General features: G+C 69.8%; 104 protein-coding genes and 7 pseudogenes (2 of these 111 only partly in view). 63 read left to right on the top strand and 48 right to left on the bottom strand.

Annotation, left to right across the window (positions count from 1 at the left end):
• Positions 1–782, top strand: the 3' portion of a protein-coding gene (locus OG607_RS06625; protein WP_405719946.1) for an aldehyde dehydrogenase family protein. 742 nt of this gene lie to the left of the window's left edge; the window shows 782 of its 1,524 coding nt (coding positions 743–1,524); the start codon falls outside the window, past its left edge; it ends in the stop codon at positions 780–782.
• Between the two features lie 560 nt (positions 783–1,342).
• Here OG607_RS06625 and OG607_RS06620 read toward each other — a convergent pair.
• Positions 1,343–1,756, bottom strand: coding sequence for a cytidine deaminase (locus tag OG607_RS06620; RefSeq protein ID WP_405719944.1), 414 nt, complete (start codon positions 1,754–1,756; stop codon positions 1,343–1,345).
• A gap of 126 nt (positions 1,757–1,882) precedes the next feature.
• Here OG607_RS06620 and OG607_RS06615 point away from each other — a divergent pair.
• Positions 1,883–1,978, top strand: a pseudogene (locus OG607_RS06615) (glyoxalase/bleomycin resistance/dioxygenase family protein); the annotation flags it as partial.
• On the opposite strand, the gene OG607_RS06610 reads toward OG607_RS06615, so the two are convergent.
• Positions 1,954–2,862, bottom strand: a complete 909-nt coding sequence (locus tag OG607_RS06610; RefSeq protein WP_405719942.1) for a hypothetical protein — start codon at positions 2,860–2,862, stop codon at positions 1,954–1,956. The pseudogene OG607_RS06615 and the gene OG607_RS06610 sit on opposite strands and share 25 nt — an antisense overlap.
• A gap of 434 nt (positions 2,863–3,296) precedes the next feature.
• Between OG607_RS06610 and OG607_RS06605 the strand changes: the two genes are divergently transcribed.
• Both OG607_RS06605 and OG607_RS06600 read left to right on the top strand, forming a co-directional pair.
• Positions 3,297–4,673: an IS1380 family transposase gene (locus tag OG607_RS06605; protein WP_405719940.1), complete on the top strand. Its 1,377-nt coding sequence runs from the start codon at positions 3,297–3,299 to the stop codon at positions 4,671–4,673.
• 287 nt (positions 4,674–4,960) lie between these two features.
• Positions 4,961–5,212 (top strand): SgcJ/EcaC family oxidoreductase, encoded by a 252-nt coding sequence (locus OG607_RS06600; RefSeq protein WP_405719938.1) that lies wholly within the window; start codon positions 4,961–4,963, stop codon positions 5,210–5,212.
• Positions 5,213–5,374: 162 nt separating this feature from the next.
• On the opposite strand, the pseudogene OG607_RS06595 reads toward OG607_RS06600, so the two are convergent.
• A pseudogene (locus OG607_RS06595) lies at positions 5,375–6,136 on the bottom strand (SDR family oxidoreductase).
• Positions 6,137–6,599: 463 nt separating this feature from the next.
• Here OG607_RS06595 and OG607_RS06590 point away from each other — a divergent pair.
• Positions 6,600–6,956, top strand: a complete 357-nt coding sequence (locus OG607_RS06590; RefSeq protein WP_405719936.1) for an immunity 51 family protein — start codon at positions 6,600–6,602, stop codon at positions 6,954–6,956.
• A gap of 111 nt (positions 6,957–7,067) precedes the next feature.
• Here the strand turns inward: OG607_RS06590 and OG607_RS06585 are convergent, their stop codons facing one another.
• Positions 7,068–7,436, bottom strand: a complete 369-nt coding sequence (locus OG607_RS06585) for an amphi-Trp domain-containing protein (RefSeq protein ID WP_405719934.1) — start codon at positions 7,434–7,436, stop codon at positions 7,068–7,070.
• A 243-nt stretch (positions 7,437–7,679) separates the two neighbouring features.
• Here OG607_RS06585 and OG607_RS06580 point away from each other — a divergent pair.
• Positions 7,680–8,084: pseudogene (locus tag OG607_RS06580) on the top strand (DUF2252 family protein); the annotation flags it as partial.
• Positions 8,085–8,475: 391 nt separating this feature from the next.
• Here the strand turns inward: OG607_RS06580 and OG607_RS06575 are convergent.
• Positions 8,476–9,003 (bottom strand): GNAT family N-acetyltransferase, encoded by a 528-nt coding sequence (locus OG607_RS06575; protein WP_405719932.1) that lies wholly within the window; start codon positions 9,001–9,003, stop codon positions 8,476–8,478.
• Between OG607_RS06575 and OG607_RS06570 the strand changes: the two genes are divergently transcribed.
• The 5 genes from OG607_RS06570 to OG607_RS06550 all read left to right on the top strand — a co-directional run bounded on the left by OG607_RS06570 (position 8,993) and on the right by OG607_RS06550 (position 15,055).
• Positions 8,993–9,586, top strand: coding sequence for a helix-turn-helix domain-containing protein (locus OG607_RS06570; RefSeq protein ID WP_405719930.1), 594 nt, complete (start codon positions 8,993–8,995; stop codon positions 9,584–9,586). The two genes, OG607_RS06575 and OG607_RS06570, sit on opposite strands and share 11 nt — an antisense overlap.
• Positions 9,583–10,809, top strand: a complete 1,227-nt coding sequence (locus OG607_RS06565) for an MFS transporter (RefSeq protein ID WP_405719928.1) — start codon at positions 9,583–9,585, stop codon at positions 10,807–10,809. The genes OG607_RS06570 and OG607_RS06565 overlap by 4 nt, the downstream gene beginning before the upstream one ends.
• Before the next feature lie 41 nt (positions 10,810–10,850).
• A complete protein-coding gene (locus OG607_RS06560) occupies positions 10,851–11,831 on the top strand; it encodes a GlxA family transcriptional regulator (protein ID WP_405719926.1) in 981 nt (326 codons plus the stop codon).
• A 162-nt stretch (positions 11,832–11,993) separates the two neighbouring features.
• On the top strand, positions 11,994–13,517 hold the full coding sequence (locus OG607_RS06555; protein WP_405719924.1) for a purine-cytosine permease family protein: 1,524 nt from the start codon (positions 11,994–11,996) through the stop codon (positions 13,515–13,517).
• Complete coding sequence (locus OG607_RS06550) at positions 13,514–15,055, top strand: alpha-L-arabinofuranosidase C-terminal domain-containing protein (protein WP_405719922.1); 1,542 nt, start codon at positions 13,514–13,516, stop codon at positions 15,053–15,055. The genes OG607_RS06555 and OG607_RS06550 overlap by 4 nt, the downstream gene beginning before the upstream one ends.
• A 116-nt stretch (positions 15,056–15,171) precedes the next feature.
• Here OG607_RS06550 and OG607_RS06545 read toward each other — a convergent pair whose 3' ends face one another.
• Both OG607_RS06545 and OG607_RS06540 read right to left on the bottom strand, forming a co-directional pair.
• Positions 15,172–16,050, bottom strand: coding sequence for an aldo/keto reductase (locus OG607_RS06545; protein ID WP_405719920.1), 879 nt, complete (start codon positions 16,048–16,050; stop codon positions 15,172–15,174).
• Between the two features lie 262 nt (positions 16,051–16,312).
• Entirely contained in the window at positions 16,313–16,702 is a 390-nt protein-coding gene (locus tag OG607_RS06540) for a MerR family transcriptional regulator (protein WP_405719918.1), read from the bottom strand.
• A gap of 75 nt (positions 16,703–16,777) precedes the next feature.
• Here OG607_RS06540 and OG607_RS06535 point away from each other — a divergent pair, with 75 nt between their 5' ends.
• Positions 16,778–17,989 carry an MFS transporter gene (locus OG607_RS06535; protein ID WP_405719916.1) on the top strand — a complete coding sequence of 404 codons (1,212 nt, stop codon included), beginning with the start codon at positions 16,778–16,780 and terminating at the stop codon, positions 17,987–17,989.
• A 7-nt stretch (positions 17,990–17,996) separates the two neighbouring features.
• Here OG607_RS06535 and OG607_RS06530 read toward each other — a convergent pair whose 3' ends face one another.
• A complete protein-coding gene (locus OG607_RS06530; RefSeq protein WP_405719914.1) occupies positions 17,997–18,443 on the bottom strand; it encodes a hypothetical protein in 447 nt (148 codons plus the stop codon).
• 138 nt (positions 18,444–18,581) lie between these two features.
• The gene (locus OG607_RS06525; protein ID WP_405719912.1) at positions 18,582–19,181 is read right to left on the bottom strand and encodes a helix-turn-helix domain-containing protein; all 600 of its coding nucleotides are present in this window, start codon (positions 19,179–19,181) and stop codon (positions 18,582–18,584) included.
• A gap of 113 nt (positions 19,182–19,294) precedes the next feature.
• Between OG607_RS06525 and OG607_RS06520 the strand changes: the two genes are divergently transcribed.
• From OG607_RS06520 to OG607_RS06500, 5 genes are all read left to right on the top strand, one after another.
• On the top strand, positions 19,295–20,809 hold the full coding sequence (locus OG607_RS06520) for a PucR family transcriptional regulator (protein ID WP_405719910.1): 1,515 nt from the start codon (positions 19,295–19,297) through the stop codon (positions 20,807–20,809).
• A gap of 190 nt (positions 20,810–20,999) precedes the next feature.
• Positions 21,000–21,590, top strand: coding sequence for a dimethylamine monooxygenase subunit DmmA family protein (locus OG607_RS06515; RefSeq protein WP_405719908.1), 591 nt, complete (start codon positions 21,000–21,002; stop codon positions 21,588–21,590).
• On the top strand, positions 21,587–22,573 hold the full coding sequence (locus tag OG607_RS06510; protein ID WP_405719906.1) for a PDR/VanB family oxidoreductase: 987 nt from the start codon (positions 21,587–21,589) through the stop codon (positions 22,571–22,573). Before OG607_RS06515 ends, OG607_RS06510 begins: the two co-directional genes overlap by 4 nt.
• The gene (locus OG607_RS06505) at positions 22,570–23,583 is read left to right on the top strand and encodes a heme-dependent oxidative N-demethylase family protein (RefSeq protein WP_405719904.1); all 1,014 of its coding nucleotides are present in this window, start codon (positions 22,570–22,572) and stop codon (positions 23,581–23,583) included. The genes OG607_RS06510 and OG607_RS06505 overlap by 4 nt, the downstream gene beginning before the upstream one ends.
• Before the next feature lie 98 nt (positions 23,584–23,681).
• Entirely contained in the window at positions 23,682–24,041 is a 360-nt protein-coding gene (locus tag OG607_RS06500) for a cupin domain-containing protein (RefSeq protein WP_405719902.1), read from the top strand.
• A 183-nt stretch (positions 24,042–24,224) separates the two neighbouring features.
• Here the strand turns inward: OG607_RS06500 and OG607_RS06495 are convergent, their stop codons facing one another.
• The 3 genes from OG607_RS06495 to OG607_RS06485 all read right to left on the bottom strand — a co-directional run bounded on the left by OG607_RS06495 (position 24,225) and on the right by OG607_RS06485 (position 27,830).
• Positions 24,225–25,181 (bottom strand): fumarylacetoacetate hydrolase family protein, encoded by a 957-nt coding sequence (locus OG607_RS06495; protein WP_405719900.1) that lies wholly within the window; start codon positions 25,179–25,181, stop codon positions 24,225–24,227.
• Positions 25,178–26,779: an MFS transporter gene (locus OG607_RS06490; RefSeq protein ID WP_405719898.1), complete on the bottom strand. Its 1,602-nt coding sequence runs from the start codon at positions 26,777–26,779 to the stop codon at positions 25,178–25,180. The genes OG607_RS06495 and OG607_RS06490 overlap by 4 nt, the downstream gene beginning before the upstream one ends.
• Before the next feature lie 121 nt (positions 26,780–26,900).
• Positions 26,901–27,830: an MBL fold metallo-hydrolase gene (locus tag OG607_RS06485; RefSeq protein WP_405719896.1), complete on the bottom strand. Its 930-nt coding sequence runs from the start codon at positions 27,828–27,830 to the stop codon at positions 26,901–26,903.
• A 188-nt stretch (positions 27,831–28,018) separates the two neighbouring features.
• Here OG607_RS06485 and OG607_RS06480 point away from each other — a divergent pair, with 188 nt between their 5' ends.
• Positions 28,019–28,645 carry a TetR/AcrR family transcriptional regulator gene (locus OG607_RS06480; RefSeq protein WP_405719894.1) on the top strand — a complete coding sequence of 209 codons (627 nt, stop codon included), beginning with the start codon at positions 28,019–28,021 and terminating at the stop codon, positions 28,643–28,645.
• A 188-nt stretch (positions 28,646–28,833) separates the two neighbouring features.
• Here OG607_RS06480 and OG607_RS06475 read toward each other — a convergent pair whose 3' ends face one another.
• Positions 28,834–29,118 carry a fibronectin type III-like domain-contianing protein gene (locus tag OG607_RS06475; RefSeq protein WP_405736589.1) on the bottom strand — a complete coding sequence of 95 codons (285 nt, stop codon included), beginning with the start codon at positions 29,116–29,118 and terminating at the stop codon, positions 28,834–28,836.
• A gap of 152 nt (positions 29,119–29,270) precedes the next feature.
• Between OG607_RS06475 and OG607_RS06470 the strand changes: the two are divergent.
• Positions 29,271–29,369, top strand: a pseudogene (locus OG607_RS06470) (CBS domain-containing protein); the annotation flags it as partial.
• 173 nt (positions 29,370–29,542) lie between these two features.
• Here the strand turns inward: OG607_RS06470 and OG607_RS06465 are convergent.
• On the bottom strand, positions 29,543–31,426 hold the full coding sequence (locus OG607_RS06465; RefSeq protein WP_405719892.1) for a WD40 repeat domain-containing protein: 1,884 nt from the start codon (positions 31,424–31,426) through the stop codon (positions 29,543–29,545).
• A 288-nt stretch (positions 31,427–31,714) separates the two neighbouring features.
• On the opposite strand from OG607_RS06465, the gene OG607_RS06460 reads away from it, so the two are divergent.
• The 3 genes from OG607_RS06460 (at position 31,715) to OG607_RS06450 (ending at position 34,811) form a co-directional block, all read left to right on the top strand.
• Positions 31,715–32,395 carry an SMI1/KNR4 family protein gene (locus OG607_RS06460; RefSeq protein ID WP_405719891.1) on the top strand — a complete coding sequence of 227 codons (681 nt, stop codon included), beginning with the start codon at positions 31,715–31,717 and terminating at the stop codon, positions 32,393–32,395.
• Positions 32,396–33,243: 848 nt separating this feature from the next.
• Positions 33,244–33,582, top strand: coding sequence for a cupin domain-containing protein (locus OG607_RS06455; protein WP_405719889.1), 339 nt, complete (start codon positions 33,244–33,246; stop codon positions 33,580–33,582).
• Between the two features lie 923 nt (positions 33,583–34,505).
• On the top strand, positions 34,506–34,811 hold the full coding sequence (locus OG607_RS06450) for a hypothetical protein (protein ID WP_405719887.1): 306 nt from the start codon (positions 34,506–34,508) through the stop codon (positions 34,809–34,811).
• A gap of 158 nt (positions 34,812–34,969) precedes the next feature.
• Here OG607_RS06450 and OG607_RS06445 read toward each other — a convergent pair whose 3' ends face one another.
• Positions 34,970–35,650 carry a response regulator gene (locus OG607_RS06445; RefSeq protein WP_405719885.1) on the bottom strand — a complete coding sequence of 227 codons (681 nt, stop codon included), beginning with the start codon at positions 35,648–35,650 and terminating at the stop codon, positions 34,970–34,972.
• Between the two features lie 232 nt (positions 35,651–35,882).
• On the opposite strand from OG607_RS06445, the gene OG607_RS06440 reads away from it, so the two are divergent.
• Positions 35,883–36,614, top strand: a complete 732-nt coding sequence (locus OG607_RS06440; protein ID WP_405719883.1) for a LuxR C-terminal-related transcriptional regulator — start codon at positions 35,883–35,885, stop codon at positions 36,612–36,614.
• Positions 36,615–36,736: 122 nt separating this feature from the next.
• Positions 36,737–37,984: a sensor histidine kinase gene (locus tag OG607_RS06435; protein WP_405719881.1), complete on the top strand. Its 1,248-nt coding sequence runs from the start codon at positions 36,737–36,739 to the stop codon at positions 37,982–37,984.
• A gap of 198 nt (positions 37,985–38,182) precedes the next feature.
• Here the strand turns inward: OG607_RS06435 and OG607_RS06430 are convergent, their stop codons facing one another.
• From OG607_RS06430 to OG607_RS06410, 5 genes are all read right to left on the bottom strand, one after another.
• Positions 38,183–39,172 (bottom strand): ThuA domain-containing protein, encoded by a 990-nt coding sequence (locus tag OG607_RS06430; RefSeq protein ID WP_405719879.1) that lies wholly within the window; start codon positions 39,170–39,172, stop codon positions 38,183–38,185.
• Between the two features lie 17 nt (positions 39,173–39,189).
• The gene (locus OG607_RS06425) at positions 39,190–41,349 is read right to left on the bottom strand and encodes a PQQ-binding-like beta-propeller repeat protein (RefSeq protein ID WP_405719877.1); all 2,160 of its coding nucleotides are present in this window, start codon (positions 41,347–41,349) and stop codon (positions 39,190–39,192) included.
• Between the two features lie 151 nt (positions 41,350–41,500).
• Positions 41,501–42,322, bottom strand: a complete 822-nt coding sequence (locus tag OG607_RS06420) for a citryl-CoA lyase (RefSeq protein ID WP_405719875.1) — start codon at positions 42,320–42,322, stop codon at positions 41,501–41,503.
• The gene (locus OG607_RS06415) at positions 42,319–43,521 is read right to left on the bottom strand and encodes a CaiB/BaiF CoA transferase family protein (protein ID WP_405719873.1); all 1,203 of its coding nucleotides are present in this window, start codon (positions 43,519–43,521) and stop codon (positions 42,319–42,321) included. The genes OG607_RS06420 and OG607_RS06415 overlap by 4 nt, the downstream gene beginning before the upstream one ends.
• A 51-nt stretch (positions 43,522–43,572) precedes the next feature.
• Positions 43,573–44,355, bottom strand: coding sequence for an IclR family transcriptional regulator (locus tag OG607_RS06410; protein WP_405719871.1), 783 nt, complete (start codon positions 44,353–44,355; stop codon positions 43,573–43,575).
• 129 nt (positions 44,356–44,484) lie between these two features.
• On the opposite strand from OG607_RS06410, the gene OG607_RS06405 reads away from it, so the two are divergent.
• The 9 genes from OG607_RS06405 to OG607_RS06365 all read left to right on the top strand — a co-directional run bounded on the left by OG607_RS06405 (position 44,485) and on the right by OG607_RS06365 (position 55,851).
• Entirely contained in the window at positions 44,485–45,990 is a 1,506-nt protein-coding gene (locus tag OG607_RS06405; RefSeq protein ID WP_405719869.1) for an aldehyde dehydrogenase family protein, read from the top strand.
• Positions 45,987–47,741: a thiamine pyrophosphate-binding protein gene (locus OG607_RS06400; RefSeq protein WP_405719867.1), complete on the top strand. Its 1,755-nt coding sequence runs from the start codon at positions 45,987–45,989 to the stop codon at positions 47,739–47,741. The genes OG607_RS06405 and OG607_RS06400 overlap by 4 nt, the downstream gene beginning before the upstream one ends.
• A gap of 51 nt (positions 47,742–47,792) precedes the next feature.
• On the top strand, positions 47,793–48,959 hold the full coding sequence (locus OG607_RS06395) for an ABC transporter substrate-binding protein (RefSeq protein ID WP_405719865.1): 1,167 nt from the start codon (positions 47,793–47,795) through the stop codon (positions 48,957–48,959).
• Between the two features lie 23 nt (positions 48,960–48,982).
• Entirely contained in the window at positions 48,983–49,852 is an 870-nt protein-coding gene (locus tag OG607_RS06390) for a branched-chain amino acid ABC transporter permease (RefSeq protein ID WP_405719863.1), read from the top strand.
• On the top strand, positions 49,849–51,678 hold the full coding sequence (locus OG607_RS06385) for an ABC transporter permease subunit (RefSeq protein WP_405719861.1): 1,830 nt from the start codon (positions 49,849–49,851) through the stop codon (positions 51,676–51,678). The genes OG607_RS06390 and OG607_RS06385 overlap by 4 nt, the downstream gene beginning before the upstream one ends.
• Positions 51,675–52,418, top strand: a complete 744-nt coding sequence (locus OG607_RS06380) for an ABC transporter ATP-binding protein (RefSeq protein ID WP_405719859.1) — start codon at positions 51,675–51,677, stop codon at positions 52,416–52,418. The genes OG607_RS06385 and OG607_RS06380 overlap by 4 nt, the downstream gene beginning before the upstream one ends.
• A 456-nt stretch (positions 52,419–52,874) precedes the next feature.
• Positions 52,875–53,309, top strand: a complete 435-nt coding sequence (locus OG607_RS06375) for a Zn-ribbon domain-containing OB-fold protein (protein WP_405719857.1) — start codon at positions 52,875–52,877, stop codon at positions 53,307–53,309.
• A 59-nt stretch (positions 53,310–53,368) separates the two neighbouring features.
• Positions 53,369–54,589, top strand: a complete 1,221-nt coding sequence (locus OG607_RS06370; RefSeq protein ID WP_405719855.1) for a CaiB/BaiF CoA transferase family protein — start codon at positions 53,369–53,371, stop codon at positions 54,587–54,589.
• A gap of 83 nt (positions 54,590–54,672) precedes the next feature.
• Positions 54,673–55,851 carry an acyl-CoA dehydrogenase family protein gene (locus OG607_RS06365; RefSeq protein ID WP_405719853.1) on the top strand — a complete coding sequence of 393 codons (1,179 nt, stop codon included), beginning with the start codon at positions 54,673–54,675 and terminating at the stop codon, positions 55,849–55,851.
• A 497-nt stretch (positions 55,852–56,348) separates the two neighbouring features.
• Here OG607_RS06365 and OG607_RS06360 read toward each other — a convergent pair whose 3' ends face one another.
• The 6 genes from OG607_RS06360 to eno all read right to left on the bottom strand — a co-directional run bounded on the left by OG607_RS06360 (position 56,349) and on the right by eno (position 62,595).
• Positions 56,349–57,215: a 3-hydroxybutyryl-CoA dehydrogenase gene (locus OG607_RS06360; protein WP_405719851.1), complete on the bottom strand. Its 867-nt coding sequence runs from the start codon at positions 57,213–57,215 to the stop codon at positions 56,349–56,351.
• A gap of 171 nt (positions 57,216–57,386) precedes the next feature.
• A complete protein-coding gene (locus tag OG607_RS06355) occupies positions 57,387–58,295 on the bottom strand; it encodes a LysR substrate-binding domain-containing protein (RefSeq protein ID WP_405719849.1) in 909 nt (302 codons plus the stop codon).
• A gap of 109 nt (positions 58,296–58,404) precedes the next feature.
• The gene (locus OG607_RS06350; RefSeq protein ID WP_405719847.1) at positions 58,405–59,502 is read right to left on the bottom strand and encodes an alcohol dehydrogenase catalytic domain-containing protein; all 1,098 of its coding nucleotides are present in this window, start codon (positions 59,500–59,502) and stop codon (positions 58,405–58,407) included.
• A gap of 141 nt (positions 59,503–59,643) precedes the next feature.
• A complete protein-coding gene (locus OG607_RS06345) occupies positions 59,644–60,195 on the bottom strand; it encodes a carboxymuconolactone decarboxylase family protein (RefSeq protein ID WP_405719845.1) in 552 nt (183 codons plus the stop codon).
• 24 nt (positions 60,196–60,219) lie between these two features.
• Entirely contained in the window at positions 60,220–61,224 is a 1,005-nt protein-coding gene (locus OG607_RS06340; RefSeq protein WP_405719843.1) for a VOC family protein, read from the bottom strand.
• A gap of 60 nt (positions 61,225–61,284) precedes the next feature.
• Complete coding sequence (gene eno / locus OG607_RS06335; RefSeq protein ID WP_405719841.1) at positions 61,285–62,595, bottom strand: phosphopyruvate hydratase; 1,311 nt, start codon at positions 62,593–62,595, stop codon at positions 61,285–61,287.
• A gap of 363 nt (positions 62,596–62,958) precedes the next feature.
• On the opposite strand from eno, the gene OG607_RS06330 reads away from it, so the two are divergent.
• A complete protein-coding gene (locus OG607_RS06330; protein ID WP_405719839.1) occupies positions 62,959–63,552 on the top strand; it encodes an NADPH-dependent FMN reductase in 594 nt (197 codons plus the stop codon).
• An 82-nt stretch (positions 63,553–63,634) separates the two neighbouring features.
• Here the strand turns inward: OG607_RS06330 and OG607_RS06325 are convergent, their stop codons facing one another.
• Positions 63,635–64,666, bottom strand: a complete 1,032-nt coding sequence (locus OG607_RS06325; RefSeq protein ID WP_405719837.1) for a LacI family DNA-binding transcriptional regulator — start codon at positions 64,664–64,666, stop codon at positions 63,635–63,637.
• Between the two features lie 183 nt (positions 64,667–64,849).
• Here OG607_RS06325 and OG607_RS06320 point away from each other — a divergent pair, with 183 nt between their 5' ends.
• Positions 64,850–65,629, top strand: coding sequence for a fumarylacetoacetate hydrolase family protein (locus tag OG607_RS06320; RefSeq protein WP_405719835.1), 780 nt, complete (start codon positions 64,850–64,852; stop codon positions 65,627–65,629).
• Between the two features lie 79 nt (positions 65,630–65,708).
• On the opposite strand, the gene OG607_RS06315 is transcribed toward OG607_RS06320, so the two are convergent.
• Positions 65,709–66,977, bottom strand: a complete 1,269-nt coding sequence (locus OG607_RS06315; RefSeq protein ID WP_405719833.1) for an MFS transporter — start codon at positions 66,975–66,977, stop codon at positions 65,709–65,711.
• 693 nt (positions 66,978–67,670) lie between these two features.
• On the opposite strand from OG607_RS06315, the gene OG607_RS06310 reads away from it, so the two are divergent.
• The 3 genes from OG607_RS06310 to OG607_RS06300 are packed head-to-tail and all read left to right on the top strand — an operon-like array spanning position 67,671 to position 70,286.
• Entirely contained in the window at positions 67,671–68,675 is a 1,005-nt protein-coding gene (locus OG607_RS06310) for a C-terminal binding protein (protein ID WP_405719831.1), read from the top strand.
• Complete coding sequence (locus tag OG607_RS06305; protein ID WP_405719829.1) at positions 68,672–69,736, top strand: phosphotransferase family protein; 1,065 nt, start codon at positions 68,672–68,674, stop codon at positions 69,734–69,736. The genes OG607_RS06310 and OG607_RS06305 overlap by 4 nt, the downstream gene beginning before the upstream one ends.
• A 19-nt stretch (positions 69,737–69,755) precedes the next feature.
• Positions 69,756–70,286: a cupin domain-containing protein gene (locus OG607_RS06300; protein ID WP_405719827.1), complete on the top strand. Its 531-nt coding sequence runs from the start codon at positions 69,756–69,758 to the stop codon at positions 70,284–70,286.
• An 80-nt stretch (positions 70,287–70,366) separates the two neighbouring features.
• On the opposite strand, the gene OG607_RS06295 is transcribed toward OG607_RS06300, so the two are convergent.
• A complete protein-coding gene (locus OG607_RS06295) occupies positions 70,367–71,266 on the bottom strand; it encodes a LysR family transcriptional regulator (protein WP_405719825.1) in 900 nt (299 codons plus the stop codon).
• A 154-nt stretch (positions 71,267–71,420) separates the two neighbouring features.
• Here OG607_RS06295 and OG607_RS06290 point away from each other — a divergent pair, with 154 nt between their 5' ends.
• The 3 genes from OG607_RS06290 (at position 71,421) to OG607_RS06280 (ending at position 73,846) form a co-directional block, all read left to right on the top strand.
• Positions 71,421–72,593, top strand: a complete 1,173-nt coding sequence (locus OG607_RS06290) for an acyl-CoA dehydrogenase family protein (protein ID WP_405719823.1) — start codon at positions 71,421–71,423, stop codon at positions 72,591–72,593.
• A 182-nt stretch (positions 72,594–72,775) separates the two neighbouring features.
• On the top strand, positions 72,776–73,273 hold the full coding sequence (locus OG607_RS06285; RefSeq protein WP_405719821.1) for a flavin reductase family protein: 498 nt from the start codon (positions 72,776–72,778) through the stop codon (positions 73,271–73,273).
• Positions 73,274–73,492: 219 nt separating this feature from the next.
• The gene (locus OG607_RS06280) at positions 73,493–73,846 is read left to right on the top strand and encodes a VOC family protein (RefSeq protein ID WP_405719819.1); all 354 of its coding nucleotides are present in this window, start codon (positions 73,493–73,495) and stop codon (positions 73,844–73,846) included.
• A gap of 131 nt (positions 73,847–73,977) precedes the next feature.
• Here OG607_RS06280 and sbnA read toward each other — a convergent pair whose 3' ends face one another.
• From sbnA to OG607_RS06255, 5 genes are read right to left on the bottom strand one after another with little or no spacing between them, the layout of a single operon-like run.
• Complete coding sequence (sbnA, locus tag OG607_RS06275; RefSeq protein ID WP_405719817.1) at positions 73,978–74,955, bottom strand: 2,3-diaminopropionate biosynthesis protein SbnA; 978 nt, start codon at positions 74,953–74,955, stop codon at positions 73,978–73,980.
• A gap of 29 nt (positions 74,956–74,984) precedes the next feature.
• Positions 74,985–76,073 (bottom strand): 2,3-diaminopropionate biosynthesis protein SbnB, encoded by a 1,089-nt coding sequence (gene sbnB / locus OG607_RS06270; protein ID WP_405719815.1) that lies wholly within the window; start codon positions 76,071–76,073, stop codon positions 74,985–74,987.
• Positions 76,070–77,086: a TauD/TfdA family dioxygenase gene (locus OG607_RS06265; RefSeq protein WP_405719813.1), complete on the bottom strand. Its 1,017-nt coding sequence runs from the start codon at positions 77,084–77,086 to the stop codon at positions 76,070–76,072. The genes sbnB and OG607_RS06265 overlap by 4 nt, the downstream gene beginning before the upstream one ends.
• A gap of 50 nt (positions 77,087–77,136) precedes the next feature.
• A complete protein-coding gene (locus OG607_RS06260; RefSeq protein WP_405719811.1) occupies positions 77,137–80,436 on the bottom strand; it encodes a non-ribosomal peptide synthetase in 3,300 nt (1,099 codons plus the stop codon).
• Positions 80,437–80,448: 12 nt separating this feature from the next.
• Positions 80,449–83,016, bottom strand: coding sequence for a Pls/PosA family non-ribosomal peptide synthetase (locus OG607_RS06255; protein WP_405719809.1), 2,568 nt, complete (start codon positions 83,014–83,016; stop codon positions 80,449–80,451).
• A 312-nt stretch (positions 83,017–83,328) separates the two neighbouring features.
• Between OG607_RS06255 and OG607_RS06250 the strand changes: the two genes are divergently transcribed.
• Together OG607_RS06250 and OG607_RS06245 are read left to right on the top strand one after the other, a co-directional pair.
• Entirely contained in the window at positions 83,329–84,192 is an 864-nt protein-coding gene (locus tag OG607_RS06250; RefSeq protein WP_405719807.1) for a PaaI family thioesterase, read from the top strand.
• Positions 84,193–84,473: 281 nt separating this feature from the next.
• A complete protein-coding gene (locus tag OG607_RS06245) occupies positions 84,474–84,827 on the top strand; it encodes a VOC family protein (protein ID WP_405719805.1) in 354 nt (117 codons plus the stop codon).
• 230 nt (positions 84,828–85,057) lie between these two features.
• Here the strand turns inward: OG607_RS06245 and OG607_RS06240 are convergent, their stop codons facing one another.
• The gene (locus OG607_RS06240; RefSeq protein ID WP_405719804.1) at positions 85,058–85,432 is read right to left on the bottom strand and encodes a MerR family transcriptional regulator; all 375 of its coding nucleotides are present in this window, start codon (positions 85,430–85,432) and stop codon (positions 85,058–85,060) included.
• Positions 85,433–85,496: 64 nt separating this feature from the next.
• Between OG607_RS06240 and OG607_RS06235 the strand changes: the two genes are divergently transcribed.
• From OG607_RS06235 to OG607_RS06225, 3 genes are all read left to right on the top strand, one after another.
• On the top strand, positions 85,497–86,186 hold the full coding sequence (locus tag OG607_RS06235) for an alpha/beta fold hydrolase (RefSeq protein ID WP_405719802.1): 690 nt from the start codon (positions 85,497–85,499) through the stop codon (positions 86,184–86,186).
• A complete protein-coding gene (locus tag OG607_RS06230) occupies positions 86,183–87,160 on the top strand; it encodes a TIGR03619 family F420-dependent LLM class oxidoreductase (RefSeq protein WP_405719800.1) in 978 nt (325 codons plus the stop codon). Before OG607_RS06235 ends, OG607_RS06230 begins: the two co-directional genes overlap by 4 nt.
• 136 nt (positions 87,161–87,296) lie before the next feature.
• Complete coding sequence (locus OG607_RS06225; protein WP_405719798.1) at positions 87,297–87,722, top strand: DUF3052 domain-containing protein; 426 nt, start codon at positions 87,297–87,299, stop codon at positions 87,720–87,722.
• 132 nt (positions 87,723–87,854) lie between these two features.
• On the opposite strand, the gene OG607_RS06220 is transcribed toward OG607_RS06225, so the two are convergent.
• Positions 87,855–88,496 (bottom strand): hypothetical protein, encoded by a 642-nt coding sequence (locus tag OG607_RS06220; protein WP_405736586.1) that lies wholly within the window; start codon positions 88,494–88,496, stop codon positions 87,855–87,857.
• A gap of 442 nt (positions 88,497–88,938) precedes the next feature.
• On the opposite strand from OG607_RS06220, the gene OG607_RS06215 reads away from it, so the two are divergent.
• Both OG607_RS06215 and OG607_RS06210 read left to right on the top strand, forming a co-directional pair.
• Positions 88,939–89,403, top strand: coding sequence for a DUF3618 domain-containing protein (locus OG607_RS06215; protein ID WP_405719796.1), 465 nt, complete (start codon positions 88,939–88,941; stop codon positions 89,401–89,403).
• A gap of 96 nt (positions 89,404–89,499) precedes the next feature.
• A complete protein-coding gene (locus OG607_RS06210) occupies positions 89,500–89,751 on the top strand; it encodes a hypothetical protein (protein WP_405719794.1) in 252 nt (83 codons plus the stop codon).
• A gap of 85 nt (positions 89,752–89,836) precedes the next feature.
• Here OG607_RS06210 and OG607_RS06205 read toward each other — a convergent pair.
• The 3 genes and pseudogenes from OG607_RS06205 to OG607_RS06195 all read right to left on the bottom strand — a co-directional run.
• A pseudogene (locus tag OG607_RS06205) lies at positions 89,837–90,370 on the bottom strand (phosphatase PAP2 family protein); the annotation flags it as partial.
• Positions 90,364–91,128 (bottom strand): diacylglycerol/lipid kinase family protein, encoded by a 765-nt coding sequence (locus OG607_RS06200; protein WP_405719792.1) that lies wholly within the window; start codon positions 91,126–91,128, stop codon positions 90,364–90,366. The gene OG607_RS06200 and the pseudogene OG607_RS06205, both read right to left, overlap by 7 nt.
• 280 nt (positions 91,129–91,408) lie before the next feature.
• Positions 91,409–91,906: pseudogene (locus OG607_RS06195) on the bottom strand (phosphatase PAP2 family protein); the annotation flags it as partial.
• Between the two features lie 248 nt (positions 91,907–92,154).
• Here OG607_RS06195 and OG607_RS06190 point away from each other — a divergent pair.
• Positions 92,155–92,412 carry a WhiB family transcriptional regulator gene (locus OG607_RS06190; protein WP_405719790.1) on the top strand — a complete coding sequence of 86 codons (258 nt, stop codon included), beginning with the start codon at positions 92,155–92,157 and terminating at the stop codon, positions 92,410–92,412.
• 110 nt (positions 92,413–92,522) lie between these two features.
• Here the strand turns inward: OG607_RS06190 and OG607_RS06185 are convergent.
• Positions 92,523–92,672 (bottom strand): annotated as a pseudogene (locus OG607_RS06185) (glutamate synthase-related protein); the annotation flags it as partial.
• Positions 92,673–93,222: 550 nt separating this feature from the next.
• Here OG607_RS06185 and OG607_RS06180 point away from each other — a divergent pair.
• Entirely contained in the window at positions 93,223–93,780 is a 558-nt protein-coding gene (locus OG607_RS06180; RefSeq protein ID WP_405719788.1) for a hypothetical protein, read from the top strand.
• 27 nt (positions 93,781–93,807) lie between these two features.
• Here OG607_RS06180 and OG607_RS06175 read toward each other — a convergent pair whose 3' ends face one another.
• From OG607_RS06175 to OG607_RS06165, 3 genes are read right to left on the bottom strand one after another with little or no spacing between them, the layout of a single operon-like run.
• On the bottom strand, positions 93,808–94,170 hold the full coding sequence (locus OG607_RS06175; RefSeq protein WP_405719786.1) for a hypothetical protein: 363 nt from the start codon (positions 94,168–94,170) through the stop codon (positions 93,808–93,810).
• Complete coding sequence (locus OG607_RS06170) at positions 94,167–94,823, bottom strand: hypothetical protein (protein ID WP_405719784.1); 657 nt, start codon at positions 94,821–94,823, stop codon at positions 94,167–94,169. Before OG607_RS06170 ends, OG607_RS06175 begins: the two co-directional genes overlap by 4 nt.
• Positions 94,814–95,407, bottom strand: a complete 594-nt coding sequence (locus OG607_RS06165) for an RNA polymerase sigma factor (RefSeq protein WP_405719782.1) — start codon at positions 95,405–95,407, stop codon at positions 94,814–94,816. The genes OG607_RS06170 and OG607_RS06165 overlap by 10 nt, the downstream gene beginning before the upstream one ends.
• Positions 95,408–95,535: 128 nt before the next feature.
• On the opposite strand from OG607_RS06165, the gene OG607_RS06160 reads away from it, so the two are divergent.
• From OG607_RS06160 to OG607_RS06125, 8 genes are all read left to right on the top strand, one after another.
• Positions 95,536–96,030, top strand: a complete 495-nt coding sequence (locus OG607_RS06160) for an Asp23/Gls24 family envelope stress response protein (RefSeq protein ID WP_405719780.1) — start codon at positions 95,536–95,538, stop codon at positions 96,028–96,030.
• Positions 96,031–96,093: 63 nt separating this feature from the next.
• The gene (locus OG607_RS06155; RefSeq protein WP_405719778.1) at positions 96,094–96,276 is read left to right on the top strand and encodes a hypothetical protein; all 183 of its coding nucleotides are present in this window, start codon (positions 96,094–96,096) and stop codon (positions 96,274–96,276) included.
• Positions 96,273–97,376 carry a DUF6286 domain-containing Asp23/Gls24 family envelope stress response protein gene (locus tag OG607_RS06150; RefSeq protein WP_405719776.1) on the top strand — a complete coding sequence of 368 codons (1,104 nt, stop codon included), beginning with the start codon at positions 96,273–96,275 and terminating at the stop codon, positions 97,374–97,376. The genes OG607_RS06155 and OG607_RS06150 overlap by 4 nt, the downstream gene beginning before the upstream one ends.
• Positions 97,377–97,407: 31 nt before the next feature.
• Positions 97,408–98,013 (top strand): alkaline shock response membrane anchor protein AmaP, encoded by a 606-nt coding sequence (locus tag OG607_RS06145; protein WP_405719774.1) that lies wholly within the window; start codon positions 97,408–97,410, stop codon positions 98,011–98,013.
• Positions 98,014–98,131: 118 nt separating this feature from the next.
• Entirely contained in the window at positions 98,132–98,986 is an 855-nt protein-coding gene (locus tag OG607_RS06140; RefSeq protein WP_405719772.1) for a DUF1206 domain-containing protein, read from the top strand.
• A gap of 288 nt (positions 98,987–99,274) precedes the next feature.
• Positions 99,275–99,523 (top strand): hypothetical protein, encoded by a 249-nt coding sequence (locus tag OG607_RS06135; RefSeq protein ID WP_405719770.1) that lies wholly within the window; start codon positions 99,275–99,277, stop codon positions 99,521–99,523.
• A 197-nt stretch (positions 99,524–99,720) separates the two neighbouring features.
• Positions 99,721–99,852 carry an LPFR motif small protein gene (locus OG607_RS06130; protein ID WP_405719768.1) on the top strand — a complete coding sequence of 44 codons (132 nt, stop codon included), beginning with the start codon at positions 99,721–99,723 and terminating at the stop codon, positions 99,850–99,852.
• A 29-nt stretch (positions 99,853–99,881) separates the two neighbouring features.
• Positions 99,882–100,205: a plasmid stabilization protein gene (locus OG607_RS06125; protein WP_405719766.1), complete on the top strand. Its 324-nt coding sequence runs from the start codon at positions 99,882–99,884 to the stop codon at positions 100,203–100,205.
• 201 nt (positions 100,206–100,406) lie between these two features.
• Here OG607_RS06125 and OG607_RS06120 read toward each other — a convergent pair whose 3' ends face one another.
• Together OG607_RS06120 and OG607_RS06115 are read right to left on the bottom strand one after the other, a co-directional pair.
• Entirely contained in the window at positions 100,407–101,339 is a 933-nt protein-coding gene (locus tag OG607_RS06120; protein ID WP_405719764.1) for an anti-sigma factor RsbA family regulatory protein, read from the bottom strand.
• A complete protein-coding gene (locus OG607_RS06115; protein ID WP_405719762.1) occupies positions 101,333–101,683 on the bottom strand; it encodes an STAS domain-containing protein in 351 nt (116 codons plus the stop codon). The genes OG607_RS06120 and OG607_RS06115 overlap by 7 nt, the downstream gene beginning before the upstream one ends.
• A gap of 157 nt (positions 101,684–101,840) precedes the next feature.
• Between OG607_RS06115 and OG607_RS06110 the strand changes: the two genes are divergently transcribed.
• The 3 genes from OG607_RS06110 to OG607_RS06100 all read left to right on the top strand — a co-directional run bounded on the left by OG607_RS06110 (position 101,841) and on the right by OG607_RS06100 (position 109,568).
• A complete protein-coding gene (locus tag OG607_RS06110; protein WP_405719760.1) occupies positions 101,841–102,698 on the top strand; it encodes an RNA polymerase sigma factor SigF in 858 nt (285 codons plus the stop codon).
• A gap of 310 nt (positions 102,699–103,008) precedes the next feature.
• Positions 103,009–107,220: a HAMP domain-containing protein gene (locus OG607_RS06105; protein ID WP_405719758.1), complete on the top strand. Its 4,212-nt coding sequence runs from the start codon at positions 103,009–103,011 to the stop codon at positions 107,218–107,220.
• On the top strand, positions 107,217–109,568 hold the full coding sequence (locus tag OG607_RS06100) for a SpoIIE family protein phosphatase (RefSeq protein WP_405719756.1): 2,352 nt from the start codon (positions 107,217–107,219) through the stop codon (positions 109,566–109,568). Before OG607_RS06105 ends, OG607_RS06100 begins: the two co-directional genes overlap by 4 nt.
• 287 nt (positions 109,569–109,855) lie before the next feature.
• Here the strand turns inward: OG607_RS06100 and OG607_RS06095 are convergent, their stop codons facing one another.
• The 3 genes from OG607_RS06095 to OG607_RS06085 form a co-directional block, all read right to left on the bottom strand.
• Entirely contained in the window at positions 109,856–110,500 is a 645-nt protein-coding gene (locus OG607_RS06095; RefSeq protein ID WP_405719754.1) for a TetR/AcrR family transcriptional regulator, read from the bottom strand.
• Between the two features lie 284 nt (positions 110,501–110,784).
• Positions 110,785–111,795, bottom strand: coding sequence for a VOC family protein (locus tag OG607_RS06090; protein WP_405719752.1), 1,011 nt, complete (start codon positions 111,793–111,795; stop codon positions 110,785–110,787).
• On the bottom strand, positions 111,792–112,637 hold the full coding sequence (locus OG607_RS06085; RefSeq protein ID WP_405719750.1) for an alpha/beta fold hydrolase: 846 nt from the start codon (positions 112,635–112,637) through the stop codon (positions 111,792–111,794). Before OG607_RS06085 ends, OG607_RS06090 begins: the two co-directional genes overlap by 4 nt.
• A 27-nt stretch (positions 112,638–112,664) precedes the next feature.
• Here OG607_RS06085 and OG607_RS06080 point away from each other — a divergent pair, with 27 nt between their 5' ends.
• Both OG607_RS06080 and OG607_RS06075 read left to right on the top strand, forming a co-directional pair.
• Entirely contained in the window at positions 112,665–113,564 is a 900-nt protein-coding gene (locus tag OG607_RS06080; RefSeq protein ID WP_405719748.1) for an MFS transporter, read from the top strand.
• Between the two features lie 55 nt (positions 113,565–113,619).
• Positions 113,620–113,865: the 5' end (the start) of a MarR family winged helix-turn-helix transcriptional regulator gene (locus OG607_RS06075; protein ID WP_405719746.1), read on the top strand. The gene runs 261 nt beyond the window's last position; only the first 246 of its 507 coding nucleotides appear in the window; its start codon is at positions 113,620–113,622; its stop codon lies off the right edge, out of view.

The following is a 113,865-nucleotide window of genomic DNA, read 5'->3' as shown; positions in this document are numbered from 1 at the left end:
TGATCATGCAGTACGCCAGCCAGAACCTGAAGCCGGTCACCCTGGAGCTGGGCGGCAAGAGCCCCAACATCTTCTTCGACGACGTCTCGGCTGCCGAGGACGACTTCTACGACAAGGCACTTGAGGGCTTTACCATGTTCGCCCTCAACCAGGGCGAGGTCTGCACCTGCCCCTCCCGCGCGCTCGTCGCCCGGGGCCACTACCGCGAGTTCCTCGACGCGGCCGTCGCCCGCACCGAGAAGATCACGCAGGGGCACCCGCTGGACACCGCCACGATGATCGGCGCCCAGGCCTCCAACGACCAGCTGGAGAAGATCCTCTCCTACCTCGACATCGGCCAGAAGGAAGGCGCGAAGATCCTCACCGGCGGCGAACGCGCCGACATGGGAGGCGAGCTGGCGGGCGGCTACTACGTCCGGCCCACCATCTTCGAGGGCGACAACAGCATGCGCGTCTTCCAGGAGGAGATCTTCGGCCCGGTCGTCGCCGTCACCTCCTTCGAAGGCTTCGACGACGCCATCCGGATCGCCAACGACACCCTCTACGGCCTCGGGGCCGGCGTGTGGACCCGGGACACCAACACCGCGTACCGCGCCGGCCGCGCCATCCAGGCGGGGCGGGTGTGGACCAACTGCTACCACGCCTACCCGGCGCACGCCGCCTTCGGCGGCTACAAGGGCTCCGGGATCGGCCGCGAGACCCACAAGATGATGCTGGACCACTACCAGCAGACCAAGAACCTGCTGGTCTCCTACTCCCCGAAGAAGCTCGGCTTCTTCTAGAGACCCGAAAGAAGGCGCCTGGCCAGGGCAGATACCCGTCAGGCGCCCTTCGCGGCGCACAGCTAAGCGGTGAGTTGAAATGCGGCCTCACTCCCGATATCTCCCACCGGTATCCCAGGTCTGACCAGCAGTTCCGGGGTATTTCCGGGCCAGAGTCCCGCTAAGGGACAACACAGAGCGCGGGCAGGGGAAGCCAGTTGAACGCTCGTGGAACGGAAGACGACCTGCATTCGCTTTACCAATGGACGGTCAATAACCGTCAATATTTCGACCAGCACCTTTTCAATAGCCGGATCGCAGAGCCCGCCGAGCCATCAGACACTTGCGATCGCAACGTCGCCGCCGGCTGGATCCTGATCGCGACAAGGCGTCCGGAAGTCCGTGTGCACGAAGTAGCCAGCACCACGCCGGACTTGGGCAACGCCTGGACGCACCGAGTCCGCACGAAGGACCGTGGCCCGCACATTCGGTGCGCTACCAGCACGAAGCGTGCAGTGCCGCATCAGGCAACCTTTGCCCTGTAACTGCCTGTGGTGTCAGCTCGTCCTGAGTGGTGCGCTTTACTCGGCGTCGAGCTGGTGGTCTGCCCATATGTAGCTTTCGGGAAGCAGGTTGGTGATGGAGACGGTTCGGAGGCTGTCGCTTGCGCCGACAATGACGTTGAGGGCTGGGAAGTAATCGAGAAGGACCTGGCGGCAGCGGCCGCAGGGGGGCACCACCCCGCGGTCGCGGTCACCCACCGCGACGATGGTCTCCAGGTCGTAGGCGCCCTGGGCGGCCGCCGTGCCGATGACGACCAGCTCCGCGCAAGGGCCGCCGGTGAAGTGGTAGGCGTTCACCGCGGTGACGATCCGGCCGTCTCGGGCGCGGGCCGCAGCCGCCATGGTGTGATTGTCGCCCCGACAGCGTGTTGCCGCGACATGCGCCGCGGCCTGGATTAGTTCATGGTCGACGCGGTCGGTCTGTGTGGTCATCTTCTCGGCTTTCATGCGGTGTCAGGCGACATTGGCCCGGGTGACGATGGTGCGGCGGCGGGCATCGGCGCGGTGTCGCGCCGGGATCCACCACCCGTTCGCTCACCATTAGGTCTGGGTGACCGGCCCGGCAAGGAGCCCTGGGAGGTCTACGTCGTCAAGGCCGACGCCGACGCCCTGCCGGCAGGCGGGGAAGGTCAGCCGAAGTCGTTGACCTGGTAGACAGTCTGGGGACCGGTTGCCTGCCACTGTTCTGTGCCCAGCAGCCGGGTCCGCTCGGCGATCCGGTGCAGGGCGGCGGTGGCCTGGTCGGTGAGGGGCCCGCCGCTGTATCCGACGTAGGCGACGACGCCGGGGGCCGGCTCCCAGGCGAGCAGGCCGTTGCCGCCCAGCGCGGATGTGACGATCGCGGAATTGCCGTGTACCGATCCGGCCGCCTGGGCCTTGACCGCGTACAGCCGATCCTCGAACTCGCCCCCGCGGGCGACGCCCGTGTAGATCAGGCCGTTTGAGAGCGCCGCAGCCCCTTTCACGGCATCCGAACCGTAGCGGGCCTCGCTCAGGACGCGGGGCCGTGACGTGCCGGTGGCTGCCACCGAGAACCCGGGCGGTGGTTCGACCGTGGGCCGGCCGGCCACGACGACCGTCGCGGCGGCGATCCCGATCAGTTCGCGCTCCGGCAGGTCGCCCCGGATCCGTGCGTACGCGCCACCCGCCGGCCAGGTGATCGCACCTTCGCCGACCGATCCTGCAACACCGCCGACCCTGACCGCGCGCCCCGGGCCGGGCGCGGGCACCGGGAACGTCACCACCGCGCCGTTCCTCCCCAGCGAGCCGTCGCGGCGCCGCACCACCACCGTCCAGGGGCCTGCGTTTGCCGTGCGGTCGAGCCGGTTCAGCGTGGAGTTCCGGCTCAGTGCGACTCCTACGATCACCAGGCCGGGCGTCCGACCGGGCGCGGCCGTGGCGTCGGGGCCGTCCGGGAAGACGCTGCCGGATGGTGAGGGCGGTGACGATGACGGTGCCGGGGCCGCCTGGCGCGGCTTGTCGCCCCCGCCCACCGCGACGATGCCCCCCGCGAGGACGGCGGCCAATATCACGGTCACCCCCGCCGCTGTCATCCAGCGCGGTGGCGTCCACCGCGGCCGATCCGGACCGCTGCTGAGAATCTCCCCCATCCGCACAGTCTTCTCCGCGGGCGCGTCGCAGTACAGCACGCGTCGGCAACTACCGTGTCGACAGTGCTGTACGGGGTTGGTTCCCTCTGGAGTGCCGTCACCTTCGCGGAGGCCATGAAGACGCTGCACGCGGGCTGGCGCAGGCGGCGACCACGCACGTAGCCCGCGTCGGGTGGATAAGCAAGCTCATCCTCCCCACCCCCGACCAGCAGAACCACGCCCTCACTGCTTGATCACTAGCCTCGCGCTTTCACGAAGCGGCCTGTCCGGCCAGTGATCAAGAAACCAGAAAGTGCCTCTGACCAGCAAGAATGAGGATTGCTGAGGTCCTTGTTCCTGCACCCGTCGGAGGCACTTCCCAGGTGAAGAAGCGTATCGGGTCCTACCCGCATGTCCGCGTCGAGGGCGGCGGCCGGGCGGTGGTCTCGCAGGCCGGGGCCGTACTGCTGGTCGACACGGTCCGCAAGACCGGGCTGGATCAGGCGATATCGGCGGCACTGTCACCGTGGCACAAGCCCCGTGCGGTGCACGACCCGGGCAAAGTCCTGCTGGATGTGGCGCTCGCGGTCGCACTCGGCGGGGACTGCCTCGCGGACGTGGCAATGCTGCGGGCCGAACCGGGCGTGTTCGGACCGGTGGCCTCAGGCCCGACCGTCTCCCGTCCCATCGGCACCCTCGCCACAGCGGGAGACAAGGCCCTGGCGGCACTCCGCTCGGCACGCGCCGATGTCCGTGAATACGTATGGAAGCTGGCCGGTGCCTCGGCGCCGGATGCCGGCCAACAGGTGATCGTCGACCTGGACGGGGTGCTCGTCCTTGCGCACTCCGAGAAGCAGGATGCCGCCGCCACCTGGAAGAAGACGTTCGGGCACCACCCGCTGATGGGCTTCGTCGACCACGGAGCGGGCGGTAGCGGAGAGCCGGTCGCGGGCCTGCTGCGGCCGGGCAACGCGGGCAGTAACACCGCCGCCGACCACATCACCACCGCCCAGCTCGCGCTGGCCCAGCTCCCGAAGAAATACCGGCGCGGACGCCAGACGCTGATCCGCTGTGATTCCGGCGGCGGCACTCACGAGTTCGTGGCCTGGCTGACCAAGCGTGGCCGGTGGCTGTCGTACTCGGTCGGCATGACCATCACCGACGCCATCCACCAGGCCGCCCTCAAGGTTCCCGCCTCCGCCTGGACGGTGGCTGTCGAGCAGGGTGGCGAGATCCGCGACGGCGCCTGGGTGGCCGAACTGGACGGAGACATGCTCAAGGACTGGCCGAAGTGCATGCGGCTGATCGTCCGCAAGGAACGCCCGTATCCCGGCGCCCAGTTGCGCTTCACCGACGCCGACGGAATGCGGCTGACCTGCTTCGCCACCAACACCAAGGATGCCCCGATCGCCGCACTGGAGCTACGGCACCGCCAACGCGCCCGCGCCGAGGACCGCATCCGCGCCGCCCGCGCCACTGGCCTGCGCAACCTGCCTCTGCACGACATGGCGCAGAACCAGATCTGGCTGGAGATCGTCCAGATCGCCCTCGACCTGCTCGCCTGGATGCCGATGCTCGCCCTGACCGGCCAAACCCGCAGATGGGAGCCCCGCCGCCTGCGACTGCGACTGTTCTCTGCCGCGGCCCAGCTCGTCACCACCGCCCGCCGCCGGCACCTGAGATTCGCGGCCCACTGGCCCTGGACCGACCTCATCACGAACGCGATCGAACGGCTCCATGCCCTCCCCAACCCCGGCTGACCAGCAGATCCACCCGTCCCAACGAGCCTGGACCACCCCTCCGGAGCCGTGGAACCCGGCGCCCACCCGACGCGACAGCCGGGGCCCTCACCCTGCCCAACAAGCCGAAACGGCCCGCCAGATGAACCAACGAGCCGTCACGAAAGATCGAGGCTAGCTTCACTCGAAACGAACCTCATCCAAAGTACTTCAGCCGGTGCGATGAGTTCCGGGGCCCCCACCGGTATGTACTGGTGGGCCTGTCACAGGCCATGAGGAATCCACGCCACGAGGAGAGAGTTTTGACCGTGACCCGATCGCACGACGAGGCCGCAATCGAGGGCGTCCTGGAAGGCGTCTACAAGGCCTGGGACGCTGGCGACGCCGACGCCTTCGCCGCGGACCACAGGGACGACGCCACCGCGATCCTGCCCGGCTCCTACCGCAGGTCCAAGGAGGACGTCCGCGAGAACATGGCCGCCGGCTTCGCGTCGTTCCTCAAGGGCAGCACGAGCATCATCATGCGCAAGCACACCCTTTCGGCAGTCGGCCCAGCGTGATTGGCGCACTGCTCATTCTCGTGAACATCGAACAGCCACCGATCGTGGCGCTCCGGAATGGTGAAACATCTGCTGTCCGTTCTCGGGTTCTGGCGCACCTTCTGTGGCTGGCATCGGCGCGGCGTCTCGCGCAGCCTGTCGCCGAATGGTCAGGGCCGAGGGTCAGGCTGTTGCGGTGAGGAACCGCCGGGCGCCGCGTAGCGTGGTGCGCAGTTTCCGCTGGGTCGCGTGGCTGTCGAGGCGGACGTCGATGGCGCCGGGAAGTGTGCTGTGGGCGCGCAGGCCCGTGGGCAGTCGGGAGGCGTCGAGGCCGTCGCGTCTGGCGATGAGGGTGCCGAGTTCGTGGCGGCTGAGAGCGTCTGCTCCTGCGAGATGGTGGATGCCATGGGTGTCGCGTGACGCCAGCTCCAAGATGGCTGCGGCCAGGTCGGTGACGTGCACCGGGCAGCGGATGTCGTCGGTGAACAGGACGCCTTCGCGCGTGCCGGCGGCGAGTTCGTGCACGGTCCGCTCGTGAACGGACCGCCCGCCGCGGATGATCAGCGAGGTACGAGCGACGACGGCCTGCGGATGCACGAGCAGGACCCCGGTCTCCGCTGCGGCTTTCGCCGCTCCGTACGGGGTGACGGGTGACGGGGTCGGGGAGGCAGGTCTCGTCGTAGTGGTCACGCGAACCGGAGAAGACTGCATCGCTGGAGACGTGGACAAGACGGCTGCCGCACTTCGCCGCCGCGATAGCGAGGCGCACGGGGCCTTGGGCCGTGACCGCCCAGTCGGCTCCGCTGCTGGATGCGTTGGCGATGAGATGGGGTCTGACCTCGCGGTGCTGGTCGCGTATGTCGCGACCGTTGGTTGCCCGGCTGCTGCTGCCTGCCGGATCAGCTCAGCGCCCAGGAAGCCGCTACCACCGATGATCAAAGTCATCACGATGTGACACCGTAGCCCCGCCCGACTGGCTGCAATACAGCACCACAGAAGTTGAGCCAGAGTCCGTTCTCGTGGACAAAGCCACCGTGTCGTACTCGTCGACGTCGAGCTTGGCGCCGACGCCCGACGCGTCCACCGCTCCAACACCGCGCCCGCTCATCCACCGAGAGCAGCAACGGCTCCAACTTGGCGCCCCAACGAAGAACTGACGCACCAGCAGCAGAGGTCACACACCAACCAACGATCAACTACTGGCGCTGTCGAGGACTTGGTAGAGGGTCAGGGTTTTGTACGGGCCGTTACCAGCCGCCGCCGGTCGCGGAAGTCTCCGCGATGGACTTCGAGGTGGCGCATCTGCTCGTCCGCAGGCCCCGGACCGACACCGACTGACGGAGAGGACGTGTTCGATCTGACGAGGAGGGCGTGTTTGATTGTCAGTGGCGGCCCATAAGGTCGGCGCATGACTGATCGCGACACTTTCGCACCCCTGGTCTTCTTCGAGTACGACCACAAGCCCGGCAGTTTCTGCCTCATGCTCAGTGACCAGCACATGCTGGACACCGAGAAGGTCTTCGCGGACCGCGGGTACGAAGGCAGCGGGTATGGCTGGGCCGGCGTGGCACGATCCGCGGTGCGCTCACGCGCCCCCGAACTGACCGACCGCTTCGGCCTCGACCCCGAGGCGGGCATGTTCGTCGCGTACGGCGAGGACGCGGACGCCCTGCGGGCCCTGGCGCCGCTGCTGGTGCAGGCGCTCGAAGACCACCGTCTGCTGGGGGAGTTGATCGACGCCGGCGAGCCGGACTGGTTCGACTGAGGCAGTGCGCGACCGACGCGCGGGTGCATCCGCAGCCACTCCCGCCGCGGAAGTACGGCAGCAGTGTTGCTGAACAGGGCATGGCGGTCGGCACGAGGTCCACGGCACGACTCAGGGCGTTTTCGTGGCGGCCCGCTTCGCGCTTTTGCTCCTGTTGGTGCCCGTGCTGCTCCGACCGGGCTTGGCGGGCACGCGCTTCCGCCTCGTGGCCTCCTCTGTGCTCGCGACCGCCCGGGATGGCGCTGTCCGGGTCGGTGCGGTCGGCCACTTGAACTCGATCTCCAGCTCGATCTGCCCGTTACCGACCTCGACCTCTATCTCGCTGCGAAGGTTGTCGGGGATCCGCAGGCTCAGCGTCCCGGGGCCGAGTTCCAGTTCGGCATCCCCGCCTTCCCTCAGCGCAGCTGCGAGTGCCGTGAGCCGGTCAGCCGCCTCAATGCGTGACAGCGAGCTCTTCTGCTCAAACTTGAGGTCCTTCATGGGCGTCTCCGATCCGGAACAAGAAGGGCTTAACGCTAATTCTGGGGTCATGCACGGGATCGGACATCCTCAGGGCCAGGCGAGGAGCCGGAACCCGCGCTGCTGGCGCTGTCCGGATGACCGGGACCTCCGTCAGGCCGGACCCTCACCGGGCTGCCCGGCCGCCGCCATGGCGCGGCGAACCATGAGCGCGCCATGCGCGAGGCCCGGATGGGTTCTACGGTTGAGGGGAAGCCCCATATTCGCGGAACTCGGTTCCTTCCGCCTCAGCGGCTGATGCAGGCCGCGAGCGACATCTTTCTCGGCTGGGAACGGGTGGACGGGATCGACGGCAAGCAGCGCGACTTCTACGTCCGCTAACTGCGCGACTAGAAGGGCATCACCAGGCCCGAGAGGATGCGGGCCAAGGACATGCAGGCGTTCGGCGAACTGTGCGGGGTCACCCCCGCTCGTGCCGACGCCCGGGCCGGCGACCGGGCCGGCGACCGGATCGTGATCGCCTCCTACCTTGGCGGCGGCGACTCGTTCGACCGGGCACTGGCCACCTTCGCCGAAACGTACGCCGACCAGAACGAGCGCGACCACCAAGCTCTGGTCGACGCCGTGCACGCAGGTCGGCTCCCCGCGGAGGAACCGCCGACAGCCTGACCCGGGAGAAGTGCGCCGCGGGGAGGGCCGGAGCCGCGCCGTTTTGCGGTCACGGCCTCATGGATGGTCGCTACGAGGACGGTCTCGTCCCTACCACCGACCTGTCGTACCTCGTGGCCCCGGCTCCGTTGGCCCAAAGTCCTGAATCCGAACGCCCGATGAGACATTGGTCCCGCAGCCGCCGGGCGAGATCAGGCGGAACCGATGTGGCTGGGAGGTTGTGTGGGGTGGGTGCGGCCATCGGGTGCGCCTTTCGCCCGAAATGAGGTTCCTTGGCATTGTCACCCGCCGGGACTGCGCGAGTCCTGTGTGAGACGCCAGAGCGGGCGGATTGCGTTCCGCCGGAAGCTGCGATCCATCGGCCGGCATCCCGAACCCTCGCGCCGACTGCTCAGGTCAGCGGCAGGTTCATGATCGTCAGGTCGAGCCACCGGCCGAACTTGGTGCCGACCTCCGGCACGGTGCCCACGTGGCGGAAGCCGAACCGTTCGTGGAGCCGGATCGACGCGGCGTTGCCGGCCTCGATATCCGCGATCATCATGTGACAGCCGGCCTGACGCGCCGAGGAGATGAGGGCGGTCATCAGCGCGGAGCCGATGCCGAGCCCGTGACAGCCCTCGCGGACATAGACCGAGTTGTCCACCGTGTGGCGATACCCGTCCAGCTTCCGCCACGGGCCGTAGACCGCGAAGCCCGCGACCTCACCCTGCGTCTCGGCCACGAACGCCGAGCCGCGATCCACGTGAGCGGCGAGCCAGGCGGCCCCCTGGGCAGGGGACTGCGGCGTCTCGGTCCACAGTGCCGTCGAGTGCTCGATCGCATGGTTGCGGATACCCAGGACAGCTTCCGCGTCATTGAGATGTGCCGGGCGGACCTCAACCGATCCAGGGTTCTCGTATATTGGATTCATGTCCAACATAGTAGACCCCCTGGTGGGGCAGATTGCAGCCCGCATCCACACCGAACGGGAACGGCGTCGGTGGACCCTGGCGCAGCTCGCCGACGCCTCCGGGGTGTCCCGCGCCATGATCAACCGGATCGAGCGTGGCGAGAGCAGCCCCACCGCCGTCGTCCTCGGCAAGCTGTCCGCCGCCTTCCAGCTCAGCGTCTCCTCCCTGCTGGCCCTCGCCGAAGGCGCGACCGACGACAGCGGAAATGCGACTGCGGGGGTGCGCCGCCAGGCCGATGCCGCGGAGTGGCGCGATCCCGCCACTGGGTATCGCCGACGCCAGATCACCGGGCCGCACTTCCCCGCGGAGATCGCCGAGATCCGGCTGCCCCCCGGTGCCCGCGTGCCGTATCCGGCCGCGGCCTTCGCGTTCATCCGGCAGGTCGTCTGGGTGCTCGACGGCCGACTGACGTTCCACGAGGGCGACACGGTGCACGAACTCGACGCGGGCGACACGATCGAACGGGGCGAGCCCACCGCGTGCGTCTTCGCCAACAACAGCGCAGCCGAGTGCCGCTACGCCGTCATCCTCACCCGGGACGACAGGCCGTGACCCGCTCCCGAGGCGACACCTTGCTCCTCGCCTGCATAGCCGGAATGGCGATCGCGAACAACTACGCCATCCAGCCCGCGCTCACCGACGTCGCCGCACACCTCGGCGTCCCGATCTCCGTGATCGGTCTCGTGCCGACCGCCGCACTCGCAGGCTGCATGACCGGATTCGCCCTCCTGCTCCCCCTCACCGACCACCTGGCCCCCAATCGCCTGGTCGCCGGACAGCTCACCCTCCTGGCCGCCGCCCTCATCCTCGCCGCGACTGCCCCAGGCGCGGGCGTGCTCCTGACCGCCTATCTGCTCATCGGCGCGGCGGCAAGCGTCGCGGCGCAGGCCGGCAGCATCGTCGGCCGCCACGCCCCGCCCGCACGCCGCGCCACCGGCGTCGCCACGGTGGCCGCGGGAATGTCGGCCGGCATCCTGCTCAGCCGCCTGGCTGGAGGAACACTCGCCGACATCCTCGGGTGGCGGCAGATGCTGCTCGTCTTCGCCGCTCTCGCCCTGCTGGGCGCGATCGCTGCCGGGACGCTCCTTCCCCGGCAGCGGCCACACCCTCGCCACGGCTACCTGGCCACCCTCCGCTCGCTCCCGCCACTCCTGCGACGGCACCCGCAACTGCGCCGCGCGGTGACCACCGGCGGCCTGTGGTACTTCGCCTTCAACCTCATCTGGGTCACCCTCACCCTCCGGCTCGCCCAGCCGCCCTACTCGCTCAGCCCGTCCGCCATCGGGCTCTACGGCCTGGCAGGAGTGCTGGGCTTCGCCGTGCTCCCACTCACCGGACGACTCACCGACCGTTACGCCCCCGGCACCGTGATCACCGTCGCCATGCTGGCCGCCGCGGCCGGAACCGCCCTGCTCGGCGCCGGCCTCGGCGCCCCGCTGCTCACCACACTCGGGCTCGCCCTCTTCGACGCGGGCTGCTTCGCCGCCCAAGCAGCCAACCAGAGCCAGGTCATCGCCATCGACCCCGAACGCAGCGGCAGCCTCAGCAGCGTCTACCTGGTGCTGTACTTCATCGCCGGCGCCTTCGGCACCGCACTTGCCGCACCCGCGCTCGAGACCCTCGGCTGGCGCGGCACAACCCTCACCGCTCTCGCGGCCCTGCTCCTCGCCGGCCTCCTCGGACGCACCGGCACCCGACAGCCCCGCCGCGTGATGACCTTCAGTGAAGGTCATCACGCTTCGTGTTCGCAGAAATCCCAGGCTGAGGGCAGTTAAGGTCGATGACCAGCGCTGTTGTCCAAGGAGAGGCGGGCGTCATGCAGCAGAACTTCAAGATCGGCGTCCTCGTGTTTCCTGGCGCTTGTCTGCTCGATCTGGCCGGCCCGCTTGAGGTGTTCGCCGAGGCCAACCGAGGCAGCACGCGGTACGAGGTGCAGACCCTCTCGGTCGACGGGCAGGACGTGACCGCGTCGATGGGGATGCGGATCCCCGTCGACGCCTCCGCCTTCGACGCCGACCACTTCGACATCGTGCTGATTGCCGGAGGCGAGATATTTCCCATATCGCCGGTTGCGCCACAGCTTGCTGAAGCGGCGCGGTTCCTGGCAGGCCGCACTCAGCGGCTCGCGTCCATCTGCACCGGTGCGTTCGTACTCGGATCGGCCGGACTGCTCGACGGGCATTCCGCCACTACGCATCCGGATCACGCCGCTGAACTCGCAGCCCGCTACCCGGCGATTACGGTCCGTACCGATTCCAGCTACGTCAAGTCCGGCTCGGTTTACAGCTCCGGATGTTTCACCGCAGCGATCGACCTCGCTCTGACGCTGTTCGCTGAGGATCACGGAAAGGACGAGGCCCGATCCGTCGCCCGTTCCCTCATCGTCTTCCAGCAGCGAAGGGTTCACCGAGCACCGCACTCCGAGCTCCTCTCCGGGATCGTCCCGCGCAACGCCGCCCTGCGCGAACTCATTCAGCACATCAACGAGGACCCGGTCGGCCCGCACACGCTCGCCGATCTCGCCCAGCGCGCCCACACCAGCCCTCGGCAGCTCACCCGGCTCTTCCGCGCGGAGCTGGACACAACGCCGCAGAAGTACGTCGAAAGCGCTCGGTTCGCGGTGGCGAAAGCGCTTATCGAAGGAGGGCATACCGTCTCCTTCGCGGCGGCCAACGCAGGGTTCGGCACACCGGAGGCCCTTCGTAGATCCTTTGTCGCGCACACCGGACTACCACCGTCGGAGTTTGTGCGCCGACAGCGCCCATCCCACCGATCCGGCCCTCCTTCGCTCGGATAGCGCCGCATCCGGCAGCGGCAAGTGCCAGTGAATCGAAGCAGTGCGAATACTTTCCCCACCCCCCTTCCGGCTCCGCGGATCCGGCCCACGGTAAAGGCGAGGCTCGCCCACCGTTGCTGCCGTTGCCACCGCAGGACCGGTCGTGCTGCGAATGGAGAACAGATGCCTGCCCTCGAAAGCGCCGAAGGCGCCGTACCCGATCAGTCCAGTCGGCTCAAGAGCCTCGGTGTCGAGCTCAACGCCCTCAACACCATCGCCGAGGAGGAGCGCACCCAGAAGCCGCGCTCACTGTTCTGGCCGTGGTTCGGATCAAACGTCTCCGTGCTCGGGCTGAGCTACGGCTCCTACCTGCTCGCCTTCGGAATCTCCCTGTGGCAGGCCACGATCGTCGGGCTGATCGGGGTGGTGTTCTCGTTCCTGCTGTGCGGGGTCGTATCGATCGCGGGCAAGCGTGGGTCCGCGCCCACGATGGTGCTCAGCCGCGCCCCCTTCGGAGTGCACGGCAACCGCGCCCCCTCCGCGCTTTCGTGGCTGCTCGCCGTCGGCTGGGAAACGGTGCTCGCCTCACTTGCCGTGCTTGCCACGGCGACGGTGTTCACGCAGCTGGGCTGGGACGGCGGTGTGGGCACGAAGATCCTTGCCCTGGCCGCGGTCGTCGTGCTCGTGCTGGCCGGCGGCATTGCGGGGTTCGACGTCATCATGAAGATGCAGAAGTGGATCACCATCGTCACCGGCGTGCTCACCGTCGTCTACATCGTGCTGGTCTCCGACCGCATCGACTTCACCGCCGTCAGCAACCTGCCCGCCGGATCGCCACAAGGCCTCATGGGCGGCTGCGTGTTCGTCATGACCGGCTTCGGCCTCGGCTGGGTGATCTCCGCCGCTGACTTCTCCCGGTACCTGCCCCGGAACACGCCATCGTCCCGAGTGACCGGCTGGACCACGTTCGGCGGCTCGCTCGCACCAGCCGTCCTGCTGATCTTCGGCATCCTGCTCGCCGGCTCCTCACCGAAGCTGAACACGGCCATCGGACTCGACCCGATCGGCGCGCTGGCCACCCTGCTGCCGACCTGGTTCCTCGTGCCGTTCGCGATCGTCACTGTTCTCGGCCTTGTCGGCGGAGCGGTGCTGGGCATCTACTCCTCCGGCCTGGCACTGATGAGCGCGGGCATTCCCGTTCCGCGCTACGTCGCCGCCGGCGTCGACGGAGTCCTGATGACGGCCGGAGCGATCTACGTCGCATTCTTCGCCACCAGTTTCATCGGCCCCTTCCAGGGCTTCCTCATCACCCTCGGCGTGCCCGTGGCGGCATGGTGCGGCATCTTCCTCGCCGACCTGCTCCTGCGACGCGAGGACTACGTCGAGCGAGACCTCTACGACCCACGCGGCCGCTACGGCGGCACTCCCGCCCTCCCCCTGCTCATCCTCGGCCTCTCCACCGTTGTCGGCTGGGGGCTGGTCACCAACACGTTCGCCGGATGGCTGACCTGGCAGGGGTTCCTGCTGGAGCCGCTCGGGCTCGGCGGCCGCGGCGGCGCCTGGGCCTACGCGAACCTGGGGGTGCTGGTCGCACTGGTACTCGGCTTCGCCGGGACGCTGGCCCTCTCCCGGGCCGCCGTTCGCCGGCAGGAGTCACCGCCGGCGCCGGCCGAGGCTCCGGAGGCGATCCTGGGCACGGTCCAGTGAGCGCCGGTCAGGTCGCGGCCGAGATCGACGTCGACACGGCTCCGCTGTTCTCGTACGACCGCAACATCTTCGGCCAGTTCGTCGAACACTTCCACCGGGAGATCTACGGCGGCATCTACGATCCGGGATCGCCGCTGTCCGACGAGCGCGGGTTCCGCACCGACGTCCTCGACGCTCTGCGCGCTCTCCAGGTCCCCGTCGTCCGTTGGCCAGGGGGATCCTTCGCCTCCGGCTACCACTGGAAGAACGCTGTCGGGCCGGATCGAACCGCGGTGTTCGACCGGGCCTGGCGGGTCAGGGAGTCCAACCGGTTCGGCACCGACGAGTTTCTCGCGTGGACAGAGGAACTCGGCGCTCAGGCATACATCTGCACCAACGCCGGCACCGGCACGCTCGACGAGATGAGCGACTGGGTGGAGTACTGCAACGCGCCCACCGGCACCCAATGGGCCGACCACCGCGCCACGAACGGCCGGAAGCGGCCCTACGGTGTGCGCTACTGGAGCGTCGGCAACGAGAACTACGAGGAGTGGGAACTCGGAGCCGAGGATCCCGAGGCGTGGGCACGCCGAGTGACGGAAGCAGCCAAGATCATGCGGCGCGTCGACCCGACGATCCAACTGCTCGCGGCAAGCAACGGCAATCCCGAATGGACATTGCCGATGCTCCGCAGCGCGGGGAAGTACCTCGACTACATTTCCGTCCACCGCTACTGGGACGCCCTTGCCGACCACAACCAGCCTGCCGGCTTTCTGAGCAGCATGGCCCACACCATCGAGCCCGAGCGCACCATCGTGCAGCTCATCGCTCTCCTCGAGGTAGCCGCCACACCTCACGTCTCGATCGCCTTCGACGAGTGGAATCTGCGCGGCTGGCACCACCCGGAGGGCAACAGCCCCGATGCGATCGGCGCCCGTGACCTCAACGACGACAACTCCACCTACACGATGGCCGATGCGATCTTCGCGGCCTCGTTCCTGAACGCGTGCATCCGGCACGGCGATCGCGTACGGATGGCCAACTTCGCACCCGCCGTCAACGCCCGCGGCTCGCTGTTCGTCCACGAGAAAGGCGTAGTGAAGCGCTCCACCTATCACGTCTTCGAGATGTACGCATCGCTCCTGGAGACCCACACCCTCCCGGCCGTCGCCCATACCCGAGGTCTGGACGCGGACGGCACCGAGGTGCCACTGATCGACGTCGCCGCCACCGGCAATCCGGAGTCAGGGACCCTCTCGATCGCCCTGCTCAACAAGTCGGCCGACAGCGAATCACCGGTGCGGCTGCGAGTGAACGGCGCCCTGGCCGCGGACCCGGCCACCGTCACCGTCCTCGGAGCGGCATCGCCTGACGCCTTCAACGACGTCGCACACCCCGACGACATCCGCCCGGACACCGACAGGATCAAAATCACCGATGGCCGTCTCACACTCGCCCCCCACAGCGTCACCGTAGTGCGCCTCGACGTGGAGCCCGGACACAGAAAGGGGCTCAACTGGACCATCGTCACCTCAGGTACGCGCGGCCCAGGGAAATAGCACGGCCGTAGTCGCCGAGCGGCGTGACAGCCATGCTCTGCGGGGGGCCACCGGCCTTCCGACGCGGCAAGAGGGCGCCCCCGTGCGCCACCTCCGGAAGGAAGATCCTGCCGGTGTCAGGCGCCGGCCTTTGACAGCGCCTCGAACTCGTCGTCGGTGAGCTGGATGGTCGCGCCGGCGAGGTTGTCCTCGAGGTGCGCGACGCTCGACGTTCCCGGGATGGGGAGCATGACCGGGGATCGCTTGAGGAGCCAGGCGAGGGCGAGCTGTGACGGTGAGGCGTCGTGCTGCTTGGCGAGTTCGGAGAGCGGGCTGCCTTCGCCGGAGAGCTGGCCGGTCGCGAGGGGGAACCAGGGGATGAACCCGATGCCCTGCTCGGCCGACCAGTCGAGCAGCTCTTCCGAGGAGCGGTTGGTGAGGTTGTAGAGGTTCTGTACGGAGACGATCGGCGCGATCCGCTGTGCCGCCTCGACCTCCGCCACGGTGACCTCGCTGAGGCCGATGTGGCGGATCTTGCCCTCGTCCTGGAGCTTCTTCAGTTCGCCGATCTGGTCCTCGAGCGGGGTGTCGGGGTCGATGCGGTGGAGCTGGAACAGGTCGATGCGGTCCACCCCGAGGCGGCGCAGGCTCAGTTCGGCCTGCTGGCGGAGGTAGGCGGGGCGGCCGACGGGCGTCCAGCGGTCGGGGCCCTGGCGGGTGAGACCGGCCTTCGTCGCGATGACGATGTCGTCGCCGTAGGGGTGCAGGGCCTCGCGCAGGAGGTTCTCGGCGACTTCGGGGCCGTAGCTGTCGGCGGTGTCGAAGAAGTTCACGCCGAGCTCGACGGAGCGCTTGAGTACGCGGACGGCTTCGTCACGGTCCTTCGGCTCACCCCAGACGCCCTTGCCGGTCAGCTGCATCGTGCCGTAGCCGAGGCGGTTGATCTCGAGGTCGCCGCCGAGGCGGAAGGTACCGGAGGCCTCTGCGGGGCGGGCGGTATCGGTCGCGTTGCTCATGGGGGGTGGTCCCTTCGGATCAATGTTCAGGACAGGTCCCGTACCGCTCGTGACGAGAGCACGGGGCCCTGACCTTGTGCCATAACCCTATGATGCATGGTTGACATTAGTGTCAGGGTCAAGTCGGATCGGGATGAGGCCAAAGGAGAGGTCCGCCTGACCATCGGAATCTGCGGCGTTGAGGCTTCGCCACGGCGGGCCGATCTGCCCGTCCGCATCACAGCCCCCACCGACCGGTGTGGAGAACGTGCACCAACGGTGCCTACCCGGCGCTGACGGCGCTTGGCTCGGAAGCTGTTTCGCTGACGGCGTCCATGTAGCTGTCGATGGCATCCCTGTTGCGGGTGAGGAAGTCGATGCGGGCCGTCATCCGATCGCGTTCGCACGCGAGGAGTACCAGCAGCTCCGGGTCGGCATCCTCGACAACGATCTCGCGGGGCTTGCCGAGGCACGGCAGGATCTGCTTGATGATCCGGGTGGGGATTCCGCTGTCGATCAGTCCGCGGATCTGGATCACCCGGTCGATCAGGTAGTCGTCGTATTCGCGGTACCCGTTGGGCAGCCGCCGCGGTGCGATCAGCCCCTGCGCCTCGTAGTACCGCAGTGATCGCGCCGGTGTATCCGTCAGCTTCTCGAGCTCTCCGATGCGCATGTGACTGTCCTCACGTCCTGACCTGCGGCTCTGGTTTGACCTTGACACTAATGTCAACCATGCACCGTAGGGTTTATGACCCCAGTACAGCACACAGACGCTCCGCCCGACCGGAGCAGCCCGTCGGACCGTCTCCCTCTCGGCGGCTTGCTGGCCCTCGCGGCCGGCGGCTTCATCACGATCATGCTGGAGACGTTGCCGGCGGGGATTCTGCCGGCGATGAGCGGCGATCTCGGGATCTCGGAGGCGGCCGCCGGCCAGACGGTGACCGTGTTCGCGATCGGATCCATCGCGGGTGCCATTCCGCTGGTCGGTGCGACGGTGGGGTGGCCGCGCCGGCGGCTCCTGCTCCTCGCGCTTGCCGGATACGTCCTCACCAGCATCGTCACCGGCATGTCCGGCGCCTTCGCGCTGACGCTCGGCGCCCGATTCGTCGCGGGAGTGTTCGCGGGAGCCCTGTGGGCGCTCACCGCGGGGTATGCCCGGCGCATGGTGGCGCCGCACCAGTATGGCAAGGCCGTGACCATCGCACTGGCGGGCACCCCTGTCGCCCTCTCGCTCGGCACACCCGCGGGCACACAGCTCGCCGGCCTGATCGGCTGGCGCTCCACATTCGGCGTCATGGCCCTGCTCGCCGTACTGGTGATCGTCTGGGTCCTCACGGCCGTGCCGGACTACCCGGGACAGGCCAAGGGCGAGCGCACGCCCGTCCTACGGGTCTTCGCCATCCCCGGAGTGCTCCCGAGCGTCGGCATCATCCTGTTCTACGTCATGGCACACAACGTGCTCTACACCTACATCGCCTCGTTCCTTGCGCCAGTGGGCCTGGGCGGCAGTGTCAGCGCGGTCCTGCTCGTCTTCGGTGCCGCGTCCCTGGCCAGCATCTGGATCACTGGCGTCTTCATCGACCGGTACCTGCGGCGCCTCATGATCAGCAGCTGCGCGCTCTTCGCACTGGCGGTTCTCGTGCTCGGTCTTCTGGCCGACCTGCCCGTAGCTGTGTTCATCAGCGCCGCCCTGTGGGGGCTCGCCTTCGGCGGAGCGGCCAGCCTGATGCAGACGGCCGTCTCCAACGCGGCCGGACCGGCCGTCGACACCGTCCAGTCGGTCGCGGTGACCGCCTGGAACATGGGGATCGCCGGCGGAGGAATCCTGGGCGGACTGCTGCTCGGCGGATTCGGAGCCCGGTCACTGGCGTGGGGAACCCTCGCACTCGTCGTCGCCGCAAAAATCATCACGATCACCGGACACCGCCACGCCTTCCCCGCCCACCGAGCCGCGACCTGACCGGCGCTCACTGGACCGAACCCAGGATCGCCTCCGGAGCCTCGGCCGGCATCGGCGGTGACTCCTCCCGACGGACGACAGCTCGGGAGAGGACCCAGCTGCGGCGGGAAGGCATCGCCGTAGCCCGCCGTAGCCCATTGCACCGTCGAATGCCTGATGCGCCAAGCCGGGCTGGCCAGGGCGGTGCGGGAGAAGAAGATCCGCGCCACATTGCCCGGCAAGGACGGACGACGCTCAGACGACTTGGGCCAACCGAGACTTCCTGGCAGCCGGTGGGTGGGTTGGAGCCGTACTTCTTCTTGTTGTAGACGAGCACGAATCCGTACTGCATGGCGGGGACGGCGCACTTGGACGTCAGCCCGGACGGGATCTTGGACGTGTCGATGATCGAGTAGTTCAGCGGCATCAGCAGCTTGCCGCACTGCGCCTGGGCCCAGATCGAGTCGGTGTCCACCACATCCCAGGTGACGTCGCCCGAGTCGACCTGCGCCTTGGTCCTTCGGAGGGTATGACGGGGCAGCCGTCGTCCGGGGCGGAGGACGGATGGGCGTGCCGTAGGGAGTGTTTTCCGGAGAGCGCCGGTGAGTTCGCGCTACGCCGGCGTGGGCGGTGAGATGGCGAAGAGCACTTCGGCGGCTTCGTCTCCGGTGTTGACGATCATGTGGGGCACGGACGTGCGGAACTCCGTGCTGTCTCCCTTGAACAGCTCGTGACGGACCTCTTCGCCGGGATCGCCGAGCACGAGGGTCACGCTGCCGGTGAGTACCATGACGACTTCCTGGGAGTCCCCATGGGTGTACGGGGCGGATCCGGTCGCGGCATCCGGTTCCAGTTCCGTGGTGAAGACCTCGACCTCCTGCAGCGGACGCTGGGAGATCAGGAACTTGCGTGCGCCGGGACCGGAGGGCAGTTCCGGTCGCCTGTCCTGGGAGATGATGCGGAGGCCGGCCGCCGCCGCGTTCTCGTCGAAGAGATCGGCCATGGTGAGGCTGAGTGCGTCGGCGATGCGGCGGAGCATGCCGACGCTGGCACTGGAGTGTCCGAGTTCGAACTGACTGATGAAGCTGGGGCTGGCCCCCACGGCCTGGGCCAGGGAACGCAGCGACATCTTGCGCTTGATCCGGTAGGTGCGTACGAGGGCGCCGAGTCGGACGTGTTCCTCACGGGGAGTGGAAGGCTGGCTCGGTGGCACTGGACAAAATCGTGAGTAACGGGCGCGTGTCCTGGACGCGCGGATCCGCCGAGGGCGGCAAGCGGCAAACGTCAACGCGGCTGCGGGGCGGGAGGTGACCGTACTATCCGTTCATGGCGCTGTCAGTGCGTGATCTCGTGACGATCCCCTCCCCGCGCACCTGGGCCGTCGCCGGGGAACAGGGCCTGGACCGGCTGGTTACCTGGGCCCATGTCTCGGAGCTGCCGGACATCGCCAAGTGGCTGCGCGGCGGCGAGATGATCATGACGGTGGGGATGGGGTTCCCCACGGAGGCCGAGGCGCAGGAGCGCTATGTCCGGGAGCTGGTGCAGGCCGGTGCACAGGCTCTGATCGTGGCCGAGTCCGACTACGCACCGCCGCTCACCGACCGCATGCTCGCGGTTGCCGACGAACTCGCTTTCCCGGTCCTGCGTACAGCCATGGCGACGTCGTTCGCCGGGCTGGCCCGTGCGGTGGCGGGTACGGACTCCCCACGGGCCGGCGAGCAGTTCCTCGTGACCCAGCAGGTCTACGACACGGCGCGGCGCACCTCACAGGGCGAGCTGGCGCCCGAGCGCGCACTCGCGCTGCTGAGCGAGGCAGCCGGTGCCGACCTCTTCGTGATCGACCCGGTGTCGGCACTGCCCTTCCTGGGCCCCGCCCCCGAACAGCCCCTGCGGGAGCACATCGGCGCGGTGCTGCGTCCGCGCCTGCGGTCGGACGGCCGCCTGCCGGGCGTCGTACGGCTGTCGGGCGCGGACGGGCCGACCGTCCACGCGCTGCCGATCGCCACGCAGTGCCCGGCGGTCCTCGCCACAGCCGACGATCTCTCGGCGGCAGCCCTGTCCGCGTTGCCGCACGTCGCTTCGGTGCTGGCTGCGGAAGTGGACCACCTGCTCGCTGCATGGGAGCGGCGGCGACAGCAAGGGAGTGAGGTGCTCGGCCGACTGCTGGCGCGCCGGGAGCCGGAGCCGACGGACCTGGGGCTGCTCGCCGATCGGGGCCTGGGGGCCGAGCCACGCGTCGTGGCCGCATGCCGTGGACCACGGGAGCGCGAGCTGGACCGGACGCTCAGGCTGTACGGCGTTCCGCACGCCGTCCTGGCCCGCACCGGCGACCTGTTGCTGGTTCTGCTGCCCGACGCCCCCGATGCGCTTTCGGTGATGCGCGGCCAGCTCGACGAGCACGGTCATGTCGGCCTGTCGGCACCCCTTGGGCGGCCGGACCGGTTCGCCGAAGCGAGCCGCGAGGCGCGGTTCGCCCTGGAGGACGCCAGGACCGCCGCCCTCCCGGTTTCGCGGTACGGCGAGCAGCCGGCAGGAGTGCTGCCGCTGCGCGGCCTGGACGAGGCGGAGCGCCTCGCGGAGGCCGTCCTCGGCCCCGTCCGCGCCTACGACGCCGAGCACAACTCGGACCTGCTGACCTCGCTCGCCGTCTTCCTCGACCACAACCGCTCCTGGCAGAGGGCCGCCGCAGAGCTACACGTTCACAAACAGACCCTGGTCTACCGGATCCGCAGGGCCGAGGAACTCTCCGGCCATCACGTCGACCGCACCGCGGACGTCGCCAAGCTGTGGTTCGCGCTGGACGCGGCCCGCAGGCTGGGCTGGTTCAGCACGCTCGCCTGAGGTCTTCATACGGACGTACGAAACCCGGCGGCTCCTTCATAACGCCGTCCGGTTGTCCGCCGACCGGCGTGCGCACACCATGGGCGCCATTCCCCACCTCCCACACCCCTCGTCCTCCTCACCTCCACGGCCTTCGCAACGACGCGTTGCCGAACCACCGCCCCTGGCACGTTCAACCTGTGAGGTGCCCATGGCTGTCCACACCGCCCCCGAGACCGGTACCGCCGGCATCGCGCCACCCCCCGTCGCGGTCGCCCGGATGGCCGCCGGAGCACACACGAATCTCCCCCGCTGGGAAGACACCCCGCCGCAGGCCGATCCGGGCGGACGGTCCTTCGCCGTCCTGTCGTTCGGCGCACAGGCGCGCCCCGTCGCGGACGCCTGGATGGCCGAGATCCACCGCTTTCACGCCGTGTCCTGGCGCCTGCACAACGATTCCGCCGACGAGACGGTGGTCGCCAAACTCCGCCAGCGGCTCTCCCGGGCCACCGTCGGCTGGCGGCTCATGGTCGCCGGCCCCGAGGCCGACGTGCTCGCCGTTTCGGCCGAGGCGCTGCGGCACGGCACGCTGGCTGCCGAGATCCGGGCCCACGCCACCTCCACCACGCGGCGGCGCGTCCAATGCGTGCACTGCGGCACCGCCGTGGACGTCGACGCCGAGCCCGGTGCTGTCTTCCCCTGCGCCGGATGCGGCCACAACCTCCTCATCCACCATCACCTCTCCCGCAGGCTCGCCGCCTATGTGGGGTTCCGGGCCGACGCGGAGACGACGAGACCGTGACCACCGAGCAGCTCGTCCCCACCACCCTGTACACCCCCGGCGCACAGCAACTCCGGCTCCATGTCGCTGAGCTGGAGACCGCGGCCCCGGGCATCCGCTCGGTGACCCTGCGTGCTCCCGACGGCGGTTCGCTCCCCTCCCACCCTCCCGGCAGCCACGTCGTCCTCGACTGCGGCGGCGGCCACCGCAACGCGTACTCCCTGACCGGATCCGGAACCGCACCGACCGAGTACCGCATCTCGGTGCTGCTGGTCGCCGGCGGCCGGGGCGGCTCCCGGTGGATCCACGAGAGTCTTCGCGTCGGCGACCTGGTCGAGGTCAGCCGCCCGCGCAGCGCCTTCGCACCGGTTCTCGCGGCCCGTCACCATCTGCTGATCGCGGGAGGCATCGGCATCACCCCGATCCTGTCCCACGCCCGCGCCGCGGTTGCCCGGGGCCACTCCTTCAGCCTCCTGTACGGCCACCGCGAAGGCGTCGCCCCGCATCTTCAGGAGCTGCGGGCCCTGTGCGGCGACCGGCTCGAAGCGGACGACCAAGGCCCCGAAGCTCTCATGAAGCGCGTCCGGACCGCCCTGCGGCGGCAACCGCTCGGCACCCACCTGTACGTCTGCGGTCCCGGTCCGCTGATGGACGCCGTCACCGAAGCGGCCCAAGCGGCCGGCTGGCCCGGCGAGCGCGTCCACACCGAACGCTTCTCCGCCGCCGATCACGACCCCGGCCAACCATTCACCGCCCGCCTCGCCCGCACCGGCCTGACGGTCACCGTCCCCGCGGGCACCCCCCTGCTCGACGCTCTTCACCGGGCCGGAGTGCCAGTGCCGAGCATGTGCCGACAGGGAGTCTGCGGCGAATGCCGCGTCGGCCTGCTCGCCGGCCGCCCCGACCACCGTGACCTGTACCTCTCCCCGGCCGAACGCGAGGCAGGCGACAGCCTGATGTGCTGCGTCTCCCGGGGGCACGACGAACTGGAGCTGGACCTGTGACAGCACCGACACCGGCACCCAAGACAGTCCTGCCCGAACGGATCTCCCGCTTCCCCTTCCCGCTCGACCGCGACACCTACCGGTACAGCGCCAACGTCGAGACCGCACGCACCACACACCGCACCGCCGCCGGCGAATGGGGCGCGTGCGTCATCGACATCGACGACCAATACGCACGCGAACTCGCCCTACGCCATGAAATCCTCCAGGCCGATCCGTCGCGCTGCGCGATACTGCCCCACATGGGCCCCGCCTGCTGGGACGCCATGCTCACCCTCATGCGCGAACTGTCCGACGCCTACCCCGACACCATGACGCTGTGCCGTGACGGCGACGGCTGGTATTGGAGCAACGCCCTCCTCGGCGTCGAGCAGCACTTCCGCTACGGCGACGACACTTCGCTTTCCACTGACCCTCTACGGTTCATTGCGTCCCAGGTCCAGGAGGACATCGTCGTCCTGGAGCAGCGAGACGGAACGCTGTGGGCGGACGCCGGCCTCGTCACGTTCGCCTCCAACTGGTCGATGTCCTTCAACACCGGCATGTCGTTTCTCGAAATCCACGGACCGGTACCCCGGAACTACGCAGACGGCGCCATACCCCGCGCCGAACGCTTCCTGATGCGTCTCCAGCCCGGTGACGCCTACCGCCGGGTCAACTGGACCTCGACAGTCGGGCACCGGCTGGACACCGCTCTGGAGACCTACGCGGACTGGGGAAGCGATCGCGTCCGTATCCTCACCGCCGACATCGGCACCGAACTCCATCTCCGCGTCGAGGTGCAGCACCTCATCCGGCTCCCCGACACCGGCGCCATTCTCTTCCTCATCCGCACCTACCTCCTGCCCTTCGCGGACATCGCGACCGTGCCCGAATGGCGCGACCGGCTCGCGGCGGTCCTCGCCGAACTGCCCCAGGACATGGCCGACTACAAGGGCTTCGGCAGGATCCGCGACAAGGCCGTGCTATGGCTCACCGCGCAAGCGGCCGGCACGCAGCAGGGCTGTTGACCCCTCCGGGCGCGGCCAGGTCAACGTCCGGCCCGATGGTGGCGCGGACACTGACCGGTTCGCCGACTCCGACCATCCGAACACTGACCAGGAGAATCATGATCACCTTCCGTGCGGCCGATTTCAACGCCGGTGACCTGCAGGAGCAGAAGCTGGGTCAACCGACTGCGGAGCCTCTGACCGGCGACATCCTGACCCGCAGCCAGGCCTTCTTCACCAGCGCCGACTCACGCATCGTCTCCGGTACGTGGGAGTGCGAGCCCGGGGCATCGCGATGGGAGTTCCTGGAGCGTGGTGAAGTCATCTACGTCATCTCCGGCAACATGACCGTCCAGAAGGACGGAGAAGAGCCTGTCCTGCTCACACCCGGCACCACTGCCGTCTTCCCCATGGGCTGGACTGGGACATGGACGGTCAATGAGACCCTGCGCAAGGTGTTCGTGGTCTACCGGCCGTGAGCGGCCGCATGCGTCGGCATGGGCTGGTCGATTCGGTCGATGCGTGCCAGAGCCGCATGTCCCGCCCCTTCACCCGGCTCCTCCCGGGTGAAGGGGCGGGAGCCTGTTCATGCCTTTCTCCCGGTGCCGGACACGTGTCCGGCACCGGGGTGGTTGCCAAGACCGTTGATCAGGGGTGGGAGGTCAGGGCCTGCGACGGGCGGTTGGCACAGGCACGGGCGGAACGCCGTCGATGACGGTGTTGCTGATGGTGCCGATGCCCTCGACGGTCACGGTGACCGTGTCGCCGACGGCCAGTGGGGGCGGCTCGAACACGCCGTTACGGCCCCAGAGTTCGGCCAGGCAGCCGCCGTTGCCGCAGGTGCCGGAGCCCAGGACGTCGCCGGGGCGGATCCAGGTGCCGCGTGAGGCGTAGGCCGCCATCTCCTCGAACGTCCAAGCCATGTTGGCCAGTCGGTCCTGGCCTACGGTCTCGCCGTTGACCTGGACGGTCAGGGCGAGGTCGAGGAAGCCTTCCGGGTTGCGGCGGGGTTCGAGTTCGTCGGCGGTGACCAGCCAGGGGCCGAGGGTGGTGGCGGTGTCCTTGCCCTTGGCCGGGCCGAGTTTGACTTTCATCTCGCGGCCCTGCAGGTCGCGGGCGGACCAGTCGTTGAGGATGGTGTAGCCGATGATGTGCTCCCGCGCCTGCTCGGGGGTCAGGTCCCGGCCGGCTTTGCCGATGACGGCGGCCACTTCGAGTTCGAAGTCGAAGCGCAGGCAGCCTGGTGGCACGGGCACGTCGTCATGGGCGCCGATCATCGCGTACGGGTTGGTGAAGTAGAAGGCGGGTGCGGCGTACCACTCTTCAGGCACGGTGTCGCCGTACCCCCGTGCGACGCCCACGACATGGCCCTCGAAGGTCATGTAGTCCCGCACGGTCGGCGGCTGCAGCGGCGGCAGCAGCCGGATGTCGGCGAGGGGCACGGTCAGGGCGCCGGTCAGGGCGCCGGTCAGGGCGCGTTCGCCCGCCGTGCGCAGGGATTCCTCGCCCTCCACGATGAGGTCCAGGAGATCGACGGAGTATTCGAAGGGATGCATGTGGTCGTCGGCGACGACCCCCGACTGCCGTTTCCCCTCGTGGACGAAGGTCGCGAACTTCATGCGAGGCTCCCTTCCGCCTCGGCCGGCCGGGTGCTGATGGGCCGGAAACCGATGAAGACGGCGGCGACCACGGCCGCGACTACGCATGCGGCGGAGGTGAGGAGCAGTCCGTTGTTGTAGCCGTGGGCGAGGGCGTGTTCGGTGAGCGGGCCGAGCTTGGCGCTGAGCGGGCCCAGGTCGGCGGTGTGCAGGGCCAGGGGGCCGCCCGCGTTCAGGACGGCGGTGGCGATGCCGTGTTCCTGGGGGGTGAGTCCGGCGCCGGCGAGGCTGCCGGTGAGCTGGCTGGCGGCCATGCCGAGGGCGACGGCGCCGACGACGGCCGGGCCAAGGGTCTGGCCGAGGTCGCGGACCAGGCTGGTGGTGGCGGCGGCCATGCCGGTCAGGCCGGTCGGTACGACGTTGACGGCGGCGGCGGTGATCGCGGCGACGACCAGACCGAAGCCGACACCGTTGAGCACCAGCGGTCCGAGCAGGGCGACCAGGCCGGTCTCGTGCATCGGGACCGCCCGCAGCCACAACTGGGCGACGGCCAGCGACATGAACCCGGTGACGAGCATGGGGCCGGGGCCGACGCGGTGCAGCAGGCGGACCAGCAGCGGCCAGATGAACGGGGTGATGCCCTGGACGACCAGGAAGGGCACCGCCGTCTGAAGCGGGCTCTGGTGCTGGATGACGCCGAGACGGATGCTCAAGTCGTACGCACCGCCGAGGAACCCGAACATGCCGATCACCGCCATCGCGGCCGAGGCGGCGAAGGCCCGGATGCGGAACAGCTCCAGGCGCAGCATCGGGGAGGTGCTGCGGTGCTCCACCGCGAGGAACGCGGCGAGGAACACCACGAAAGCGACGAAGGACAGGGCGACGGGTGCCGAGCCCCAGCCGTCCGAGGGCCCCTGAATGATGCCGTACAACAGGCTGAGCAGGGCCAGGGCGATGGTGATCTGCCCCGGCCAGTCGAGCGAGCGCCCCTCGGGAGCGCTGGACTCGGTGGTCAGCAGCCAGGCTGCCACGGCGGTGACGACGGCGAGTACTCCGGTCACGCCGAACGCCCACTGGAAGGAGGCGTGCTCGACGATGCCGCCGGCGAGCAGCGGGGCGATGAGGGCGCCCAGCGACAGCGCCGTGGTCCAGGAGGCCAGCCCCTTGGCTCTCGCGGCCGGTTTGGGCGTGACAGCGGTGATCATCGACAGGGAGGCGGGGAAGAGCGCGGCGGCTCCGATGCCGGAGATCGCCTGACCGGTGATCAACTGGGCTGCCGAGTGGGAGGTGGCGGACACCAGGTAGCCGATGGCGGCCACCAGCGCCGCGCCCACCACCAGCTTCTTGCGTCCGTACAGGTCGCCCAGGACTCCGAAGGTGAGTGCGAGAACGGCGGCGGGCACCAGGAAGGCGTCGCTGATCCAGGTCAGTTCGGAGCCGGACGCCTGGAGCGTGCGCTGCATGACGCCGTTGATCGCGGCAGGCAGCACCAGTCCGATCTGGGCCAGGCAGACGGCCAGACAGCCGGCGACGATCGTTCCTGTGTGCGATGCCGGTGCGTCCTTTGCGGGACCGGGCGACGGGGCGGCGGGTGGGTCGTAGGCATGGGTGGAGACCATGTCTCCTCCTTGGAGGGTCGGCGGGACGTACGGCCCGAAGGGGGGATGAGGAACTGGCGTGTCGGGAGAGGGCGCGGCCAGGGTCGAAGCGGGGCGCCGTCAGGGAAGGTGCGGGGCGTCGTCAGACGCGTGGGCAGACCTCGGCCATGCAGCCGAACAGCCCGGGGCCGTCGAGCGGGGGCAGTGAGGGGTCGAGCTCCCGGTAGACGGTGTGCACGTTGACGGCCAGGCGCTCGCTCTCGTCCAGGTCCGCGAAGCGGCCCAGACGGATGTCGCGCGCCGCATCCATGGCCGGCATTCCGGCGGTGAACCGGGCGGTGGCCTGCGCATGGACGAATTCCAGGTAGTCGCGGATCTCGCGGACGGACTGCTTGGTGGTGACCGGACCGTGGCCCGGTACGACGATGTCGGCGTCGAGGCCGAGCAGCAGGTCGCAGGCGGCGAGCCAACGGTGGAAGGGACCATGCCACACGACGGGCGTCGCCCCGGCGAACACGATGTCACCGGTGTAGACGATCCCTGCCTGCGGCACGTGGACGATCGTGTCCCCGGCGCTGTGCGCGGGGCCCACGTCGATGAGACGCACCTCCGTCCCTCCGACGTTCAGGACCATCTCCGCGTCGAAGACCGTGTGCGGCAGCACCGGCTCGACTCCGGTGTAGTCGAAACGGCCGAAAATCCGGCGGGCGAAGCGCCCGGCGGGACTGTCCATGCTGGTCAGCGCCCGCATCTCGGCCGGCCCCACCTGCCGCATGTCCGCGATCGACCCACGAGCCGCGATGATCTCGGCGTGGGCCACGAGTTGGTTGCCGAACCAGTGGTCGCCGTTGCCATGGGTGTTGACCACGGTGGAGATCGGCGCTGCGACGGCCGGCGGGGCCAGCGCGTCGAGCATGGTCCGGGTCAGCCGCAGGTCGTAGAGGGTGTCGACGAGCAGTGACGCGCCGTGACCGGTGATCAGTCCGGCGTTGCTCATGCCCCATCCGGCCGCGCCGGCGATCCAGGCGTAACAGCCGTGTCCGAGCGCGACACAGCCCGTCCGGGATGCCACGGAAGCCACATTGCCTCCTGTCCCTGTCCCGCAACGGTCCGCATGGAAATTGCGAGATGTGAGTTCATTAATGGACTTGAGTCCATCTCTGGTCGACAATCTAAGGAGATGGTGGGGCGGGGTCAATACCCGTGCGCGCCTGTGCTGTACTGGAGGCCATGAAGATCCCGGAGGCAGGAGGCGAAGTCGTGCCCGCGCCCGCAGCACCGCCCGCCGGACGCCGGGAACGCAAACGGCAGCAGGTGCGCGACCAGCTCTACGCCGCCGCGCTGCACCTGTTCGTCGCCCAGGGGTACGAGGCGACGACCATGGAGCAGATCGCCGAGACCGCGGACGTCGCCCGGGCCACCGTCTTCAACCACTTCTCCCAGAAGGTCGGCTTCCTCGAGGAATGGGGAGCCCGACGCCGCACACGCGTCGCGGAGATCCTCGGCTCACAGCACGCCGAGGACCTGCCGGTCGGTGACCGGCTGCGCCGCTACCTGCGGGAAATGGCCGACCTCAACACCGCCTCCCGCGCGGAGACCACCGTCCTGATGGACGCCTCCGCGCGCTTCGGCCGTCTCCTCCAGGACCCGTCCCTGGAGATCGAACTCGCCAGGATCGTCGAACAGGGGCGGCAGCGCGGGGAGATCAGGCACGGTGTCGATCCCGACCAGGCCGGGGCACTGCTGGCCGCGTCATACTTCTCGGCGATCCTGCGCTGGATCCGCGAGGAACCGGCCCCCTTCGACCTCCACGAGCGCCTCCACAGCACGCTCGACATCATCTTGCTGGGCATCCTCACCGGCCACGGCCGTGCCGGAAAACCATGAGGCCCCCGGAGGGCTGGGCCCCTTAGGTGTCGGCGCGCCACTCGGCATGAGCCAAGCGGAACGTCATTGCGGCCAGCTCACCTCAATCAACTGGCCCCAGCTCTGCACCACGCCGACGCCCGGTGGCCTGGGCAGCGTTCGTTGAGGTTCGATCAGACCGCCCTCGTGATCGATGGAAGTACGGCTTCTCAGGCGATGTGCGTCGGTGTGTGCAGGGCCCGGTCGTGGCCGACCCGGCGGATCGGGCCGGTGAGGCGGATGTCGGCGCTGGAGGCTCCGAGCATGACGTTGATCTCTCCGGGTTCGACGATGCGGTGCAGGTCGGGTCCGGTGTAGGCGAGGCGATCGGCGTCCAGCCGGAAGGTGACCTTGCGCTGCTCTTCGGGAGCCAGCTCGACGCGGGCGAATCCGGTCAACTGGGTTACCGGGCGTGGCACTTGCGCGATGGGGTCGGCGGTGTAGAGCTGGACGATATGCCCGTCAGGCGCCTTCCGTACGGTCCGATTGCCACGGGGCCCGATCCCCGTGCTGTCTCTTCCCGACCGTGCTTCCGCAGCTTCTTCCCGGATGTGTTCCGATTGGTGGCCGTCGACGTCCCTCGCGACAGTGACGGCTGACGCACGGTGAGGAGATCCTGCGCACCATGGCCTCCCACAAGGTGCGCCGCCTGCCCGTTATCGACGGCCACCGCCCCGTCGGCCACGTGCCCGAAGCATCTCCAGCGACTGACGCGCGGGGCAGAGGGTGGACTATCGGGCCGACGAGCCGCGCCAACTGCGCCCGGCCGAGCATCGGCAAGGGCAGGAAGGGCGGAAGCGTGGCCCACGGCCCGTACCACTCCGGCACGTCCCACCAGGGCGCAGATCGTTCGACCGCACGGACCTCGGGCAGGAGGAACTACACGGAGAGCGAGAGACAGAGCACTCCGCTGTCGTGTCCGACCAGCACGTCGGAATCAGCAGCGGCCACGCAGGTGACCGCTACGTCCAAGGCGATGTGCTGCACCGTGCCGGACTCCGGTTCCCATACCCGTAGGCTCCGGCCCTGATTGCTGCCGGTGACCAGGACGGTGCGCCCGCCGTGGAGCGTGGCGGCAGTCATGGCCGTCAGTGGGTTGCCGGCGGTGTCCGTGGGCAGACCATCGCCGACCGGGTCACCGGTTGCGGGATCCCACAGGATGACCGCGCCGTTGCGATCTCCGGTGGCCAGCAGGGTACGGCCGTGCACGGGTGCAGCCGCTACCACCGCCACGCGGTGGCGGAAGTCCTCCAGCGCACGCTTGCTCAGCGGTACGGCCGCGCCTGGATCCCGGGGGTCGTCCACGGCCGGATCCCATACGTGAACGTCGCCCTGCGCGTCCGAGGCCGCGATCAGCGTATGGGCGGCAGAGACCGGGAGGGCGGCGATCGATGCAATCGGACGACCATAGGGGTTGAGGCGCGCAACAGACTCACCGGTCGACGGATCACGCAACCGGACCGCGCCCCGGGGAGTAGCGGTGACGAGCAGGGTGCGGCCGTCCGGTACGGTCGCGGCGCACATTCCGGTCACTGCGCCGAGCCAGTTGGCGACGGGTGCGCGGACCGGCTGCCCGGTGACCGGGTCCCACAGGGCGATCGTCCCGGTGTCGCCTCCGCTCGCCAGAAGGACACGGCCGTCGGGGAGGGGAAGGGCAGTCATCGACCGGATGCGGTCGGGGTGTCCTGGCAGCGGGTCGTGGAGGAGCCGGCCGCCGGTAATGTCCCACAGACACAGCACGCCTCGGTCCCCGGCGCCGGCCGCGAGCATTGGCCCATCGGGTCCGGGCACCACTGCCAGAGCGGTGACCCCCTCGCCGGAGCTCGGTGCGGATTCGGAGAGCTCTCGTACCCTGCCCCAGGGGGTGCCGTCGGGGTCGAGCAGAACCTGCCCATCCCGCTGAAGCACGTTTTTCGCTTCACCAGGTCGCCGGGCAGCGGCCGGCACGGCAACGGTCGGCCCGTCGGCGGCCGTCCATGCCTGCTCAGGACGACTCAGAGGCTGTGCCCCACCAGGATCCTCCACCAGGCAGTCGGCGATCGTCCATGTCTGCTCGCACTCCGGGCAACGGAAGTTCCCGGTCAGCAACATCAGTTTCCGGGCCCATTCCATCCCGGCCCATCCCGGTGTGCCCTTGGCCGCGACCATCCCGGCGACCAGACACAGTACGGCCTGCCCTGACGTTTCCGGCGGCACTCCCGCCGCCGCGACCGCGCGGGCCACCCGCAGGAAGGGCTCCCATCCCTCCCCCAGGGCCTCTTCCCGCAACACCGCGGCGACCTCGCCCCAGAGGTGCTCTCCCTGGCGGACACGGGCGGGGTCAGGTAGCCCTGGGGCCTCGAAAGGTGGATGAACAGGGTCCACGAAGAACTTGGGGATCTCTGTCTCGGTGCCGCACCCACGGCACAACACCACGAGGTGACTTTCCTGGGGATCGAGAAACCGCCACAGCACCTCGGCCGTGTGGTGGCCGGCGAAGGCGACACAGGAGAGCGCGAGGTGGGCGCAGACCGCTGCAGGAGCGCCGGCGGCGAGAAAGCTCCGAGTAGCCGCCTGCTCGGCCAGACGGAGTGCGGCATTGAAACCTGCCTCAAGATCAGCCGGGACAGGGGCCCTGTCCTCCGCTGTCACAACGAGTCCCACGTCCACCCAGAAGTCCACGAACCGCTCTGCAGGCAACTCCGCCGCCGCCTCGACGAGATGCGGCAGGGCCGCATAAGCCCCCTCGCAGACGGTGCCTTCGTCCATCAGGTCGTCGGCCACGTACCTCCAGGTCTCCCGCCATTGATCGCTGGTGTCGGTGGCAGCCGTGGACGCCATCGACTCCAGGACCTCCTTCACCTCCTCGACGGCCACGCCGTCAAGATCGGACCAACGGGGGCTGTGCAGAGGCAGCTTCGGAATCATGGGACGAGACTAGGACTCGTCCGCCCGATCATGTGACTGTCTGATGGTCGGTTCGTTGTGCTGGGTGTGGGGCGGGGTGACTCCGTCGCAGCGTTCGCCAAAAGTACGGCGTGACGTTCCCCGAGACGGTCAAGAAGATCGTCGATGACGATGACGAGCCGCGATCGCGTCTGGGCGCCGACCGTACAATCGCCGGACCAGCAGGCGTGGGAGGGCGCAGTGGGACACTTCGAGGGCTTCGACGTCGCCGGGTTCTGGGACGACTCGGCGTACGCGCTGGAGGAGTACGTGGAGGAGGCCCCGCCCTCGCGGGAGCTGATCGCGTCGTTGGAGGACGAGCTCGGCGGATACCGGCTTCCGGCCTCCTACCTCGCGCTGATGTCCGCGCACAATGGCGGAGTTCCGACCCGGGTCCACTTCCCGATGACCGAGCCGACCTCCTGGGCTGACGGCCATTTCGAGATCACCGGTATCCGGGGTGTCGGACGGACCCGGCCGCAGTCGCTCGGCGGCGAGTTCGGCAGTCGGTTCTGGATCGACGTGTGGGAATACCCCGACATCGGTGTCTACTTCGCCGACACCCCCTCTGCCGGCCATGACATGCTCGCCCTCGACTACCGCGCGTGCGGCAGGCACGGCGAGCCGACAGTGGTTCACGTAGACCAGGAGGACCACTTCGCGGTCACCCTGGTCGCGGAGAACTTCGAAGCATTCGTCACGGGCCTGGTCGACGGGTCCGTCTACGACACCTCGGAGCAGGATCGGCTCGCCGCCCTGGCCACGGTGCGCGACGGCAGTTTCTCTCCGCGTCCGTCGTTGAGGTAACGGACCAGGAGGGTGGCGCTGCCGGGATAGCCGAGGGCGCGGATCTCGGCGAGCAGGTGCATGACGGGGACGTAGGGCCGCTCGGCCAGGCGGCTGCGCAGGTTGCGGCGGGGCGGTGCAGGTCCTCCGCACTGGCGGCGCGTGCGTAGCGTTTGACGGTGTCCAGGCCCCAGCCCAGGCGGCGGGAGCACTCGAGCAGACCGACGCCCTGGTCCAGGAGGGTGTGAACGGCCGCGTGGCGTTGGTGGATGAGGTCGGCGCGTCGCCCGGTGCGGCGGGCAGTCTCCGGGGGGTGCCAGCAGGTGCTGTGGGCGACGAGCGGGCGGGCGAGAACACCCCGGACGGCCTGCAGCACCTGCGAGACGACGTCCGACTGGCGACGCCGCCCTCAGCCCGATCCCAGGCCTGCCACGGCAGTGGAAGTGATGATCTTCAACAAGTGCACAGGGCACATGGGGCGAGGACTGAGCAGGGCATGAGCACCGCAAGGTCTGGGCACAACCAGGCAGTGGTCCTTGAACTGCCTGAGACGGGAAAGGTGACCAGCCCGATAAGGCCGTGGTCGCCAAGGGGGTGATGCGCGCAATGTTTGCCGACGCCGGGCGGGGTGATGTGACACTCCAGGAGTGGGCCCGGGCGAAGCTGCATCTGCTTGCCTTACTGCCGACCTGAAGCAGGGGACCTGATGGACGGCGATCTGCGCAGCGGCACGGAACGAAGGGGAGTCTCGCGTCGACGCGTCCGGCTCCCGCAGCGGGCTGCTTCCCGGGCCGGACGGCGCAAAGGCGAACCGGTGCTGGAGGGAAGTGCCGACTCCTGCTTCTTACTCCTTGCAGAAGGTCACTGTCATGAAGGACGAGCGGGAATTCTTCTCACCGGACGCCATGCCGTGGCGCACCGGACCACAGCCCGGGACCGCCGAGAGGATTCTGAGCAGGGACGAGGCCGATCCCGAGGTGCTGACCCGGCTGGTGCGCTGGGAGCCCGGGCTCGACACCTCGTTCTCCGGCGTGATCCGGCACGAGTGGGTCGAGGAGGTCTATCTGCTCGCGGGAGACCTGCACGACCTGACCCTGAATCAGACCTTCTGCGCCGGAGACTTCGCCGCCCGGCCCCCGGGTATGGAACACGGCCCGTACCGGACAACAGGAGGCTGCGTGATGTTGGAGATCCGCTACCGACCGTGACTCGCTTGGGCTCGACTGCCCGGGGCGGCCGACGTGCCCCGGCTGCGACCCCGACCTGTTGGCGCAGGCACACCGTGGCCGGAGAGGGCGCGAGCCGTACTCGCCAGGGCGACGGGGTACCCTGCCGGGTGCCCGCTCCCGAGCTGCCGAGGGCGATGTTCTTCAAGCTCGTCGAGTCCGCCCAGGTCCGATGGCCAGACGTGATCACACCCGACCTCGTCGTTCTCGTTCGAGCCGGAGCCCATTCCAAGTGTCTGACCACCGCCGGCGGCGTACGATCCGCCGATGCCATGCCCACGCCCGGCATGGTCCGGAGGCCGCGCCGACCATTCACCAGGAGCGCGGTGGCGGGTTCTGCCGCTGCCGACGACGTTGGCGGGCCACTTGCAGCGCATCCCAGGTCATCAGCCGCATCGGCCACCACACCAAGTAGTAGATCACCCACCACGCGAGCAGAAACGGGCCCACCAACAGGACGTACGCCAAGCCTCGCGACGTCCGCCGCGATGGCGTCAACGGCACCGACGCCCGCGGCTGGCCTCCATCATCCGGCAATCGAACCCTCACCAGGCACCTCCACGATCCCGTCCGGGCCCTGATCGGGGCCCTCGGCTGTACGAGTTCTCACTGGCTACGGGGGTGCGTGGTCGCCGGTACCGCGGTCTGGGCGTTCAGGGCATACCGCGTTGTGCGCGCCTTCCGGGCTGGAGAGAACAGTATTACTGGCGCTCCGCGATGTGGAAGAAGAATCAAGGCGGGTACGTTTCGAGCCTGGAGCGGTACCAGAAGGGACACCACTTCCACCGCAGTATGCACATCCAGCACAGGACTCCGAGGAGGTGGGCGCCGTGGTGGTGAAACCCGAAGACGTCGGGCACGGGCGAGTGGGCCGGGCAACCAGGGGGGATTTGGCCGGATGTGCGGTGCTCGTCGAGCCCTATGCGGAAGGGGCATGGCTCCTGTACTGGGTGGATCCGCGGCGCGAGCCGGCCGATCGTGTCATGGGGGAGCACACGGGAGATTCACTCATTCCGAGCCCGGGCGACCTGGACAAGGTACTGGGAGAGCAGTTCGCTGTGGAGTGGGCTCACCCCAGTGAGGCCGAGGCGATCCGCCAGAGGTTCTTCGACCTGGAGGAGCCCCCGAAGCGGTCCGTGCTCGACACCCTGAAAGCAGCGTTTCGGGCACGCATCACCGGGGCGCCGCGTGGTGCGACGTGGACGCGGTGATCACCGCGTGCCGGGCCGGTGTCTCGGTCGCCCTGGGAAGCCCGTACTCCGCTGGCGAGGCGTCGACTCCCGCGCGGACAGTGCCTGGAGCCGGTATTCCTTGGGTGACCCGATCACCCAGGTCGTAGCCGTGACCGACGGCTGAGCCCGGGGTCAGGTCAGGGCAGATGGCGCCGATGGCGGGCGACGGCGCCGTTCTCCCAGGCCCAGGCGGCCGTCTCCACGCGGTTCCGCACCCCGAGCTTGCTCTGGATGCTGCCCAGGTGTGTCTTGACGGTGGACAGGGACAGGAAGAGCTCGTCGCAGATCTCCTGGTTGGTACGGCCGACGGCCACCAGGCGGGCGATGTCGAGTTCCCGTGCGCTGAGCGGGAGCGCGGAGTCAGGCGTGGGCGGCGGGGCCTGCTCCTCCAGCCGCTTCAGCAGCCGGACGGTCACCGCGGGCGAGACCAGCGCGTCACCGCGTGCCGCGGCCCGTACCGCCTCGATCAGCAGCGCGGGGGCAGCGTCCTTGAGCAGGAAGCCGCAGGCGCCGTTGCGCAGTGCGATGGTGAGGTAGTCGTCCTGGTCGAAGGTGGTGACCACGACGACCTTGACCGGTTCGGCCACGCCGGGGCCGGCCAGCAGCCGGGTCACCTCCAGGCCGTCGAGCTTGGGCATCCGGATGTCGACCAGGCACACGTCCGGGCGCAGCCGGCGGGCCAGTTCCACGCACCGGGCCCCGTCCGAGGCCTCGCCGATCACCTCGATTCCGTCCTGTGAGTCGAGGATCAGCCGGAAGCCTGCCCGGACCATGTCTTGATCATCGGCGATGAGGACACGCGTCCCATGACTGCTCACGTCCCTGATCCTGCCCTGAGCGATGGATGGCGGAGGCAGAAACGGCGAAGGCCGGCCGTAGGACTCGGGCCACGACGACCGCGGTCGGCGCAACGGCCATTCGGCCGATTGACGCCCCGGGAAGTCAGTCGAACGGCCGGTGCCCCGGGGCCGGGCCACGGGAGGACAGTCGACGAGCACCCCCCGCCCCCGCCATGACGGAAGGCTGTCACAGCCTTGAAGGAAGGAACCTGTGGAAGTGCGATCATCCCCGCCGGTCATCACGGCCCCACGCCCCGCAGGCACCATTTCCGTGAACGTGGTCTGCCCCGAGGGCGACTGGCCGAACCGGAGCTGGCTGGATGAGGACGATTCGATCCGCATCCGGCAGGTGCACGCCCCGTACGAGGAGCTGGCGAGCAGCCAGTGCCATGTCGTACTGCTGCGCTCCCACGAACCCGCCCACGACCTGCCCCGGCTGCGGAGAGCCATGGGGGGCCGGGCTCTGCCGGTGCTTCTCATCTGCCCGGTGGCGGACACCGAGCAGATCACCACCGCGTTCGGTCTGGGGGCGACCAGTTACCTGGTGGACTGGGACTACGGGAAATGGATGCTGACGAGCGCGATGTGGAGTACGGCGGTCGGGCACACGGCCCTCTCGCCGGTGGCCGCAGCCGCGCTCATGCGAGGAGTCTCCGCCCGCCCCGGACCGGCCGCCGACGTCGGCGGGCCCCTGCCCCAACCGCTGTCGCGGCGCGAGCGGCAGGTGATGGACCTGCTGTCGCGCGGCTTCAAGGTCACCGAAATCGGGCAGCGGCTGTCCCTCACGGTGAAGACCGTACGGAACTATCTGAGCCGAATTTACGCCAAACTGGGCGTCGCCGGCCGTACCGAGGCCGTCCTGCTGTGGTTGGGGGCCCGGTCCCACCGTGCGCCGGCCGACACGACCACGCCGCGCACCGGCTCCTCCCGGGAACCCCGGTGACCTGAGTGGCGCCCCAGGCGACTGCCCACGCCTCTACCACAACTGACAGGTTGTGGGCGGCCGTTGGCGGGCAATGGACCGATCGGACCACGACGGCCGGGCCTTTCCGTAGCCTTCACCGTATGGCACATGGCGCATCCGCCCAGCCTCCATGGCGCCGCCGCAGGCTGGGCCTCGGTGCGCTGTTCGCCGGGCTGGGCCTGGCGTGGCTGCTCGACGTGGAGATGATCTGGCCCAGCCACCCGGGCCGGGCCGACTGGCTGCCGTCGCTGAGCGGCCTGGCCGCCGTCGCCTTGCTGCTCGTGCCGGGACGGCGGCTGCCCGCGGAGTGGCGGGCCGGAGTGGCCGCGGTCGGGTCGCTGGCGCTGACCCTGGATCTCGTGCTGGTGGGGCGGTCCGTACCGGACTGGGGGCTGTTGGAGACGACATGCCTTCTGATCCTGCTCATCCGTACCTGCCGCAGCGCCCGGCCCGTCGCGGCCGTCGCAGTGTCCGCCGCGCTCGCGGCCGCCGTGATCGATGAACCGCTGCGGACCGGGGGCACGGGGATCACCCTGACCTACCCCTTCCTGCTGACGTTCGTCGTCGGCGGGGCGATCGGAGCGGGGTGCTATCTGCGCATGCTGGACGCCCGCCGGGCTCGCATGGTCGCCGCCGTGCGCCTCAACGAGCGGCTGCAACTCGCACGGGATCTGCACGACTTCGTCGCGCACCACGTCACCGGCATCGTGGTGCAGGCACAGGCGGCCGGCTTCGTCCACCTCAGCGCACCCCACAGCGTCGGACCCGTCCTGCGGAACATCGCCGAGGCCGGACAGGAGACCCTCGACTCCATGCGCCGCCTGGTGCGGGTGCTGCGCGAGGACGAGGACACCTCCCAGGACCGCGGCGACCTGTACGTGGAACTCGCCAGGCTGGTTTCCGCGTTCTGCGGCCAGGACGACGACCACGCCGACACCCGGCTGGAGATCACCACTTCTGCCCGCCGGACCCGCCTCGCACCCGATGCGGAGACCTCCGTCCACCGACTGGTGCAGGAGGCGTTGACCAATGTGCGCAGGCATGCGCCCGGCGCCCGGGTGGCCATCCGCGTCGACACGGCGGGCGACGACCTGCTGAGAGTCGATGTGCACAACACCGCGCCAACCAGGCAGGCCGCGTCCCCCGCGGGGGGCCGCAGCGGCTACGGCCTGATGGGCCTGCGCGAAAGGGCGCTGGCGGCCGGTGGCACCCTCGCAGCGGGCCCCGCCGATGACGGAGGCTGGCGGATCACCGCACACTTCCCTGCCCTCCCGCAGCCCGCGGTGGCGCGAGAGACACGGAGCATGCCGCTCCTGGACGCCACGGCGATTGACACCGGTCACCGCTGACGGCACCGGCGGGGCCGTTAGCGGGGCGTCCCGGAAAGGGCCGGCTTTGGCGGCACGACGAGCTCGCACCGCACGTCAGGTTTGAGTGACCCGCATCTGTGCGCCACGGCGCTCACAGCGGTTCGACGTCGGCGGAGCTGCCCATCGCGAACCGGTCGAGCAATCGGCGAGGAACGCCGTGGCTGCGATCGGCGCGGTTCAGCCTGCCCGGCAGAACGGAGTCCTGCCCATGGCCGACTCGATGCCGCCGAGGATCAGTTTCTGGAACTGCTCCGCCCCGGCGAATGAGCCGTCGGTCGAGAAGTCCTTGGCGTCATGGCCGAGGGTGGTGAGCCAGGCGCGCCCGCCGTCGTAGTACTGGCACCAGGCCACCGGATGGACCTTGCCGTGGCCTGGGTGTCCCTGGCTGCCGGTGACGCCGTCGGCGAGGGTGGACTCGTCGACTGTCGCCAGAAGTCGGACTTTTGAGGGAGCGGGAACGAGGTTGTACCACTCGTCGGTGAAGGTCCAGCGCGCCGGGAGCTCTTTGGTGGAGGAGTCCTCGCGGTCCGTGGTGACAATGGTGCCGGACTGCTCGGGGCCGTGGTCGTAGTAGTTGGCGCCGCCCAGCAGCCCCTCGTACCAGGGCCAGTTGTACTCCGTGCCGAAGGCGTTGTGGATGCCGACGAAACCGCCGCCGCCTCGGATGTACTGGCGCAGTGAGGTCTGTGCGGCGTCGTCGAGCGTGTCGCGGCTGGTGGAGAAGAAGATGACGGCGTTGTACCGGAACAGCCTTGAGGGGGTGGCCAGTTGGGTGACGTCCTCGGTCCAGTCGACGGCGAAGCCGTTCGCCTCGCCCAGTTTGACGATCGCCTTCTGTACGACGTTGGCATCGGTCAGCGCCGGGTCCAGGCCGTCGCCGAGCGCCGGGCCGAGGTCGGCGTGGCGGGGTCCGGCGGTGCGGGTGTAGAGGAGGACCTTGTAGCCGTCGGCGGCCGGGGTGAAGTTGCCCCAGTCGTGGTAGCACTTGGCGCTGGTGCCGCGGCAGACGCCGTAGTCAGGGTCGCCGAGTTCCTGGGCTCCGGTGGGCCTCGCGCCCCCCTGGGCTACGGCCCGGGCGTGGGCGCCGAAGAAGGCTGCCAGGGCGACGAGGGCGGTGGCGACGACGGCTGCCAGGACGCATACCGGGGTGCGGGATCTTGCCGTCATGACGTTCGGACCTCTCATCACTGGACGACGATCTTTCCGGTGGACTGGGGGAAGGCCGGATCGTTGTAGAAGTACTCGCCCGCCTTTCCGAAGGTGTACGTGTACGACTGGCCCGGCATCAGCAGGCCGGTGTCGAACTCGGCGTCGAAGAACGCCGCCGCGCCGTGGGCCTGCTTGTTGTCGGCGGGGTTGGTGAAGGTGACCGCGGTGCCGGCCGGGACGGTCAGGTGCTGGGGTGCCATGGCGGTCTGGGCGACGGTGTTCTCGGTGGCGCCGGGCGCACCGGCCCGGGTGTCCCAGACGCGGCCGAGGGTGACGGTGTTCCTTGCGGTCTCGCCGGTGACGGCGGCGGTGCGGATCTGGTTGCGGCGGGACGGCGGGGTGGGCGCAGGGGCCTGCCCGATACTGCCTCCGAGCTTGAACGCCCACAGGTGGTCGCCCTTGGGGATGTCCGGGAAGGGCAGCCCGTTGCCTCCGGCGAGCACGGCCACGTACTGCTCGCCGTCGATCTCGTACGAGACGGGGATGGTGTTGACTCCGGCGCCGCACTGCCAGGTCCACAGGGTCCTGCCGTCGGTGTCGTCCATCGCTTCGAGGACGCCGTCCGGGCGGCCCTGGAAGAGGAGCCGGCCCGCGGTGGTGAGGATGCCGTTGCCATGGGCGAGGGACCAGTCGCCGTCCTTGCGCCAGGCCACCGTGTTGGCGCGCGGGTCCATGGCGACGAGCCCGCCCCCGAACAACTCGCCCAGCGGGCGGGCGGTGTTGACCCGGCCGCCGTGGGTGTTGGAGTAGGAGGAGTTGACCAGGCCGTAGCCGATGTAGACGTAGCCGGTTTTCGGGCTGAAGGAGGGGAAGCCCCAGTCTCCGCCGCCGCCCGCGCCCGGGAAGATGATGGTGGCCCGGTCCCAGAAGACGCTGAAGAGGCCGCCGGTCGGGTAGAAGGGCACCGGTCTGGTCGTCCTGTCGAGGCGGGGGAACGGGTCGGTGAACGGCTCGCCGCCGGGGAACGGCTGGGTGGGCGAGGTTTTCTGGTCGGTGTGCTGCGGGACGTCGCGCTCTTCCATGCCGTGGACGGCCTCGCCCGTGCGGCGGTCGAGGATGTAGAACCAGCAGGTCTTGGAGCCGTAGACGACGACCTTGCGCTTCTTGCCGTCGACGAGGAGGTCGGCCAGGACCGGCGCCATGACGTTGTCGGCGTCCCAGATGTCGTGGTGGACGGACTGGAAGTGCCAGCGCCGCCGCCCGGTCTTGGCGTCGATGGCGACGATCGAGTTGGCGAAGAGGTTGTCACCGCCGCGTGAGGATCCGTCCGTACGGGGATACGGGTTGCCGAACGTCCAGTAGACCAGGCCCAGTTCGGGGTCGACGGCGGGGTGGATCCAGGGGACCGCGCCGCCGGTCTTCCAGGAGTCGCCCTCCCAGGTGTCGTGTCCGTACTCGCCGGGGCCCGGCGGGCCCCAGAAGGTCCACACGACGTCGCCGGTACCGGCGTCCAGCGCGTAGCCGCGGCCTCGTGCGCCGGCTGTGGAGCCCTCGGTGCCGACGTAGATCAGGCCGTCGAAGTGGACGACGGCGCCGGCGAGTCCGCCGCTGTTGCCGCCGCATTGGCTGCTGTTGCTGTCACAGCCGTCGTCACCGCCGTTGTCCTCGACGATCAGCGGCTTCTGCCAGATGATCGCGCCGGTCGCCTGGTCGAGGGCGTAGACGATGTTGGCGCCCGAGATGGTGAAGACCTTGCCCTCAGCGACGGCCACGCCGCGCATGTTGGTGGTCTCGGTGCCAAGGTTGGTCTTCCAGATCACCTCGCCGGTCCTGCCGTTGACGGCGAAGACGTTCTGCTGGGTGGTCTCGACGTACAGGACGCCGCTGTGCACCACGACAGTGCACTGCTGGTACGCGCTGGTGGAGCCGCCCTCCAGGTTGATGTGCCAGGCCCCGCCGAGCCTCTTGATGTTCTGCGGGGTGATGTCGTGGAGGGTGGAGTGGTTCTGGTTGCCGTAATTGCCGCCGACCTTGGGCCAGTCGGCGGCCGCGGTGCCGAGTGCGCGGGACTGCGGCGGTACGGGGAGCGCGAGGCCCGGGTCTTTCGGGGACGCCTCGGCGGAGGAGGCCAGGGTGGTGGAGACCGTGGCGGCGCTGCCTGCCGCGGCTGTCAGGAGGAAGGTGCGTCTTTCCATCGTTCAGCTCCCTCGATTCGATCAAGGTCCACTAGGTGGTTCGCGTAATCCGCAGAATGGGTTCGCGTGATGGATGGTCACGTTAGGGACGGGGATGCGCCCATGACAAGACATGCGGCAGGAGATTTCTTGCCCGAGGGTCAACCGGGTTCTACTGGCGCGCTGTCGGTGCCACCAGGTGGACCGGCACCATGGAGGGCGGCATGGGGCTCTTGTTGCGCCGGCCCTGTCCCGTCTCCTCCCAGGCGTGCGCGAGGATGCCGACGCTGCGGCTGAGCACGAAGAGGCCGCGGGCCAGCGGCGCGGCGAAGCCCAGTTCGGCGTAGATGACAGCGGTGGCGCCGTCGATGTTCATGGGCACGGGCTTCCTTCCCTCGCGCCCACGGTTGAGATACGTCTCGATGGCGCGGGCCGCCCGCAGGTGGGCGCCCTTGACAAAGCCGTCCGCCACGGCCCGGTCCACCAGGGCGAGCAGCGGGTCACGGCGCGGGTCGCGGGGGTGGAAGCGGTGGCCGAAGCCGGGCAGATAGCGCGAGCGGGACCGCCACTCCTCGGCGACCTCCGCTACGGCCAGGTCGAACTCGCTGCCCTGGCCGTGCCGTTCGCCGACTTCGGTGAGCAGCTGTACGCACTGCTGTCCGGCCCCGCCGTGCACATCGCCGAGCATGTTCACCCCGGTGGCCACGGCGCTGTTGAGCCCGACCCCGCAGGTGGCCGCCATCCGGGCTGCAGCGATCGAAGGCGCCTGCGGTCCGTGGTCGACGCCCGCCACCAGGGCCGCCTCCAGGAGCCTGGCCTGCTCGGGACGGGGCAGTTCACCGCGGAGCATCAGCCAGATCGTCTCGACGAATGTCGTGGTGCCGATGAGGTCCTGTACGGGGTGTTCGCGCAGTTCGATGATGCCGGGTTCGACCCGGCTGACGGCGGTGGCCCACCACTGGGCCACCAGGCCGTCCTGCGGCCCGGGAGTCATGAGCCCAGCGCCTCGGCGGCACGGCTGTGCGCCCGCCAGCGGGCGATGAGCCGCGTACGTTCCTCGCCGTGCTGGTCGAGCAGCGGAGGCGGGGAGTCCGGCGGGAGGGGCTCGCCGTCCACGAGTACGCCGTTGCCGCTGACCCGCAGGGTGCGTTCCGAGCCGTCCGGATAGGGCAGGTCGGTGAAGAAACCGCGGTGCCGCAACTGTTCGAGGTCCACGGCCTCGGGGACGGTCAGGACGCGGGCCGCCGGGACTCCGGCCTCGGACAGCATCGCCTCCCACTCCAGGGCGCTCTTGCGGCGCAGCGCCGCGTTCAGCTCGGTGTTGAGCTCCGCGCGGTGGCGTTTGCGTGCCTCGCGCTCGGCGAACCGCGGGTCGTCGATCAGCTGCGGCAGCCCGGCGAGACGGCAGAGTGTGACGAACTGCTCCTGCCGGTTGGCCGCGATGTTCAGCCCGCCCTCGGCGGTCTCGAAGGTCCCCGACGGCGCGGCGGTGGCGTTCTGGTCGCCCATCGGCTCCGGATGCAGCCCGCTGATCAGGTAGTTGGAGACGGCCCAGCCCATCGCGGAGAGGGAGACCTCCAGCATGGAGACGTCCAGCCGGACCCCCTGCCCGGTCCGCTCCCGGCCGAGCAGGGCCGCGCTGATGGCGAGGGCCGCGCCGAGACCGCCGAGCGAGTCGCAGACGGGGAAGCCCACCCTGAGCGGTGCGGTGTCGGTGGTGCCGGTGATGCTCATCATGCCGGACAGGCCCTGGATGATCTGGTCGTAGGCGGGGGCGGCGCTCATCGGGCCCGACTGCCCGAAGCCGGTGATCGCGCAGCTGATCAGACGCGGATTGAGCTCATGCAGCCGGTCGGCGCCGTATCCCATCCGGGTCAGCACCCCGGCCCGGAAGTTCTCCAGGAGGACATCCGCGCCGCGCACCAGTTCCTCGAAGTCGGCCCGGTCGCCGGGGGACTTGAGATCGAGTGCGAGGGATTTCTTGCCGGCGTTCTGGGCGAGGAAGGAGGCGCCGACACCGGCCCGGTTGAGCTCCGGGTCTGGGCCGAGGCTCCGGGCCAGATCGCCCTTGCCCGGCTGTTCGACCTTGACCACTTCGGCGCCGAGGAGCATGAGGTGATAACTGCAGTAAGGCCCTGCGAGCACATTGGTGAGATCGAGTACGCGGATTCCTGAGAGCGGTCGTTCGGGCATCTACCGGCTCCTTCTGCGGCTACTGCGACTGCTGCGGCTACTGCGGTGGGATCATTTCGTCGGGCTGAGCGGGTGGTCGAAGCCCTGGTCCGACATCTGGCGGGCGACGTCGCCGAGCGCGGTGGCGAACCGCTGGACGGCGGACTCGGGAAAGCGGTGGCTGGGCCCGCTGAGCGAGAGCGCGGCGACGACGGCCCCGGTGCGTCCGAGGACGGGTACGGCCACGGCGGTCAGCCCCTCGTCGCGCTCGCCCCGGCTGACCGCGAAACCCTGCTCCGCCGCGATGTCCGCCCACAGCCGCAGCTGCCGGGCATGCCCTTCTCCGTGCGGGGAGCCCGCCGCGATCCGGTGCAGCAGGCCGTCGGGGGCCGTACGCAGCAGAATCTTGGACGAGGCGCCCGCCCACAGCGGGAGTTCATCGCCGACCCTCACCACATGGCGCAGCGGCTGCGGGCTCTCCTGCTGCGCCACGCAGACGCGGTGCAGGCCGCGCAGCATGAAGAGATTGGCCGTCTCCTGCTGCTCGGCGACCAGTTCCCGCATCAGCTTGCGGGTCTCGCGGGGCAGTTCCCAGCTGGTGTGGGCGAGGTGAGCCCAGCGCCACAGACCGGGACCAGCGGTGTAGCCGGCCGGGGTGTCCCAGAGCAGGCCGCACTGTTCGAGGGTCTGCACCAGGCGGACCACCGTGGTCTTGGCAAGGCCGGTGGCGTCGACGATCTCCCTCAGCGTGACCGTGGGCTGATCCTCGGTCAGCAGACCGAGGATGTCCAGAGCTCTGCGCACACTGCGCACCCCGGTCGCCTCGGCCGTCTGCTCCTGCTCGGTGCTGTCCACTCGCGTTCTCCCTCCGCTCCGTAACTTCCTTGAACTTTCCTCTTGCCACCGCGAGTTGGCGCCCGTACGTTACACGCCGAACCACAGAGCAGTCCACCAGTGCCACTAAGCGGTTTCCTGGGAGATCTCATGCTGGATTCGCTTCTCAAGGCCGGCACAGACGCGACAGTGGCCGAGGCACCCCCGTACGTCGCGGGCCAGTGGGGCGGCGACGGCCCCGCCGCGGCCCGAACGGGCCCGTATCTGCGCCGCGTTGTCAGCCGGACGAGCACGGCGACCGGGGAGGAGGTGGCCCGCGCCCTCGCCTACGCCCGCTCCTCGGCCCGTACGGTGGCCGGGCTCGCCCCCGCCCTGCGCGCGGACATCCTGGACCGGGCGTCGCGCGCCGCCTCGGCCCACCGCGAGGGTCTGGCCCGGCTGCTCGCCCTGGAGCTGGGCAAGCCGCTCAAGGACGGGCGCGGCGAGATCGACCGGGTGGCGGACACCTTCGCGGTGTGCGCGTCCGAGGCCCGGCACATCGGCGGCGAGACGCTGCCGGTCGCGGGCTGGCAACGCGGGGTCGGCAACACCGCCTTCACCTACCGCGCACCGGCCGGGGTGGCCCTCGCCATCACCCCCTTCAACGCACCCGCCAACCTCCTCGCCCACAAGCTCGGCGCCTCCTTCGCCGCGGGCAACACCACACTGGTCAAGGCCCCGCCGCAGGCGCCGGCCGTCACCGCCGCGATCGTGGCGCTGCTCCTGGAGTCCGGACTGCCCCCGCAGGCCGTGCAGTTGCTCCACGGCGGCGGCGAGGTCGGCGCGCTGCTGTGCGCGGCCGAGGAGGTCGCCGTCATCAGCTTCACCGGCAGTGCGGCGACCGGCCGGGCCGTGGCCCAGGCCGCCGGTGCCAAACGCCTGGTCCTCGAACTCGGCGGCAATGCCGCCACGATCGTCTGCGAGGACGGTGACATCGCACAGGCCGCGAAGGAATGCGCCCGCACCGGATACAGCAACTCCGGCCAGAGCTGCATCTCCGTCCAGCGGGTCTACGTCCACCGCTCCCGCTACGACGCCTTCCTCGACGCCTTCGCCGCCGCCGTCGACGCCCTGAAGGTCGGCGACCCCCTCGACCCGGCCACCGATGTGGGCTCGATGGTCGACGAGGACGCCGCCGAACGCGTGGTGCGCTGGTCCGCCGAGGCCGCCGGCTCCGGCGCCCGCGTGCTGCGCGGCGGCACCCGGGACGGCGCCACCGCCGCGCCCACCATCGTCGCCGGGCCGCCCGAGTCCGCCTCGGTCGTGGTCCATGAGGTCTTCGGGGCGTTGGTCGCGGTGCTCCCGTACGACGACTTCGGCGCGGTCATCGAGGCTTGCAACGCCAGCCGCTACGGCTTGCAGGCCGGACTGTTCACCCGCGACATGGGCCGCATCATCACCGCCTGGCGCGAACTGGAGACCGGCGCGCTGATCGCGGGCGGCAGCTCCAACTACCGCCTCGACCACGTGCCCTTCGGCGGGGTCAAGGACTCCGGCTTCGGCCGGGAGACCCCCCGCTCGATGATCGACGACTACACGGTCGTCAAGACCCTCATCCTGCGCGGCCTGTCCGTCTGGGGCGACACGACCACCATCGACGAGGGGACCGGAGCATGACCGTGACCGCTGCCAGAGCCCTGGTGGGCCAGCTCGAGTCGTATGGAGTCCAGTACATCTTCGGCACCTGTGGCCACACCAACATCGCCCTGCTCGACGCGCTCGGCCCCAGCACCATCGAGTTCGTGATCGCCCGCCACGAACAGGCCGCCGCGCACGCCGCCGACGGCTACGCCCGCGCCTCCGGGAAGCCCGGGGTACTGCTCACCCACGTCGGCCCCGGCATGATGAACGCGGTCACCGGAGTGGCCACCGCCGCCCTGGACTCCATTCCGCTGATCGTCATCTCCGGCGACGTCCCCTCCTATTACTACGGCCGCCACCCGCACCAGGAGGTCAACCTCCACGCGGACGCCGACCAGACCGCGATCTACCGGCCGTTCACCAAGCGCGCCTGGAACGTCCACCGCGTCCAGGACCTGGCCCGCACCACGGAGCGGGCGTTCTGGACCGCGACCTCCGGACGGCCGGGGGCCGTGCTCGTCAACGTACCGATGGACCTGTTCAGCCGGCAGGCCGAGGAGTACGCGGGCGAGCACCCGCTGCCCGGCGGCTCCGCGCTTCCCGCTCTCGACCGGGCCACCGCCGAGCGCATCGCCGAGGAGCTGCTGAGAGCCGACCGGCCGCTGATCTACTTCGGCGGCGGACTGCGCGAACCTGCGGCCCGCCAGGCCCTGTCGGAGCTCGCCGAGCACCTCGACATTCCCCTCGCCCACTCCCTGATGGGCAAGGGGGTCCTGCCCGACAGTCATCCCCTGCTGCTCGGCATGCCCGGCTTCTGGGGCCTGGAGACCACCCACGAGTACACCAAGGGCGCCGATGTCGTCCTTGCACTCGCGACCCGGTTCGCGGAGACCGACGCCAGCTCGTGGGATCCCGCGTACACCTGGACCTTCGGTGACAAGGACAGCCCGCCCACCAAGCTCATCCAGATCGACATCGACCCCGCCGAGATCGGCCGCAACTACCCCGTCGAGATCGGTGCCGTCGCGGATGCCGGCGACGCGGTACAGGCGATCGGTGAGGCCGTACGATCCGCCGTGCCCGAGCCCCTGGTGAGAAAGGGCCTGCGCGAGACCATCGCCACCGCCCGCCGGGCCGTCTTCGACACCGCCCGCGAGGACGGACGCAGCGACAACTTCCCGCTGCGACCGCAGCGCATCCTCGCCGACCTGCGCGACGCGCTGCCCGACGACGCGGTACTCGTCACCGACGTGGGCTGGAACAAGAACGGCGTCGCGCAGTGCTACGAACTCCCCGAAGGCGGACGGTTCATCACCCCGGGCGGAGCCTCGACCATGGGCTTCGGACCGGCCGCCGCGGTCGGTGTGCAAATAGGCCGGCCGGACCGCGTGGTGGTCGCGCTGATCGGCGACGGCGGGATGAGCGCGCAGCTGCCCGCGCTGCCGATGGCCGTCGAGCAGGGTCTGCCCGTCATCTTCGTGGTGATGAACAACCGGGCCCACGGCACCATCGCCGACCTCCAGGCCTCGTCGTTCGGACGGTCCTACGGCTGCGAGTTCAAGGACACCGAGGGACGGCCGTACAGCCCGGACTTCGCAGCTCTCGCACGGTCCTGCGGCGCCGACGGCTACACCGTCGCCGCTCCCGCCGACCTGTCCAAGGCCCTCGCCGACGCCATCGCGCGGCGCAGGCCGGCCGTCATCGACGTACCGATGGTCAACGAACCCGTTCCGACGCCGGGCCACTGGAACATCAAGGACATCTACCGCGGGTCCTTCACCGACTGACCGCCCCGGCCACCCTACGACTGCCCGCTCCGCTCACAACGAGGTGACCTCATGACCCGCACCCCACGCCTACCCACCACCACCGCCACCCGCGCCGCCGTCTGCACGGCCGCGCTGGCCGTGGCACTCACCGCGTGCAGCGCGCCCGGCGACTCCGGGGACGACACCAAGGCGTCCACCGGCCCCATCAAGATCGCCGTCGTCGACGCCCAGAGCGGGCAGCTCAGTTCGCTCGGCGACTGGGAGTACAAGGGCGCCAAGCTCGCCGTCGACGAGTGGAACAAGAAGGGCGGCATCGACGGCCGCAAGATCCAGCTGAAGCTCTTCGACGACCAGGGTGACCCGACCACCGGCACCAACATCGCCCGCAAGCTGGTCAGCGAGAAGTACGTCGCCATGATCGGCACGGCGGAGAGCGCGGTGACCGTCGCGATGGGGCCGGTGCTACAGCAGGCGAAGATCCCCAACATCACCTCCGGCCAGTCCGACGCCCTGGTCGCGCTGAAGAGCCCGTACCTCTTCCTCAACGGACCGACGAGCACAACCTACGACTCGACGCTCGCCCAGTACCTGGTGAAGGACAAGGGCTACAAGAAAATCGCCGTGATCACGAACAACGGCTCCTTCGGGAAGGGCGAGCACGACGCCTTCCTCAAGGCAGCGAAGGGGCTCGGCGTGAGCCCGTCCACCGACCAGGTGGTCACCACCGATCAGAAGGACTTCAGTGCCGCGCTGACGAAGATCCGGTCGCAGAAGCCCGAGGTGATCTTCATCGGTTCGGAGGAGGTCGAGGCCGGACTGATCGTCAAGCAGGCCAGGGACCTGGGCATCACCGCGCCCTTCGCCGGCGCCGCGCCACAGGGCACCCCCGTCTTCCTCGACACCGCGGGCAAGGCCGCCGTCGAGGGCACCATCGTCAGCTCGCCCTATCTGAGCAACGACGCAAGCGACGCCTCGAAGAAGTTCGCCGCCGCCTACCAGGCCGCCTACGGCAAGGAGGCGGAGCTGCACGGCGCCAAGGCGTACGACGGGGCGAACATCCTGCTCACCGCCCTGAAGACGAGCAAGGCCGCCACCGGCGAGAAACTCGCGGACGCGATCCGTGCCACCCACTACCAGGGCCTGCTCGGCGACTTCCAGTACGGCGAGAACGGCGTGGGAATCACCAGGACCTCCATCGGCATCATCCGCGACGGCAAGCTCGTCCCGCAGCAGTAGGCATTGGGCATCGGGAGACTTCCGTGCAAGAGACACTGCAGACACTCGTCGGGGGCCTGAGCCTCGGGGCGGTCTACGCGCTGGTCGCCATGGGGTTCTCCCTGGTCTACCGCACCATGGGCCTGGTGAACTTCGCGCACGCCGACATCGCCATGATCGGCGCGTACGCGGCCTCGACCTTCTATCTGACGTCCGAACTGCCGTTCGCCGTCGCCGTGATCGTGGCGATCGTCGTCACCGGCGCCATCGGACTGGTCATCGAGCGGGTGCTGCGCCCGCTGGAGAACAAGGATTTCGACCTGATGCTGATCGGCACGATCGGCTTCGGCATCGTCCTCCAGGCAGTAGCCATCCTGATCTGGGGCACCACGGGACGGGCGGTCCCCTCGCCCGTCCGGGCCGCCCCGCTCGACCTGTTCGGGGTGCGGGTGCGCACCTACGACCTCCTGGTCATGGGCGTCGCGGCACTCGCCGTGACCGGCCTCGCCTGGTTCCTCTCGCGCACCAAACGCGGCGCAGCCATGCAGGCCGTCGCCATGGACCACGAGGCAGCCACCGCCGTCGGCATCAACGTCGGCCGCAGCAACGCCCTCGCCTTCTCCATCGGCGCGGGCCTGGCGGCCCTTGCCGGCAGTCTCGTCGGGCCGATGCTGTACGTCGACGCCTCGCTCGGCGGCGCGCTCGGCATCAAGGGCTTCGCCGCCGCGATGCTCGGCGGCTTCGGTTCCATACCGGGCGCTGTCGTCGGCGGGCTCGCCATCGGCGTTCTCGACTCCTACGCCGCCGGACATTTCCAGGGCTACTCGGTGCTGGTGACCTTCCTGGTCTTCACCGCCGCCATCATGATCCGGCCCATGGGCGTCTTCGGGGAGAGGACGGTGAGCCGCGCGTGAGGTTCCGTATCCGTATCGGAGGGCTCGGAGCCGCCGCGGTGGCCGCCTGGCTGCTGCCGTACGGTCTGGGCGGCTACTCCATCCATGTCGTCAACATCGCTGTCATCTATGCCCTGTTGGCCATCGGCATGGGCCTGGCCATGGGCGTGTCCGGGCAGATCAACCTCGCTCAGGTCGCCTTCTTCGGCGTCGGCGCGTACACCCTCGCCATCCTGACCACCCACTCCGGGTACGGGTTCTGGACGGCGGCCGTGCTCGCGCTGCTCACGTCCGTGGCGGCAGGCCTTTTCGTCGGCATACCGGCGCTGCGCATGCAGTCCCACTACCTGGGGATCGTCACGCTCGGCCTGGCGCTGGGCTTCATCAACTGGGTCACCAACGCCTCGATCTCGGGAGGCGCCGACGGCATTTCCGGGATCCCCCTGCCCACCCTGCCCGGCGTCGACCTCTCCAGCGAATACCTCTACTACTACCTGGAGTTGGTGGTCTGCGCGCTCGGCCTCGGCTTCGGGCTCTTCGTCGTCCGCACGTCACTGGGGCGACGACTGCGCGCGATGCGCGACGACCCGCTGGCCGCCGGCGCGATGGGCGCGGAGATACCACTGCTGCGGATGACCGCGTTCCTGCTCGCCAGCCTGTACGGGGGTCTGGCCGGAGTCCTGTACGCGGGCCTCATCCGCTATGTCGCCCCGGAGACCTTCTCCATCGGCAACATGTTCATTCTGCTCGCCATGGTCATCATCGGCGGCCGACGCTCCCTGGCCGGCTGTGTGGTCGGCGCCGTCGGGCTGACCCTGATCCGCGAGTGGCTCTCCGACTTCTCGACCTACGCACAGCTCGGATACGGCGTGGTGGTCGTCCTCATGGTTGTCTTCGCGCCGACCGGACTCGCCGGAATCCCGTCCCGCGCAAAGGAGTTCGCGAACCGGCGGCGCGGCCGGAGTGAGGACCGTGCGCAGCTGCGCCCCTTCCAGCCGTACGACGCGCCCGATGCACCCGACGCCGCGGGCGAGCCCCTCCTGGAGATCCGGTCCGTCACCAAGGACTTCCGCGGGCTGCGCGCCCTGGACGACGTCTCCCTCACGGTCGAAGCGGGCGAGATCCGCGGCATCGTAGGACCCAACGGCTCCGGCAAGACCACCCTGTTCAACGTGATCAGCGGCTTCTACCGGGCCAGTTCGGGACAGGTGGGTTTCACCGGCCGTGACACCACGACCACCCGCCCGTACGCGCTCTCCCTCCTCGGCATGGCCCGCACCTTCCAGAACCTGCGGCTGTTCGGCCAGCTGACGGTCCGCGAGAACATCCTCGTCGCCCTCGACCGCTCCCGCACCCACACCATCTGGCAGTACGCGCTGTGGCAGCCCGGCATCGTACGCCGCGAGCGGCAACTGCGCCGCCAGGCCCAGGAACTCCTGGAACGCTTCGGGATCGTTGACTTCGCCGAGTCCGCGCCCGGCTCCCTCCCGTACGGCATTCAGCGGCGCATCGAGATCGCCCGCGCCATGGCCGCCCGGCCCCGGCTGCTGCTGCTCGACGAACCGGCCGCCGGCCTGAACGGCGAAGAGGTGCAGCAGCTCGCCCGCATCGTGCGCTCCATCCGTGACAGCGGTACCACGGTCGTCCTCATCGAGCACAACATGGGCCTGGTCATGTCGCTGTGCGAGCACGTCACAGTGCTTTCCAGCGGCGTGATCATCGCAGAGGGCACACCTGCCGAGGTGGTCGCTGCGCCTGAGGTTATCGAGGCGTACCTCGGCGACTCCGCGATGGCCGACGTTCCGCTGCCAGAGCGGGCCCCGGCCCCGAAGGAGGCAACCCGGTGAAGAGGATCCCTGCTCGCCTCGCCGAAACCGCCGCGACTCTCGCCGTAGACGACCTCTCCGTGCACTACGGCGGAGTCTGCGCGGTCCGTTCGATCAGCTTCAGTGTGAAACCCGGTGCGTCGGTAGGCATCATCGGCGCCAACGGCGCGGGCAAGACCTCCACACTCAAGGCCCTGATGGGCCTCGTACCGCGCGGCAGCGGACGCATCACGCTGGGCGAGCGCGACCTGACCCGAGTGCGGGCCCGCGACATGGTGCGGCACGGCATCGGCTACGTACCGGAGGGCCGGCATGTGTTCCCCGGCCTGTCCGTGGAGAAGAACCTGATGCTGGGCGCCTACGCCCGCCGGTGGGACGCCGAGACCCGCACCACGCTGGCGGAGGTGCATGAACTCTTCCCGGTCCTGGACGAGATGAGACACCGACTGGCCGGGGCGCTCTCCGGCGGGCAGCAGCAGATGCTCTCCATCGGCCGTGCCCTGATGGCCAGGCCGCGCATTCTGCTGCTCGACGAACCGTCGATGGGGCTTTCGCCCAAGCTCGTCGGCGAAATTCTGAGCGCGCTCCGGCGGCTGCGCGACGAGGGCCTGAGCCTGCTCCTCGTGGAGCAGAACGCCAAACTCACCTTCGGCGCGACGAGTCACTGCCTGGTCATGGAGAACGGAAGCGTCGCCATGACCGGGACGTCCGACGAGCTCAGCCGGGATGCCCGGGTCCGGCAGATTTATCTCGGTCTGTGAACAGGAGCGCGGCGATGGAGCAGCATTCGTATCCTGTCGGCCCGATCGGCTCCGGCGTTTGGTGCCGCTCCTGAGCAGAGCGTCAACACGCAGACGCGCTGATTGAGGGGAAAGCAGCCAAGATCCGGACCATCCACGGACCAGCAGAGCCGCAACTCCCGCCCGTCGTGTTATTGATGCAGGTTAGAGGCATGCGAGCGCTGTCCTTCGTCGACCGGTTCCACTCGCCGCCCGGCGCATGATCCGAGGCGCTCGACCAGGGGGCCGCAGCCAGGACGCCATGTTGAGAGTAGTCCCGGTATACCGGCTTTGACCTCGGCGGATGGAACGCGTTCCGCGCACAAAGATGCGTCAGTACGTCGTTGACCGGCGATCCGCGGCAGGGCCAGGGTGGGGGAGCCACATCGGATTCCGACCACCCGTTTCCGGTCACCGAACTGCGTGCAGGATGCCGTGATGCTCCAGACAGACACCCGTGAACACACCGAGGTCCGAGAAGACCACGACGCGGCCACCGCCGCCACGGCAGCGCCGGCCGTGCCGAGCGAACCGGCGGCCTGCGGCGAGCTGTTCTTCCAGCGCTGCCTCTGGTGCGGCACCGCGGCCTACCGCCGTTCCTTCTGCCGTGCCTGCGGGTCCACGGCCTTCACACCGGAGCGCAGCGAGGGCTCCGGGGTCGTCGTGCGCCGGAACGGCCATGTCCCGCACAACACATGGTTCGTCGCGATGCGCGAGGGCTTCAACCTGCTCTGCCAGGTCACCGGGACGGCGCCGGGTGCGGTCGGGGTGGGGGCGCGGGTGAGTGTCGTACGGTCCGCCGCCCCCCTCGGCCAGGGCTTGCCCCTCGTCGAGCTCACCGCCCCGGCACCGCCTCTGGAGCCCTCGTGGTAACGGAAAGCGCCCGGGACACAGCCACCTCGCACACGCGGGACGTTCAGAGAGGAGGGTGCGTGGGCACCCAGCACAACGCACCGGACGGATGGACCGGCGTACTCGACGCAGCGGGGCGCGGCGCGCTGGATGGGCTGCGCATCGCCGACTTCTCCCGGGTTCTCGCGGGGCCCTACGCCACCATGCTCCTCGCCGACCTCGGCGCAGACGTGGTGAAGGTCGAACGGCCGGGCATCGGGGACGACACCCGGGCCTGGCACCCTCCGGCGGACCATGACGGCACGTCGACCTATTTTCTGAGCGTCAACCGGAACAAGAGGTCCGTCGTCCTGGACCTCACGACCGACGCCGGCCGCGAACAGGCCCGTGCCCTGGTCGCCGAGTCCGACGTGCTGGTGGAGAACTTCCGCCCCGGCACGATGGAACGGCTCGGGCTCGGCCATCGCGAACTCCGCGCCCGGCACCCGGGGCTGATCTACTGCTCGATCAGCGGCTTCGGCGGCGGTGCGGGTGCTGCGATCCCCGGGTACGACCTGCTCGTGCAGGCTGTCGGCGGTCTGATGAGCGTGACCGGGGACGCGGCGGGGGAGCCTGTGAAGGCGGGGGTGGCCCTGGTCGATGTGGTCACCGGCCTGCACGCCTCGCTCGGCATCCTCGCGGCCCTCCGGCACCGGGACGCCACTGGGGAGGGCCAGCAGGTGGAGGTGAACCTGCTCGGCTCGCTGCTGTCGGCCATGGTCAACCAGGCGTCGGCGTTCGCCGTTGCCGGTGTGGTGCCGGGCCGCATGGGCAACGCGCACCCGAGCATCGCCCCGTACGAGACCTTCCCCGCAGCCGATCGCCCGATCGCGATCGCGGTCGGCAACGACCGGCAGTTCGCGGCGCTCGCCGAGGTTGTCGGGGATCCCGGTCTCGCTGCCGACGACCGCTTCCGCACCAATGCCGACCGGGTTGCCCACCGTACGGCTCTTCGGGACATCCTGACCGAGCGGCTGGGCACGGCCGGCGCGGACCACTGGTCGGCCGTCCTGCTGGCCGCGGGGGTGCCCGCCGGACCGGTCAATACCCTCGACGAGGCGTTCGCCTTCGCCCAGAAACTCGGCCTCCCCGGCGTCGTCGACATCCCCGCCGCAGCCGCCGACGGAGCAGACAGCGGGCCCTCCCGCCAGGTCGCGAGCCCCATCGCACTGAGCGGCACACCGGCGCAGTACCGCCTGCCGCCACCGCGCCTGGGCCAGCACACCGCGGAGATCCTCCATCGCGTTTCCGACCACGCCTGACGCCGGGCAGACCGGTCACCCGACCGTTCCCCGCGCAGGCGCGCCACGACCGAACCGAGCACCACAACCATCAGGAGCCCACGATGAGCCGCAAGCCGATGAAGGACCCTCTCGACCTGCTCGACCTCGCCTCCACCTTCACCGACGAGGAGCGCGAGATCCAGGCCACCGTCGCCAAGTTCCTCGCCGACCGGGTGCGCCCGCACATCGGCGAGTGGTTCGAGAACGCCCACTTCGCCCGCGAGCTCGCCCCGGAACTGGGCAAGCTGGGTGTGCTCGGCATGCACCTCGAAGGGTACGGCTGCGCCGGGACGAACGCGGTCAGCTACGGCCTCGCCTGCATGGAGCTGGAGGCGGCGGACTCGGGCTTCCGCAGCTTCGTCTCGGTGCAGGGCTCGCTGTCGATGTTCTCCATCTGGAAGTGGGGTTCGGAGGAGCAGAAGCAGGAGTGGCTGCCCCGGCTCGCCGCCGGTGAGTCGATCGGCTGCTTCGGCCTGACCGAGCCCGACTTCGGCAGCAACCCCTCCGGGATGCGCACCAGGGCCGTCCGCGACGGCGGAGGAGACTGGATCCTGAACGGCTCCAAGATGTGGATCACCAACGGCGGCATCGCCGACGTGGCCACGGTCTGGGCGCAGACCGAGGACGGCATCCGCGGCTTCCTCGTGCCGCGCGGCACCCCCGGCTTCACCACGCAGGACATCAAGCAGAAGATGTCGCTGCGTGCGTCCATCACCTCGGAGCTGTACTTCGACAACGTGCGGCTGCCCGACTCGGCGCGGCTGCCCCTCGCGGAGGGCCTGCGTGGACCGCTGTCCTGCCTGAACGAGGCACGCTTCGGCATCCTTTTCGGCGCGGTCGGCGCGGCCCGCGACTCGCTCCAGGCGGCCATCGCGTACGCCGACTCCCGAATCCAGTTCGACAAGCCGATCAGCGCCTTCCAGCTCACCCAGAAGAAGCTCGCCGACATGAGCGTGTCCGTGGGCAACGCCGCACTGCTCGCCGTGCACCTGGGCCGGCTCAAGGACCAGCACCGCATCCGGCCCGAGCAGATCAGCGTCGGCAAGCTCAACAACGTGCGAGAAGCCATCGCCATCGCGCGGGAGTGCCGCACCATCCTGGGGGCCAACGGCGTCTCCCTGGAGTACTCGCCGCTGCGGCACGCCAACAACCTGGAGTCCGTCCTCACCTACGAAGGCACCAGTGAGATGCACACCCTGGTCGTCGGGCAGGCGATCACCGGCCAGGCGGCGTTCCGCTGACCACCCGACGCTGACGGAAGACGCCCATGAAGGAGACGGTCGACGCCCATGTCACCGTCGTCTCCATGGGACCCGACTCCGCGCTCGACGCCATCCACAAGGTCCTGGCGATGGGGGAGCGGACGGCTTCGACACACCGGGCTGACGCGGCTCCCAGCCTGACGAGCCGGAGCGTCATGACGCGTGGTTCACAGGCACACGATCCGGGCGTGGCCGAGCGGTCCGGGGGGCGGCACCCACGCGGCCACGCTGAATCCCTCAGCAGGACGATCGTTTGGTCGCGGGGGAACTCGGCGTAGGGCGTCAATCCTTCCAGAGGACGGCACCGTGGATTTCCACGCCGCCGTCCTCGCAGGCTTCCCGGCGACACCCGCGAACCGGTCCTCCGCCTGCCGGCCGACGAACGGCAGATCGCGTCCTGCACGCTCACGGCCAGACGATGCCGCGCGCGCAGCCCAGGTGCGGGACGCGCGAGGCATCGCTGCGGCTGCGGGCCCTCAGGCCGCCTGGTAGCTGAAGAACCCCTGTCCCGACTTACGGCCCAGCAGACCCGACTCGACCATGCGGCGCAGCATCGGGGGAGGGGCATACAGCGGTTCCCGGTACTCCTCGTACAGCGCCTCGCCTATCGCCGCCACGGTGTCCAGGCCGATGAGGTCGGCGAGGCGCAGCGGGCCCATCGGGTGGGCGCAGCCCGCCGTCATCCCGGTGTCGATGTCCTCCGCCGTCGCCGTGCCGGAGCTGACCATCCGCACTGCTGCCAACAGGTAGGGAACCAGCAGGGAGTTCACCACGAAGCCCGCGCGGTCCTGAGTGACAATGGTTCTCTTGCCGAGGATTTCGTCCGCGAAGGTGCGCACGCGCAGTTCCGTGGCCTTTGAGGTGTGCAGGGAGGGGATCACCTCGACCAGTGGCATGACGGGGACCGGGTTGAAGAAGTGCAACCCGACCACCCCCTCGGGCCGTCCGGTCGCGGCCGCGAGCCGGGCGATGGGAATCGAGGACGTGTTGCTGGCCAGTACGGCGGCGGGGTCGGTGACGACCTTGTCCAGCTGCCGGAACAGCGCGGTCTTTGCCTGTTCGTCCTCGACGGCGGCCTCGATGACCAGGTCGGCCCGGGCCAGGCGGGAGAGATCGGCGGTGACCGAGACCCGGGCCAGGGCATGTGCGCGGTCTCCCGGCTTGACGGTGCCGCGCTGCTCCGCCTTGAGCAGGGAGTCGGCCACGCCCGCCAGTCCGGCACGCGCCCTGTCCTCGGTCACGTCGCACAACGTGACCGACAGTCCGGCCCGGGCGCAGACCTCGGTGATGCCCCGGCCCATCTGACCGGCGCCGACGACTCCCACGTACTTGATCGATGTCATGTGTTCCTCCGTGTGTCCCTCCGCCCGGGGCGGCGACCGACGCCGCCAGGGTCTGCGGTGCCGTGTTGAGCCTAGGTGTAGTACAACCCCTCTGACCTGCTCGGACAGTGCGTTTTCCGCGCACAAACATGCGTCGGTTCGGGCCCGACATGGCTGCCGGGCAGCGTGGCTTCAGCCGACGGCGACCGTGGCGGCAGCGGCCTCCCGCAGCCGGCGGATCACGCCGCGCACCGCGGGCGAGGTCTCGCCCCTGCGATAGGCGCCCACCAGCCGGGTGGTCAGCGGTACGTCCGCCAGAGGGCGGTAGGCGACACCCGGTATCCGTACGCGGCGCAGCGAACCCGGAACCAGGGCCACCGCGAGACCGCCGCCCACCAGCGTGAGAGCGGCGATGAAGTCCCGTACCGGAGGAGCGCACTGCGGGCTGAAGCCCCCATGCCCGGCCACCTCCAGGATCTGGTCGCGGCAGCCGTACTCCTCGTCGAAGTGCGGGGCCACGAACTGCTCGTGGCGCAGCTCCGCCGCGGGCACCGCGTCGTACGCCGCCAGCGGGGCGCCCTCCGGCAGTGCCAGGACGACCTCCTCGGTGAGCAGGCAGGTGGCCGTGATCCCGGGCGGGTACTCCGGCCGCCAGCGCAGGAAGCCGACGTCGATGTCCCCGCAGGCCAGGGCCTCCAGCTGGGCCGGCGTCTCCAGTTCGCGCACCTGCACAGTGAGGTGGGTGTCGAGGGCCGCGCACCGGGTGAGGACGTCGGTCAGCACCCCGGAGAAGGCGGCCGAGGCCACGTAGGCGATCTCGGCGTGCCCCAGCTCCCCACGACCGGCACGCCGGCCCACGGCCTCGGCGCGGGCGGCCTGGGCGAGGGTCAGCCGTGCCTCTTCGAGGAACAGCCGCCCGGCGCTGGTCAGCGCCGGGCGGGTGCGCCGTCCGCGGTCGATCAGCCGCACGCCCAGGTGCGACTCCAGCGCCCTGACCTGGGCGCTGAGTGCGGAAGGAGCCAGGTGCAGCCGGTCCGCCGCGCGCGCGAAGTGCAGTTCCTCCGCGACGACGACGAACGATTCCAGCCAGCGCAGTTCCACGGGCTCCTCCGTCTGCCGGGCGCACCGGCCGTGCACACGGCCGGTGGGATGGACACCCCGCGGCGGGGGTCAGGGCAGAACAGGTCCGCCGCGGGGTGAGTACGGAATGTCAGGGGATGACGACGTAGTTGCTGAATCCGCCGTCGCGGTCCGTGAGTCCCGAGATCGCCTCGTTGACCCGGGACAGAGGGAACGGCTTGGCCTGCAGGTAGGACAGACTCAGGGCGCCCGTGGCCACCATGTCGGCGAGTTCCTGTCCCTGCGCGGTGCTGAACCAGTTGGAGCCGATCAGCTGGACCTGCTCGTCCATGAGCCATTTCACGTCCACGGGCAGCCGGTCGGCCACGCCGCCGACGTTGACCACCCTGCCGCCCCGGCGGACGCCCTGCATGGAGTCGAGCATCGTCTCCACCGGGGCCTTGGCGCCCAGAGCGCTGATCACATAGTCGGCGCCCTCGCCGCCGGTCAGGGACTTCGCCCATTCTCCGGTGGAGCCCTCACCCAGCCGGAAGACCTCGACGCGGTCCGGGTCCAGCTCCCGGACGCGCTTGAGGATCTCCTCGTTGCGGCCGGTGCCGAGGACCCGGGAGGCGCCGGAGGCCAGCGCGAGCACGGTCGACGCGACACCGAGGGTTCCCGTGATCCCGTCGATGAGCGCGACCTGGCCGGGGCCTGCCGCGGCGTTCTTGAGGGCCCCGTAGGACGTGCCGATGTAGCCCAGCTTGCCGGCCTGCTCGAACGTCAGGTTGTCCGGGAGGTTGACGATCGAGTACTGCGGGGCGGTCATGTACTCCGCGAAACCGCCGTACGGGTACAGGTCGAAGATCCGCTGTCCGTCACGGGAGGTGCTGAAGTATCCGTTCAACGTGAAATAGCGGCACCGGCTCAGTTCGCCGCCCCGGCACACCTGACAACTGCCGCAGGACCGCAGGGGGTTGACGTACACCCGGTCACCGGGCTTGGTGTGCAGCACGGCGTCGCCGACCGCTTCGACCACGCCGGCGGCGTCCAGGCCGAAGATGGCGGGGAACTTCGGCAACGGCTGGTGCGGGAACCATGTCGGCCAGTTGTTGATCACGTTGGCCATGTTCGGAACGATCCCGCACGCCTTGACCCGCACGAGCACGTCGGTCGGCCGCGGGGTGGGCACGTCGATCGTGTCCACGGACATCGGCTCACCGAGCGCGTGCAGTCGTGCAGCGAGCATTTTCACCATTGAAATACTCCTTGAAACCGCTCCGGCCCGACGGTCGGGGGACGGAGACATTCTGAATTCGGCGACCGAGGCGGAGGACCGGCGGCTCGGTAATCATGTCTCACGTATGGACGGGCCCTACGGCGCCGAGTCCTACGAATTCGGAAAGGGGTTCGGGTAATTGTCCTCGAGGTCGATGTTCAGCAGTCCCATGATGCGGACGCCGGAGTTGTACCAGGCGATGGACAACGACAGTTCGACCATCTGCTTGTCCGTCAGGCGATCGGCGGCGGCACGCCACGTCTCCTCCGAGACGTCCACCAGGAGCGTGGACTCCCTGGCGAGGCGCATCACCGCCTTCTCCGTCCCGTCGAACAGGTCGCAGGACTCGAAGTCGGCCACCGCCGCGAGCTGCTCCTCGGTGAGCCCGGCCTTGAGCCCGTGCGACTGGTGATGCGCGACCTCGTACGCCGACCGGGTCGCGTACCCCACGGTCAGGATCGCCAGTTCACGCAGCTTGGGACTGAGGTCGGCGGCCCGCAGCGAGTTGGCGTAGGTCAGGAAGGCGTCCAGCTGGGTCGGCGCGTTCGTCAGGGCGAGGAAGATGTTCGCCGTCGGCACCTTGCGCTCGGCTTCCAGCCGGTCGTACAGGGGCTTCTGCGACTCGTCCGCGTCCTCGCGGTGCAGGTAGGGGACTCGTGCCATGGTGACTCCTGGAAGTACGGAAGGTCAGTATGCGGATTTCTCGAGCAGGAACCGTTCGAGCGACATCGGCTTCGGCAGCTCGGCCGGCGGGATCTGCGGCACGCCGACGAAGGGCGACGCCTCGAAGTACCACTTCTCCAGGGCCGGCAGGCCCCAGCGGGCGTTGGTGCTCAGCGATCCCGCGTCCCAGCGCACCGGCTCGATCTCGGTGTCGATCGTCTGGTAGTGGCTGTTGAAGACCTCCACCCGGTGACCGTCGGGGTCACGGAGGTAGGCGAAGAGCATCCCGCCCGGACCGTGACGTCCCGGGCCCCGCTCCACGCCCTCCCCGTAGCCGTGGATCCCCGCGAAGTCGCAGGCGGTGAAGATGTCATGGCTCTCGGAGACGGTGTAGGCGAAGTGGTGCAGGGCGGGCCCGGTGTTTTCGACGATCGCGAGGTCGAGGCAGGTGCCCTTGCGGTACATGAACGCACCCAGCAGCTTGTCGCCGTGCTCCAGGTACTCCGAGTTGCGGAAGCCGAGCTCGCTGTAGAAGGCGCACAGCTCGTACGTGTCGGGCGCGAAGATCTGGTAGTGGTCCAGCCGCTGCGCGTGGGCACCCTTGAAGAGCTCGAAGTCGATGTGCAGCCGCGGTCGGGTCTCCATGTGCGCGCACAGTTCGAGCGGCGTGCCGATCGGGTCGCTGACGTGCAGGGTGCGCCCCTGGTGGGGGACGTCGACCCACTCGGCGGGCAGTCCCCGCTCACGGAACCAGTCGTACGCGAGGTCGAGGTCCTCGTCGAAGAAGACCCGGAAGCCGATCCTCCTGCTCCTGCCCGCGCCCTCTTCGTCCAGCTCCAGGACGAGGCTGTGGTGGCAGGCTTCGGCCAGGCCGCGCAGGTAGCAGGTGCGCTCGTCCTCGTCGCTGACGACCAGCCCCAGCACGTTCACGTAGAAGTTCCGGCTCTCGGCCAGATCCGCGACCGTGAGACGCACGTGACTGGAGCGGGTGATGTTGAAACTCGGGCGCAGATTGACGGGTGGCAGCATGCTGGTCTCCGTGCTCGGATCGGCTCTGGATTTCGATGACTGTAATACTTCGAGGCCGTTTTACGGCTTGGTCGTCGAGGGCCCGGCCCCGGCGAACGTGAAGGCAGACCATCCACTGAATTCCGCGGATTCACCGAGGGACTCCTCGATGCGCAGAACCTCGTTCCACTTGGCCATTCGCTCGGAGCGCGTGAATGAGCCCACCTTCAGCTGTCCGGCGTCCCAGCCGACGCTCAGATGGGCGATCGTGATGTCCTCGGTCTCTCCGGAACGTGCCGAGACGATCGTGCCGAAGCCGGCTTCCTTCCCGGCCCGCAGGGCCTGGAGAGCCTCTGTGACCGTGCCGGCCTGGTTCGGTTTGATGAGGACGGCGTTCGCCGCTCCGGCGGTTGCCGCGGCCTCCACCCGCTTGGCGTTCGTGACCAGGTAGTCGTCGCCGATCACCTGGCAGCGGTGGCCGAAGCGCCGGGTGAACTCCAGCATGCCCTCGTGGTCGTCCTCGCCCACCGGGTCCTCGACGGACAGGATCGGATACTGCTCGATCCAGCCGCCCAGCATGTCGATCAGCGCAGTGGTGTCCAGGTTGCGGTCGTCCAGGGCCAGCGTGTACTGCCCGTCGCTGCCGAACTGCGAGGCCGCCACGTCCAGCGAGATGCCGACCTGCCTCGAGGGAGCGAAGCCCGCGCTCTCGATCGCCCGGGTCAGCGTCTCCAGCGCCTCCTCGTTGGAGTCGAACGCCGGCCAGAAGCCGCCTTCGTCGGCCACCCCCTGCGCCTTGCCCGCCTTCCGCATCAGGCTCCCGGCGGCCAGGTAGATCTCCGCCGTCCAGTCCAGGGCCTCGGAGAAGCTCCGCGCCGCGGGGCAGACCACCATGAAGTCCTGGACGTCGACGCGGCGGTCCGCATGGGCGCCGCCGCCGAAGATCTGGATCTCCGGCAGCGGGATGCGGACCGGCCGCCCTCCCGCGAGGTGCTGCCACAGGGGTACGCCCGCCGACGCGGCGGCGGCGTGCAGGACGGCCATGGACGTGGCCACGATCGCGTTGCCGCCGAGACGGCCGCGGTCGGGGGTTCCGTCGAGGTCCACCAGCAGCCGGTCGACGGCTTCCTGGTCGGTCGCGTCGCGGTCCAGGAGGGCGGGCGCGATCTCGTTGTTCACCGAGCCCACCGCGCGCTGGACGTCGAGGCCGCCGAAGCGGCTGCCGCCGTCGCGCAGGTCGAGCGCCTCGCCCTGGCCGGTCGAGGCCCCCGCCGGTGCGATGGCCCGCCCGATCGCGCCGTCCGCGAGGTGCACCTCGACCTCGACGGTCGGCCGACCGCGTGAGTCCCACACCCTGCGGCCGTAGAGCTTGGCGATCCGCGCGTCTGTCATTGCGCTGCAACCTTTCGGAGTTCGGACGATCGGGTGATGAGCGGGGGCGTCTGTGCCTGTGCCGCGTCTGTTGTCCGGGGTTACCCGCTCGCCCCATCCTGAATGCTAACGATAGCGCAATCGTGCGGAGCGTCGGCGGCTCTGTCAAGGGCCGGGTGGAACTCCATTCCCGTGGGGTCGCCCGTCGTTCCCGGCTGCTGGATTCGTCGGCAGGTCAGTGCTATCGTTCGCACAATCCATTGCGCTCCGGCAAGAACTCCGGCGGACCTGCGCCCTTCCTGGACAGACGGACAGCACAGGCAGGCGCGGGTCCGGCGGGCCGGAGCGCGGCCGAAAGGAAGCCGAAAGGAAAGCGAGCCCGATATGGCAACCGAGCCCTCCATGGCGCCCATGACTCTCACCACTGTTGTGGCCAGTACGCGTCCCGGACGTGTGGGCAGATCCGTCGCGGACTGGTTCGCCGGCCAAGCCGCGGAGTGCGACCAGTTCGAGTCGCACACCGTCGACCTGCGTGAACTCGCTCTTCCCTTCTTCGACGAACCGCATCCGCCCGCCCTGCAGCAGTACACCAAGAGCCACACCCGCGAGTGGAGCCGGATCGTCGAGGCGTCGGACGCGTTCGTTTTCATCACGCCGGAGTACAACGGCGGCTTCCCCGCCCCGCTCAAGAACGCGTGGGACTACCTCGTCGTGGAGTGGCGGCACAAGCCGGCCGCGTTCATCAGCTACGGAGGCGTCACGGCCGGTACCCGGGCGGTGCAGATGGCCAAGCAGGTCGTCGCGAACCTCAGGATGCTGCCGATCGGTCCGACCGTGAGCATCCCGTTCGTCAACGAACTCGTCGATGGCGGCGCTTTCCGGCCCGGCAAGATACACGAGGCCGCTTCGGAACAGATGCTCGACGAACTCGCGCGGACCGCCCGCGTCATGCGGCAGCTGCGCAGCGGAACCCACTGACCCGGCGCCGAACATGCGAAGGCGCCCGGAGCGATGCGCTCCGGGCGCCTTCCGCGTCTCTGCGGGCACGATCGCCCATGACTCAGCCGGACCCGGACGGAGCCCGTCCGCCAGGGCGAGCCGTGCTGCCGCGCAGGACCAGCGATCCGGGGGAGACCGACGTGTACGGATAGTCGTTGCCCGGCTTGGTCTTGAGCCGGCGCATCAGCCAGAGCGCGCAGCCGGTGGCCATCTCCTGGATCGGCAGACCGATCGTGGTGAGTCCGGGACCCCACCACGAAAACCCCGGCTCGTCCCCGAACCCGACCACCGACAGTTCCCCGGGCACCTTCACGCCCTGCTCGGACAACTCCTCCAGGACCCCCAGGGTGAGCTGAATCGATCCCAGCATGAGCGCGGTGGGCGCATCCGGGCCCTTCAGCAGTCGGCGTATCGCCTGGCGGCCGTGGTCCACGGACGAAGGCGGCCCCAGCTCGGTGCGCCCGGCACCGTCCGGCAGGCCGCCTTCGCGCAGGGCGCTGCGGAAGCCGCGCAGACGCTCCGCGCCCGTGGGCAGCTCCTCGGGGCCGCCCACGTACGCGATGCGGGTGTGGCCCTGGGCCACCAGGTGGGCCGTGCCCTGGCGCAGTGCCTCGTGGTCGTCAACGCCGAACCACTGGGAACCGAGCGACGGGTGCCGGCGCAGCAACTGAAGGTGCGGCACGGCGCGCAGGAGCTTGACGGAGTCGCCGTGCGGGCGTGCGGTGGGCACGATGATGACGCCCGCCACGCGGTTCGCGGACAGCTCCCGCAGATGGCGAAGCTCCACCATCCGGTCGTCGTCGGTCTCCGAGAGCATCAGCTGGAAGCCCTCGGCCTCCATGTTCTTGGACAGTTCGTGCGCGATGGTCGAGTAGAAGCTGTTGCGGATGTCCGGGATCACCAGCGCGACCACGTTGCTGGAGGCGCCGCGCATCATCCGCGCCGCGCGGTTGCCGACGTACCCCATCTCGGAGGCGGCCTGGCGGACTCGGAACTTGGTTTCCTCGCTGATGCGGGGGTCGTCGGAGAGTGCCCGGCCGACTGTCGAGACGGAGACGCCGAGGTGTTCGGCGATGTCCCTGGTCGTGATCACGTAAAGGCCCCCTCGAACTGACTGATCCCGCTGCTGTCACTTTCCGTGTGCCAACGATAGCATTTTCGTCGCGCTCCGTGGTCGGCCAAGTGGGGCATCGGGTTGATCACCATCGTCGTGCTAACGTTAGCACTACGGGGCGGGCCGTGCAGCCGCCCGCGGCTGCCTAGTTGGGGAGGTTCCATGCGCATCGTCAGGTATGCCGTCGGCGGCGTGCGTCATTATGGAGAGCTGGAATCCGGTGACGCCAGGATCGCGCGATTCGAGGGTGATCCCTTCACCGGACTTTCCCCTACGGGGCACGTCGACGAAGTCGGCGACGTAGTCGTTCTCCCGCCGCTCGAGCGACCCCGGATCTTCGGGTTCGCCTACAACTACGCCTCGCACATCGACGAAACCGACCGCGAGGTTCCGGCAGTTCCCGTGTGCTTCATGAAGCCGAGCACGGCGGTGATTGGCCCGGATGACGCCATTGTCTATCCGGCGGATGGTGAACTGATCCATTTCGAAGGCGAGTTGGTCGTCGTCATCGGAAAGGAAGCCCGCCATGTGAAGCCCTCCGAGGCCCATGAGTACATCCTTGGCTATACGTGCGGCAATGACGTCAGCGATCGCATCGTCCAGCGTAAGGAGAGCGCCTTCGGAACGCTGCTGATCGGCAAGGGGCAGGACACCTTCGCTCCCCTCGGGCCGGTCATCGTGACCGGACTCGACCCCTCGGGACTGTCGCTGACGACCCGTGTGAACGGCACCGTCATGCAGTCGGCGAGCACCGCCGACCTGCTGCTCGCCGTTCCCGGCATCGTCAGCTACCTCAGTCGCTACCTGACGCTGCTTCCCGGAGACGCGATCATGACCGGCACGCCTTCCGGTGTCGGGCCGATCCACCCTGGAGACGAGGTCGAGGTCGAGATCGAGGGCATTGGCGTCCTGCGCAACCCGGTCGTGGCCGAGAGTCCCTGACTCCGGACCTCCACAGGGGCCTGCCCACCGCTCGGCGGTGGGCAGGCCCCTGTGGCGTATCGGCGGTGTGTGTCCCGTCCTAGCTGACCGCGTTGTTGAACTGCGAGGGGCGGACGAAGGCCAGTGCCAGGACGCCCACCAGCGGCAGGGCCGTGACCTGCAGCAGTCCCGCCTGGCTCCAGCCGAAGGAGTCCACCAGGGCGGCGAAGAGCAGCCCCGAGAAAGCCGCCGTTCCGTAGTAGCTGGTGACGAAGAGGCCGGAGGCGCGTCCGATCTGCCCGGGACGCACTGCGCGCTGTATCGCGCTGTTGGTGTTGGGGTAGATGAATCCCAGGCCGAACGCACCCATGAGGAAGGCGAACACGCACTGCAGGCCGACTCCGGCCTGCGCCTCGTAGATGCACACGCTGATTACGGAGACGGCCAGCAGGCTCAGGATCAGCAGGTTGCGCTGGTTCACGCGGTCGCCGAGCCAGCCGCCGAGAAGGGCCAGCATGCCGCCGAAGCCGAGGCAGCTCATGGCCAGTGCGGCCTGCTCGGCGGTGTAGTGCAGCGAGGTGATGAGGAACGTCGGGTAGAGGCCGAGGAACCCGTAGATGGCCACACCGCTGACGACCGAGTGGACGGCCAGCGCGATGGTGTTGCGGTTGTAGGCGGAGGCCGGCATGTACTCGTACGTCCTGGTCGAGACGACCTTCTCGGCGGAGTGCTCGGTCAGAGCGGTTTTCACCAGGAACAGCGAGGCTGCGGCGATCAGCAGCCCGGCTGTGCCGAACAGGTAGAAGGGTGAGTGCCAGGTGCCGTGCACGCTCATGAGCTTGACGCCGATGAGCGGGGCGATGAACACGCCGGCGGAGTAGCCCACGCCGATGATGCCGAAGGCGAGGCCGCGCCGGTGGGCGAAGAAGGCGCCGATCGCCGCGAAGATGGCGGCGGACTGCATGCCCTCACCGAAGCCCGAGATGACCCGGTACAGGGTCATGTCGGCGAGGCCCGTCGCCAGCGGCGTGGCCATCGTGCCCAGGGAGTAGATCACGATGCTGACCAGCAGCACGGTCTTGCGGCGGAAGCGGTCCAGGAGGTAGCCCGCGGGCAGGCCGGCCAGGGCCATGCCGAGGGTGAAGTTCGTCGCCAGCAGCCCGCCCTGTTCCAGGGAGAATCCGTATTCCGCGCGGATGTTCGGCAGCAGAGGGGGAAAGACCTGGCGGTCCATCGCGTTGACCATGTAGGAGAGGACCACCAGCAGGAAGCCCAACCCGATCATGAGGCGGGAAATGGGGGCACGGCTGCTTTCCTGCGTGTCGCCGACGGGCATCGCAGTGGTGTCGACTTGCGCTGCGTGAGTCATAGCGGGCTCCTGGGGAGGAATGGGCCACGGCAGGCCGCGGCGGAACCATCGCCGTACAAGCGATGACGAGAAGCGGTGAGCTGAACACGGACTCGAGTCGGCGACGGCGATGCTGTCGCCGGCTGGCGGAATGAGGCCGATGGGCTGCCGCGCGGTCGGACGCCGCATGCGGAATTCAGCCGTATATCGACCGTCGGGACGTCCGTGGCTATGGCGTCTTCGACAGCCGGACCTCGTGCGGACGCTTATCGGCCACACGGTCGGCGCTGACAGAACCATGAAGGGAAGTTTCCGGCCGCGTCAAGATGTGAACAGCGTATTTCTTGGCGGTCCTTGTTTTCCCCGTGGCGACCGGGTTCCTCGGCTCTGCACGCCGCACTCTTGACGTGTTGAAGACCAGGAGTGCTATCGTTAGCATCGCGTGGCTGTGACAAAGTGATTCGACGTGCCCCGGCGTCTCGTGACCCGTTCGAGGGGCATACTGCGGCGCCCGCACCAACCACAAGTCGGGGGGCGCCGGCGACACCCGACCCGAGCCCAGCGACCCTCCCCACCCCACCCACGGCGGCGACGGCCCATCGGACATGCCGTCTGCCGCCGTTCCGGGTGACGATCAGAACCTGCTCAGAACGCGACCGGGCGCGACGCCCGGCCGTCCGCTGCGGCCGCACGATTCTGCGAGGACGACCTGCTATGAAACCACCGAGCCGCCCAGGCACCGTGCTGCTCACCGACCATGCTTGGCCCGACGACTCCGTCGAACGATCGCTCATCGAGGCAGCGGGCCACACCCTGGTGACCGGCCCCGCCGATCCCGCCTCCGCCGAGGCGATCGAGGAACTGGTGGCCGAGCACCGGCCGTCCGGGATCCTGACCTGCTGGGCCCCCGTCTCCGCCACCGCGATCGGCACCTCGCCGGATCTGCGGATCGTGGCCAGGCTCGGGGTCGGCCTCGACAACATCGCCGTGGACACCGCCACCGAGCGCGGTGTGTGGGTCACCAACGTGCCGGACTACTGCGTCGAGGAGGTCTCCGACCACGCCGTCGGCATGGTGCTGGCCTGGACCCGGGGCCTGGCCGTGTCCGACCGGGAGGTCCGCGCGGGCCGTTGGAACCCCGCCGGCGCCCGGCTTCGCCGGCTGTCGACGCTGACCTGCGGCATCGTCGGATACGGGCGCATCGGACGCGCCACCGCACGCAAGCTCGGCGCGTTCGGCTGCCGGATCCTGGCCCACGACCCGTACCCGCCGGATGACGCCCCCGGAGTGGAGATGGCGGGCCTGGAGGAGCTGCTGCGCCGCAGCGACGTGGTGATCCTCCATGTGCCGCTCACGCCCGGCACCCACCACATCATCGGAGCCGGGCAACTGGCGCTGATGCCACCGGGCGGCCTGCTGGTCAACGTGAGCCGGGGCGGCCTGGTGGACACCGACGCGGTCGTCAAGGCGCTGGACAGCGGGCACTTGGACGGAGCCGGCTTCGACGTACTGGAGACCGAACCGCAGGTCCCCGCCGGGCTGCTGGACCAGCCGGGCGCGCTGCTCACCCCGCATGTCGCCTTCTCCTCCGACGCCTCGGTCACGGAACTGCGCCGCCGCGCCGCCGAGGAGGTCGTACGTATCCTGGCGGGCGAGGCGCCGGCCCACGCCTGCAACAGTCCCCGCGGTCTGACCACCGGATCGGGTGACCGGCGATGATCCCGACCCCCGCGCAGGCGAGCCCGGGCCCCGTGCCCGACCTCCCGCCGGCCGACTTCCTGACCGCCCACAAGCTCGCCGGACCCGGCGAAGCCGCACGGTGGACACCGCTGACCGGCGGTGTCTCGTCCGATCTGTGGCGAGTGGACCTGCCGGGACGCTCCATCTGCGTCAAGCGCGCCCTGGCCAGACTGAAGGTCGCGGCCGACTGGCAGGCACCGGTGTCGCGCAACGCCTATGAATGGGCGTGGATGCGGTTCGCGTCCCGGCACCGTCCCGACAGCGTGCCCGAACTGCTGGCTCACGATCCCGAGGCCGGCCTCTTCGCGATGGAGTACCTGCCCCCCGAGCACTACCCCATGTGGAAGGCGCAACTGCTGCGCGGCGAGGTCCAGGTGGCGACCGCGGCGGCCGTCGGCGAGGTGCTCGGCAACCTGCATGCGGCGAGCGCGGGCGATGCCGGACTCGCCGCGGAGTTCGCCACCGACGACAACTTCCACGCGCTGCGCATCGAGCCGTATCTGCTGGCCACCGCTGCCGCGCACCCCGGTCTGAGCGACGTCCTCCAGGGCCTCGCAGACCGCACGGCCACGACACACCTTGCCCTGGTGCACGGTGACGTCAGCCCCAAGAACATCCTCGTCGGCCCGTCGGGACCCGTGCTGCTGGACGCCGAGTGCGCCTGGTACGGCGACCCGGCCTTCGACCTGGCCTTCTGCGTCAACCATCTGCTGCTCAAGAGCCTGGTGGTGCCCGGGCGCCGCGCCGAACTCCTGCGGTCCGCCGGGGTGCTGGCCGAGGAGTACCTCCGGTGTGTCGACTGGGAGCCCCGGCCGGAACTCGAGGCACGGGCCGCATCGCTGTTGCCGGCGCTCCTGCTCGCGCGCGTGGACGGCAAGTCCCCGGTGGAGTACCTCACGGACGACCGGCACCGGCTGTTCGTACGCACGGTGGCATCCGCCCTGCTCCGGGCACCCGCCCCCACGTTGGCGGACGTCCTGGACGCCTGGGCGACCGAGCTCGGGGCGCCGACCGTGCCCGGCAGCCGCCGGCCCGACTGACCCGACCGAGGAGAGACGCATGCGGAGAGTTGTCACCGGCCATGACGAGAACGGCAGGTCGGTCGTTGTCAGCGACGGCCCCATCCCTCGCAGCCGGGAGTTCACCAGTCTGCCGGGCTGGGTGTCCCGCCTGCCCTGGGCCACCGAGCCGGGCAAGCAGGTCAGCCGGACCGGGGAGGACCCCACGCCGAAGGTCACCAGCCTGCTCCCGGCGCCCGGCGGCACGCGGTTCATCGTCCTGACCTTCCCGCCGGACGCCGCGATGGCCGACCCGGCGTTCGACCCCGTCGCCTTCGACCGGGAGCAGCGGGCCGACTCGCCCGGCATCGCGGACCTCGTGGAGCCCGACGGCATGCACACGACGCCGACCGTGGACTACGGCATCGTGCTGCAGGGCGAGATCGTCCTCGAACTCGACGACGGCCGGTGCACCCACCTCTCGGCAGGGGACATCGTGATCCAGAACAGCACCCGCCACGGCTGGCGCAATCGCAGCGACCAACCGGTGACGATGGCCTTTGTCCTCGTCGGTGCGGAGCACGACGGCTGACGCGGCCGGAGTCGCGGACGACACGGCAGCCGCTGCGGCCGCCGTGGAGCGGGCAACCGACGATGAACGCCCAACGGCCGTCAGTCGGTTGCCCGCAGTGCGTTCGGACCGGCGAGCGTATGCTTGGCGTACTGGAGGAAGGCACGCGCCCGGTGGGTGGGGGTGACGTGTGCCGCGTAGGCGATCACAAGCTCGACTTCGTCCAGTGGGTCGCTGATGGGCACGGACGCCAGGGGGAGCCCCTCGATGCTGGTGTCGGTCGGCCAGGACTGGATCAACGTGGCGAAGCCGAGGCCGCGGGCGACCATGCTGCGGACCGCCTCGATGCTTGAGGTCCGGTACCGGATGTTCGGCTGTGCTCTCGCGAGGGAGAACCAGTGGTCGGCGTTCTGCCGGGCGGTCGGCTCGGCGTAGATGATCAGTGGTTCGTCCGCCAGTTCGGCGAGTGAGACGGCCTGACGCCCTGCCATCGGGTGACCGGCGGACACGATGACATACGGACGGCTGGAGCGGAGCGTCGTACAGGACAGGCCGGCCTGGGCGCCGAACGCGTACAACAGGGCCAGGTCGCACGCGCCCTGGAGCAGGGCGTGCCGCATTTCGTCCAGCTGACCCTCGATCAGTTCGAGGTTGACCGCCGGATGGACCTGGGTGAAGCCGTCCACCAGGGGCGGGACGAGGAAGGGGGTCAGGGCTGCGTAGCAGCCGATCGTCAGGCGGCCGGCCAGTTGGCCCTCCTCCGCCTGGGCGCTTGCCCTGAGGTCGTCGGCCTGCGTCAGCATGGTTCGGGCGCGCGCGAGGATCCGGTTGCCGGCCTCTGTGAGGAAGACGCCCTTCGCTCGCCGTCGTACCAGCAACTGGACCCCGAGGTGGCGCTCCAGATCGGCGATCGCCGTGGAGATCCCGGCCTGGGACGCATGGCACCGCACCGCTGCCGCGCTCATGGAGCCGCTGTCCGCCACCGCGACGAAGTATTCCAATTGGCGTAGGGAAAAATTGGCCGCCACTTCTCTCCTTCTGCCATGGGAACCCTGATAAGCCTTATAGGAAACTTCTGGTTTTCCTGACGGTAATACCGGTGTCATCCTAAGCCGCAGTCACCGGTTGAAAAAGGATCGTCCAAGGAGACCATTCATGACCACGCTTCTTGACCCCGCCCGATCCCAGGGCCGAGGAACCAGCGACAGTGTGCTCCAGAGCGTCCGCGCACTCCTTCCCGAGATCGCGGCACGTTCTGCGGAAGGTGAGAACGCCCGGGCTGTTCCGGCGGAGATCGTCGCCGCCCTGCGCGAAGCAGGCGTGTTCCGGATGGCCCTGCCCAGGGTGTGGGGCGGAGAGCAGCTCGGGCTGCTGGAGGCCGCCGGGGTGGTGCGGGAGATCGCCCGAGCCGACGGCTCGACGGGCTGGACCGTCCAGGCCGCTTCGATGGCCTGGTTCTTCGTACGGTCACTGCCCCGGGAGACGCTGGAGAACGAGGTCTTCGCGGGCGGTGCCGACCTGATGCTCCGTGGAGCGGTGGCTCCGAAGGGTCTGGCGACGCCGGTGAAGGGCGGCTATCGGCTCAGTGGCCGCTGGCCGCTGGCGAGCGGCCCGTTCACCCCGGACTGGATGCTCGGAGGTTTTCTGGTCGAAGGGGCGCCTCCGCTGCCGGACGGCCGACCGGACATGCGAGTCGCGCTGTTCCGGCCCGAGCGGGTCACGTTCCTCGACACGTGGGACGCGGTCGGCCTGCGTGCCACGCAGAGCACCGACTTCACGATGGACGACGTCTTCGTGCCGGAACACCACACGGGGCCCATGTTCGGCGACAACAACATCCCCGCTCCCCTTTACGACCTGCCCTACTCCCCGACGGGGGCCTCGCACGACGCCGTCATCCTCGGTGCCCTGGACGGTGCGCTCGCCGATCTCGCCGCACTCGCCGCCACCAAGCGGCCGGCGTTCAATCCGAAGGCGCTGCTCGGTGAGGACCCCGTGTTCCAGGTGCAGTTCGCGGAACTGCACCTGCGCACGGCAGCCCTGGCAGCCCTGTCGGAGCACACCGGACGCATCGTCATGGACCGTGCCCTCGCCGGAGTGGCGCCCACCCCGGCCGAGTGGTCCACCTACACCGGCAGCACCCAGCACATCCACCACGACGGCATCCGGATCCTCAACGAAATCATGACCCTCTCGGGCAGCGCGGGTCTCTACAGCACCAGCCCGCTGCAGCGCCGCTGGCGCGATGTCCGCTGCGTCTCCCAGCACGTGGTCGGCAACAACGGTGCGATACGCCAGCTCGGCGCGGTCCTGTCGGGGCAGAACTGACACTTGGCGCCGTCCGTGCCCTCGAAGTGCCGCCCTCCACGATCCGAGCCCGCGCCAGGATCCCTTTCACCAACTCGGGAGAAAGCCATGCATACGCCACCCACCCCCGACCCGCGAACCACCACGAGCTCCGCCGTGGGGCTGCCCTACTCCACCCCCCGACACCGGACGGATGGTCTCCGATGAGCCCTCTCAACGCGACGCCGACCAATCCCGCACTGCTGCGCCAGGCCTTCGGCTGCTTCCCATCCGGAGTGACAGCCGTGTGCGCACTCGACTCCGGCAGCCCGGTGGGCATGGCGGCGAGCACGTTCACCCCGGTCTCCCTGTCACCCGCTCTGATATCGGTCTGCGTGCAGGACACCTCGACGACATGGCCCAGACTGCGTCAGCGGAGCCGAGTGGGCGTGAGCGTGCTCGCCGAGGGACAGGACGCGATCTGCCGGTCACTGGCCGGCAAGGACGGCGACCGGTTCGCGAGCGTCGACTGGGATGCCGACGAGGAGGGCGGTGTTTACATCCACGGCGCCAGTCTCTGGTTGAACTGCTCACTGCACGCCGAACTTCCCGGAGGCGACCACACGATCGTGCTCCTCGAAATCCACGGCCTGAAGGCCGAACCTGATCGAGAGCCCCTGGTGTTCCACAACAGCCGGTTCCGACGCCTGGCCATTTCATAGAGGCAGATGCCGCCGCCCTCCTCGACGTCGGACCCGTACGGCACTGGCGCCACCGCCCCCTCCGCCGGCTTCGGCACCTGTTCCACGAACGTCCTCCGACAGCATCCCGGGGGCAGCGGAGACAGCACGCTTACGAGTCCCCCGCGATTGAGACGGAGGGCGTGTTGGGCGATGGTGTGGTGCCGGCCCGCCCGATCGCCGTCCTGGCAAGATGGCGGCATGGAACGTGTGCTTGGAATCGGTGGATACTTCACGCGGGCCGCCGACCCGGCGGCCCTGGGCGCGTGGTATCGCGATTGCCTGGGCCTGGACGCCGATGAGAACGGCGTGTGGCGTCAGGGAGCCGGGCCGACGGTGTTCGCGACGTTCGAGTCCGAGACCGACTACTTCGGGTCCCGCGCCCAGCAGACCATGCTCAACTTCCGGGTCCGCGACCTGGATGCGATGCTCGCGCAACTGCGCGCCAAGGGAGCGGACGTGGCCGAAGAGACGCAGGACATGGAAGGTGTCGGTCGGTTCGGCTGGGTCACCGATCCTGAGGGCAATCGGGTCGAGCTGTGGCAGCCCGCCTGACCGCGTCTTCACGCAGGGAGTGACGTGCTGGTGGCCCACTGGGTTGTCCAGGTGTGAACCTTGGTCAGGCCCGCGCGGCCATGTCCCATTACGGATGAGGCAGCCGGCCTGCCCGAGGCACTCCCGCGTCTTCAGGAACCGGCCGTCAGCTCGTCCGATCCGAGGACGTCGTCGCCGTAGAGGTCCTGCAGCCAGTTGTCGTGGTAGATGGTTTCGAGGTAGCGCTCGCCGAGGTCCGGGGCTATCGCGACGGCGGTGAGCCCGGCCTCCTCATGCCGGGCCAGCCATTGGGCCGCACCGCTGACCACGGTGCCGGTGGAGCCGCCGAAGAGGAATCCGCGCCTGGCCAGCCGATGGCAGGCACGGATGGTGTCCGCCTCCTCGACGTGTATCACCTCGTCCACGTAGGACGTGTCGAGCAGCGGCGGAGGGACGCTCATGCCCAGGCCGGGGATCATCCGGCGGCCGGGAGCACCGCCGAAGGTCACCGACCCGACCGCGTCGATCGCCACGATCCGCACCGGCCGGCGCCGTCCGCGAAAGTAACGCGCGCAGCCCATCAGGGTCCCTGCGGTGCCGGCGCCGACGAACAGCACGTCGAGGTGGGGGAACTGGCGGGCGATCTCCGGCGCCGTTGTGCGGTAGTGCGCCTTCCAGTTGTCGGGATTGGTGTACTGGCTGAGCCACACGTACCGGTCGTCGGAGGCGCACAGCCAGCGGACGTAGTCCATCCGCGGGCCGAGGGAGCCGCCGTTGGCGTCCTGACCGGCGATGATGTGCACCTGGCCGCCGAGGGCCTCGATGAGCAGTCTCGTCGACAGGTTGCAGCGACGGTCCGTCACGCACAGGAAGTCGTAGCCCTTGCGCGCGGCGATCATGCTCAGTGCCACGCCCAGGTTTCCGGACGAGGACTCCACCAGGGTCGATTCCGCTGTCAGGGATCCTTCCCGTTCTGCGGTCTCCACCATCTCGACGGCGGCCTTGAGCTTGATCGAGCCGGCGAAGTTGAAGCCCTCGCACTTGAGGAAGAGCGAATGCCCGAAGACCGGCCGGAGGTCTACGTAGAGTTCCACTTCGTTGAAGGCCTCGGGAACGGATATCACAGGCACTAGGGTGTCTCCTCTGTCCCGGGTGAAGCTCAGCCGTACCGGCGCAGTTCGTGGAAGAAGTCGTCGACGACGTTCAGTTCCCCGCGGCGGGCGACCTCGTCGTAGACGTACGCACCGGTCGCGAGGTCGAGTACGCCGAGGCCGAAGGGCGAGAAGACCAGTGGCCGGTCGGCCGGCACGCTCACCCGGCCGGCCATCACGTCGTCCAGGGTGCCGTGCACGAAGTGCCGGTTGCCGGTGAGCTGCTCGGCCAGGTGCGGTGAGGTGTTGGCCCGCAGGCAGTGGTCGACGTCGTCGACGACATTGGTCGATGCCAGCACGATCTCCGGCGCGAGGTCGCGCAGCGATACGTGCAGCACCATGGGGTGGTGGGCGAACCATGACAGGTCGCTGACATGCGGCTCGGCGGCGACGGTGGCGAAGACCACGAGGTCGCTGGCGCGGATCAGCTGCTCGGCGGTGTCGTGCACGGTGATCCGGCCGGTGGCGCCCGACTGCCGGAGATAACCGGTGAAGCCGGCCGCGCTGTCGGCGGACAGGTCGTGTACGCCGGTCTCGTCGAAGGACCAGCCGGTGCCGACGAGGAAGGTGTGGATGTAACGGGCGATCACGCCGGTCCCGACGAACCCCACGCGCGTCGGGCGCCGCCGGCCGCGGCTGAGCCAGTCGGCCGCCAGTGCCGCGAGTGCGGCGGTCCTGGTGGCGCTGATGATCGAACTCTCCAGGCATGCGAACGGGTAGCCGGTGTCGTGGTCGTTGAGGATCAGCACACCAGAGGCCCTGGGAACACCTTCCGCCACGTTCTCCGGGAAGCTGGATATCCACTTCAGGCCGTCCACCCGCACCTGCCCGCCGATCGAGGCGGGCAACGCGATGATCCGGGAGGACGGGCGGTCGGGGAAGCGCAGGAAAACCGACGGCGGGTTCACCGAATCCCCGGCGCTGTGCAGACGGTAGGCGGTCTTCACCAACTCCACGATCTGCCTCTCGCGCCCCTGGAGCACTTGCCGCACCTGGGCGCCGGAGATCACTGCGAACGGCGGCACGCTGACGGGCCGGGACCCCCGGGGCCCCCGGGACCGCCCGGACCGGGTCGCGGTGGGCTGCGGGGCGGTCATCCGGCGCTCACCTCGATCGTGGGACGGCAGTCCGGCAGGCGGACCGCATCGGCCAGCCCGACGAGCACCTCGCGCGGTCCCTCGTAGGGGTCCCTGCTGTGCGCGGTGCGGATGTTGTCGACGATCATCAGGTCGCCGGCCTGCCACGGCTCGCGTGCCGTGTTGGCCTCGTAGACGCCGTTGAGCAGCCGTACGACGTCCTCGCCGATCGGATCGCCGTTGCCGAAGCGGGTGTTGAAGGGCAGTCCCTCGGCGCCGTAGATGTCCACCAGGTACTCGCGCACCTCAGGGGCCAGCGTCCATTCGTTGAGGAACGCGATCTGGTTGAACCAGCAGCGCAGGCCGGTGACCGGATGACGCACCACGGCGCTGCGGCGCTGCGTGGTGCGCAGTGCGCCGTCGGGCTGCCAGGCGAACTCGATGGCATTGGCGCGGCAGTAGCTCTCGATGGCGCCGCGGTCGTCGGTGCCGAACGACTCGGAGAGGGATGCCCCGATCTCGTCGTTGTAGCTGCGGGTGAGCAGCCAGCCCTCCTGCTCGAACCGCGTGACCAGCCCGGCGGGCAGCGCCTGGAGCACCTTCGCCGCGTCCGCCACCCCGGTCGCCCCGCCGTCGGCGGGCGCGGTGAGGCACGCGAACAGCATCAGGCCGGGGAATTCGAGCCGGTAGCTGAGTTCGTGGTGCATGCACATCGGCTGGTTGGGGGGCCAGTTCGACGACGAGTACACGCCCTCGGAGTAGGTGCGCCGGGAGGCGAAGGCCTCCTTCTCGGCCATCAGTGCGGTGGCGAACCCGGAGAAGACGGCGGCGGCCCCGGCCGCGTCGCGCAGCCCGAGGCCGCGGACCAGGACGCAGCCGTGCTCGGCGACGACGGCATGCAGGGCGTCCCGGTGCCCGGCCACCCAGTCCGGCGCATCACCCGGCGCCTCCGCCCGCAGCACGGCGGGCGCGCCGGGTCGCAGCTCCACGTCGAGCAGCGGCGCCTGGGACGCCTGGGACGATGACAGCGACATCTCGATCTCCTTTCGTTGCCTTTGGTCGTCGTGCCGTCAGGTCGTTGCCTTCAGGCCCTGGCCGGCGCCGCGACGGTCCGCAGCACGGCACGGGCCGCCTCGGCCGGCCGCGTACGCAGGAAGTAGTGGCCGCCGTCGGCGAGTTCGCACAGGTCGACCCGGTCGGCCAGGAGCCGCCACTCCTGGTGGAGGTCCGCGTACCGCGCCGTGCGCGGGTCGTCGGCCGCGACGACGACGGTGACCGGTACGGCCGGCCGCACCGCCGGCGGGGCGTCCAGAAGACCGGCGAAGTAACGGTGCGCGGACACGCAGTCGTGCCGGTAGGCGGCGGCGACCTGCCCGGCGCGCCGTGCGTCCAGTTGGCCGAGTTCGGTGTAGCCGCCGTCCGCGCCCAGCTCCTCGGCGATCTCGGCGTCGCTGCGAGCGGTCAGGTCGGCGATGGCGGCGCGCCGGCTGTCCGCGTCACCCAGAAGGTGGGCGCCGACGAAGACCCGCTGGACCTCCACCCCCCGTTCCCGCAGCTTCCGGGCGGTCTCCAGGGCGAAGGCGCTGCCCGAGGAATGGCCCCACAGCAGCAGGCCGGTCAGGCCGAGGGAGCTGATCTCGGCGACGACCTGGTCGACGACCTGGGCGATCGACGCGAACGGCTCACGCTCGCCGGCCACGTCGTGGCCGGGAAGTTCGACGGCGTGGACCGCGAGCCCGCTGCCTCGCAGAGCCTGGGCCAGCGGCTGGAAGTTGACCGCGTTGCCGCCGGCGTAGGGGAAGCACACCAGGGCCCCGGTCCGCGCGCCGTCCTGCTCCGACAGCGGCTGGAGCAGCCCGGAACCCCGCTCGGACCGGCCGTCGAGCAACCCGGCCAGTTCGGCGAGGACCGGGTGACGGGTGACGTCCTTGAGGGACACGGCCCGGTCGAGGCCGATCGCCAGCCTCACCGCCGTCAGCGAGGTGCCTCCCCGGTCGAAGAACCGGTCCCGGCGGTCGATCCGGTCCGGCGCGATGCCGAGGACCTTCGCCCATGCGGCTGCCAGCCGCCGCTCGGTCGGCGTGACCGGCGCCTGGAAGTCCTGCTCGGCGACGTCACTGCCGCCGCTGCCGCCGCTGCCGCCCCTGCCGCCACTGCCGTCGTATTCCTGCGCGAGCGCGGTCAGCGCCTTGCGGTCCGTCTTGCCGTTGGCGCTCAGCGGCAGGGACGCGCGCCAGTGGAAGGCCGACGGGATCATGTACTCGGGCAGCGACTCGCCCAGCCGGTCCCGCAGGACGCGGGCATCGAGCGGCCGCCGGGCGGTGTAGAAGGCCACGAGGTGCGGGCTCCCGCCGGCCCGCTCCGCGACGACCACGGCACCGTCGTGGACGTCCGGCACCCGCGCCAGCCTGTTCTCGATCTCGCCGATCTCGATCCGGAAGCCACGGATCTTGACCTGGGTGTCCCGGCGGCCGAGGAATTCCAGCTTGCCGTCCGGCAGCCAGCGGCCGTAGTCGCCGCCCCGGTAGAGCCGTTGGCCCTGGTGGTGCGGATCGGGCATGAAGGCCTGCCGGCTGCGCTCGGGGTCATTGACGTACCCGCGCCCGACGCAGACCCCGGAGAAGACGATCGCACCGGGCGCGCCCAGCGGCACCGGGGACAGGCGCTCGTCGACGACGTACAGACGCACATTGCTGACGGGACGGCCGAGCGGCACCCGTTCCCCGTCCGGGGGCCGGTCCATGACCTCGTGATTGGTGTCGTCGGAGGTCTCGGTCAGCCCGTAGGCGTTCACCAGCCCGATGCCGGGCTCGGCCGCGAACCAGCGCTGCGCGAGCTCCTTCTTCAGCGCCTCGCCGGTGACCGACACGCAGCGGAGGTCCGGCAGCGCGCGGGGCTGCCGTTCCAGGCTGGACAGCACGACGTCGAGATATGACGGAACGACCTGGAGCACCGCGACCCGGCCGTCGACGATCGTGTCCACGAAGCGCTGGACGTCGAGGATCACCTCCTGCTCGACCAGCAGGGTCCGCCCCCCTGCCAGGAGCGCCGCGACCAGTTGCCACAGTGAGATGTCGAAGCACTGCGGTGCGGTCTGGGCCACCACCTCGCCCTCGGTGATCTCCAGGTCGTCGATCTTGGCGTAGAGGTGGTTGAGCATGCCCGCGTGCTCGCACATCGCGCCCTTGGGCTCGCCGGTGGAGCCGGAGGTGAAGTAGATGTAGGCGAGCTGGTCCGGAGTGACGACGACATCGAGATCGCCGTCGGCATGGTCCTCCTCGTAGGCGTCGTCGACGAGGAGCGTCGTGATCCCGGGCTCCTCGGGCAGCGACTTGGTGCTGCCGGGTTCGGTCAGCACGAGCCCGCACCCGGCACGCGAGAGTGTGGAGGAGATGCGGTCGGCCGGGAACTGCGGCTCGATGGGCAGGTACACGCCACCGGCCTTGAAGACCGCGAGCACGGAGGCCATCCAGTCCAGATCGCGTCCCATCACCACCGCGACGACGCCCTCGCGGCCCAGCCCGCGCGCCACGAGGGCGCGTGCCAGCCTGTTGGCACGGCCGTTGAGCTCCCGGTATGTCCACTGGCGGTCACCGTGGACGGCCGCCACGGTGTCCGGGTGCGCCTTCACCCGCTCCTCGAACAGCTCGTGGAACGGGCGGTCCGGCAGCTCCCGGTGCCGTCCGGCGAGCCCCTCCAGCTGGAAGCGGAGTTCTTCGGGGGAGAGCAGGCTCTGCCTGCTGTGGCGCGCATCCGGATCGGCGGCGAGCAGGGCGAGCGCGGTGAGGTGGTATCCGGCGATCCTGGCGGCGCTGCCGGCGTCGAGCACGTCGGTCCGGTAACGCAGCCGCAGGACGCGCCGGCTGCCGCGTCGCGGGCACCCCACCCACAGCACCGTGTCCTGCGGGAGGTCGCCCGGGAGGTCGTCGTCCGTCCCGTTGGGATCCAGCACGGTTTCGAAACGCGGTCCGGTCAGACCCAGCTCCCGCTGGAGATCACCGACCGGGAAGCCCCGGTGCGCGAGCAGTTCCGACCCGGCTCTGCGAGCCTCCAGCAGAAGCGCCCGCCACGACTCGGGCCCGGTCGTCAGCCGGCAGGGCAACGGGGGTCCGCCGGGCACGGCCACGTACCCCGTCACGACATCGCGCTCGCCGGACAGGGCGGAGAGCACCTTGGCGTGCGCGGCCAGCAGTGCCGAGTCGAGCGACGCCGCCGGATCGCCGGCCGGCCCGCGCAGCGCTGCCATGAGGTCGTCGGGGATCGCCGACTCGTGCTCGCCGAAGCCCGCCACCGGATCGACGGTCCATCGCGGGATCGCGGTGAACCCGCCGGCATCGAGCACGCCGCGCCAGAAGTCCCTGTCGGCCTGCGCTTCCGCTCCCATCCGTTCCTCCTCTCAGTTCCCGGTTCCGCCGGCGACCCGGCTGACCTGCGGGGCGGGCATGTCTTCTGGGATCTCCCTGGCCGGATTTCCTCCCCACCGCGCGTACCGGGGGACCTCCTCGCCCTTCATGAGGAAGGAGTCGGGGGCCAGCTCCGCGCCCTCGCCCATGGTCACGCCGTAGTGGACCAGGGCGTTTACGCCGATCGTGCAGTTGGCACCGATCGTGCTGTGGTCGGACTTGAACGTGCCGTCCTCCTGCGAGTGGCACTGGGCCACGGCCCCGGCGTTGAGCATGCAGCCGTCTCCGATGGTCACCAGCGTTCTCTCCGGGATGGAGAAGCCGTCGTCGAAGACCCTGCTGCCTATCCGGACACCCAGCATCCGCCAGACCACGCTTTTGAAGGGGGTGCCGTTGAGGACCTGGATGTACGCCGTTGTCGCAGTCACCTTCCAGTAGCGTTCGTGCCGCCAGAAGGCGGGATCGTAAATCGAGCAGTAAAGCGGGCTCAACGCCTTGAATCCCGTGACCACCCGTTCGACCAGCACGAGATATGTGATGCTGAACAGAAGGCCGAGGAAACTGGCCAGTGCGACCACCGGCGCCCCGAGCGAATGATGAAGGTCTGCCGCTCCCGAGGCTATCAGCGTGAGCCCGAAGAGATATCCCCAGCGCATCAGCAGATACCAACCCGCGGTAGCGGTATTGTGCTTGTTCTTTCGGGCCAGCCGGCGGCGCAGTTCGTCCCCGCTCTTCAAATGGTCGAACCTGCTGTCGCGCTCGACCGATCGTGGAATCTCGAAGCTGGGCGAGCCGAGAAGGCCGACTCCTTCACGTATTTCTCCGTCGATCGGAACCATGACCTTCGTCGCGAGCAGGCAGTTCTCGCCTGTCCTGCCCTGCGAAGGATAGGCGATCCGATTCCCGAGGAAATTACGCGGACCGATTGAAACCCGGGACAGACGGAAGGAGGTGTTCGAGAAATCAGCATTGATGATCGACAGTCCGTCGGCGACCATTGTCCCCGTTCCGACAGAGATAAGATACGGGTTCTCGTGCTTGACCTCGGTGCCGAAGTTCGACCCGGTCTGCTCGAATCGGGAAAGGTCATATCCAATCCCGCGCAGATAGTGCACGATTCCGGAACTGTCACCGAAGAGAGTCCTGAGGAGCCTTCTGTTGGTTATGAGTGTGATAGCCCGGTGCGCCGCGTAGTGAAAGCCGTAGAGGCGATAGACCCTGTCCGGCTTGAGGGTGAGATGGAGCAGGCGGGGGACCGTGACCACGAGGGCCAGACTGGCAAGCACAGAACCGAAGGACAGTACGAACGACGTGACCAGAGCATCGGCGTAGAAGGTCCAGCCGGTCAAAGCCAGCGACTCCGCCTCGAGGAGACCGGCGATTTGCGGAGCCACCGCGGCGAGTATCGCGGCTCCGCCGCCGATCGCCAGCGGAGCGTACAGGAACAACGTGGCCAGCAGCTGCAGGCCACAGTGGACGCCCCTCCTCGCGGTGCCACAGCGGGCCGGTTCGACCACCCGGTAGTCGACCGACGCCGGCTGTGCCGGGGACCCGTGCCAGCACTCGCCGCCGGGCACGCTCTGCCCGGCGTGCAGCGCGGAGGAATGGCCGAGCTGGGCACCGTCGCCCAGCGAGGCCCCGATGTCGATCACTGTGGCCTCGCCGACGAACACGTCCCTCCCGAGGGTGACAGGACCTGTCTGGATCCGCCCGGCATGCGCCCGGTAGCAGGAGAAGAACGAGTCCTTCCGGATGACCGTGCCTTCTCCGATGGTGAGCAGATCTGTGCACACAGGGATATGCCGCGAGAATATCGTCACCCCGCGTCCCACTTTCGCGCCGAGCGCTCTCAGATAGAGAACGTAGAGCGGCGAACCCACGAACAGGGCGAGCGGATTCGCTCTGATCAGAGTCTTGGCGCACCAGAATCGGAGATACCCCATGCTCCAGACGCGGATCTGCCGGGGTTTCCACCGGCCGACCAGCATCCACTTCGCCAGAATCGGAACGGTGCACAAGCCGAGGAAAGCCGCGCCACCGAACAGCGCCGACCTCAGATAGACGTCAAGCCACCCCGACCCCTCCGTGATCCAGTCGATCCCACGGGTGGCGACGACTGCGAACACGCAGGTATACCCGAGGAAAACAAGGAGCTGCAGCGCCCCGCACAGGATGTACTGCGGCGTGCTGACAGGGACCACCGCGTCGTTCGACGGCGCTGCCGGGCTCGGCGTGGGCGCCTCGGCGGTGCGCGGCACCGCATCTGCGAGGGCCGTGGCAAGGCTTCTGAGCGTCGGGTACCGGTAGACGTCTTTCATGGACACCGACGGCAGCCCCGCCCGTTTCCTGACCCGCGCGCAGAATTGGGCCATCAGCAGCGAGTCGGCTCCCAAATCCTCAAAGAAATGGCTGTCGACCGAAACCCGCTCGGTGCGTACGACGCCTGCCAGTATTTCGGCCAGAACTCTCTCGGTGCCGGTCGCCGGCTCGGCGTCCACGTGCTGTTCGGCTGAGGATTCCTCCCGTGTGGGTGTCAATGGCTCGACGAATTTGTCCGCCATACGAGCTCCCTGGAAACGGACCCCGCCAGCAATCCGGCTATCGCGGCGCTGAAGCCGATGTCCTCGTGTGGTCGTGAAATCTCTGTCCACTCGCAGAAATGCGCGTTCGTCATCAACCTTTGCCGCACAACGGTCAGGACGCAACCCAGCCCCGACCGCGTGCCGGAACCCCCGCCCTATGCCGGTCGCGGACGGACGATGCGCCCGCCGACGAGGAGAACGCCACTCTCCGATTTGGAGAGCGGTAATATCCGCAGTGGTGACGGCGCCCGTCGCACCGCCACGCAGTACGCGAACGAGAAAGGCATCACCTTGACCTCACACGAGACCGTGACGATGCCGCCCCACAAGCGCCTCGGCGGGCCCGAACGCCTGTTCCGCGTCAAGATGGCCCTGGATCCCCACAGCGGCAGTCAATGGGGGACGACGGTTTCCGGCCCCTGGATGCGCGGTCTGGACGGCATGCCCAGCAGCGCGGCGCTGGGCGTCCTCATCGACGACACCCTGGGCGGAGCGGCATCCGTCCAGCGCCCGGACGGACTCTGGGCGGTGACCACGGAACTCTCGATCGACTACCCCACGCCCCCAACCTGCGACGGCCAGGTGGTCACGAGCCGGGGCGGAATCGTGTCCGTCAACTCCCACGGCGCGTTGGCGACCGGAACGGTCGAGGACGAGTCGGCGGGGACCCTGGCCGTGATGACCTTGCGCAGCCGCTACGTTCCCGGCGTCCCCGAGATCCCCGACGGGGACCGGGCCGCGCAGCCGTCGGACCCGTCCGGACCAGAGGTACCCCACCGGGAGTCCTTGCTCTCGTTGCTGAACGCCTCCATCAGCTCCGACGACCGGCAGGTGAGGCTGCGGGTCCCGGAGGATGCGGAACTGACCAACGCAAGCGGTGTGATGCACGGGGGGATCGCCCTGTGCGCGTCCCAACTCGCGGCCTCGCGGTGGCTCTCCGCAGAGGAAGGCATGACCCTCGCTTCCACTCGCATCACCTATCTGCGCCAACTGGAGATCGACGGCGGCATCGAGTTCGTCGCAAGGGTCGTACACGCGGGACGGACCTTCCGCCTCGTCGAGGTGACGGCACACGGACCGACCGGCAAGCTCTGCACCACTGCCACCGTCGCCGGTTACACCGAACCCGGTCCCCCCTTCAACAGCAGGAACTAGCGCGACGCCGGTCGGCGACGACAGCGGCGTCGGTGGCGTCGCGATCCGCCTCGGTCACCCGCCACAGTGCAAGGCGGCCCACCCGGGGTTCCACCACACCAGTTGCCAGCCCACCGCCGAGTACCAGCGACAGGTGGAAACCGGTCCTCCACCGGCACGTCCTCGGTCCGGAACGCCGTCCCGATCATCCCGCCCCGACCTCCCCCGCGTCCCGGCCGGGCGGCCCCGTGACAGGCCTGAGTGTCTGTCTTTCGAAGCCCTGGCAGGTCTAAGCTCGGCGGATGACCTTGGAATGGGAACAGGTAATTGTTCACTCGGTAGATCCGGTGGCCTTGGGGAAGTGGTGGGCCACGGCTCTTGGTTGGGTTGTGGTCCACTCCTCTGATGAGGAGTTCGAGATCCGCCCGGAGCCGGATCGCCTGCCGGGGTTGGACTTCGTCCGGCTTGATGAGAGCAAGAAGGTCAAGAGCCGACTGCATCTCGACTTCAGGCCTGACGACCAGGACGCCGAGGTGGCTCGTCTGGTGGCTCATGGCGCACAGCGTGTTGATATTGGCCAGGGTGATCAGTCGTGGGTTGTGTTGGCAGACCCCGAAGGCAACGAGTTCTGTGTCCTTGGCCAGCGGCGTCAGTAAGGCTCACGCCTGGGTGGGGTCGATGATGAACCATTCGGGGTGGACCGCGCGTTGATCCCGATCCGGTCGCGGAGCGCGTGGAAGTTGGAGATGCCGACCGCGGGCCGGTCGACGTGCAGGGCTGTGACGGGGCTGACGTTCAGGTAGGGGTCGGCGCTCAGCGGCCACCGGCGGTGGCGCTCGGCCAAGCAACTGGGCAAGGCGCCCCGCGTCAGGGCGGCCGGCACCCTTCAGTGAGCCCCCGCGCGCCTTTGCCGCGCCTCGGTCGCGTCACGGAGCGCGGCCAGCGCGGCCCGGCGGCGGCCCAGATCCGCGATGTCTGCGTCCATCCGCTCCAGGTGCGCGGCCATCGTCCGCAGCACCTCCGGGCAGGGCTCGATCCCCGGCCCGGCGTCCGTGGCGCACGGCAGCATCTCGCGGATGGCATCGGTTGTCAGCCCGGCCGCCAGCATGCCCCGGATGCGGGCGACGATGTACGGGGCGTCGGGCGCGTACACGCGGTATCCGCTGCTGTCGCGGTCGGGGCACAGCAGGCCCTGCTCCTCGTAGTACCGCAGCAGCCGGGCCACAACTCCGGTCCGCCGTGACAGCTCGCCTATCAGCACCGATTCTCCTCACCACGCCTGGGACTTGACCTTCACACCGGTGTGATGGGTCAACGTACGGGGCATGCGCGATTCATTCCCCGCCCTTGCCACCACCGTCACCGGAACCGGCCCGGGAGTGCTGCTCGCCCACGGAGCCACCGGCAGCATCGAGGACAACTTCGCCCCGGTTCTGCCCGCCCTCGCCGCCGCCCACACCGTCGTGGCCCCGGACTACCCCGGCTCGGGTGGCACCCCGCTCGCCGCCGCCCCACTGGACCTCGATGAGCTCACGGACGCGGTCGTCGACTCCGCCGTACGACGCGGCGTCGGGCGGTTCGCGGTGCTCGGCTTCTCGCTCGGCACGCTGGTGGCGGTGCGCGCCGCCGTACGCCATCCCGAGCGGGTGACCGCGCTCGTACTGACCGCCGGGTTCGCGCGGCCCGACGACCATCTGCTCGGCCTCCTGCCCGGCTGGCGGGCCGAGGCACCGCCCGCACTCCACCCGCACATCGACCTGATCCCCTCCCTCGACACCACCGGTGACCTGGCCGAAGTAGCCGCCCCTACGCTGGTCGTCGCGACGACCGCCGACAGCATGGTCCTGCCTGCCGGCTCCCGCGCCTTGGCGGCCGGGATCCGGGGCGCGCGGTACACGGAGATCGACAGCGACCATGTGGTCATGGTCGAGCGGTCGGAGGAGTGGCTGAAGCCCGTCCTCGACTTTCTCCACCTCCTTTCGCTCTCGGAAGGGAAGGACGGTGAGGGGGAGTGAAGCTGCAGGTCGTCCTCCCGAACGAGGCCGCGGGGGCCGACCAGCGCCGACTCGCCGACCTGGCACGGCAGGCCGAGGCCCTCGGCTACGACACGGTATGGCTCCCCGACCACATCCTGCCGCCCGGCGAGTACGGCCCGGTGTACGGAGGGGTCCTCGAACCGCTGGTGACCATGGGCTGGCTGGCAGCCACGACCACCCGGATCCGGCTGGGCACCTCCGTGCTCGTCCTGCCCATGCGCAGTCCTTTCGTGGTGGCCAAACAGGTCGCGACCCTCCACGGGCTGTCCGGCGGACGGATCACCCTGGGTGTCGGCATCGGCTGGGACGAACGCGAGTTCACCGCCGTCGGCGCCGACTTCAGGAGCCGGGCCGCGCGCACGGACGAAGCCATCGCACTGCTCCGGCACCTGTTCGCAACCGGCCGGGGCCCCTTCGAGGGCCGCTGGTACGGCTTCGAGACGGGCGTCTTCGAGCCACGCCCCGACGGTCCGGTGCCGGTGATGACCGGCGGTGTCACCGACGCCGCCCTGCGCCGGGCAGCCCGGTATGCCGACGTCTGGCAGGGCGTGGGCCTGGACCCGGCAGCGTTCGCCGAACGGCTGGCGTACCTGCGGGCCCATACGGACGGCCGCACCGTGTCCCCCGGCACCCGGATCGACTGGCACGGCCCGGACCGCACCGTCGGCGAGGCCGCCCGCACCGCGAGGCCTTCCGGGCCGCCGGAGCCGAGCATCTCGCGGTGCACTTCGGCGACCCGGACGGTTACGCTCGACGGATGGCCGCCTTCGCCCGGGACGTTCCTGACAGCCTCTACCGACAGTGCCCAACCACAGCGCCCAGATCTCCCGTTCGCTCACGCTGAACCGACGCGACGCGTGCGACAGCTCGCTGGGGTGATCAGGGAGGCCTTCCCGGTCGCCATCCAGGCCCAGGACGGCGACACGCTCCACCAGGAAGAGGACCTGACATGAGTGAGCAGAGTGCGCGCCCAGTCGCTCACGCCGGGAGGCTGGGAGCTGTCGGCGTGATGCCGCCGACCGATAACGGCTGGGTGACCAGGGCGCAGGTCAAAGACCCTGCCGGCAACGTTCTCACGCTTGTCCAGGCATGAGCGCTGCCACGGCGAGTGGTGGCTACTCCAGTACGCCGCTCGCCAAGAAGATCGGTATCAAGCCCGGCCACGAGGTCCATCTGTTCCATGGGCCGATCGCTTGGGAGATTCCCGGCCTGCCCGAGGACTGCACGGTTGCCGAGGGCGGCCCGATCGGTGCCGATGCCACTGTCGCGTTCTACCGCTCCTTCAGCGAGCTGTCCGCCGAGGCTCCCGGCCTGGTCGAGGGCCTGGCCGATCAGGCGATGCTGTGGATCGCCTGGCCCCGCCGCGCAGCCGGTCACGACAGCGGCATCACCGAGAGCGCCCTGCGCGACCTCTTCCTTCCCTTCGGCATCGTCGATGTGAAGGTTGCCGCGCTCGGTGAGGACTGGTCAGGACTGAAGTTCGTCTGGCGCAAGGAAAACCGGGGGCGGCTCTGACTCCGCGTGCCGTGGGTCCGTGGCTTGCACGGTGCGCCGGGCCGAGCCGAGACCCAGGCCCGCCGCCACGGCCGGCCCGGGACGGCGGGCTTCGTCTCCGGTAAAACCGCAGAAGGCGCTGCTGGGAGATCCTTACGCGACGTCCTTGCGGGTCGCCGCGAGGTAGCCGACGAAGGCCAGGATCGCGATCGTCCAGTACAGGGTGACCGGCCCGAGCCCCCATGCCAGGCCCCCGCGGTCGGAGGAGACCGCCATCCAGTCGGCGAACGACGCGCCCAGCGGCCGGGTCACGACGTACGCGGACCAGAAGGCCGCGATCGGGCCCAGCCCGAACCGCCGATGGGCGATCGCCGGTACGGCGATGGCCACGGCGAACATGACGCCCGAGCCGAGATAGCCCAGGCCCAGCGTGGTGGCCGTCAGGTCCCCGGCCGCGGTGCCCAGCGCGAAGGTCGCGAGCACAGTGGCCCAGTAGAAGACCTCGCGGCGCCGGGTGCGGATGCTGTGGATGGACAGCGTCTTCTCGCATCCGTACCAGATGGCGAAGACCACGCCGAGGGCCAGCAGGAAGAACGGGGTGGACATCAGGTACGGAACGCCCAGCCCGACGGCGGGAATCGGGCCGAGCAGGTGGGCCGGCCAGTCGGAGGCGGTCTCGCCCATGCCTGTCGTGAGCACCTTGATGATCCAGAAGTACAGCGTGACTTCGGGAACCCTGCTCAGCGTCTGACGGCTCCGGGGCACGGCGCCGAGCTCATCGCTATGGGTCGCCATGGCACGCCAAGCGGCCACGCCACACCGTGGGTAGGAGCCATGGCTCCAAGTCCTGGCCCGGGGCCAGCCGCGCCCAGGCAGCTCATGAGAGATCTGACAGGGCTGCGCGAGCGGCGGGTGCTGCGCCGCCGCTCCGGCCCGTGCAACGCCGGCCTGGTACTTCGCGCTACCTGCGATGAGGCCCACGCTCGCAAGTCAACTGAATGTGCATCGCTTCCCCGGGTACCCGGACACTGACACCCGCGCGCAGCCCGCGCAGACACCTACCGCTCCGGCCAGGGCCGGGGGAACCGGGAAGGCAGGCGAGGCCTGTTCGGCGGTGCCGGCCTGGTTGGCGCCCTCGCATCACAGGCCCTGGTGGCAAGGCAGCCCCGGCCGTGCCCGAGCAGGCCATGAACAGCGTCAGGGCCGATGTGGCCGAAACAAAACGAAAGGCACACCGATGAGCGAGCAGCAGTCTCACGACAACGGCTCCACGCCCACACCGCAGGAGCTGCGCGAGCAGGCGGAGCACACGCGCGAGGAACTGGGCCAGACCGTCGAGGCGCCGGCCGCCGAGACGGACGTCAAAGCCCAGGCCCAGGACGAGGCGGCCGACGTCCCCGAACAGGCCGGTGAGAAGACCGCGCAGGTCACAGCGCAGGTCCGGCAGAAGGCCGCCCAGGCCGCGCAGTTGGTGAAGGACAAGACACCGGAGCCGGTGCTCGACAAGGCCACGCAGGCGACGGCGCGGGTGCGGGAGACAGCGTCCCAGGCCGCGCACCGGCTCCTGGACGCTGCCCCTGAGCCGGTGCGCGACAAGGCCGGGCAGGCAGTGCAGACCGCGCGGGAGAACCGTACGCCGCTGCTCGCGGCCGGGGCGGTGGTCGCGCTCCTGCTGATCCGCCGCAGCCGGAGGCGCCGGTGAAGGGGCGCCGCCTGACCGGAACCTGGCCCGGCTGAACCACGCCCGGCGCCCCCGCGACGCCGCAGCGGGCTCGATGCTGATCAAGGGGAGAAATACGTGCAAGCTCATCACGGCCTGTGCGCCATGGCCACAGTGGCCGTCACCGGCACCGTTCTGCTCGCGCGTTGGTGGGCGACCTCCCGCCCGCGCCGCCAGGCACCGTGCCAGTGCTGTATTGAAGGGCGCGCCGCGACGCTGGATCCTGCCGGCAGCCGGGCGGTGCACGAGGCCGAAGAACACCTCAAGCAGTGGTGGACCCGGCTCCAGTCCCTCTACCCGGCCTGCGAGGGTGAGGGACTGGAGCAGTAGTCAACGCCGTACCGCATCCCGGTGACCGGGCCGGCGGCGTGGCCTTTCCGGCGAGGGTGTCGACGCCCGGTTGGGTCGGCCCTGCTCAGTGCCTCGTGTGCGCGTCGACGGGAGGCTCCGGATCGGGGGAGAGGAGCTCGGGCTCCAGACCCTCGGTCGTCGGCGTGGTGGGCGCGCGTCCGACGTCGGTGCGCCAGGCCTCGAAGGCGGTGGCCGTCGCCGTGACGACGATGAGGCCGAGCAGCCAGCCGCCGACGACGTCGCTGACCCAGTGCACGCCGAGCGCAACCCGCGTGAATCCGACGCCCAGTACGGAGATGACGGCCAGTGCCCAGGGCACCGGGCGCCAGGAGCGGGGGACCAGCGGCAGCAGGACCAGAAGGAGGATGGCGCAGGACGTGGTGGCGGTCATCGCGTGGCCGGAGGGGAAGGAGAAGCCGGGTGCGTGGGCTATGGGGTCGGGCATGCTGGGGCGGGCGCGTTCGACGGCGTTCTTGGTGAGCAGGCCGATCACGCCGCCGGCCACGGAGGTGACGGCGGCCCATGTCGCCAGTCGCCAGGCCCGGCGCGCCAGCAGCCATACGACGAGTGCCGCCACCAGCAGGCGCATGGTCAGCGGCCCCTGGCCGTCGCGCTGCTGTTCTCCTCCTCCTCCGCCGCCGGTGTGCACTCGGCAGGCCGCGTACGCATGGGCAGCAGCGCCCGCAGGGCGCCCGGCTCGACCTCGATGGTGAGTCCGACGCCGTCGCCGACCGAGTCGCCGTCCAGCTCGCGGGGTTGGGGCTGCGAGAAGCGCAGGTCGATCCGCTCGGCCGTGAAGTACTCCAGAGCACCGCCGGCCTGCCGCTGCCCGCCTGCCGGAAACGCGGCCCTCGGCGAACGGCCGGGGAGCATACGCGCCCCGAAGTGCCCGGCTGTGGCCAGCCATCCGCCGGCCCCCCGCGGGTCGAGCAGCACCACGTCCAGCCGCCCGCTGTCCGGCCGTGCGTCCGGCAGGAGCGGCAGCCCGCCCTGCAGCGCGCCCACATTCCCGACGACGACCATGCGGGCCCACCGCTCCAGCACCGGCCCGCCGTCCAGCCGGATCGACAGCCGCATCCGTGGGTCCCGCAGATGGCGGACCGCGGAGATGACGTACGCCGCCCACCCCAGCCGTGCCTTCAGCCGTTCCGAGGCGTCCCGCACCATGGCGGCGTCGAATCCCGCGCCCGCCATCACCGTGAAACGGCTCTCCGGCAGCCCGTCGCCCGCCACCCGGCCCACGTCGATACCTGCCGACGTCCCCTCCAGGGCCCGTTCCAGGGCGGTGACCGGGTCCATGGGCAGTCCGAGATTGCGCGCGAGCAGATTGCCCGTCCCGCAGGGAACGATCGCCATGGCCGCCTCCGGGATGCTCCGCCGAGGTGTCCGCCCACCGCTGGTCGGCGTAGCCGTATCTGTCGAGGACCTCCCGCACCTGCCCGGCGAGCTCGCTCCCGCACCCTTTCGGATGACGGATCACCGCCGCCCGCCGCCCGCCACCGGGGCCGCGCTGCGCGGGCAGCGAGGCCCGGCCGGGGCCGCCGCCCGGCTCGTCGGCGGACAGCAGCGCGTACCCCACGACGAGCAGCGTCGCGACTCCGTTGACCAGCCCGCCGACGACATCGCTGGGGTGGTGCATACCTCGGTACATCCGCGACACGCCCACGGCAAGAGGGATCAGCAGGAGCACCCCTGCCGCCACCGGCCGCCAGGCGCCACGCATCCGGGTCATCAGCAGCGTGGCCAGGCCTCCGTACAAGGCCACCGAGGCTCCCACATGCCCCGAAGGAAAACTGGACGTCGGCGGAGCCGCGTCCAGATGGTGCACCTCCGGCCGATCCCGGTCCACGAAGACCGTCACGCACAGGAAGACCGCAGACTGGACCGCGACCGAACCGCCCAGGAACACGGCCTCCCGCCACAGGGGTGCCCGCGGCAGCACCACCAGCGCGATGACGCATGCCAGCGCGACGAGCACGATTCCCGGAGTACTGGCAGCCGTTGACAGCCATTCCGTCACCGAGTCCCACAGCGGCGTGCGCCGCGCGGCCAGTGCCCGGTTCACCGCGTCCTCCCGGGACAGCGGCTCCCGGCCGGCCAACGGCCCGGTGACCAGCAGTCCCAGACCCACCATGAGCGCGGCTTGCACCGGCAGCAGCAACAGTGGCCGGGATCTGTCTGGCGATCACATCACTGTCGGTCTCCATGGACGGCTTGTTACCCGTCGCGTCCTGACGAACCGCACGGTGGCCGGTGTGCGGGCCCATGCCGGCTGCTCCGCTGTGCGCCGATGCGTAGGGAGACCGCTGCCGGGCAGGCGCGAAGGGGCCAACCGGACTTCGGCCATCCGATCCTTCCCCAACGAACACGGAGGACTTTGTCATGGACTGGCGTCAGAACGCGGTGTGCAGCGAGGAAGACCCGGAACTGTTCTTTCCGGTCGGCAACACCGGTCCAGCCCTGTTGCGGATCGAAGAGGCCAAGGCCGTGTGCCGTCGCTGCCCGGTCATGCAGGAGTGCCGGCAGTGGGCTCTGGAGACCGGACAGGACGCCGGCGTGTGGGGCGGACTCAGCGAGGACGAGCGCCGCGCCAGGAAGCGCCGTGTCGCCCGCAACCGAGCCCGGACAGGCGGCACCTGACCACCCGTCACTCGCGGACCCGCGGACCCAGCGGTCGCTCGTTCGGAGGTCAGTGAGGGGTTTCGTCGCCGTGGCTGCGCAGCAGTTCCTTCACCTTGGCGACGGCGAATCCCCAGCCTTGCGATCCGGATCCGGTCCCGCAGTCCCGCCCCGACCAGGGCGTTGTGCACGGTGACCAGGCCCTCGGTGAGCGGCGTGCCGACGTGGTCGGCGAATTCCAGCGGTACGGCGCCGGTGCCGCCCTCCGCGCCGTCGACGATGTCCGCTGGGCCCGGCTGCCCCACGACACCTCCGCCGAGGAGGCCCTCAAGGCGCTTCCGGAGGTGGCAGGGGACCTCGGCACCGCCCCAAGGGGCGCCGAATGGACGCGACGCGAGTACGAGACCCACCTGCGCGTCGTACGACACCGTGCTGCGCCAGGTGCAGGCCTACCTCGACATCGAGGAAGTGCGCCTGTCTGGGGCCGAGTTGAGCGACTGACCCGTCCCATCCCTTCCTGCCCCACCTCATGCGCAACCACAGTTGCGCCCTTCAAGAAGAGTGCGATGAACCACATGGCAATCCCCGCAGCAACCGCCCGGAACAAGCGGGCGCCACATTCGACTTCACCGCCGGCGACTCGCCGGAGAACATCACCGTCAACCCGGACGACTCGCTGACCATCTCCATGCTGGGCAGCGTGGCGGGCAAGCGTCCGGCACTGGTACGGATCGATCCGTCCGGGCGCAGCAAGGTGATCGTTGCCGGGCAGCAGGGCGACACATTCACCGGCAACACGCGCGCGACCGCAACGGCAGCGTCTACTACAACGTGGCCTCCTCCGACCCGTCCCGGGCCGGCATCTGGAAACTGCCCCCCGGCGGCACCCCGCGCCGTATCGCCGCCCTGCCCACCGACGGCCTCCCCAACGGTCTGGCCCTCGACCCGGCCGGACACACCCTGTACGCGGCCGACAGCAACAAGGCCACCGTCTGGACCGTCCCGGTCTCCGGCGGAACGGCGACCGCCTGGCTGACCGACCCCGCCCTCGCCGCCGACCCGTCCGCACCCGTACCGCTCGGCGCGAACGGGCTCCGCTTCCATGAGGGCGCCGTCTGGGTCTCCAACCTGGCGAAGGGCACCATGCTGCGGATCCCGGTCACCGGCATCGGCGCCCCCGGCCGGATCCACACCGTGACCAGCGGTCTCACCGGCGTCGATGATTTCAACTTCCTGAGCGACTGTTCCGACGTGGTGTTCGCCGCGCAGAACGGCCTCAACCGGGTCGCGGTCGTCCGCCCCGACGGAACCACCGAGAACGTCCTGACCGCCTCGGACGGCCTCGCTTCACCCACCTCCACCGCGGTACGCGGAAACCGGCTGAACTGAGGGCGACTGAGCCCCGCCCGCGTACTCCTACTCCTTCAGGTGGGTGACGGTCACCAGGACGGTGACGGGTTCCGGTGTGCCCTGCGCTGTCAGGTGGTCGCGGGCAGCGGCCCGCACCTGCTCGCGGACCTGGCGGGCGGTGTCCACGACGCGACGGTCCTCGTGCAGGACGCAGCGAACCTCCACCCGCCAGCCGGGGGCATCGGTGGCGTGTTCGGCCCGTATCCCGGCTCCGGCGGGCAGGGCCGGGAATCCGGCGGCCTGCCGGGCTCGGGAGGCCGCGCCGGCCAGCCGTTGGCCGAGGTCGGGCTGGAGTGCGGCCACGCCGGGGACCGTCAGGGCGGCACGGGCGGCGGCCTGACAGAGGTCCACCGCCTGGGTGGGGGTCATCGCTCTTCACCTTCCTCGGCAATGGTCTCGCCGGACGGGCTGCCGGAGTCGGCGGGCCGGGGTGGTTCGAGTACGGCCACGACTTCCAGGTCGACGTTTGTCACGGCCAGGCCCAGCGTTCGGTCCGCGGCGTGCAGGACGGCCTCGCGCACCAGGGCGGCCCGGTCGGGCAGGGGCTGGTCCAGGGCGGCGGCCAGGGTCATGGTGACGTGAACGGTGGTGCAGTCCTCGCCCAGGGCCAGACGGCAGCTGACGGCGCGGGCGCCCGGCACGGAGTCGGCGGCCCGGCGAAGGACGTTCGCGGCGGCGGTCTCGGCGATCCGCAGATCCTGGGCGGGGTCGTCCAGCGGCAGCATCCGGCCGAGCCGTACCTCGTCGCGTACCGCACGCATCACCCGGTCGGCGAGGGTCTGGCCGGTGGGCCGTTCCTGGGCGCGCAGGGCGCGGGTGGCCCGTTCCAGGGCCGCCAGCCCGTCCACCGCCTGCCGGCAGTACGGGCAGTCGGCGGTGTGCGGATCCGACGCGAAGCCGTCGCGGGCCTGCTCCCACACCCGGCTGAGCGGGCGCCCGCAGGGCAGCCGTTCGTCGCCTGCCGGCAGGGGGATGCCGGCCGGCGGCCCGGACTCGGTGAACGGTGCGTCTTCTAGCGCCATGGCTCCATCGCCTCCGTCAACGAACGCCGGGCCCGGAACAGTCTGCCGCGTACGGTCTGCCGGCTGGTATTCATCACCTGGGCGATCTCCTCGTAGTGCAGGCCGTGCAGTTCCCGCAGCACCCAGCAGGCCCGCTGTTCGGCGCTCAGCCCCCTGAGCGCTGTCGCCAGGGCGCTGATGGTGGCATCGGTCTCGGCGACGCGCGCGGGGGCGCTGCGGACATCCGGGGCGGCCGGTTCGGCGACGGTTTCCAGGGGGACGACGCGAGCGCGGCGGCGCAGGATGTTGAGGCAGCGGTTGGTGACAATCCGGTACATCCAGGTGCGGAACGCGGCGCGGTGGCGGAACTCCGGCAACCGGCGCCAGGCGCTGAGGAAGGCTTCCTGGACCGCGTCCTCGGCATCCGCGGAGTTGCCGAGCAGGTGACGGCCCAGCGCGAGCAGCGATGCGCTGTGGCGGCGCACCAGAACGGCGAAGGCCTCGTCGTCGCCTTCGCCGGCGCGAACGACGAGCAGCCGGTCCTCCACGTCGATCAGGGTCTCTGCGCCGCGCGGGCTCTCGAAGGGCGGCGTGTGTCTGGGCATAATCGCCACCATTCACATTATATGTGAGGCACATCACATATATAGGGTGTGATGTTTTTCGTCCAGATGTGTCCAACCTCTTGACGGGCGCTGTACGGGCGCCCGCGCCAACGAGCGAGGTGATCCCCATGACGGACACCATGGGCCGTTCCACCACCCAGGAGAGCAAGCAGAGCAAGCAGGGCGAGACCGCGGGGAAGTCGCAGGGCCGCAGCGGTGCCGATTTGCGTCCCGAGGAGCGGGGGCGGACCACGATCACGGACAGCGTGGTGGAGAAGATCGCGGGGACGGCGGCCCGCGAGGTGCCCGGCATCCACAACCTCGGGGCCGGTATGGCCCGGACCTTCGGGGCCATGCGCGAACGGGTACCCGGCGGCGGGCGCCCCAGCGTCACACGCGGGGTGAAGGTCGAGGTGGGCGAGCGCCAGACGGCTGTGGATCTCGACGTCGTCGTCGAGTACGGAGTGTCCATCCCGGCCGTCACCGCAGACGTGCGCGGCAATGTCATCTCGGCGGTGGAGCGGATGACCGGACTGCAGGTCGTGGAGGTGAACATCGTCGTCGATGACGTACACCTGCCCGATGAGGAGGAAGAACAGGGGACCGAGGGGCGTGTGGAGTGACCCGGTGCGCCCCACGCGCGGCGACCCGGGGGGCGTTTCGACGTTGGGACGGGTGAGTGAGAGATGAGCACAGCCACAGTGGGCCTGCTGGTGGGCATGGCCTTGGGGTTCGCCGGCTACTTCGGCGGTTTCTGGGCGTTCCTGCTGGTGGCGGCCCTGGGGGCGGTAGGCCTGGTCGTCGGCCGGGTCCTGCAGGGTGACGTCGACATCGGCGGCTTCGTCCGTGCCCGGGACCGGCAGCGATGACCGCGCAATCCGCCTCTCCCGCCCCTTCGGCCGGTCCGGCCGGGGACGGGGGAGAGGCCGTCCGGCCCCTGCCGCCGCCGGCCGCGCGTGGCGCGACCGTCATCCGCGACAAAGCGGTCGCCCGTCTCACGGGCCGGGCCGCCCGCGAGGCCCTGACCCGGCAGGCGGGCGCGTCACCTGGGCGCGGCGGCTTGGCCGCGCCCAGCTCCTCCGTACGAATCCGAGGCGGATCGGCCCGGCTGAGTCTGTCCGTCGACCTGCCTTACCCCGTCGACATCGCCGGGGCGTGCCGACCTGTGCGGCGCGACATCGCCGAGCGGGTGGCCTGGCTGACCGGCATGAGCGTCACCGAAGTCGCCCTGACCGTCCGGCGACTGGTCCCCGCCGAGAAACCGGGTGAGGACCCACAAGAACCGGGTCTGCGGACAGCCACGGAAGAGCCCGCTCCAGCAACGCAATCGGCCACGGTCGTCTCCTTGACCAAGGACCCGGCGGAAACCGAGCGGGCCACCGACGGCGAACCCCCTCCCGGATCCCCGGCGCACGGCGATGGGCGAAGCTCGTCGCGCCGTCTGTGGTCCGCCCGCCGGGTCCCGGCGGCGCTGATGGCCGCGGTGGTGCTCGCCGCCGCCGGAACGCTGCTGTTCGACGTCGTCCGGGTGCGGTCCGGAAACAGCGCCGCGGCCTGGCGCAAGAGCCTGGCCGATGAACTGGCCACCCGCCCGGTGGACGACGTCTGGATGCTCACCGGCGCCGCCATCGCCGCCGTCCTGGGCCTGTGGCTGATCATCGTGGCGCTCACCCCCGGTCTGCGCCGCCTCCTGCCGCTGAATGCCCCCGCCGACCCCGATCGCCTGCGCGCCTTGCTGGACCGCAAGGGTGCGGCTCTGCTGTTGCGCGACGCCGCGATGCGCGTTCCCGGCGTCAGCCGGGCCAGGGTGCGGGTACGCAGACGCCGCGTCCTGGCCCGCGCCGACGTGACCTTCCGCGACCCACGCGATGTCAGCGACGAGCTCATCGCCGCCCTGCGCGAGCAACTCCGGCAGCTTGCCCTGGCTCACCCGCCGCGGCTCACAGTCCGCGTCCGGCGCCCGACATGACTCGCCCGGAAGACCCGACACGGGAGAGACGATGAAGCCACGAACCGCGGTGAACCGGATCCTGCTGGCCCTGGCCGGCGTGGTGCTGCTGGGCGGCGGTCTGCTGGTACTCGCCGGCGGTCTGGACATCTACCGGCGCTGGAACCTCACACCGCCCGCCGACTGGCCGCTGTCCGCCCCGCACGACGTCCTGTTGAGCCGTGCCGACCGCACCCGCTGGACCGACGAGAGCTGGTGGTGGCCGACTGTGATCGCCGCCTTGGCGCTCGTCGTCCTGCTCTCCCTGTGGTGGCTGCTGGCCCAACGGCACCAGCGCCGCCCGGGCCGCCTGCCCGTCGGCGGAACGCCCCCGCAGGACGGCGTGGAACTGCGGGACCAGGCACTGAACGCTGCCCTCGCCGCCGACGCCGGCCAACTCCCCGGCGTCCACCGGGCCAAAGCCCGGCTGACGGGCCGCCCCACTGGACCCCAGGCCCGCCTCACCCTTCTCCTCACCCCTGACAGCGCCCCCACGGCAGTCCTGGACGCCCTGCGCCGCGGGCCCCTGGAGCACGCCCGCGAGTCCGCCGGCTGGGAAGACCTCCCCGCCGAGGTCCGGCTTCGCGTAGCCGGTCACGGCCCGCACCGCGTCGAGTGAGGCTTCGGCGTCACATCCGCAGCGCACATCGAACCTCAGGTCCGGGGCAGGCGTGAGTGCGGGACGCGGGCTGGACGCCCGCTGTGCTGGCTTTGGCACAGCTATCAGGGGAGGCATCATGACGTCGTCTCACGCGCACAGGTGGGGCCACCGGATCGCGAGTCCTCCCGGTCGGCGCCACGCGAAGGGAAAATCCGAGGGGTCCGAGGCGCTGACCGCCACGGGCCGGGCCGGCTTTGTCGCACGGGGCATCGTGTACGTCCTCGTCGGCGCTCTTGCCGTGCGGATCGCAGGCGGGGGCGGTGGGCGGGAGGCGGACCGTCAGGGTGCGCTGCAGCAGGTCGCGGCGCAGCCCTTCGGAAAGGTGATGCTGTGGGCGCTGGTCGTCGGTTTCGGGTGTATGGCGGTCTGGCGGGGTGCCCGTGCGGTCATGGCAACGGGGCCCCGGCGAAAGGCCGGTGCGCGGTTGCTGGACGGTGGCCGGGCGGTGTTCTACGCCTCGGTCTGCTGGGGGACGGCGGCCTTTGCCGCCGGCAGCGGCGGGTCGTCCAGCGGTGATGCGAAGTCGCAGGACTGGACTGCCTCGGCGCTGAAACTGCCGGGTGGGCAATGGCTGGTCGGTCTTGCGGGCTGTGTCCTGATCGGCGTCGGCGTGGTGCTTGCGGTGCGGGCCGCATTACGGCGTTTCCTGCGTCAACTGGACACCGGTGCGATGGGCCGCGGTACGCGGCGAGTCGTGACCGGCCTGGGTGTGGGCGGCGGTGTGGCGCGCGGCGTCGTGTTCGCCGGAGTGGGGGTCTTCGCCCTGGTGGCGGCGGTCCGCTTCGACCCGCACGAGGCCAAGGGCATGGACGCCACGCTCCGCAGCTTCACCCACACCCCGGCGGGACCCTGGCTGCTGGTCGCCGTCGCCGTCGGGCTGATTCTCTTCGGCGGCTTCTCCTTCGCGTCGGCGCGCTGGCGCCGCCTTTGAGCGGTCGCTCGGAGTCCGCAGGGCCTCCCGGGAGTGCCGGTCCCGGGAGGCGGCCGGGCATCCCATCCGCCCCAGGACGATACGTGGCTGCTCGCCCGCGCCCTGCGGGCAGCCGCGATCCGGCCCGGCCCACGGGTGCTGGATCTGTTCACGGGGCGCTCGCCCTGGTCGCTGTCCGGGCGGGGGCGGGGCGGGTGACCGCCGTCGACCTGTCGCCGTGGGCGGTGCTGGCGGCCCGGTGGGGTCGAGGGCCAGGAGTTCGAGGTCATCCCGGCCAATCCGCCGTACGTGGCCGCTCCCGGCCGCGCCCGCCCACCGCGTGGCGGACCCGCACTGGCCCGGGGCGCGGGCCCCGACGGCAGGGCTCTGCTCGACCGGCTGTGCACGGCGGCTCCGCCGCGCATGGCACCCGGCGGGACGCTGCTGCTGGTACAGGCCTCCCTCAGCGACGCCGGCCTCACCCTGGCGCTGCCGCGCGGCACCGGGCTCAAGGCGGCCGTCGCCGACCGTGCGACGGTGCCTCCTTCGGGCCGGTGATGCGCTCGCGCGCCGACCGGCTCCGGACGCGTGGCCTGGTGGCCCCGGACCAGAACGCCGAGGAACTGGTGGTGATCCGTGCCGACAAACCCCGCTACCCCCACCCCTGACCGTCCTGGCCGTCCGCGGCGGGTTAAGGCGCGGGACACGGGTAGGCGGAAAGTGTTAGCGACCAGCCGAGACGAGGAAGGTCTCCCATGCTGAAGGCCATTGCCGACGTCCTCCGCACGATCGGCGGCGCCATCGCCACCGTGGTCACGCTGCCCTTCCGGGCAGTCGCCCGCCTCTTCGGCGGCGCCTCGGACAGCGCGCACGGCCGCCACGCCTGATCGCACCGCAGAGCACAGGAGGTGGGCACATGCCCAGGGGATCGAACGCCAAGCGTGAACGGCAGTACGAGCACATCAAGGACAGCGCCGAGAAGCGCGGCGAGTCCGACAAGCGCGCCAAGGAGATCGCGGCGCGCACCGTCAACAAGGAGCGCGCCCGCGCCGGGGAGTCCCGCACCGCCAGCCGCACCTCGACCGAGGACATCTCCTCGTCCAGGCGTGGCGGTCTGCGCTCGCACTCCGGGTCCGAGGGCCCGACGAGGGACCAGCTGTACAACGAGGCCCGGCAGCGCAACGTCAAGGGCCGCTCGACCATGACCAAGGCCCAGCTGAGCAAGGCACTCGGCCACTGACAGCGTGCTCAGGTGGTGAGCAGGCGGTCGAAGAAGGACCGGTATTGCTGGAGGGCTATGCGCAGGTCCTCGGTGGCGACGTCCTCGCCGCGGTGCCATTGGCCTTCAGGGCCAGCGCCACCAGGGCCACGACGACCACGGTTAAAGGGTCTTCTGGGATCCGGCGAAGGACCGGCCGCCGGGGCCCACCGGCGCATGACGTCAGCGAGAGAAGTAGAAGCGCACAGTGGTGCCGTCCGGGCCGGAGTGGAGGCGTACGAGGTCGGCGAGGTGGTTGACCATCAGCAGTCCGCGGCCGTGCGGCTGATCGCGGGAGGGCGGTCGACGGCCGGCGAGCGGGTCTGTCAGGCGTCCTGCGTCGCGGACTTCGCACACCAGGCGGCTGTCCTCCGCCCAGACCCGTACGACGCCCGAGCCGTGGGCGTGCACGACGCTGTTGGTGATCAACTCTCCGATCGCCAGGGTGAGGTCGCCCATGCGGTCCTCGGTCAGGCCCAGGCGCGACGCCTGGGCCTCGGCGAAGTGGCGGGCGTCCGGCAGCAGATCCGCGTCGAAGGCGAACGAAGCCGCGCCGGACGGGTGGAGCAGCGGCAGGTTGTACGCGGCGGCGACGCGCTCGGGGGCGTAGGCGTCACTGGGCCGTTCGCGTCCGGCGTCTACGATCACGGGGTGGGTGGCACGGGCGTCGGCGAGGACGGCCGCGTCCAGCCGGGCGGTGTCGTAGGGACACAGGATGGTGACGTCCCGCCCGGAGAACGCCATGTTGATCAACGCCTCGTGCTGAACGCAGGCCGGATACTCCTCCGGGCTGCGGCCGGGCCAGATCGGCTCACCGATGATTCGCACCCGGCGGTTCGGGTGGATGTCCGCGAAGGCCCGCAGGACGCCCGGAATGATCCGGCCCGGATTCCGGCCGGCCTGTTCCATGTCGAGGCAGTGCACGTCGCCGGCGCGGTCGCCCAGCTCCGCCCGCAGCAGCTTGAGGTTGGCCGCGGGGACGGCAGCCGCCACCGGCTCTCCGGCGGCGAGCCCCTCCAGGAGGAACGGAACCGTCCCGGCCACGTACTCCTCGGTGTCCCGGTAGAACAGCGCCGGGTGGACGAACCGCCCGGCCGCGAGCGTCCCGTTCAGCATGGCGTCACCTCGATCGCCGTCAGACCGGGCCAGAAGATCTGCAGAGTGCGTCGCAGCACCTGAGGCGGCCGGTGCAGCACCATCCGCCGCCCTTCTCCCAGACGGCCGGCCGCGGCTGCCATCGCGGTCGCGCCCGCCACGTCGACATAGGTGATCGCGGAGAGTTCCAGGTGCACATCGCCGTCGTGGCCGACCAGTTCGTCCAGCGCGCGTTCCCACGCCACGTACGTCGGCAGGCAGACCTCGCCCGAGGCCCGCACCCCGTGCCGGTCCGCCAGCGGGCGGATGTCCAGTACGGCCGCGTACTGCCGGGCGCTGTGCGGGGGCTGGTGCGGGAACGACACTGGCGTGGCTCCCTTCGGGTGTTGCGGGCCGCAGTCGGCGGGTCTCAGACTAGCCGCCGGTCGCAACGGCGCGGCGGAGGTGCGAAGTTGGTTCGGATTCGTTTTCCGGGGTAGACGCGCACTGCCAGACAGACACCGCGCGAGGAGAGGACCTGAGATGACGGATCAGCTCACCGCCCCAGTCGTCGCCGACGCCACCTCGCAGGGCGCCGCCGCCTCGCAAAGCCGCACCGCTGACGGCACGATGAACACCGCTCAGGTGCGGGACGTCTCACGGACCATGTTCGCCCGCCTCGCGGTACTGGAGGAGGGCACCGAGGAGTACCAGTACGTCCGCAACACGCTCATCGAGCTGAACATGACGCTCGTGCGGTTCGCGGCCCGGCGCTTCGGCACCCGCGCCGAGCAGATGGAGGACATCCTCCAGGTCGGCACCATAGGACTGATCAAGGCGATCAATCGTTTCGACCCGGATTTCGGAGTCGAGTTCGTCACGTACGCGATGCCGACCATCGTTGGCGAGATCAAGCGGTTCTTCCGCGACACCAATTGGTCCGTTCGCGTCCCGCGCCGCCTCCAGGAACTGCGCATCCATATCGCGAAGGCCACCGACACCCTCGCCGCGGAACTCGGCCGCGCCCCCACCGTGCCCGAGCTGGCGGAGCGTCTGGAGGTCAGCGAGGCAGACGTGTCGGAGGCGATGGTCGCCGCCAACGCCTACACGGCCACCTCGCTGGACATCCCGGCGACCGACGGCGAGGACGGCGGCGCCTCGTGGGCGAGCCGCCTCGGCTACGAGGACCCCGCCCTGGAAGGCGTGGAGAACGTCAGCGCCCTCAAGCCGCTCATCGCGGCCCTGCCCGACCGCGACCGCGAGATCCTTTCCCTGCGCTTCGGCGCGGAGATGACCCAGGCGCAGATCGGGGCCGAACTGGGTTACTCGCAGATGCATGTCTCCCGCTTGCTGTCGCGCACCCTCAGGACGCTGCGGAGGCAGCTGCTGGCCGATTTCTGAGCAGAGCGGGCGGGTACGCCGCCCTGCTCCGCCCGCTCTCGTACCGCGAAGCCGCGCCGCTTACGGCCACGCCGCTTATGGCCGGGCTTCGGGATGTTCGCCTGCCCGCCCCTTGTGAGAGCATTCCCGTGGCGTCCGGGCCGGGACGTCGGATGCGAGCGTCAGCCCGCGGGCTACGGCTCCGTCCTGGCCGGTCGTAACCGAGATCAGCGCGGGTGGGGTGGCACAGATGCCGGAGTCCGTGAGGCCTCATGAGGCCCGTCAGGCAACGCCCCGAAGAGGGACTTCGGGACCGGCCGGAAACGATCACGTGGGCGAAGTCGAGCTGCGCAAACTGCTCGCGGGACTCACCGCCGTCCGGGACGGGGACTTCGGGACGCGGCTGCCCGCCTACGATGACGGGCTCCTCAGCGAGATCGCCCAGGTGTTCAACGGGATGGTGGACCAGCTGTCCCTGTTCACCTCCGAGGTGACCCGGGTGGCCCGCGAGGTCGGCACCGAGGGCCGCCTCGGCGGCCAGGCGGACGTGCCCGGCGTCGACGGCACCTGGAAGGACCTCACCGACTCGGTCAACGCGATGGCCGGGAACCTGACCACGCAGGTCCGCGACATCGCGCAGGTGGCCACGGCGGTCGCCAAGGGCGATCTGTCGCAGAAGATCACCGTGGACGCCCATGGCGAGATCCACGAGCTGAAGAGGACCATCAACACGATGGTCGACGAACTGTCGGCGTTCGCCGACGAGGTCACCCGGGTGGCCCGCGAGGTCGGCACCGAGGGCATTCTGGGCGGCCAGGCGCAGGTACCGGGCGTCGGCGGCACCTGGCGTGATCTGACGGACTCGGTCAACTTCATGGCGGGCAACCTCACCGCCCAGGTGCGGTCCATCGCCCGGGTGGCCACGGCCGTCGCGCAGGGCGACCTCACCCGCAAGATCGACGTCGACGCCCGCGGCGAGATCCTGGAGCTGAAGACGACCATCAACACGATGGTCGACCAGCTTTCCTCCTTCGCGGCCGAGGTCACCCGCGTCGCCCGCGAGGTCGGCACCGAAGGGCGGCTGGGCGGCCAGGCCGACGTCAAGGGCGTCTCCGGTACGTGGAAGGACCTCACCGAGTCCGTCAACGTGATGGGCGACAACCTGACCGCGCAGGTCCGCTCCATCGCCGAGGTCACCACGGCCGTCGCCCAGGGCGACCTGTCCCAGAAGATCCGGGTGGACGCCCGGGGCGAGATCCTTGAGCTCAAGGAGACCATCAACACGATGGTCGACCAGCTGTCGGCGTTCGCCGACGAGGTGACCCGGGTGGCCCGCGAGGTCGGCACCGAGGGCAATCTGGGCGGCCAGGCCACCGTACGGGGCGTGTCGGGCACCTGGAAGGACCTGACCGACAACGTCAACGTCATGGCGTCGAACCTCACCGGCCAGGTGCGTTCCATCGCCCAGGTGGCGACCGCCGTCGCCAAGGGCGACCTCTCCCAGAAGATCACCGTCGAGGCGAAGGGCGAGGTGGCGGCCCTCGCCGGGGTGATCAACACGATGGTGGACACACTGTCGGCGTTCGCCGGCGAGGTGACCCGGGTGGCCCGCGAGGTCGGCACCGAGGGCCAGCTCGGCGGGCAGGCCCAGGTGGCGAATGTGGCCGGCACCTGGAAGGACCTGACCGACAACGTCAACTCGATGGCGACCAACCTCACCAACCAGGTCCGCAACATCGCCCAGGTCACGACGGCCGTCGCGCAGGGCGACCTCACCCGCAAGATCGACGTCGACGCCCGCGGCGAGATCCTGGAGCTCAAGACCACCATAAACACGATGGTCGACCAGCTGTCCTCCTTCGCGGCCGAGGTCACCCGCGTCGCCCGCGAGGTCGGCAGCGAGGGCCGCCTCGGCGGCCAGGCCGAAGTCGAGGGCGTTTCTGGCACCTGGAAGCGGCTGACGGAGAACGTCAACGAGCTGGCCGGGAACCTCACCCGGCAGGTCCGGGCCATCGCCGGGGTCACCAGCGCCGTCGCCGAGGGTGACTTGACCCGTTCCATCACCGTGGACGCCTCCGGGGAGGTGGCCGAGCTCAAGGACAACATCAACTCGATGGTGGGCTCGCTGCGCGAGACCACCCGCGCCAACCAGGAACAGGACTGGCTCAAGACCAACCTGGCCCGGATCTCCGGCCTCATGCAGGGCCGGCGCGACCTCGCCGTCGTGGCGGAACTGATCATGGACGAGCTGACCCCGCTGGTCGCCGCGCAGTACGGCGCCTTCTACCTCGCCGAGGACGGCGAACACGGCACCGAACTCGGCCTGATCGCCTCCTACGGCCACCCGGACGCCGACGGCCGGCCGGTACGCTTCCGGCTGGGCCAGTCCCTGGTGGGCCAGGCCGCGCGCAGCAGGCGCACGATCGCCGTCGACGACCTGCCGGCCGGATACGTCACCGTCTCCTCCGGGCTGGGCTCCGCCTCGCCGGGCAGCCTGATCGTGCTGCCCATCGTGGTCGAGGACCAGGTGCTCGGCGTCATAGAGCTGGCGTCGGTGACCTCCTTCACCCCCGTCCACCGGGACTTCCTCGGCCAGTTGATGGAGACCGTGGGGGTCAACGTCAACACCATCGTCGCCAACGCCCGCACCGACGAGCTGCTCGGCGAATCGCAGCGGCTGGCCACCGAACTCCAGGCCCGTTCCGAGGAACTTCAGGTCCAGCAGGACGAGTTGCAGCGCTCCAACGCCGAACTGGAGGAGAAGGCGGCGCTGCTGGTCTCGCAGAACCGCGACATCGAGACGAAGAACCTGGAGATCGAGCAGGCCCGGCAGGAGCTGGAGGAGCGCGCCCACCAGCTCGCACTCGCCTCGAAGTACAAGTCGGAGTTCCTGGCCAACATGAGCCACGAACTGCGCACCCCGCTCAACAGCCTCCTGATCCTCGCCCAGCTCCTGGCCCAGAACCCCGGCCGCAACCTGACGTCCAAGCAGGTCGAGTACGCCGGCATCATCCACTCGGCGGGATCCGACCTGCTCCAGCTGATCGATGACATCCTCGACCTGTCGAAGGTCGAGGCCGGCAAGACCGACATCGCCCCCGAGCGGATGCCGCTGCGGCGTCTCCTGGAGTACGTCGAGGCCACCTTCCACCCCCTGACCGGCCAGAAGGGTCTGGACTTCCGGGTCAATCTCGCTCCCGGAGTCCCGTCGGAGCTGATCACCGACGACTCGCGGCTGCGCCAGGTGCTGCGCAACCTGCTGTCGAACGCCGTGAAGTTCACCGAGACCGGCGGTGTCGAGCTGCGGATCGCGCCGGTGCCCGAGCCGGACGTGCCGGCGGCCGTCCGCGGGCACGGTCCGGTCGTCGCGTTCTCGATCCTGGACACCGGCATCGGCATCGCGGAACAGCATCTCGAAACGATCTTCGGTGCGTTCCAGCAGGCCGACGGCACCACAAGCCGTAAGTACGGAGGCACCGGCCTGGGGCTTTCCATCAGCCGGGAGATCGCCCATCTGCTCGGCGGAGCGATCAGTGCGACCAGCACACCGGGCGAGGGCAGCACCTTCACCCTCCACCTGCCCGTGGCCTGGTTCGAACCCGGGGACGCCGGACCGCAGGAGCCTGCGGCGTCCGCCGCGTCGTCCGCTGCTGCGGCGGCCGGGCGCGCCGCCCCGGACGTGCGGCCGGCCGCGAGGCGTCTGCTGGTCGTCGAGGACCGGCCGCGGGGCCTGCTCTCGCTCGTCACCGAGAGCGCGGTGGCGGGGCTGACCGAGGGACGCACGGCCACCGACCCGCGAGGGCCCGTACGGATCCGTACGGTGACCGGTCCCGACGAGGCCGCGGTGGCGCTGGCCGGGGAGCCCTGCCATTGCGTCGTCCTCGACCTCGACATGGCCGGCGACGCCGCCGTGCGCATCCTCGACGCTCTCGACGGCGACCCGGCGCTGCGGCAGGTCCCGGTCCTGGCCCACCACACGCGCCGGCTGGATCCCGGCCGGGAGCGGCTGCTGCGGGACAGCGCCCGGGCCAAGCCACTGGAACTGCTGCCCAGCCTGGACGAGTTGCGTGAGCGCATCACCCTGCACCTGACGGCCGAACGGCTCTCCGACGTCCTGCCGCTGACCACCGTCCAGGCCGTCCGGGCCGTCCAGGGCCCGCCCGGCACGCTGGCCGGGCACACGGTGCTGGTGATCGACGACGACGCCCGCAACGTCTACGCCCTCACCGGCATGCTGGAGCTGCACGGGGTACGTGTCCTGCACGCGGGCAACGGCCGCGAGGGCGTCGACATGCTCCTCGGGCACCCTGACGTCGAACTGATCCTGATGGACATCATGATGCCCGAAATGGACGGATACGCTGCCACCGTCGCGATCCGGGCCATGCCCGAGCACCAGGACGTGCCGATCATCGCCGTCACGGCCAAGGCGATGGAAGGGGACCGGGAGAAGAGTCTGGCCGCGGGCGCCAACGACTACATCACCAAACCCGTCGACATCGACGCCCTGATCACCTGCATGCACCGCTGGCTGAGTCCGTGAGCGACGACCGTGAGGGCGTCGAGGCGCTGGCCCTCACGATCGAGCACCTGCGTCACGACGTGCGGGCCGCGCGGGAGTCGGCGGACGCGCGTGTGCTGATCGCCATCGCCACCGGCATCCTGGTCGAGCGGGGTCAGGGCGGCCCCGCCGAGGCCGCCCGGCATCTGCGTCAGCTCGCCGACACCGCCGGGATGCCGCTGCTGGAGGTCGCCGCCGACATCGTGCACGCCACCGCCCAGGACCGGCTGTCCGAGGCGTTGCCCCCCGAGCCGCCCTCGCCCGCCGAAACCCCCGAAACCCCCGAAACCCCCGAAACCCCGGGGCACCGTGCCTGCGTGCTGCGCCTGCGGTCGGCCGAGGCGGCCACCCTGTCCGACGATCCGCAGGCCGCCGCCGAGGCCCTGCTGAGCCAGGCGCTCGCGCCGCTCGGCTGCACCGCGCTGGCCGTATGGCGGCCCACCGGCGACGGTTCACTGAGCCTCGCGGGCCATGCGGGATTCGCCGCCGCCGAGGCCGAGCAGTGGCGTTACGTACCCCCCGGTGTCGGCACCCTCCCCCAGCGGGCCCTGGAGGCGGGCAGCCCCGGCTGGTACGCGGTGCTGCCGCCCGCGACCCCGGGGATCGGCAGGCGCGAGGGGACCGCGGGGGCACGGGCGACCGTCCCCGCCCTGCTCGGGGGACGCGTCCTCGGCGTGCTGGAGCTGTGCTGGCCCGCACGTCGGGCGGCCCTGAGCCCGGGGGAGAGCCGTCAGCTGGACGTGCTCGCCGACCTGTGCGCCCACACCCTCGCGGACAGCGCCGCGACGGGCACCGACCCGGTCGGTGCGTCGCATGGGGGGACCGGGCCGCTCGCCGCGCTCGCCGACGCCCTGCTGGATCCCGCGCTGGTGCTGCGACCGCACTTCGACGGACAGGGCGGAGTCGGCGACTTCCTCATCAGCCACGTCAACCAGCGGTTCGACGACACGGCCGGGGGGACCGGCGCGTCCATCACCGGCATGCGGCTGCTGGAGGCGTACCCACTGGCCGCCCGCGAGGGCGACCTGTACGGCTTGGTGCGGCGGGTGCACGCGACCGGAGAGCCGTTCCGCGCCGAGCGGATGCCGCTGGCCGCGCTGCGCGGCTCGGCGCCGCTGACCGCCATGGCGGCGGTGGGCATCGGCCGTTACGGCGAGGAAGTGCTGCTCACCTGGCGCGCCGAGGACGAGGCGGCCCGCCTCAGCGGCCTGCTGGAACACGTCCAACGGCTGGGCCGCATCGGCGGGTTCGAGGAGAATCTCGTCACCGGCGAGATCACCTGGAGCAGCCAGGTGTTCGCCCTGCACGGGCTGCCGCCCGGTTCCTCCCCCGTCCCGCTGGAGCGGCTGCACCGCAACGCGCACCCCGACGACGTGGTGGCCGTCCGCCGTTTCGTGCGCACCCTGCTGCACTCCCACCGCCCCGCGTCCACTGCGTTCCGGCTGCGGCGCGAGGACGGCGTCGTCCGGCACATCCGCGTCATCGCCGAACCTGTCACCGACTCCGCCGGTGACCTGCCGGCCGTCCGGGGCGCCTACCAGGACGTCTCCGCGCAGCACTGGACGGAGGTCGCGCTCGCCGCGACGCGCGACCGGCTCGCGGACACCGAGGAGCGCGTCGTCGAACGCAACCGGCTGGCCCTGCAGCTCCAGCAGGCCATCATGCCGCCCGCGCCCGCCCCCATCGACACCGCCGGTCTGCGGGTGGCCGTCCGCTACCGCCCCGCCGAGAAGGAGCACCTGGTGGGCGGCGACTGGTACGACGCCGTCGTTCTGCCGTCCCAGCAGATCCTCCTCACGGTCGGCGACATCGCCGGACACGGGATCGAGGCCGCCACCGGCATGGTCGTCCTGCGCAACGCCCTGCGCGGACTGGCTGCCACCGGTGCCGGGCCCGCCCAGCTCCTGGCCTGGCTCAACACCGTCGCCCACCACCTCGCCGAGCAGATCACCGCCACCGCCGTCTGCGGCCTGTACTCCCCGCAGACCGGCCTCCTGCGCTGGGCCCGCGCCGGCCATCTGGCCCCCTTGCTCGTCCGCGACAGCGAGGCCAGATCCCTGCCGCTGCCCCGCGGCATGCTCCTCGGAGCCCTCCCCGACGCGACATACGAGGAACAACGGCTCACCCTCGCCGGCGGCGACCGCCTGCTGCTCTACACCGACGGCCTGATCGAGCGCCGGGGTGTCTCCGTCGACCATTCCATGGAACAGCTCGCCGCCCTGGCCTCCGGCCCGCTGCCCGATCTCGACGAGCAACTGGACCGCCTTCTCACCCACAGCCGGTCCGACACCGACGACGACACCTGTCTCATCGGCCTCCAGGTCCACTGACAACTGTCGACCGTGGCCGTACGGAGATCTCCGGCGGCGGCACTGTCGTCCTCGTGGTCACGCCGAGCAGTGGCGGCGACGGCGGGTCCAGCACCACACCGTCGTCCGGCAGCGGCAGCGGCAGCGGCGGCAGCGGCGGCAGCGGCGGGTCGGGCACCACGCTGTCGTCCGGCAGCGGCTCAACGGCGTCGGCGAGCGCCGAACCCAGTGCGTCGTCCTCCGACTCGGCGCCGTCCCCCGGCGCGAACCCCCCCGCTCCCGCTTCCGGGATGACGCGCGCAGCTCGCTCAGCCGGTGGTCTGCCGGTCCTGTCCGGTGCGAACCGCCCGCACGCAGGTGCGGGCCGAGGCGGGAGTGAGGCCGGCGGCGGTGAGCGCGGCGATCGCCCCCGCCTCGCCCGTGGGGTCGCTCCAGGCGGAGGGGTCCTGCGCCTCGAGGACGGTCAGGACCAGAGACTCGACGGCCTGGGCGAGGATGGGCGCGGGGAGGTCGAGAGCGAAGACGCCCTCGTGCTGACCGCGTTCCAGGAGCGAAGTGGCCTCCGCACGGGCCGGGGCGAGGGCGGCGCGGATGCCTTCCTCGCCGAGGTCGCGGCGGCCGAGGGAGATGAGCATGCGGTAGCGGTCGCCGACGGCCCAGACCGCCAGGGTCATCCGAGCCAGCGCAGTCGCGGGGTCCGTGCCGGGCCGTCGGGCGTCGGTGAACGCTTGCTCCACCGACTGTGCCGCCTCCTCCGCGAGCGCTGCGATGAGCGCCTGCCGGCTGGGGAAGTGCCCGTAGAGGGTACGCCGTACGACGCCTGCGGCGCGGGCGATGTCGTCCAGGCTCGCGTCCGGGTCGCGAGCGAACTCCTGGCGGGCGCAGGCCAGGATGCGCGCCCGGTTGGAACGGGCATGGCTGCGCTGCGGCGTCGAGGGCGGGCGGGCGGTCATGCTGCGGCTCCTGTCGGGACGATGCGCGTGCGCTTCATCCGCGCCATACTTGCACAACTCTGTGCATGCAGCATGTGGCCGCGCATCGCGGGAGGCGCGTGCCGATGATGTGGCAGTGCACGTCGATGCAGTGGGGGCCGCTGCGTGCGGTCGTGGCGGCGCTGGGACTGCTGCTTGCGGCGCGGGCGGTGTTGAGGGGGCGGCCGTTGTGGCTCCGGCGAGTGGCACGGCTGCTTTGAGGATTCCGCGGCGCCTCATGCCGCGTGCGGTGTTGTCGGTGGTCGTCATTGCGGCTCCTTGCGTTTGCCGCTGAGGGCGGGGACGGTGTTCTCGGGGTGGGCGAGGGAGTGGGCGGCGAGGCGGAACTGGTCGAGCTTGTCGATGATGGTCTGGCCGACGGGGGTGTGACCCCAGATGCTGATGCCCTGGTGGGTGGTGGGCTGCCAGGTGGTCTCGTCGATGACGATGGGGTTCCAGCCGACCTCCCATTCGAAGCCGGAGGGGGTGCGGGCGTAGTAGGACAGCTCTTTGTCGTTGGTGTGCTGGCCGACGGAGAGGGCCATGTCGAAGCCGAGTTCGTGGACGCGCTGGTAGCTCTGGGCGACGTCGTCGAGGGTGGCGGCCTGGATGTTGAGGTGCTGGACGCGGGTGCGGACCGGGTCGACCGGCAGGCCGCGGACGGCGGCGATGGCGATGGAGTGGTGGCGTTCGTTGACGCGCAGGAAGCGGATCTTGAGTTTGACGCCGCTGATGGTCTCGTCGATGTAGTCGGTGAGGCGGGCGTCGAAGACGGTGTTGAAGTAGCCCCGGAGCTGCGTCGGCCTGGTGGAGGTGATCGCGACGTGGCCCATCCCCGAGTCGCCGGTGACGAAGCCGGAGGCGAGCATGCGCAGCGGCTCGGCCGATGTCACCGGGGTGGTGTAGATCTCCTGCGTGATGCCCTTGGGGCCGGGGAAGCGCAGCAGGCGTTCGACCCCGCGCAGGGCGGCCTCTTCCGGGGTGCCTTCGACGAGCGGGACGCCGTGGGCGCGGATGCGGGCCTCGATCCGCTCGAAGGTGGCGTGGTCGTCGATGTGCCAGCCGGTGGCGACGACGTCCTCGGCGGGGCCGCGTTGGAGCAGGAAGCGGCATTCCTGGTCGTCGAGGCGGAAGCGCATCAGGCCGGTGTCGGGGGCGTCGTGGTGCATGCCGATGGCGTCGGTGCCGAAGCGGCGCCAGTCGGTGAAGCGGTTGGTCTCGATGACGATGTAGCCGAGGTGGACCGAGCCGAAGACGGAGGAAGCGGCGGTGTTCATCGGCGGGCTGCCAGGAAGTCGGCGCACAGCCGGTTGAAGAGCTCGGCTCGTTCGAACTGGACCCAGTGGCCGGTGTTGGCGGCCAGGTAGAGGTCGCAGTTGGGCATGCGGTCCGCCAGCATGGGGCCGCCGGACGGCCGGTTGACCTTGTCCCGGCTGCCCCACAGGACCAGGGTCGGCACGGGCAGCCGGGACAGGCGCTGGTCGCGGGTGAAGTCCATCTTCCACAGGGTGCGCAGGGCGTTGGGGCCGGAGGGGCGGCGCAGCGGTGGGGCGGCGACGACCTCGGGGTCGATGCTCGCCTGGTAGCGCGCGTCGATCGTGGAGTCCGGGACGTCGGCGGCGTTGAAGACGAGGTAGTTGCGGATGAACTTCTCCAGCTTCAGCCGGGAAGGCCCATCCCCGCCGTAGTAGTTCAGCAGGCTGTTCAGGCCCGCCGTGGGCAGCGCGCGGGTGGTGCCGATGCCGCCGGGGCCCATCAGCACCATGCGGTCGACGCGGTCGGGGGTGTCCAGGGCCAGGCGCAGGGCGCAGGCGCCGCCGTAGGAGTTGCCGACCAGGTGGGCGCGGTCCAGGGCGAGGTGGTCCAGGACGCCCCGGATGGCGTCGGCGAGGTACCCGAACGGATCGGCGCCGTCGATGCCCTTGGTGCTGCGTCCGTAGCCGGGCAGGTCGGGGACGATGACCCGGTACTCCTTCGCCAGCGCGGCGATGTTCCGGGCGTAGTTGGAGATGCCGGAGGCACCGGGGCCGCCGCCGTGCAGCAGCAGTACGGGCGGGCCCTCTCCCGTCTCCGCGACGAAGATCTTCTTGCCTGCGATGTCGAGCAGGTACTCCTGCATCGTGCCCCGCCGGACGTGGCCGGAGCCGTGACCACCGCGCCGGCCATCGGCACCCTGGTGTTCGCCATCATCGAGGGCAACGAGAAGGGCTGGACCGAGCCCTTGGTCATCGGCGCCTTTGTCGTCACGGTGGTGTCCTTCGCCGCCTACGCCTACCTCGGTCTGCGCAACGAGCACCCGCTGCTCGACCCGGCCCTGTTCGGCATCCGCGGCTTCCGCGCCGGTGCCATCACCGTCCTGGTGCAGTTCATGGCCGTCTTCGGGTTCTTCTTCGTCGGCCTGCAGTACCTGCAACTCATCCTCGATTACAGCCCGTTGAAGGCCGCCGCCGCACTCGTCCCGGTCGCCGTGGTCGTCCTGCCCACTTCCCAGGCGACCCCGCGCCTGGTGCGCCGCGTCGGCATGAAGATCACCATGACTGTCGGCCTGCTCCTGCTCGGCGCCGGCCTGTTCGTCATCTCCCTCCTCGACGTCGACTCCGGCTACCTGCCCTTCCTCGGCGGTCTGATCCTGGCGGGCTTCGGCATCGGCCTGAGCGGGACCGTCGGCACCGCCGCCATCGCCGGCTCCCTCGGCCGCGGCCAGCAGGGCGTCGCCTCCGCCATGAACGACACCACCCGCGAGGTCGGATCGGCCGTCGGCATCGCCCTCATGGGCTCGATCTACGGCAGCCACTACCGCTCCTCCCTCCCCGACTCGGTGAGCCGGCTGCCCGCCGACACCGCCGAGTCCGTACGCCACTCGGCCGCCGCCGGCCTCTACGTCGCCGACCGCCTCGGCGCCCAGGGTGCGGCCCTCGCCGACGGAGTCAAAGCCGCCTTCATGGACGGCCTGTCCGCCTCCCTGATCGCCGTGTGCGTCGTCGTCCTCGCCGCCGCCATAGGCGCCCTCCTTCGCGCACCGAAGGCGCCGCCCACCTCGGACTGACGCGGCCCGAACACTGATGAGTGAAGATTCAAACACAAGTCGGTACAGTGTGCTCATGCACACGACGCCCCGCTGGCTCGACGCCGAGGAAGAACGGGCCTGGCTGGCCTACGTCGATTTCTCCACCCTGCTCGCCGACTACCTGCACCGGCAGCTGCGGCGGGACGCCGGCATGACGCACGCCGACTACAGCCTGCTGTCCCACCTGTCCTCGGCGCCGGACCAGGCCCTGGGCATGTCCGAGCTGGCCAGACGTCTGAAGATCACCCGCAGCCGCCTCACCCATGCCGTGAACCGGCTG

Origin of the sequence: Streptomyces sp. NBC_01537 (genome assembly GCF_045040445.1) — a bacterium.
Lineage (GTDB): Bacteria > Actinomycetota > Actinomycetes > Streptomycetales > Streptomycetaceae > Actinacidiphila.
The sequence above is the reverse complement of the archived record's forward strand: the minus strand, read 5'-3'. Positions and strand labels throughout refer to the sequence as shown.

Excerpts from the sequence above, each read along its gene's own strand:
- OG607_RS06620 (WP_405719944.1), bottom strand. The coding sequence starts at position 1,756 with ATGACCACACAGACCGACCGCGTCGACCATGAACTAATCCAGGCCGCG.
- OG607_RS06590 (WP_405719936.1), top strand. The coding sequence starts at position 6,600 with ATGACTGATCGCGACACTTTCGCACCCCTGGTCTTCTTCGAGTACGAC.
- OG607_RS06585 (WP_405719934.1), bottom strand. The coding sequence starts at position 7,436 with ATGAAGGACCTCAAGTTTGAGCAGAAGAGCTCGCTGTCACGCATTGAG.
- OG607_RS06570 (WP_405719930.1), top strand. The coding sequence starts at position 8,993 with ATGTCCAACATAGTAGACCCCCTGGTGGGGCAGATTGCAGCCCGCATC.
- OG607_RS06575 (WP_405719932.1), bottom strand. The coding sequence starts at position 9,003 with ATGTTGGACATGAATCCAATATACGAGAACCCTGGATCGGTTGAGGTC.
- OG607_RS06560 (WP_405719926.1), top strand. The coding sequence starts at position 10,851 with ATGCAGCAGAACTTCAAGATCGGCGTCCTCGTGTTTCCTGGCGCTTGT.
- OG607_RS06555 (WP_405719924.1), top strand. The coding sequence starts at position 11,994 with ATGCCTGCCCTCGAAAGCGCCGAAGGCGCCGTACCCGATCAGTCCAGT.
- OG607_RS06545 (WP_405719920.1), bottom strand. The coding sequence starts at position 16,050 with ATGAGCAACGCGACCGATACCGCCCGCCCCGCAGAGGCCTCCGGTACC.
- OG607_RS06540 (WP_405719918.1), bottom strand. The coding sequence starts at position 16,702 with ATGCGCATCGGAGAGCTCGAGAAGCTGACGGATACACCGGCGCGATCA.
- OG607_RS06535 (WP_405719916.1), top strand. The coding sequence starts at position 16,778 with ATGACCCCAGTACAGCACACAGACGCTCCGCCCGACCGGAGCAGCCCG.
- OG607_RS06520 (WP_405719910.1), top strand. The coding sequence starts at position 19,295 with ATGGCGCTGTCAGTGCGTGATCTCGTGACGATCCCCTCCCCGCGCACC.
- OG607_RS06515 (WP_405719908.1), top strand. The coding sequence starts at position 21,000 with ATGGCTGTCCACACCGCCCCCGAGACCGGTACCGCCGGCATCGCGCCA.
- OG607_RS06500 (WP_405719902.1), top strand. The coding sequence starts at position 23,682 with ATGATCACCTTCCGTGCGGCCGATTTCAACGCCGGTGACCTGCAGGAG.
- OG607_RS06495 (WP_405719900.1), bottom strand. The coding sequence starts at position 25,181 with ATGAAGTTCGCGACCTTCGTCCACGAGGGGAAACGGCAGTCGGGGGTC.
- OG607_RS06490 (WP_405719898.1), bottom strand. The coding sequence starts at position 26,779 with ATGGTCTCCACCCATGCCTACGACCCACCCGCCGCCCCGTCGCCCGGT.
- OG607_RS06460 (WP_405719891.1), top strand. The coding sequence starts at position 31,715 with ATGACGATGACGAGCCGCGATCGCGTCTGGGCGCCGACCGTACAATCG.
- OG607_RS06455 (WP_405719889.1), top strand. The coding sequence starts at position 33,244 with ATGAAGGACGAGCGGGAATTCTTCTCACCGGACGCCATGCCGTGGCGC.
- OG607_RS06435 (WP_405719881.1), top strand. The coding sequence starts at position 36,737 with ATGGCACATGGCGCATCCGCCCAGCCTCCATGGCGCCGCCGCAGGCTG.
- OG607_RS06430 (WP_405719879.1), bottom strand. The coding sequence starts at position 39,172 with ATGACGGCAAGATCCCGCACCCCGGTATGCGTCCTGGCAGCCGTCGTC.
- OG607_RS06425 (WP_405719877.1), bottom strand. The coding sequence starts at position 41,349 with ATGGAAAGACGCACCTTCCTCCTGACAGCCGCGGCAGGCAGCGCCGCC.
- OG607_RS06420 (WP_405719875.1), bottom strand. The coding sequence starts at position 42,322 with ATGACTCCCGGGCCGCAGGACGGCCTGGTGGCCCAGTGGTGGGCCACC.
- OG607_RS06415 (WP_405719873.1), bottom strand. The coding sequence starts at position 43,521 with ATGCCCGAACGACCGCTCTCAGGAATCCGCGTACTCGATCTCACCAAT.
- OG607_RS06405 (WP_405719869.1), top strand. The coding sequence starts at position 44,485 with ATGCTGGATTCGCTTCTCAAGGCCGGCACAGACGCGACAGTGGCCGAG.
- OG607_RS06400 (WP_405719867.1), top strand. The coding sequence starts at position 45,987 with ATGACCGTGACCGCTGCCAGAGCCCTGGTGGGCCAGCTCGAGTCGTAT.
- OG607_RS06395 (WP_405719865.1), top strand. The coding sequence starts at position 47,793 with ATGACCCGCACCCCACGCCTACCCACCACCACCGCCACCCGCGCCGCC.
- OG607_RS06375 (WP_405719857.1), top strand. The coding sequence starts at position 52,875 with ATGCTCCAGACAGACACCCGTGAACACACCGAGGTCCGAGAAGACCAC.
- OG607_RS06365 (WP_405719853.1), top strand. The coding sequence starts at position 54,673 with ATGAGCCGCAAGCCGATGAAGGACCCTCTCGACCTGCTCGACCTCGCC.
- OG607_RS06360 (WP_405719851.1), bottom strand. The coding sequence starts at position 57,215 with ATGACATCGATCAAGTACGTGGGAGTCGTCGGCGCCGGTCAGATGGGC.
- OG607_RS06350 (WP_405719847.1), bottom strand. The coding sequence starts at position 59,502 with ATGCTCGCTGCACGACTGCACGCGCTCGGTGAGCCGATGTCCGTGGAC.
- OG607_RS06345 (WP_405719845.1), bottom strand. The coding sequence starts at position 60,195 with ATGGCACGAGTCCCCTACCTGCACCGCGAGGACGCGGACGAGTCGCAG.
- OG607_RS06340 (WP_405719843.1), bottom strand. The coding sequence starts at position 61,224 with ATGCTGCCACCCGTCAATCTGCGCCCGAGTTTCAACATCACCCGCTCC.
- eno (WP_405719841.1), bottom strand. The coding sequence starts at position 62,595 with ATGACAGACGCGCGGATCGCCAAGCTCTACGGCCGCAGGGTGTGGGAC.
- OG607_RS06330 (WP_405719839.1), top strand. The coding sequence starts at position 62,959 with ATGGCAACCGAGCCCTCCATGGCGCCCATGACTCTCACCACTGTTGTG.
- OG607_RS06320 (WP_405719835.1), top strand. The coding sequence starts at position 64,850 with ATGCGCATCGTCAGGTATGCCGTCGGCGGCGTGCGTCATTATGGAGAG.
- OG607_RS06315 (WP_405719833.1), bottom strand. The coding sequence starts at position 66,977 with ATGACTCACGCAGCGCAAGTCGACACCACTGCGATGCCCGTCGGCGAC.
- OG607_RS06310 (WP_405719831.1), top strand. The coding sequence starts at position 67,671 with ATGAAACCACCGAGCCGCCCAGGCACCGTGCTGCTCACCGACCATGCT.
- OG607_RS06305 (WP_405719829.1), top strand. The coding sequence starts at position 68,672 with ATGATCCCGACCCCCGCGCAGGCGAGCCCGGGCCCCGTGCCCGACCTC.
- OG607_RS06300 (WP_405719827.1), top strand. The coding sequence starts at position 69,756 with ATGCGGAGAGTTGTCACCGGCCATGACGAGAACGGCAGGTCGGTCGTT.
- OG607_RS06290 (WP_405719823.1), top strand. The coding sequence starts at position 71,421 with ATGACCACGCTTCTTGACCCCGCCCGATCCCAGGGCCGAGGAACCAGC.
- OG607_RS06285 (WP_405719821.1), top strand. The coding sequence starts at position 72,776 with ATGAGCCCTCTCAACGCGACGCCGACCAATCCCGCACTGCTGCGCCAG.
- OG607_RS06280 (WP_405719819.1), top strand. The coding sequence starts at position 73,493 with ATGGAACGTGTGCTTGGAATCGGTGGATACTTCACGCGGGCCGCCGAC.
- sbnB (WP_405719815.1), bottom strand. The coding sequence starts at position 76,073 with ATGACCGCCCCGCAGCCCACCGCGACCCGGTCCGGGCGGTCCCGGGGG.
- OG607_RS06265 (WP_405719813.1), bottom strand. The coding sequence starts at position 77,086 with ATGTCGCTGTCATCGTCCCAGGCGTCCCAGGCGCCGCTGCTCGACGTG.
- OG607_RS06260 (WP_405719811.1), bottom strand. The coding sequence starts at position 80,436 with ATGGGAGCGGAAGCGCAGGCCGACAGGGACTTCTGGCGCGGCGTGCTC.
- OG607_RS06255 (WP_405719809.1), bottom strand. The coding sequence starts at position 83,016 with ATGGCGGACAAATTCGTCGAGCCATTGACACCCACACGGGAGGAATCC.
- OG607_RS06245 (WP_405719805.1), top strand. The coding sequence starts at position 84,474 with ATGACCTTGGAATGGGAACAGGTAATTGTTCACTCGGTAGATCCGGTG.
- OG607_RS06235 (WP_405719802.1), top strand. The coding sequence starts at position 85,497 with ATGCGCGATTCATTCCCCGCCCTTGCCACCACCGTCACCGGAACCGGC.
- OG607_RS06225 (WP_405719798.1), top strand. The coding sequence starts at position 87,297 with ATGAGCGCTGCCACGGCGAGTGGTGGCTACTCCAGTACGCCGCTCGCC.
- OG607_RS06220 (WP_405736586.1), bottom strand. The coding sequence starts at position 88,496 with ATGGCGACCCATAGCGATGAGCTCGGCGCCGTGCCCCGGAGCCGTCAG.
- OG607_RS06215 (WP_405719796.1), top strand. The coding sequence starts at position 88,939 with ATGAGCGAGCAGCAGTCTCACGACAACGGCTCCACGCCCACACCGCAG.
- OG607_RS06200 (WP_405719792.1), bottom strand. The coding sequence starts at position 91,128 with ATGGCGATCGTTCCCTGCGGGACGGGCAATCTGCTCGCGCGCAATCTC.
- OG607_RS06190 (WP_405719790.1), top strand. The coding sequence starts at position 92,155 with ATGGACTGGCGTCAGAACGCGGTGTGCAGCGAGGAAGACCCGGAACTG.
- OG607_RS06175 (WP_405719786.1), bottom strand. The coding sequence starts at position 94,170 with ATGACCCCCACCCAGGCGGTGGACCTCTGTCAGGCCGCCGCCCGTGCC.
- OG607_RS06170 (WP_405719784.1), bottom strand. The coding sequence starts at position 94,823 with ATGGCGCTAGAAGACGCACCGTTCACCGAGTCCGGGCCGCCGGCCGGC.
- OG607_RS06165 (WP_405719782.1), bottom strand. The coding sequence starts at position 95,407 with ATGCCCAGACACACGCCGCCCTTCGAGAGCCCGCGCGGCGCAGAGACC.
- OG607_RS06160 (WP_405719780.1), top strand. The coding sequence starts at position 95,536 with ATGACGGACACCATGGGCCGTTCCACCACCCAGGAGAGCAAGCAGAGC.
- OG607_RS06155 (WP_405719778.1), top strand. The coding sequence starts at position 96,094 with ATGAGCACAGCCACAGTGGGCCTGCTGGTGGGCATGGCCTTGGGGTTC.
- OG607_RS06150 (WP_405719776.1), top strand. The coding sequence starts at position 96,273 with ATGACCGCGCAATCCGCCTCTCCCGCCCCTTCGGCCGGTCCGGCCGGG.
- OG607_RS06145 (WP_405719774.1), top strand. The coding sequence starts at position 97,408 with ATGAAGCCACGAACCGCGGTGAACCGGATCCTGCTGGCCCTGGCCGGC.
- OG607_RS06140 (WP_405719772.1), top strand. The coding sequence starts at position 98,132 with ATGACGTCGTCTCACGCGCACAGGTGGGGCCACCGGATCGCGAGTCCT.
- OG607_RS06130 (WP_405719768.1), top strand. The coding sequence starts at position 99,721 with ATGCTGAAGGCCATTGCCGACGTCCTCCGCACGATCGGCGGCGCCATC.
- OG607_RS06125 (WP_405719766.1), top strand. The coding sequence starts at position 99,882 with ATGCCCAGGGGATCGAACGCCAAGCGTGAACGGCAGTACGAGCACATC.
- OG607_RS06120 (WP_405719764.1), bottom strand. The coding sequence starts at position 101,339 with ATGCTGAACGGGACGCTCGCGGCCGGGCGGTTCGTCCACCCGGCGCTG.
- OG607_RS06110 (WP_405719760.1), top strand. The coding sequence starts at position 101,841 with ATGACGGATCAGCTCACCGCCCCAGTCGTCGCCGACGCCACCTCGCAG.
- OG607_RS06095 (WP_405719754.1), bottom strand. The coding sequence starts at position 110,500 with ATGACCGCCCGCCCGCCCTCGACGCCGCAGCGCAGCCATGCCCGTTCC.
- OG607_RS06090 (WP_405719752.1), bottom strand. The coding sequence starts at position 111,795 with ATGAACACCGCCGCTTCCTCCGTCTTCGGCTCGGTCCACCTCGGCTAC.
- OG607_RS06085 (WP_405719750.1), bottom strand. The coding sequence starts at position 112,637 with ATGCAGGAGTACCTGCTCGACATCGCAGGCAAGAAGATCTTCGTCGCG.